Annotated in this window: 73 protein-coding genes and 2 pseudogenes (2 of these 75 running past the window's edge); 42 read left to right on the top strand and 33 right to left on the bottom strand. The window is 64.0% G+C overall.

Translation table 11 applies throughout. The features are described 5' to 3' along the window. A protein-coding gene (locus BUS42_RS18330) for a MotA/TolQ/ExbB proton channel family protein (RefSeq protein ID WP_074308556.1) crosses the window boundary here: on the bottom strand, positions 1 to 678 show its 5' portion. 15 nt of this gene lie to the left of the window's left edge; 678 of the gene's 693 nt are visible here — the first part of the coding sequence; the start codon lies at positions 676 to 678; the stop codon falls past the left edge of the window. 237 nt (positions 679 to 915) lie between these two features. Between BUS42_RS18330 and BUS42_RS18325 the strand changes: the two genes are divergently transcribed. Together BUS42_RS18325 and BUS42_RS18320 are read left to right on the top strand one after the other, a co-directional pair. Further along, complete coding sequence (locus tag BUS42_RS18325) at positions 916 to 1,749, top strand: response regulator (RefSeq protein WP_074308555.1); 834 nt, start codon at positions 916 to 918, stop codon at positions 1,747 to 1,749. A 343-nt stretch (positions 1,750 to 2,092) separates the two neighbouring features. Further along, complete coding sequence (locus BUS42_RS18320) at positions 2,093 to 3,127, top strand: DUF1559 domain-containing protein (protein ID WP_074308553.1); 1,035 nt, start codon at positions 2,093 to 2,095, stop codon at positions 3,125 to 3,127. Between the two features lie 103 nt (positions 3,128 to 3,230). Here BUS42_RS18320 and eno read toward each other — a convergent pair whose 3' ends face one another. From eno to BUS42_RS45170, 3 genes are all read right to left on the bottom strand, one after another. Next, the gene (gene eno, locus BUS42_RS18315; protein ID WP_074308551.1) at positions 3,231 to 4,508 is read right to left on the bottom strand and encodes a phosphopyruvate hydratase; all 1,278 of its coding nucleotides are present in this window, start codon (positions 4,506 to 4,508) and stop codon (positions 3,231 to 3,233) included. Between the two features lie 574 nt (positions 4,509 to 5,082). Continuing rightward, entirely contained in the window at positions 5,083 to 5,454 is a 372-nt protein-coding gene (locus BUS42_RS45175) for a hypothetical protein (protein WP_254053598.1), read from the bottom strand. Then, positions 5,403 to 6,080, bottom strand: a complete 678-nt coding sequence (locus BUS42_RS45170) for a hypothetical protein (protein ID WP_254053597.1) — start codon at positions 6,078 to 6,080, stop codon at positions 5,403 to 5,405. Before BUS42_RS45170 ends, BUS42_RS45175 begins: the two co-directional genes overlap by 52 nt. Before the next feature lie 128 nt (positions 6,081 to 6,208). Here BUS42_RS45170 and BUS42_RS18305 point away from each other — a divergent pair, with 128 nt between their 5' ends. Together BUS42_RS18305 and BUS42_RS18300 are read left to right on the top strand one after the other, a co-directional pair. Further along, complete coding sequence (locus BUS42_RS18305; protein WP_216821048.1) at positions 6,209 to 7,591, top strand: right-handed parallel beta-helix repeat-containing protein; 1,383 nt, start codon at positions 6,209 to 6,211, stop codon at positions 7,589 to 7,591. A 266-nt stretch (positions 7,592 to 7,857) separates the two neighbouring features. Then, a complete protein-coding gene (locus tag BUS42_RS18300; protein WP_074308549.1) occupies positions 7,858 to 8,613 on the top strand; it encodes a class I SAM-dependent methyltransferase in 756 nt (251 codons plus the stop codon). Between the two features lie 51 nt (positions 8,614 to 8,664). On the opposite strand, the gene BUS42_RS18295 is transcribed toward BUS42_RS18300, so the two are convergent. Genes BUS42_RS18295 through BUS42_RS18285 form a run of 3 tightly spaced genes read right to left on the bottom strand, consistent with a single transcriptional unit; the run spans position 8,665 to position 17,133 of the window. Beyond that, positions 8,665 to 9,984 (bottom strand): DUF1501 domain-containing protein, encoded by a 1,320-nt coding sequence (locus BUS42_RS18295; RefSeq protein ID WP_074308547.1) that lies wholly within the window; start codon positions 9,982 to 9,984, stop codon positions 8,665 to 8,667. A 28-nt stretch (positions 9,985 to 10,012) separates the two neighbouring features. Continuing rightward, positions 10,013 to 11,446 carry a DUF1800 domain-containing protein gene (locus tag BUS42_RS18290; RefSeq protein WP_074308544.1) on the bottom strand — a complete coding sequence of 478 codons (1,434 nt, stop codon included), beginning with the start codon at positions 11,444 to 11,446 and terminating at the stop codon, positions 10,013 to 10,015. After that, positions 11,443 to 17,133: a HEAT repeat domain-containing protein gene (locus BUS42_RS18285; protein ID WP_074308542.1), complete on the bottom strand. Its 5,691-nt coding sequence runs from the start codon at positions 17,131 to 17,133 to the stop codon at positions 11,443 to 11,445. The genes BUS42_RS18290 and BUS42_RS18285 overlap by 4 nt, the downstream gene beginning before the upstream one ends. Before the next feature lie 364 nt (positions 17,134 to 17,497). Between BUS42_RS18285 and BUS42_RS46530 the strand changes: the two genes are divergently transcribed. Then, on the top strand, positions 17,498 to 17,752 hold the full coding sequence (locus tag BUS42_RS46530) for a type II toxin-antitoxin system HicA family toxin (RefSeq protein ID WP_074311204.1): 255 nt from the start codon (positions 17,498 to 17,500) through the stop codon (positions 17,750 to 17,752). Further along, entirely contained in the window at positions 17,749 to 18,180 is a 432-nt protein-coding gene (locus BUS42_RS18275; protein WP_074308540.1) for a type II toxin-antitoxin system HicB family antitoxin, read from the top strand. Before BUS42_RS46530 ends, BUS42_RS18275 begins: the two co-directional genes overlap by 4 nt. Before the next feature lie 186 nt (positions 18,181 to 18,366). Here the strand turns inward: BUS42_RS18275 and BUS42_RS18270 are convergent, their stop codons facing one another. Together BUS42_RS18270 and BUS42_RS18265 are read right to left on the bottom strand one after the other, a co-directional pair. Beyond that, a complete protein-coding gene (locus BUS42_RS18270) occupies positions 18,367 to 19,320 on the bottom strand; it encodes a DNA integrity scanning protein DisA nucleotide-binding domain protein (RefSeq protein WP_074311202.1) in 954 nt (317 codons plus the stop codon). Between the two features lie 360 nt (positions 19,321 to 19,680). Next, positions 19,681 to 20,565 carry a hypothetical protein gene (locus BUS42_RS18265; protein ID WP_074308537.1) on the bottom strand — a complete coding sequence of 295 codons (885 nt, stop codon included), beginning with the start codon at positions 20,563 to 20,565 and terminating at the stop codon, positions 19,681 to 19,683. Between the two features lie 591 nt (positions 20,566 to 21,156). On the opposite strand from BUS42_RS18265, the gene BUS42_RS18260 reads away from it, so the two are divergent. The 3 genes from BUS42_RS18260 to BUS42_RS18250 all read left to right on the top strand — a co-directional run bounded on the left by BUS42_RS18260 (position 21,157) and on the right by BUS42_RS18250 (position 28,229). Continuing rightward, complete coding sequence (locus tag BUS42_RS18260) at positions 21,157 to 23,028, top strand: YncE family protein (protein WP_074311200.1); 1,872 nt, start codon at positions 21,157 to 21,159, stop codon at positions 23,026 to 23,028. Positions 23,029 to 23,892: 864 nt separating this feature from the next. Next, positions 23,893 to 25,002 (top strand): DUF1559 domain-containing protein, encoded by a 1,110-nt coding sequence (locus BUS42_RS18255; protein ID WP_074308535.1) that lies wholly within the window; start codon positions 23,893 to 23,895, stop codon positions 25,000 to 25,002. Positions 25,003 to 25,244: 242 nt separating this feature from the next. After that, positions 25,245 to 28,229, top strand: a complete 2,985-nt coding sequence (locus BUS42_RS18250) for a PSD1 and planctomycete cytochrome C domain-containing protein (protein WP_074308533.1) — start codon at positions 25,245 to 25,247, stop codon at positions 28,227 to 28,229. Between the two features lie 187 nt (positions 28,230 to 28,416). Here the strand turns inward: BUS42_RS18250 and BUS42_RS18245 are convergent, their stop codons facing one another. Beyond that, positions 28,417 to 28,794 carry a hypothetical protein gene (locus BUS42_RS18245; RefSeq protein WP_074308531.1) on the bottom strand — a complete coding sequence of 126 codons (378 nt, stop codon included), beginning with the start codon at positions 28,792 to 28,794 and terminating at the stop codon, positions 28,417 to 28,419. A 455-nt stretch (positions 28,795 to 29,249) separates the two neighbouring features. On the opposite strand from BUS42_RS18245, the gene BUS42_RS18240 reads away from it, so the two are divergent. Continuing rightward, on the top strand, positions 29,250 to 30,389 hold the full coding sequence (locus BUS42_RS18240) for a serine hydrolase domain-containing protein (protein ID WP_074308528.1): 1,140 nt from the start codon (positions 29,250 to 29,252) through the stop codon (positions 30,387 to 30,389). Positions 30,390 to 30,554: 165 nt separating this feature from the next. Here BUS42_RS18240 and BUS42_RS18235 read toward each other — a convergent pair whose 3' ends face one another. The 6 genes from BUS42_RS18235 to BUS42_RS18210 all read right to left on the bottom strand — a co-directional run bounded on the left by BUS42_RS18235 (position 30,555) and on the right by BUS42_RS18210 (position 34,870). After that, positions 30,555 to 31,790: a HEAT repeat domain-containing protein gene (locus tag BUS42_RS18235; RefSeq protein ID WP_074308525.1), complete on the bottom strand. Its 1,236-nt coding sequence runs from the start codon at positions 31,788 to 31,790 to the stop codon at positions 30,555 to 30,557. A gap of 83 nt (positions 31,791 to 31,873) precedes the next feature. Continuing rightward, positions 31,874 to 32,422, bottom strand: coding sequence for a dihydrofolate reductase family protein (locus BUS42_RS18230; protein WP_074308523.1), 549 nt, complete (start codon positions 32,420 to 32,422; stop codon positions 31,874 to 31,876). A gap of 3 nt (positions 32,423 to 32,425) precedes the next feature. Further along, positions 32,426 to 32,791 (bottom strand): MmcQ/YjbR family DNA-binding protein, encoded by a 366-nt coding sequence (locus BUS42_RS18225; protein WP_074308520.1) that lies wholly within the window; start codon positions 32,789 to 32,791, stop codon positions 32,426 to 32,428. Positions 32,792 to 33,009: 218 nt separating this feature from the next. Further along, positions 33,010 to 33,444 carry a VOC family protein gene (locus BUS42_RS18220; protein WP_074308517.1) on the bottom strand — a complete coding sequence of 145 codons (435 nt, stop codon included), beginning with the start codon at positions 33,442 to 33,444 and terminating at the stop codon, positions 33,010 to 33,012. Positions 33,445 to 33,524: 80 nt separating this feature from the next. Beyond that, the gene (locus BUS42_RS18215) at positions 33,525 to 34,112 is read right to left on the bottom strand and encodes a dihydrofolate reductase family protein (RefSeq protein WP_074308515.1); all 588 of its coding nucleotides are present in this window, start codon (positions 34,110 to 34,112) and stop codon (positions 33,525 to 33,527) included. Between the two features lie 113 nt (positions 34,113 to 34,225). Further along, on the bottom strand, positions 34,226 to 34,870 hold the full coding sequence (locus tag BUS42_RS18210) for a dihydrofolate reductase family protein (RefSeq protein WP_074308513.1): 645 nt from the start codon (positions 34,868 to 34,870) through the stop codon (positions 34,226 to 34,228). 491 nt (positions 34,871 to 35,361) lie between these two features. On the opposite strand from BUS42_RS18210, the gene BUS42_RS18205 reads away from it, so the two are divergent. Then, complete coding sequence (locus tag BUS42_RS18205; protein WP_074308512.1) at positions 35,362 to 36,510, top strand: serine hydrolase domain-containing protein; 1,149 nt, start codon at positions 35,362 to 35,364, stop codon at positions 36,508 to 36,510. A gap of 354 nt (positions 36,511 to 36,864) precedes the next feature. Here the strand turns inward: BUS42_RS18205 and BUS42_RS18200 are convergent, their stop codons facing one another. Beyond that, positions 36,865 to 38,232 (bottom strand): transposase, encoded by a 1,368-nt coding sequence (locus tag BUS42_RS18200; protein WP_074304734.1) that lies wholly within the window; start codon positions 38,230 to 38,232, stop codon positions 36,865 to 36,867. A 306-nt stretch (positions 38,233 to 38,538) separates the two neighbouring features. On the opposite strand from BUS42_RS18200, the gene BUS42_RS18195 reads away from it, so the two are divergent. The 3 genes from BUS42_RS18195 (at position 38,539) to mgtA (ending at position 44,712) form a co-directional block, all read left to right on the top strand. Beyond that, positions 38,539 to 39,894 (top strand): sigma-54-dependent transcriptional regulator, encoded by a 1,356-nt coding sequence (locus BUS42_RS18195; protein WP_074308510.1) that lies wholly within the window; start codon positions 38,539 to 38,541, stop codon positions 39,892 to 39,894. Positions 39,895 to 39,967: 73 nt separating this feature from the next. Continuing rightward, complete coding sequence (locus BUS42_RS18190) at positions 39,968 to 41,830, top strand: sensor histidine kinase (protein WP_159452250.1); 1,863 nt, start codon at positions 39,968 to 39,970, stop codon at positions 41,828 to 41,830. A gap of 203 nt (positions 41,831 to 42,033) precedes the next feature. Beyond that, positions 42,034 to 44,712 (top strand): magnesium-translocating P-type ATPase, encoded by a 2,679-nt coding sequence (gene mgtA / locus BUS42_RS18185; RefSeq protein WP_074311198.1) that lies wholly within the window; start codon positions 42,034 to 42,036, stop codon positions 44,710 to 44,712. 75 nt (positions 44,713 to 44,787) lie between these two features. Here the strand turns inward: mgtA and BUS42_RS18180 are convergent. Beyond that, positions 44,788 to 45,744, bottom strand: a pseudogene (locus tag BUS42_RS18180) (IS110 family transposase). Positions 45,745 to 46,120: 376 nt separating this feature from the next. On the opposite strand from BUS42_RS18180, the gene BUS42_RS18175 reads away from it, so the two are divergent. The 9 genes and pseudogenes from BUS42_RS18175 to BUS42_RS18135 all read left to right on the top strand — a co-directional run bounded on the left by BUS42_RS18175 (position 46,121) and on the right by BUS42_RS18135 (position 60,481). Further along, a complete protein-coding gene (locus BUS42_RS18175; RefSeq protein ID WP_074308506.1) occupies positions 46,121 to 46,813 on the top strand; it encodes an MgtC/SapB family protein in 693 nt (230 codons plus the stop codon). A 17-nt stretch (positions 46,814 to 46,830) separates the two neighbouring features. Next, complete coding sequence (locus BUS42_RS18170; protein WP_083670293.1) at positions 46,831 to 50,181, top strand: efflux RND transporter permease subunit; 3,351 nt, start codon at positions 46,831 to 46,833, stop codon at positions 50,179 to 50,181. After that, positions 50,178 to 51,455, top strand: coding sequence for an efflux RND transporter periplasmic adaptor subunit (locus BUS42_RS18165; RefSeq protein ID WP_083670291.1), 1,278 nt, complete (start codon positions 50,178 to 50,180; stop codon positions 51,453 to 51,455). Before BUS42_RS18170 ends, BUS42_RS18165 begins: the two co-directional genes overlap by 4 nt. A 461-nt stretch (positions 51,456 to 51,916) precedes the next feature. Continuing rightward, on the top strand, positions 51,917 to 53,500 hold the full coding sequence (locus tag BUS42_RS18160) for a TolC family protein (RefSeq protein WP_074308505.1): 1,584 nt from the start codon (positions 51,917 to 51,919) through the stop codon (positions 53,498 to 53,500). Positions 53,501 to 53,525: 25 nt separating this feature from the next. After that, a complete protein-coding gene (locus tag BUS42_RS18155) occupies positions 53,526 to 54,248 on the top strand; it encodes a hypothetical protein (RefSeq protein WP_074308503.1) in 723 nt (240 codons plus the stop codon). Positions 54,249 to 54,634: 386 nt separating this feature from the next. Continuing rightward, positions 54,635 to 56,073, top strand: a pseudogene (locus BUS42_RS18150) (DUF1501 domain-containing protein). A 193-nt stretch (positions 56,074 to 56,266) separates the two neighbouring features. Then, on the top strand, positions 56,267 to 58,675 hold the full coding sequence (locus tag BUS42_RS18145; protein WP_074308501.1) for a pilus assembly protein TadG-related protein: 2,409 nt from the start codon (positions 56,267 to 56,269) through the stop codon (positions 58,673 to 58,675). 34 nt (positions 58,676 to 58,709) lie between these two features. After that, positions 58,710 to 59,471 carry an ABC transporter ATP-binding protein gene (locus BUS42_RS18140; protein WP_074308500.1) on the top strand — a complete coding sequence of 254 codons (762 nt, stop codon included), beginning with the start codon at positions 58,710 to 58,712 and terminating at the stop codon, positions 59,469 to 59,471. Then, positions 59,468 to 60,481, top strand: coding sequence for an ABC transporter permease subunit (locus BUS42_RS18135; protein ID WP_074308498.1), 1,014 nt, complete (start codon positions 59,468 to 59,470; stop codon positions 60,479 to 60,481). The genes BUS42_RS18140 and BUS42_RS18135 overlap by 4 nt, the downstream gene beginning before the upstream one ends. A gap of 68 nt (positions 60,482 to 60,549) precedes the next feature. On the opposite strand, the gene BUS42_RS18130 is transcribed toward BUS42_RS18135, so the two are convergent. Together BUS42_RS18130 and BUS42_RS18125 are read right to left on the bottom strand one after the other, a co-directional pair. Further along, positions 60,550 to 61,005 (bottom strand): TadE/TadG family type IV pilus assembly protein, encoded by a 456-nt coding sequence (locus BUS42_RS18130; protein WP_074308496.1) that lies wholly within the window; start codon positions 61,003 to 61,005, stop codon positions 60,550 to 60,552. 77 nt (positions 61,006 to 61,082) lie between these two features. Further along, the gene (locus BUS42_RS18125; RefSeq protein ID WP_254053594.1) at positions 61,083 to 61,577 is read right to left on the bottom strand and encodes a TadE/TadG family type IV pilus assembly protein; all 495 of its coding nucleotides are present in this window, start codon (positions 61,575 to 61,577) and stop codon (positions 61,083 to 61,085) included. A gap of 514 nt (positions 61,578 to 62,091) precedes the next feature. On the opposite strand from BUS42_RS18125, the gene BUS42_RS43690 reads away from it, so the two are divergent. From BUS42_RS43690 to BUS42_RS18075, 10 genes are all read left to right on the top strand, one after another. Continuing rightward, positions 62,092 to 62,229: a hypothetical protein gene (locus BUS42_RS43690; protein WP_159452249.1), complete on the top strand. Its 138-nt coding sequence runs from the start codon at positions 62,092 to 62,094 to the stop codon at positions 62,227 to 62,229. Between the two features lie 71 nt (positions 62,230 to 62,300). Next, positions 62,301 to 62,927: a TetR/AcrR family transcriptional regulator gene (locus BUS42_RS18110; protein ID WP_074308489.1), complete on the top strand. Its 627-nt coding sequence runs from the start codon at positions 62,301 to 62,303 to the stop codon at positions 62,925 to 62,927. A 245-nt stretch (positions 62,928 to 63,172) separates the two neighbouring features. Beyond that, positions 63,173 to 63,331 carry a hypothetical protein gene (locus BUS42_RS43685; RefSeq protein ID WP_159452248.1) on the top strand — a complete coding sequence of 53 codons (159 nt, stop codon included), beginning with the start codon at positions 63,173 to 63,175 and terminating at the stop codon, positions 63,329 to 63,331. 68 nt (positions 63,332 to 63,399) lie between these two features. Next, positions 63,400 to 64,050 (top strand): hypothetical protein, encoded by a 651-nt coding sequence (locus BUS42_RS18105; RefSeq protein ID WP_254053593.1) that lies wholly within the window; start codon positions 63,400 to 63,402, stop codon positions 64,048 to 64,050. Between the two features lie 92 nt (positions 64,051 to 64,142). Then, on the top strand, positions 64,143 to 65,597 hold the full coding sequence (locus BUS42_RS18100) for a DUF1501 domain-containing protein (RefSeq protein ID WP_074308487.1): 1,455 nt from the start codon (positions 64,143 to 64,145) through the stop codon (positions 65,595 to 65,597). A 57-nt stretch (positions 65,598 to 65,654) separates the two neighbouring features. Beyond that, positions 65,655 to 68,480 carry a PSD1 and planctomycete cytochrome C domain-containing protein gene (locus BUS42_RS18095; RefSeq protein WP_074308485.1) on the top strand — a complete coding sequence of 942 codons (2,826 nt, stop codon included), beginning with the start codon at positions 65,655 to 65,657 and terminating at the stop codon, positions 68,478 to 68,480. A gap of 25 nt (positions 68,481 to 68,505) precedes the next feature. Then, the gene (locus tag BUS42_RS18090) at positions 68,506 to 69,285 is read left to right on the top strand and encodes a 2-keto-4-pentenoate hydratase (protein ID WP_074308483.1); all 780 of its coding nucleotides are present in this window, start codon (positions 68,506 to 68,508) and stop codon (positions 69,283 to 69,285) included. A 30-nt stretch (positions 69,286 to 69,315) separates the two neighbouring features. Then, positions 69,316 to 69,669, top strand: a complete 354-nt coding sequence (locus tag BUS42_RS18085) for a carboxymuconolactone decarboxylase family protein (RefSeq protein WP_074308480.1) — start codon at positions 69,316 to 69,318, stop codon at positions 69,667 to 69,669. After that, on the top strand, positions 69,666 to 70,235 hold the full coding sequence (locus BUS42_RS18080; RefSeq protein ID WP_074308478.1) for a hypothetical protein: 570 nt from the start codon (positions 69,666 to 69,668) through the stop codon (positions 70,233 to 70,235). The genes BUS42_RS18085 and BUS42_RS18080 overlap by 4 nt, the downstream gene beginning before the upstream one ends. A gap of 82 nt (positions 70,236 to 70,317) precedes the next feature. After that, positions 70,318 to 71,241 carry an SMP-30/gluconolactonase/LRE family protein gene (locus tag BUS42_RS18075; RefSeq protein ID WP_074308476.1) on the top strand — a complete coding sequence of 308 codons (924 nt, stop codon included), beginning with the start codon at positions 70,318 to 70,320 and terminating at the stop codon, positions 71,239 to 71,241. Positions 71,242 to 71,565: 324 nt separating this feature from the next. On the opposite strand, the gene BUS42_RS18070 is transcribed toward BUS42_RS18075, so the two are convergent. The 3 genes from BUS42_RS18070 to BUS42_RS18000 form a co-directional block, all read right to left on the bottom strand. Then, a complete protein-coding gene (locus BUS42_RS18070; RefSeq protein WP_074308474.1) occupies positions 71,566 to 72,789 on the bottom strand; it encodes a glycosyltransferase in 1,224 nt (407 codons plus the stop codon). A gap of 405 nt (positions 72,790 to 73,194) precedes the next feature. Further along, positions 73,195 to 80,196, bottom strand: coding sequence for a beta strand repeat-containing protein (locus BUS42_RS41965; RefSeq protein WP_254053592.1), 7,002 nt, complete (start codon positions 80,194 to 80,196; stop codon positions 73,195 to 73,197). A gap of 637 nt (positions 80,197 to 80,833) precedes the next feature. Beyond that, positions 80,834 to 81,430, bottom strand: coding sequence for an RNA polymerase sigma factor (locus BUS42_RS18000; RefSeq protein ID WP_074308472.1), 597 nt, complete (start codon positions 81,428 to 81,430; stop codon positions 80,834 to 80,836). A gap of 225 nt (positions 81,431 to 81,655) precedes the next feature. Between BUS42_RS18000 and BUS42_RS17995 the strand changes: the two genes are divergently transcribed. Next, complete coding sequence (locus BUS42_RS17995) at positions 81,656 to 85,186, top strand: serine/threonine-protein kinase (RefSeq protein WP_074308470.1); 3,531 nt, start codon at positions 81,656 to 81,658, stop codon at positions 85,184 to 85,186. Positions 85,187 to 85,300: 114 nt separating this feature from the next. Here BUS42_RS17995 and BUS42_RS17990 read toward each other — a convergent pair whose 3' ends face one another. The 5 genes from BUS42_RS17990 to BUS42_RS17970 form a co-directional block, all read right to left on the bottom strand. Next, positions 85,301 to 87,034, bottom strand: coding sequence for a porin (locus tag BUS42_RS17990; RefSeq protein ID WP_074308468.1), 1,734 nt, complete (start codon positions 87,032 to 87,034; stop codon positions 85,301 to 85,303). Positions 87,035 to 87,648: 614 nt separating this feature from the next. Then, positions 87,649 to 90,918 carry an efflux RND transporter permease subunit gene (locus BUS42_RS17985; RefSeq protein WP_074308466.1) on the bottom strand — a complete coding sequence of 1,090 codons (3,270 nt, stop codon included), beginning with the start codon at positions 90,916 to 90,918 and terminating at the stop codon, positions 87,649 to 87,651. Next, on the bottom strand, positions 90,915 to 94,763 hold the full coding sequence (locus BUS42_RS17980; RefSeq protein WP_074308464.1) for an efflux RND transporter permease subunit: 3,849 nt from the start codon (positions 94,761 to 94,763) through the stop codon (positions 90,915 to 90,917). The genes BUS42_RS17985 and BUS42_RS17980 overlap by 4 nt, the downstream gene beginning before the upstream one ends. A gap of 369 nt (positions 94,764 to 95,132) precedes the next feature. Continuing rightward, positions 95,133 to 96,365 (bottom strand): efflux RND transporter periplasmic adaptor subunit, encoded by a 1,233-nt coding sequence (locus tag BUS42_RS17975; protein ID WP_254053591.1) that lies wholly within the window; start codon positions 96,363 to 96,365, stop codon positions 95,133 to 95,135. 213 nt (positions 96,366 to 96,578) lie between these two features. Further along, on the bottom strand, positions 96,579 to 97,766 hold the full coding sequence (locus BUS42_RS17970; protein ID WP_074308462.1) for a cupin domain-containing protein: 1,188 nt from the start codon (positions 97,764 to 97,766) through the stop codon (positions 96,579 to 96,581). A 537-nt stretch (positions 97,767 to 98,303) separates the two neighbouring features. Here BUS42_RS17970 and BUS42_RS17960 point away from each other — a divergent pair. Further along, a complete protein-coding gene (locus tag BUS42_RS17960; protein WP_074308458.1) occupies positions 98,304 to 98,885 on the top strand; it encodes an ECF-type sigma factor in 582 nt (193 codons plus the stop codon). Further along, positions 98,882 to 100,777 carry a serine/threonine-protein kinase gene (locus tag BUS42_RS17955; protein ID WP_074308456.1) on the top strand — a complete coding sequence of 632 codons (1,896 nt, stop codon included), beginning with the start codon at positions 98,882 to 98,884 and terminating at the stop codon, positions 100,775 to 100,777. The genes BUS42_RS17960 and BUS42_RS17955 overlap by 4 nt, the downstream gene beginning before the upstream one ends. Before the next feature lie 110 nt (positions 100,778 to 100,887). Here BUS42_RS17955 and BUS42_RS17950 read toward each other — a convergent pair whose 3' ends face one another. Beyond that, complete coding sequence (locus tag BUS42_RS17950) at positions 100,888 to 101,502, bottom strand: hypothetical protein (protein ID WP_074308453.1); 615 nt, start codon at positions 101,500 to 101,502, stop codon at positions 100,888 to 100,890. A 278-nt stretch (positions 101,503 to 101,780) separates the two neighbouring features. On the opposite strand from BUS42_RS17950, the gene BUS42_RS17945 reads away from it, so the two are divergent. Continuing rightward, entirely contained in the window at positions 101,781 to 103,181 is a 1,401-nt protein-coding gene (locus BUS42_RS17945; RefSeq protein ID WP_074308451.1) for an RNA polymerase sigma factor, read from the top strand. Positions 103,182 to 103,374: 193 nt separating this feature from the next. Here BUS42_RS17945 and BUS42_RS17940 read toward each other — a convergent pair whose 3' ends face one another. Further along, complete coding sequence (locus BUS42_RS17940; RefSeq protein ID WP_254053590.1) at positions 103,375 to 103,815, bottom strand: hypothetical protein; 441 nt, start codon at positions 103,813 to 103,815, stop codon at positions 103,375 to 103,377. Positions 103,816 to 104,081: 266 nt separating this feature from the next. Here BUS42_RS17940 and BUS42_RS17935 point away from each other — a divergent pair, with 266 nt between their 5' ends. Next, complete coding sequence (locus BUS42_RS17935; RefSeq protein ID WP_083670287.1) at positions 104,082 to 105,677, top strand: hypothetical protein; 1,596 nt, start codon at positions 104,082 to 104,084, stop codon at positions 105,675 to 105,677. Positions 105,678 to 106,290: 613 nt separating this feature from the next. Then, on the top strand, positions 106,291 to 107,682 hold the full coding sequence (locus BUS42_RS17930; RefSeq protein WP_074304409.1) for an IS701 family transposase: 1,392 nt from the start codon (positions 106,291 to 106,293) through the stop codon (positions 107,680 to 107,682). A 165-nt stretch (positions 107,683 to 107,847) separates the two neighbouring features. Here BUS42_RS17930 and BUS42_RS17925 read toward each other — a convergent pair whose 3' ends face one another. Both BUS42_RS17925 and BUS42_RS17920 read right to left on the bottom strand, forming a co-directional pair. Next, complete coding sequence (locus tag BUS42_RS17925) at positions 107,848 to 109,212, bottom strand: IS701 family transposase (protein WP_074304624.1); 1,365 nt, start codon at positions 109,210 to 109,212, stop codon at positions 107,848 to 107,850. Positions 109,213 to 109,669: 457 nt separating this feature from the next. Then, positions 109,670 to 109,849 carry a hypothetical protein gene (locus BUS42_RS17920; protein ID WP_074308444.1) on the bottom strand — a complete coding sequence of 60 codons (180 nt, stop codon included), beginning with the start codon at positions 109,847 to 109,849 and terminating at the stop codon, positions 109,670 to 109,672. 113 nt (positions 109,850 to 109,962) lie between these two features. On the opposite strand from BUS42_RS17920, the gene tilS reads away from it, so the two are divergent. Next, on the top strand, positions 109,963 to 111,384 hold the full coding sequence (gene tilS / locus BUS42_RS17915; RefSeq protein ID WP_074308442.1) for a tRNA lysidine(34) synthetase TilS: 1,422 nt from the start codon (positions 109,963 to 109,965) through the stop codon (positions 111,382 to 111,384). A gap of 213 nt (positions 111,385 to 111,597) precedes the next feature. On the opposite strand, the gene BUS42_RS17910 is transcribed toward tilS, so the two are convergent. Next, the gene (locus BUS42_RS17910) at positions 111,598 to 113,187 is read right to left on the bottom strand and encodes a Kelch repeat-containing protein (RefSeq protein WP_074308440.1); all 1,590 of its coding nucleotides are present in this window, start codon (positions 113,185 to 113,187) and stop codon (positions 111,598 to 111,600) included. 521 nt (positions 113,188 to 113,708) lie between these two features. Between BUS42_RS17910 and BUS42_RS17905 the strand changes: the two genes are divergently transcribed. Together BUS42_RS17905 and BUS42_RS17900 are read left to right on the top strand one after the other, a co-directional pair. After that, complete coding sequence (locus BUS42_RS17905; protein WP_074311188.1) at positions 113,709 to 115,025, top strand: ArnT family glycosyltransferase; 1,317 nt, start codon at positions 113,709 to 113,711, stop codon at positions 115,023 to 115,025. Between the two features lie 96 nt (positions 115,026 to 115,121). After that, on the top strand, positions 115,122 to 115,343 hold the start of the coding sequence (locus tag BUS42_RS17900) for an AsmA-like C-terminal region-containing protein (RefSeq protein ID WP_074308438.1). It continues 2,976 nt past the right edge of the window; 222 of the gene's 3,198 nt are visible here — the first part of the coding sequence; its start codon is at positions 115,122 to 115,124; its stop codon lies beyond the right edge, outside the window.

The raw sequence follows: 115,343 nt of genomic DNA, 5'->3' as shown, positions 1-115,343 counted from the left end.
GGCGCGAACGGTTCCCGAGCGCGAGCTCGGCGCACTGCGCTGGCCCTGATTTTCGAGTTGTTCGAGGATTTCCAGGAAGTCTTGCAGCTGGCGTTCGGTGCGGTCGCGGAGGCGACGGAGCTTGGCGTGGATGTCGTTGCCTAAAATCATCATCGGGGTGGCGATGAGCAGGCCCGCGCCGGTGGCCCAGAGTGCCAGGCTGATGTCGTTGGCCAGGTCGGTCGGGTTCACCTTTTCGGAGCCGCCGATCCGGCCGAAGGCTCCAATCATGCTGGCCACGGTCCCGAGCAAGCCGAGCAAAGGCCCCATCCGCACGATGGTTGAGATCGTCGCCAGGCGGTTTTCCATCCCGGCGATCACTTCGGTGTGGAACTCCATGACCAGAAGCTGTTTAATCTTGGCGATCCCTTTGATACGGTTCTTGAGTGCGACGGCCATTAATTGGGCCAAGGCGGTATGCCAGTACGGGGGACCTTGGCAGACCGCGATTGCGGCATCGGATTTGCCAGTGAAGCTGAGTTCGCGCACTTGTTGCAGTAAGACTTCAGGTTGGTCGATGGATTTTTTGTTGAGACTGCGATAGAGCAGGATCGCGTTATAGACGCCCCAGACGGCGAGGAGAGCGAGTGCGGCGTAGATGACGTAGCCGAAGGTGTCGATGATTTGCGTGACTTGCATAGACGGGTCTCGGTCGAACAGACGGGCGGTTGACCGCAAAGGAAACGAGGGGTTGGGCGTCCCAAACTTGGGAGCTCGACCGTAGTTATTATTCCGTGGTCATGATGGGTCGTGCAAGGGCGCCGGCTGGACTCCAGTCCAATGCCTTGCCAGCCGTGCCTCGGCGCGTGACAATGCGTCGGAAGGGTCTGCCGATCGCGACAAAAGATTCGCCGTTGTCCCTCTGAGTTTTTGCCCATGCCGCGTACCGTGCTGATCGTCGACGATGAGCGCGACACCAACGACATCCTGGCCAGCTTGGTCCGGGCCCGCGACTTCGAGCCTGTCCAGTTGTTCGCGGGTTCCCAGGTTGCCGCTGCGGTTCGCGGCCATGCGCCCAATCTCATCTTGCTCGACCTGATGCTTCCCGATATCGACGGGTTCGCCGTTTGCGACCAGTTGAAACGGGATCGCGAAACGAACCTGATCCCAATCATCATGGTCACCGCTCTCCATGATGCCGGTCATCGGGCGGCCGGGGTCCGTGTCGGCGCCAATGGTTATCTCACCAAGCCGTTCACTCCCGACCAGCTGTTCGAGGAGATCGACAAGGCGTTGGCCTGGCGGCACGAGCACGAGACCCGCGGCACTTCCGGCGAAATTAACTTCAACATTCGCAGCGAGGCCACCTACCTCCAGCAGGCCAACGACATGCTGGCCGACCTGTTCGCGCACACCCCGCTGAACGAACGCCAGATCAAGGATCTGAAGCAGGTCGTGCTGGAAATGGGGGGCAACGCGATCGAGTGGGGGCACCGCAAGAACGCGGAATTGGTGCTTCAGATCACCTACCGAATCGATCCCGAAGCGGTGACCCTGATCATTCACGACCAGGGGCCCGGCTTCAACCCGTCCCAGGTTCCCCACGCCGCCTCGGACGAAGACCCGATCGGCCACCTTGACGTTCGCAATGAACTCGGGATTCGCGAGGGGGGCTTCGGGATCATGCTCGCCAAAGGACTTGTCGACGAGTTTCGCTATAACGACAAAGGCAACGAGGTGACTCTGATCAAACGGTTCGAGAAGAAATAACCCCGATCCTTCTTCCGTTTTGATTGGATCGGTCCGCGCGGGGTTACCGTGACCGTTTCGGTGGCTTCCCTGGGACCGCGGGTATCCGCCCGCCTTTTTTTTGGGGATTCGTCAGCAAGACGGGGTTCCCGGCCTCCGAAACCGCTCGAAAGCTCCAGGATCACCTGGCCTGATCGGGCCTCAGGGTTTCATGACGCGAAATTTTTGCGTCTCAATATCAGGGTTTTTGGATTTTCAAAGTCGGAAGGCCTCGCTACGCACTCGGCCGATCCCGCTGACGGACTGCGCGGAATGAATGTAGGGGGCGCATGGTCCTCAGGATCGGGATCTCGGGAAGGATGTCATGACGTCTCCACGCCCTCGCCATTCCCCACGACGCCCGGTCTGGCCCGCAGGGTTCACCTTGATTGAGCTTTTGGTGGTGATCTTTATCATCGCCGTCCTGATTGCCTTACTCTTGCCGGCCGTCCAGACCGCCCGTGAGGCGGCGCGTCGGTCGCAGTGCGTGAACAACATGAAGCAGTTGGGCATCGCCCTGCACAACTATCACGACGTGATGGGCGTGTTCCCGCCCCCCCGGCTCTACACCGGGAGTTGTTCCGCCAAGAACGGGCCGAGAGGTCCGGTGCCCGGCCAGGTGCTCAACACCACCGGCTTTGCCATGATGCTGAGCCAGATGGAGCAGATGGCCATGTCCAACGCCTACAACTTCAGCCATCCCTCGTGCGAGGCCATGAACCCGGGGGGCCTGAACAACGTCATCGTCGGGACCTGCTACGCGAATACGACCGTCGTCGGCGCGAAGATCGCCACGTTCCAGTGCCCGTCGGATGAAGAGATGCCCGTGGACAATGCCCCCGCGGCCGGCACCTATATGCGGGTGAACGCGAGGCGGAGTAACTACAAGTTCTGCGTCTCGATTTACAGCGACTCGTATTGCGCGGCGACGGCCAACGCACCCGCCCCGAATACCCGCGCCATGTTCTACACCGACCTGTCCACGAGCCTGAATCAGATCAGCGACGGCTCCAGCAACACGGCCGCAATCGGCGAGTCGTTCCAGCGGACGGCCGTCACGAGCTGGGGAACGTGGTGGGGCGCCGGGAACTACACCTCGGTCCACGGTCTCGTGGTGCCCCCTTCCGTCGCCGGTTACACCCAATACCTGCCCAACGGCAAGAACAGCACGACCACGCCGGCGAGCAACCCCCAGCGTCTGCCGTACGCCTGGACCATGGGGAGCAAACATTCCGGCGGCATGAACATGCTCTTTGGCGATGGGAGCGTTCGATTCCTCAAGGATTCGATCAACCCGAGCCTCTGGTTCGCGATCCAGACGATCGCCGGGGGCGAGATCGTCAGCGCCGACGCGTTCTGAGCCGGTCCGCGGAATTTCGAACGAGCAAGAGGCGAGGAAATCGGCCCTCGCCTCTTGCTCACGATTCGTCATTCGCTCATTTCAATCGACGTGCGCGTCGAGTTCACTTCAGGCCGTAACGCGCGGTCGATCCGAGCTCCTGCTCGATGCGGAGGAGCTGGTTGTACTTGGCGATCCGGTCCGACCGCGAGGCGCTCCCGGTCTTGATCTGGCCGGCGTTGGTGGCGACGGCGATGTCGGCGATCGTCGCGTCCTCGGTCTCGCCCGAGCGATGGCTGATGACGGCGGAGTAGCGGTTCCGCTGGGCGAGCTTGACGGCGTCGAGGGTCTCGGTCAGCGTGCCGATCTGGTTGACCTTGACCAGGATGCTGTTGGCGACGCCGCCGTCGATCCCGAACTGGAGCCGCTTGGTGTTGGTGACGAAGAGGTCGTCGCCGACGAGCTGGACGTCTTTGCCCACGGCCTCGGTGAGGAGCTTCCAGCCGTGCCAGTCGTCCTCGGAGCAGCCGTCCTCGATCGACTTGATCGGGTACTGGCGGACCCAGGAGGCGAGGAACTCGACCATCTGCTCGGGGGTCTTCTTCGGTTCCTTCTCGTTCTCGAGGGTGTAGACCCCGTTCTTGAAGAACTCGGTGGAGGCGACGTCAAGGGCGAGGAAGACGTCGGTGCCCGCCTTGTAGCCGGCCTTTTCGATCGCCAGGAGGATGACCTCGATCGCCTCCTCGTTGCTCTTGAGGTTGGGGGCGAACCCGCCTTCGTCGCCGACGGAGGTGTTCAGGCCCTTGGCCTTGAGCACGGCCTTGAGGCTATGGAAGATCTCGGCACCGCACCGCAGCGCCTCGCGGAAGCTGGTCGCGCCGGTGGGCATGACCATGAATTCCTGGACGTCGACATTGTTGTCGGCATGCGCGCCGCCGTTGAGGATGTTCATCATCGGCACGGGCAGGACGCGGGCGTCGACCCCGCCGAGGTAGCGGTAGAGCGGCAGCCCGTGGGCCTTGGCTGCGGCCTTGGCTGCGGCCATCGAGACCCCGAGGATCGCGTTGGCGCCGAGCTTGCCCTTGTTGTCGGTGCCGTCGGCGGCGATCAGGGCGGCGTCGAGCCCCGTCTGGTCGCCGGCGTCGCGGCCGATGACCGCCTTGGCCAGCTCGGTGTTGACGTTGGCGACGGCCTGGGTGACCCCTTTGCCGAGATAGCGGTTCTTGTCGCCGTCACGAAGCTCGACGGCCTCGTGGGCGCCGGTGCTCGCCCCCGAGGGGACGGCGGCGCGGCCGAGCGTGCCATCGGCCAGGATCACGTCGACCTCGACGGTCGGATTGCCGCGGCTGTCCAGGATTTCGCGACCACGGACGGCGGCGATCGGGGCGGGGTGCGTGCTCATCGTTGCGTCAGAACTCCTCAAAACAAAGGGAAAACGGTACGGGCGGAGGTCGGTCGGTCGATTGGTTGAACAACCCAAACGGGACGTTGCCAAGGGGGGATTTCCCGTCCCACGTGCCAGGCTCGGCGCGGCCGATCGGACACGGTGCGGTGACAATTCACCCTCTTCGTATCAATTTCTCCGGTCCGAGGTCAAGCCAAGCCGGCCGGAGCCGGCTGGGCGAGCGGTCGAACCGATCCAGGAAAAGGTCAAGCGCGTGGCGGCCCCGCCCCACAGGATTGTGCGGGCAGGTTAGGAGCAAGCTCCTAGAGGATAGGGCGGAGACCGCCGCGCGTTGAGGCCTCACGGTGCCAGTTCTTGAGGACACTCACCTGCTCGAGGAGAGCGCACGGGCTGTGACCCTTTTCGGGTTGGGTCATGGCCCTCGCGCTCTCCCTCTCGCTCTTTTTTTTTGATGACCCGAACCTGGCTCGTCGCCAAGTGGCCTCGCATCGGCCGGCGGCGATTGGCATCGCCACCCTCAGGCCCTTAGGTTATCGGCGCGAGACCGGGCCGGCTTGACCCCCAGACCGATTCAACAATGCTCGGGGTCTGCGACCCGCAACAGCGGCACAACGTACTTTCTGAGAAAGGCCGGATTGTCCGGACCAACGTGACCCCCGAGATACCCGGTCCTCGCCATGGCCGGGGTCCAGCGGATCTGACGGAGCTTGGCGTACTGGAGTTGCTTCGCCTCGTCCCGAGGCTCCTGCATCCGGAACCCGACCAGCCCCGCGCTGACGGACTTGATCCGGTCGATCGTGCCGAAGATCCGCGTCCCGAACCCGAGGACGAAGACGTCGAGGGGGGACCAGAAGACGACCATCTCACGCTTCACGGCGCGGAGGGCCGGCGTCAGGTCGTAGCGCGGCGAGAGCGCCGGTGAGAGCAGGACGGCCGCTTCCACGGCCCCCTCGGGCAGTTGCTCGAGCGCCTTGACCACCAGCCCCGTCCCCCGGACTTGCCGACGAGGAACACGGGGGCGCCTGGAGACCGGTCGCGGAAGGCGGTCACCTCGGCGGCGATCTCGCAGGCTCGGGTGTCGCGGTTCCGCACGTTGGTCAGGTCGGCGTGCCAGCGGCCGAAGCCGTGCCCCCAGGGCACCACCCGCACGGTGTGCTTCACCCCCAGCGATCCCATCACGTACCGGAGAGCCGTCCCGCACAGGTCCAGGCCGCCCACACCGTCGGCGACCAGCACGAGCCCTTGGCCTTCGTGCTCTGCCGAGAGGTCAGGCGGCTCGCCGTACCAGGAGCGGAAGGCCCCTTTCACCAGGGTCGAATAGAGCATGTCCATACAGGGATCTGAGTGAATCCGGCCGAGCGGTGCCAAACGCTTCAGCGATTGCGCCATCAACCCAGTGTAGGAGCGGGCCCGGCCGATGGCCAGCCCTCGCGGCTTCTCGTGGGAGAGGGGCCGTCGTTGTGCAAGTCTTTTGAGCTTGGCCTTGCTCCCGGTCGAGCACGCCCATGAGCGGGGCATGGGGGCCATGGTGATGAGGAAAACTTGGCCTCGAACCGCGGCGTCGGCCACGATGGGCTCAGTTCGGGAGCGCCCTGCTGTCGGCCCGTGGGCAGGCGGTCCGCTCCTTGAGGGCCCTCACGGAATCCTCTACCATGGGGCCACAAACCGGCTTGCTGAGTTCATGAAGGATAAGCATTGTGATCAAGCCTTTATGCGGAGTCTCGATCTCTTGGCTGCTGATCCTTGGCGTCGGGCCGAGCGTAGGTCGGGCCGGGGTCGATTCCGACGTTGCCTCGAACCAGTATCCATCGATCCAGGCCGCGCTTGACGCCAACCCCGGTAAGGTGGTTGAGGTCGCGCCGGGCGTCCATGAAATTCACGACACGATCCGGATCGAGACCGCGGGGGGTGGGCTGGTCGGCTCCGGCCGGATCGTCCAGATGGACACTCAGCGACCGATCGTGCGGATCGACCATGCTTCCGGAGCCAGCCTGCGTGGCCTCATGCTGACCCGGCCTGAAGGGCGTCGGGAGACGGAGTCCGAGGCGGTGATTGCCACGGATTCGCACGACGTGACCCTGGTGGATTTGCGGATCCTCGACAACCAGACCCGATCCGCCGCCATCGAACTGAGGAACTGCGTGGATGGCCAGATCCGCAACTGCCTGGTCCAGAACTATCAGCGGGTCGGGGTCGACGACCGCACGGCGACTCCCGACCAAGGGTTTGCGTTTCGTTGCATCATCGGCACGGGAATCCTGATCCGAGAGTGCCAGGGGACCTTGATTCAGGGGAACCGGGTCCGTGAGGATCGGCTCGTCGCCACGCCCGAGGTGAAGCGGCAATTCGGACTGGGCCAGATCATCAAGAAGAACGCGGTTCGGGGCCGAATCGCCAGCCAACGCGATTGGGACCGAGGCGAGACCGACAACTGGATGCAAGGGACGGCCATTCATGTGGGCTCACCGGAGGTGACCGATTGCACCCAGGTGATCGGCAACCTCGTCGAACGCGCGGGGCAAGGTTTCGACATCCACGCCGACCATGTGATCCTGTCCCAGAACATCGTCAATGATGCTTTGATCGGCATGAAGGCGATGCACGGCTCGAAACATGTAATCGTCACCGGGAATCAATTCATCAAGAACACGCTATGGAGCATCGGGATGATGCCCGGCGCCTCCTCGCTTCCCTCCCGAGCCGCCCAGGGGGACCAACCGGCCCGCGCGGCGAACGTCGACGGCGGCTCGATCATCGCCAACAACATCATCACCGATTTCGGCCTCGGCCAGACGCGTTGGATCTGGGGGGAGGAAAGCGCCGGTTGCCCGATCCGGTTCGATCATGGCCAGGTTCCCGAGAATCCCCCCCTGGCCGACGTCATCATTCAGGGGAATCTGGTCTACAATACCGGCCGCGACACGTTGATCAAGGACGGGAAACCTGAGGCTGTCCCTCCCCGATACCGGTACGCCGTCCTGGTCGAATCCGGACCCACCGCGCCCGTGGGGCTGCACTTCTCGAACAACCTGTTCCATCCCGGCGTCCGCGGGGTCTCCAATGTCGAGTTAAAGCCTTGATTTGTGGATAAATGGATGCGTGTTTGTTGGCCAGGGTGCCGCTGAAGCAACCGCGTTCGAAATCCATCGGAAAACCGCCGGAGGAGGCCCGCCGCATGGCTGGGGTTTTATGAGGACGGAGTGGTGCAATCAACATCGTCCTGCTTGACATGATTGTTGAGGGTTTCTACCATGATGGAGTTGCGTTAAAGAGGGGAACAATCGACACTTCTTTTGGTACAGTATCTCAGTATAAATCAGGCCGGATTAAGCCGGTGGAGTTGGGCATGAAGATCGGTGGACACGCGGGGTATTCGCTCCTCCGATGGCTCAAGCCAGGGGATAAAGGACAAGGGTCTGGCGAGACCAAATTGTCCTACGTGCCCAAAATCAAGCGGATCTTGGGGAGCGAGGGTTGGGACGATCTGCGTGATAAGGTTGTCCTTGATTTTGGCTGCGGGATTGGGTTTGGTTCCGTCGAGTTGGCCAAACATGGGGCCAAGCATGTCATCGGAATCGACATCCGCCGTGACGTGTTGGAAGTGGCCAGGAAGTACGCCGAGGAGAATGGCGTCTCCGACGCCTGCAAGTTCACCGAATCGGTGGATGAGAAGGTTGATGTTGTTGTCTCGGTGGACGCATTCGAGCACATCGGAGACCCGGCGGCCGTCCTTGAAACGATGGATTCGCTGCTGAATGACGATGGATTCGTCGTGATCTCGTTCGGGCCGACCTGGTATCACCCTCGGGGAGGCCACTTGTTCTCCATTTTCCCCTGGTCTCACCTGCTTTTCACCGAAGAAGCGCAGATTCGCTGGAGATCCGACTTCAAGGACGACGGAGCGACTCGCTTTCATGAAGTTGCGGGCGGCCTCAATAGGATGACGATCAAGCGGTTCATCAAACTGGTGGAACAGAGTCCATTCAAGATCGATTCCTTTCGAGCGGTCCCCATCAGGCCCCTGGCTTGGGCGCATAATCGGCTCACACGGGAATTCACGTCAGCAATCGTGGAATGCAAGTTGATGAAGCAGGGAAGTTAAGACAGCCTCGGTGCTCAGCCAGAATGTTGTTGACGCTCGCCAGATTCGCGGTCAGCTCCCTTTGAGGAGGGGGAGCGGCTCGAAGGTTTCACCGAGGATCGTCGCGCTGTTGCAGCCGAGCCAGTCGCCGAGTAGGGAGGCGTAGACCCGGCGGAAGTCGGTGTGATGCTTGAGGTCGCCGGAGTCGAGTTGGTCGGTGGCCAGGCTCGGGTGGGCACCGATGACGCCTCCTTTGACGCCTGGTCCGGCCACGAACAGGCAGGAGCCGGCGCCGTGGTCGGTCCCTTGGCTGCCGTTCTCCTGGACCCGGCGGCCGAATTCGGAGAAGGTCATGAGCATGACTCGCTTCGAATGTCCCGCGCGGTCGAGCTGGCTGAAGAACCCGGTGATGGCGTCGGCCAACTGCTGGAGCAGTTGCTGGTGCTCGGGAAGTTGGTTGGCGTGGGTGTCGAACCCGGCGATCGAGAGGTAGAAGATCCGGGTGCCGAACCCGGCCGCGATCATGTTGCCAACCAGCGTGAGGTTGCTCGCCAATTCGCCGTTGTTGTTGCCGTTGCCGATGCGGAAGTTGGGTTGGCCGTTCGGGCGGTTGGGGTTGGTGATCTTCCGCAGGTCCTCGATCGCCGCGTAGGTTTGCAGCGAGGTCCGACGGACGAACTGCCGGAGGTCGTCGCGGGGCGGCGCGAGCTCCGCCAGGTCCTCGATCAGCGCCCGGCGGGCGGCCTGGTCCTTGTCGATCGCGGGTTGGCCGTTGCGTCGGTTGAGCGGCATCGCGCCGCCGTAGTTGCCCGGCCGTTGGGGGGCCAGGTCGAGGTCGTACGGCCTGCTGGGGTGGATCGTCGGCACCCCGGTCGCCGAGCCCCGCATGGCCAGCGGGAGCTGCTGCGCTCCCACGTGGACGCCGGGGATCTGGCCGGACGCGACCCGGACCGAGTCGAGGCTCCGGCCCAGCCAGCCGCCGCCGGTCTTGCGTTTGGGGTCGGCCGTTTGCCAGATGTCCATCGACTCGAAGTGCGACCGGTCGGGGTTGGGGTATCCGACTCCTTGCACGATCGCGAGCCGGCCGTCGGAGAGGAGCTTCTCGAAGCTCCGCATCCCCGGGTTCAGGCCGATCTGGTCGTCGACGCGGATGACCCGGTCCTTGGTGAGCCGGAGGGTGGGCCGCGCGGCGTGGTAAAGGTCGTCGGCGTAGGGGATGACCGTGTTCAGACCGTCGTTGCCGCCGGTCATCTCGACGACCACCAGGATGTTGTCCTTCCCGGGCTCCGCCGCCTGGGCCGCCGAGGCGAGGAAGCCGGGAACCATCGGCCCCAGAGCGACGAGCGAGGAACTTTGCAGGGTTCGCTCCAGGAATCGTCGGCGGGTCAACATGGCGACTGCTCCGGTTTTCAAGGATCGATTAAGAGAGCTGATATTCGGGCATCAAGAGAATGGCGTGCATGGTTTCGCGCACGCGACGCTCGGAGGGGGTGGTGCTCGGCTTGTCATTCGCGAGAAACGCAGCGAGTTTCCGGCTCGCCCGCTCGTCGACCTCGCCCGGCGCCGGCTGGAGCAGCAAGTCGAGCAGGAAGTCTACTTGCCCCTTGGGGTCGCGTGTCGACGCGTACTTGCGGACCAGGGCCGGCGGGTTGGTACTGATCCCCAACGGGCCTTGCGTGCCTTGGGCGACCTTCCAGGCGAGGTTATGGCGGGCCAGGAGTGTGGCCGTGTTCAGCCAGGCCTCGCCTCCGGCCCATCCTTTAACATTCGGAGGGGCGAACAGGGCCTGGCCGAGTCCGTCCATCAGGCGGGGCTGTTGCGGCGTTGAATAGTCGGTTTTCGGTTCTGCCTTCGCCTCCAGGCTACGGAGCATCCCGACCACGTATTCGACGGGGCTCTTGATTCGTTGGCGATAGGCCTGGTCCGAGAAGAAGAGGCGCGAACGGAGCATGGTGCCCACGAGCGCGGCCGTGTCGTAGCCCGAGTTGCGGTACTGGGCGGCGAGCGGCTCCAGCAGGGCGTCGGAGGGAGGCTCCCCTTCGCTGATCAGGTCGCGATAAAGCTTGCGGACGAGGAAGCGGGCCGCGGCCGGTTGCTCGAGCACGATCCGGATGACATCTTGACCGTCCCAGGTGCCGGTCTGGCCGAGCAACGACTTCTTGCCGTCGTCGTGCTGGAACCGGTTGAGGGTGAACTTCTGGCCGTCGGTGTGCCACCCTGTGAACGCCCGGGCGGCCTCGCGGACGTCGGTCTCGTTGTAGTGGCCGACTCCGAGAGTGAACAGTTCCATCAGTTCGCGGGCGTAGTTCTCATTCGGCTTGCCGCGGGTGTTGCTGTTGCCGTCGAGCCAGATCAGCATCGCCGGGTCGCGGCTCATCTCCTGGAGGAAGGGGGCGAACTTGCCGAGTGCGTGGCGGCGGATCAAGATGTTTTGTTGCTTCATCAGGCCCGGCTGGCGGACTTTGAGGATGCTGGTGGCGAAGTGGTTGTGCCAGAAGAGCACCAGGCGCTCGCGGAGCGGATGCATGGTGTGGATCAGGCGCTGAAGCCACCAGTCCTGGATCGCCGTTTCGCTCCCGTCCTGGGGCTGGAACTGGGGGTTGTCGGGGCCGAGCTGGTCCATGAGTTGGTCGAAGTCGTCTTGCCCCTCGCGGCCGGCGAGCAGCCGGTCGATCGTGGCCGCGGGCCCGCTGTCCAGGGCGGCCTGGAGCTCGGGCCAGGAGGCGCCGAAGGCTGCGCGGCGGTAGAGATGCCCGGCCCACTTGCGGTCCCAGGGGTCGTTGGCGGTCGGTGTCCAAGGGGCCCAGGCCTCGGCTGGGTCGAGTCCTTCGTTGCGGGACAGTCGCAGATTCATCGGGCCTCCTCCACGCCGGTCGCGCCGGCCGGGTCGATCGCCTCGAGGGCCGCGGTGGCCGCCTTGCGGAGCGTGGGGTCCGCCTCTTTCGTGGCTTCGCGGAGCGCGGGGACGGCCGCGCTCGCCTGGCCGTTCATTCGGCCGAGGGTCTGGATGATCTCGAGACGGAACTGGGGCGTCACGGGGAGCAGGGAAGGCGGCCCGGAGGTTGGACTGAAGGTGGCCCGGATGGTGGTGACGCCGCGGACGTTCGTGATGATGGTGACGGGCGGGGTGATGGACACGGGTGTTGGGAGGGAGGTCGAACCAGGGGCGCGGAGGGCCGGTGAGCGGAGGGCTTCGACCAGCACGGGGACGGTCGCCTTGGCGTTGTGAGTCACCTCCCAGAGCGCGATCGCGGCCCGGGCCCTGGTTTCGAGGTCGAGGGCATTCAGCACGCGTTCGAGCTCCGGGGCGGCCTTCTCGGCCGGCCGCCCGATCCGGCCGAGGGCCTCGGCCGAGCGGAGACGGATGAGCCCTTTTTCTTTCAGGGCCAGGGTGAGCGTGGGGACGGCCGGGGCGGCCGCGGGGCCGATCTGTCCGAGGGCCTCGACGGCGCGGAGGCGGTTGGGATTCGCCGGGTCCTTGGCCGTGGCGAGGAGGGTCGGGATCGCCGTCGCGCCGGCCTCGCCCCCCAGCTGCGCCAGCCCGATCGCGGCTTCCACGCGCACGGCCGGTTCCTTGTCTTGGAGCGCCTCGCGAAGTGCGGGTCTGCCGCCTTCAACCTCGCGGGCGATCGTCCCGAGCGCCCGGACGGCCTGCTCTCGGATTTCGGCCTCGTCGTCGGCGAGCCTCTGGACGAGGGGCTCGACCGCTGCCGGGCCGGTCAGCGCGAGGGCGGCAATGATGATGGATTGTTGTTGCGGGTCGCCCTCCGCGGAGGCTTTGAGCAACGGGTTGATCGCCGAGGCGCCGGCGACTCGGGCCAGGGTGCTTGCGAATTGGCCGGCGGCGGGGCCGTTGTTCCGTTCGTTCAGCCGCTCGACCAGGTGGGGGCCCGCCCGCTTCGCCGCCGCAGGACCGATCTGGTCCAGCGCCGCGAGTGAGAGAAGACGACAGTGGGGATCGTCCAGCAGGTCGGCGAGCACGGCGACCGCCTCGTCCGTTCGCCCGGGCAGGCGAGCGAGGGCCGTGGCGGCGTGCAAGCGGGTCATCTCGTCCTCCTCCTTGAGGGCCGTAGCGAGCAGGGGAGCGAGGTCAGGGGGGAGTGGGTCAAACCGGGCGAGGGCCGCCAGCGCGGCCCGACGCACGTTGACGTCTTCATCCTTCAGGCAGGCGGCCAGGACCGGAACGACGGCGGCGGCTTGCCGTTCGCCGTCGATCTGAAAGAGGGCGTCGGCCGCGGCGGCGCGGTCGCGCGCCTGTTTGCTTTTCAAGGCGAGCGTGAGGGCGGGGACTGCATCCTTCGCTCCGGATCCGAGTCCGCCGAGGATCTGGATCGCGAGCAGGCGACTGGCCGCGTCCTCGTTCTCGTCGCCCAGGCGGGCGGTCAGGGGGCCCACGGCGTCGAGTCCGACCATCGTCAGGGCGGTCAAGGCCGCGGCCCTGAGGGAGGCGTCGTCGTCTCCGAGGAGATCGATGAGCGCCGGGGCGGCGGGTCCGGCCGCGGGGCCGATCCGTCCCAGGGCATGGGCGACCTCGGTGCCGGTCGGTCCCTTGGTCGTCTTCAACGCCGCGGTCAACGCCGGCACGGCCTCGGGTCCGATCGCCCCAAGCGCCCGCGCGACGGCGGGGCCGAACGTGCTGTCGTTGGTCTTCGCGAGCTGCGCAGCGAGCGCCGGGATTGCGGACGTTGCCTCCGTGCCGATCTGGCCCAGCGTGGTGACGGCCTGGTTACGGACTAGGGTGTCGGGGTTGTCGAGGACCGCGATGATCGCCGGAAGGGCCAGCTTGGCCTCGGCCCCCCTGAGCAAGCCGAGCCCCTGGATTGCCTGATTGCGATCGAACGGCTGGGGAGACTGCAACACCTCGAGCAGGGTGGCCCGCGCCAGCTTGGCCCCGGCCGGGCCCATCTGAGCGAGCGCACGGGCCGCCTGGACGCGATTGAACGGCTGGTTGTCGTGGAGCAATCGTTCCATCGCGTCGAAAATGAGCGGCTCGTCGTCTCCAGGGCAGATCCGCCCGAGGGCCAGGGCGGTCTGCAACCGGTAGGGGGATTCGGTGTCCTCCAGCATTTCCGTCAGGGCAGGGATTGCCTCCTTCGCCGCGGGGCCGATCAGTCCGAGGGCTTGGGCCGCCTGGCCCCGGGCGTTCTGATCGGCATCGGCAAGCAGCTCAATGAGGGCAGGGATGGCCGAACTCATGTTAATGCCCGGCATTCCCTGGATCAAATTGATGGCCTGGTTGCGTAGGTTCGCATCGCCGTCCTTGAGCATCGCGACGACCGTCGGGGCCGCGGCCTTCGCCCCTGCCGGGCCCAAACGGCTGAGCACGCGCGAGGCCTGAGACCGTGTGTTGGGGTTGCCGTCCTTGAGCATTTCGGTCAGATCGGGGATCGCCACCTTCGCCAGCGGTCCGAGCTGGGCAAGGGCTTCGCCAGCCTGGAACGAGACATTTCCCTCGGGAGAACCGAGCAACTCCAGGAGCGTCGGGATCGCCCGCTTACTCTCGGCCAGGCCCAACCGCCGAAGCGCCGTGATCGCGCCGAGACGGACGTTCGGCTCCCCCGTCCTGGCGGCCTCGATCAGCACCGGGGCCGCTGACTTCAGTCCCGCCGGGCCCATCTGGCTGAGAGCCAGCGCGACCTGGTAACGGACCGAGAGCTCCGGATCCTTCAGTCGCTCCGTCAGTGCGGGGATCTCGGCGCTGGAACGGGTCCCCAGTTGCCCGAGCGTTGTGGCCGCCTGGGACCGGATGTCGGGGCGGGCCTCCTCCAGTGACGAGACGAGCCCCCGGAGCCCGGCCTTTGCCATGTCGGAGCCGGCCGGTGCGAAGGCGAGCGCCTGGGCCGCCCGGAGCCGGACCAGCCGATCGGAGTCGTCCAAGCGGTCCATCATCGCGGAGGCGATCGCCCGGTCCTGGCCGGGGTTGGGGCCGAGTCGGGCGAGGGTCTGGACGGTCAGCAGGCGGATGTTCGGCTCCGAGTCCTCCGAGAGCTCGAGGATCGCCGCGCCGAGGTTTGAATCCGGAGCCTTCGAGGACGGGGCGGATCCGGGAACGCTGATCGTCGAGCCCAGGCCGAGGCTTGACGACAAAATCGTGAGCGCGTTGACCCGGACCGCGGGGTCCGGATCCTTGAGAGTCTCCTTCAGGGACGAGGCCAGACCAGCCACCACCAGCGGACCCATCCGTCCCAGTGCCTGGACGGCCTGGGTGCGCACGGTGCCATCCTTGTCGCGAAGCGCCTCCGCGAGTGCGGGGGCCGCCGACTTCGCCGCGGGGCCGATTTGATTGAGGATCTGGATCGCCTGGAGACGGGTGGCGGGAAGCGGATCCTTGAGCATCGCGACCACGGCCGGCACCGCCGTTTCGCCGTCCGCCCCCAACTGCTCGAGCATTCGAACGGCCTGGTAGCGGACGGTGGAGTCCTTGTCCTTCATGGCCTCGATCAATGCCGCGGCTGCCTCCTTGGGGGCCTGAGAGGCGATCTGCTGCAAGACCTGGATCGCCTGGAACCGGACATTCTGGGCGGGGTCCTTCACCAACATCGACAGGACCGGGATCGCCGCCTTTGACTCGGAGCCGAGCAGACCGAGGAGCGGAACGACCTGGCCGCGGAAGTTGGCGTCACTCTCCTTGACCGCCTCGAGGATCGCGGGGACCAACTCCTTGGGGAGGGGGCCGAGCTGCCGGACGGTCTGCAAGGCCTGGGAGCGAATGTTGATGTCTTTCGACCCGATCAACGCGATGAGCTCCGGGGCCGCATCGCGGGCCGCCGGCCCCAACCGCTGGAGGATTTGCAGGATCTCGTTGTGCGTGCTTGGGTCGTCGTCCTTGAGAGCCTCGACCAGCGCCGGGACTGCGTTCTTGGCGAGGTTCTCCGGCCCGACGCGCTGGAAGAACAGCCTGGCCTGGTTGGCGAGGTTGCCCGTCCCGTCGCGGTTCCCGAACGCGGCGATGAGCACGGGAATGGCCTCATCGGCGTGCCCCAGTTCCCAGAGACTCTCGGCCGCCCTGAGCCGGGACGCCGGATCCTCCTCGTCAAGGGCCTCGCGGAGCGTCGGTAACGCCAGCGCTTCCCCCTCGGGGCCGGTCTGGCCGAGCACCCGGGCCGTGAGCACGCGGACGAACGGATCATTCCCGGCCAGCAGCCCGCGCAGGGCCGGGGCGACTTCCTTGGCCCGGGGCCCCAGACTCTCCAAGGTTTGACCGGCCATGGAGCGGATGCTGTCATCCCGGTCCGACAGCAGTTCCACCAGCGCCGGCAGGCTTTCCTTGACCGGCGGCGACACCCGGGCGAGGGCCTCGGCCGCTTTCATCCGGACGTACGCGTCCGGGTCGTCCAGGGCTGCGATCAAGGCGGGGACGGTCGCTGGCTGGACCAAGCTCGGATCGAAGCCCAACGGCGGTATCGCCGGGTTGACCGGGGCCTGGGCCGGGGCCATCTTGGTCATCTCCATCATCCCCCGCCGGGCGGCGATGGGGGTCGACCGACCGTTCCGGGACGGCGCGAACGCCTGCACGATCGCGCGACGGACCATCGTATCCTTATGCCCGAGCGCCTCGCCAAGCGCCGCCCGCGCGACCGAGGACGTCTTACCGGCCTTGGCGAGGGCTTCGACCGCACGCTGTCGGACCCAGGCGTCCCGATCCTCCAAGGCCCGGATGAGTGCGGGGATCGCCTCTTCCTCGTCGGGCTTGAGCATTCCCAGAGTCTGGGCCGCCCCCTCGCGGACCGATGGGTTCCGATCCGTCAAGGCCACCAGCAGGGTGGGAACCACGTCGGGGCCTTGCTTGCCAAGCGTCTCGATCGCGACGGTGCGGAGCTGCGTGTTGGCCTGTCGCTTGGCGTTATTGACCGCCGAGTATCGGCCAAAATTGCCGAAGTTCGGTGTGGGTGTCGGGAAGAGCCCCGGATTCGAAGTCGGCGAGTGCTCAAGCGAGAGAACGTCGATCAGAGGCGGCACCGCGGAGAGACCGTGCTTGCCGAGCGCCACGGCGGCCTTCTGCTGGGTCTGCAAGTCATTCCGGCGGAGCAGATCAGGCAAGGCGAGCACGGACGCCCGAATGCCGGGGCCGATCTGCTCCCAGGCCGCCGTGGCACTCGCCTGGATCCTCGCGTCGGCGTCGCTCCGCGCCGTCAGGAGCACGGGAAGCGCCCTCTTCAAAGGTCCGCCGACCCGGCCCAGCGCCGCGGCCGCGTTGACCCGGACCATCCCGTCCCTGTCCCCCAATGCCTCGACCAGCGCCGGCACGGCGGCCTTGGCCGTCGCACCCATGCCCCCGAGCGCCCGCGCAGCCTCGGCCCGCGCCTTCGCGTTCTCCCCCTTCAACGCGTCGACCCACCGCGTGACGGTCCCTTCCGCTCCGTCTGCCTCGTCGGCTCGGACGTCGAGGCCAGCTTGCAAGGTCAGGGTCGCCACCAGGACGACGACGAGTCTCAAGTGCTCGGCCGGTGAGCTGAGCCAGCCGGATCGGCCCGAAGTCAAAGGTCGTCCGCTGGAATCAGGCCGGCCGAACAACGCACTGCGGCAGGAAAGGATGGTCATCACAAACCTCTGTCCTGGTGGCCGCTCTTATTGATGGGAATGGCCTCAAGCATGCGCTCAGGAGAAACGCTTCGTCAAGACTTTTCAGCGGTTTGCTTTCGGGCGGGTGGTCGCGAAATGGAGGACAAAGGGGCCTCTTGGTCTCATCTCGCCCCGGTTGTCGCTCACAGGCGGTCCCAGCGGGCGTTCTTGGGAGGTCGATCGTTGACGGCGCCCGGCATTGCTAAGTATGATAGTGCTATCGCTCGGTGATAGCATGGTGCAGGGGCGAATGATGGCCAAAAGGAAAGCTCAGGGGGGAGAGCCGCCGAAAGGATCGGAAACCTCGGATCCGAATCCGCAGGAGCCACCACCTCGGCCCTTGATTAGCAACCGGCATCAACGCACCCTTGAAGCGATTTTTGAACGGCCTACCCGAGGTGACATTCCCTGGCGGGACATTCAGCAATTGTTCATTGCACTCGGGGGCGATGTGACCAACGGTGCCGGATCGCGCCGCCGGGTCAAGCTTGGTGAGCGGCGAGCCGTTTTTCATGAGCCGCATCCTGAGCGGGAAACGGACAAGGGGGCGGTTGTGGACGTCCGGGGATTTCTTATCAGCGCAGGGGTGAGACCATGAACGGTCATCGGCACTACAAGGGATACGTTGGTGTTTTTCAGGTTGACGATGAGGCGAACGTGATTCGTGGTAAAGTTATCAATACTAAGGACACAATCACATTTCAAGGGCGGACAGTCGAGGATGCGGTGAAAGCCTTCTGTGATTCGGTGGACGATTTTCTCAACTTCTGCGAGTCATTGGGCGAGCCACCAGAGAAGCCGTTCTCCGGCAAGTTCCTGGTGCGGCTCCGGCCCGAGGTCCACCGAGCGCTGAGTACGGCGGCCCAGATCAAGGGTGTGAGCTTCAACAAACTTGTGTCCCACGAGCTCAGAAAAGTGGCTCGCAGAGTCGATCCGCTCAAGGCCGCAACTCCGGCCGGGCCGGCCACTGTCAAGCTCAGCGCCAAGCCGAAGCGCCCCCGGAATCGGACCGACTCGGAGGGATGACTTTTGATCGGGCCTGAGGCACTGAGTGAGGGCCTTCCCTTGGTGACCGCTTGGCTTCGCGCGGTTGCAGCCCCTGGGTCAACCGCTGTCATTCGCTCAAGCCGGAGCCCGAAGAGTTGACGGGGGCGTAACGGTGTGGGGTGTGATTGTTGCTGACTCGGTTATGGGCTGTAGCGACGGAATCGCTCAGCTTGTTTTGTCGAGCCGGGCGGGTCCGGGTTCGGTTTCGGCGTCTTGCCACTTCATGGCGCGGGCGTGTTGCATCGGCGCGATCCGGAGGATGACCTCGCCTTTTTGGAAGAGGCGGACGGTGCCGGTGGATTGGCTGACGACGACGGCCAGGGCGTTGGTGACGTTGGTGATTGCGGCGGCGGCCCAGTGGCGGGTGCCCAGGCCCTTGGGAAGGGTGAGGCCGGAGTTGGGGGCGTCGATGATTCGGCAGGCGGACTCGACGGTGCCGTCGCGGCCGACGATGAAGCCGCCGTCCATCTGGGCGATCTCCTTGATGGCCTCGCGGACGCGGGGGTCGCGGAGGTTGCGTTCCTTGCGTTTGTAGCCTTTGAAGGGGTCGAAGCCGAGAGCGCGGGTGCGGCTCAGGACGTTGCGGACGTCGCCGACGACGATGAGGGTGCCGACGGTCTTGCCTTCACGGCCCTCGCGGCCGATCTCGACGGCCACGTCGACGACCGCCTTGAGGGTCTCGAACGGGACGGAGGTTTCGAGGGCTCGGAGGTCGCGCGAGCTGAGCTGCTCGAGGTGCTCGCCGAGCCGGACGACGGTGATCGAGTCGAGCGTCTCGGACTCGAAACCGGAGTAGGCCACCACCACGCGGGCGCCGGCGGTGAGTTGGTCGTTGGCCACGGCTTCGATCAGGGCCAGGGTGATCCGCTCGGTGATCGCGGACTCGGTGGCTTCATCGACCTCGATGGCAATCATCCCGGCCTCGGTGATCGCCTTGAGATGCCGCTCCGAGGCCTCGGCGATCATGATTCGGTTGCCGTCAGCCAGGGCGGCGATCGCCTCCCAGTTCATCGGGCCTTCGGGGAGGATCAGGACCCCCATCGCCCCTAGACGGCTGGCCGCCTCGCAGGCCAGGGCCAGGAGAATCGTCGTCGCCTTGTTCAGGGCGGTCGGCGTCACGGAGGCGGCCTCGCTCGGCGAAGGACTTCGGGTTCGGAATCCAAAAAAAAAAAGAAACAAGCAGAACCGGGGCTGCGGTGATTCTCGTTCACGCGCCCGGAGGGATCGTCACTCACTCAATTCGGATCAGGCCGGGTCGCCGCGGGCTGGAGGGAGACTCCGAAGCGAAGTCGCCAGCCGATGCGTCGCCCGGAAAAAGCAGAAGGGTGCGACTGACCTCGTCGCGCGAGCGCCAACTTGGCTGGGTCTGGCCTTGTTCCTCAAGACGAATCCGCCCCCTCCGCTTTTTCCCTGGGTCCATCGGACTCCGGGTGGCGGAGGGGGCGGGGTATCCCGACTTGGGGGATTCAGGCTCGAGGACTACTTGGCCTCTTCCTTCTTGGGTTCTTCCGGCTTGGCGGGCTCTTCGGCCGGAGCGGGCTTGGCCTCTTCCTTCTTGGGCTCTTCGACCTTGGCCTCTTCCTTCTTGGGCTCTTCAGCCGGAGCGGGCTTGGCCTCTTCCTTCTTGGGCTCTTCGGCCGGAGCGGGCTTGGCCTCTTCCTTCTTGGCGGGTTCAGCCGGAGCGGGCTTGGCCTCTTCCTTCTTGGCGGGTTCAGCCGGAGCGGGCTTGGCTTCTTCCTTCTTGGCGGGTTCAGCCGGAGCGGGCTTGGCTTCTTCCTTCTTGGGCTCTTCCTTCGGCTTGGCGGCTGCCTGAGCGTTGCGAACGGCCTTGATGTGCTTGTTCAGGATGGTCGCACGCAGGTCGTAGAACGCCTGAAGGCCCTTGGTGGGGGGATGGATCCGGACGTCTTTCGTCGCGTTGATTCCCTCGATCGACTTGTTGTAGCTGGTGAACCAGGCACCAAAGACTTCGGTGCTCACGCCGACGCGATCTTTGATCGCCTTCTCGTCGGTGGCGCGGCCCGTGAGCAGGATGTCGAGGATCGGCGGCGGATCGATTGAGGTCTGGACCAAGCCTGCATCCTGTGCGGCAACGATCGCCTCGGCCACGGCGCGGCGAGCGGCCTCGAGCTTGGCCTCAACCTCCGGGGGAATCGGAGCGGGGGTCTCGTCCTTTTTATCGTCCTTCACCGCGTCCTTGGGAGCGTCATCTTTCTTGACGTCATCCTTGGAGGCGTCCGCCTTCTTGACCTCAGGCGTGGAAGCGTCTTTCTTCTCGGGCTCCTGAGCGAACAACATGCGGGTTGTTGCGGTCAGACCGAGCACCAGGGAGAGCGACAGCGCGAGCGTGGCGAAACGGCGCACCAGAGAATCTCCTGAAATCGAGATAGTGTTCGGAGGATCATCCTCCCTCCATGCCCCGTGGGCCGGGATTCGCCGAGTGTAACGGTCCTCCGGTCCTAGTGCCAGGGCATCAAGACCCGTCCCGTGGCAAAAGTGGTGAAGACCCCGGCATTTTGACTGGTTTTCGCCTCGCTTGTGGTTCCTCAAAGAGCCAGGGTCGACCCGCCTCGGTTGGGGGGCAGGCCGCGAATCACGTCTCGATTTGACGTGCGATCGCACGCGATGCGGCGCCCCGTGCTTTGGGAGGAGCCGCTCCCTCGGTTTTCGCTTTCGAGGGGGCGGGGAGCGTCGGCCTTCGGTCGTCAAATGGCCTCGAAAGTCAGGGAGTTGGCGCGTTTCGCTCGGCTTGGGAAGAGGAGAATCGGCCCCCTTGGGAGAGAATTCGGAGATCCCGACTCGTTCGGACAAACTCTTGGACGGATTGTGTCGATAATCCACAACGAACGGGCTGAGCTGGCCTCTTGTCTTCGCTTGCCGATCGCGTTGCCGGAGGTCAGGGTCTCCCGCCATCGGATGGCGCCTGCCGGTCGAGCCGAGTTTTGGGAGTGTGCGATGAATGAGTCAATGACGCGACCCGCTCGGAGAGTCCGCCCGATGTTGGAGGGGCTCGAAGGGCGGACGCTGCAGGCGGCGAGTCTGACCGCGGCCGCGGCCATCGTGCCGGCCAACGCGCGGTTGCTCAACCGCGAGAATGGGATCTCGGTCCAGGACCGGCGGATGTCGTACACCACGCCGCAGGGAACCCGCGTCATCGTCACGCTGTATGGGGTCGGCAGCCTGGCCGGCTCGACCGTCGATCCCGACGGCGCCTTGAACGTCGTTTTTAGCGACACCGGACCCCAGACAGGCATCGTCGCCAAGGTCTCGGGGGGAACCCGCCGCGCCACCCTGAGAAGCATTCACCACAAGGATCTCAACCCCGACGACCTCAGCGGGATTGGCAGCAGCCTGCTCAACGTGGTGAATTTCAAGGACTTCGACCTGGTCGACAACGGTCGGATCAACCTGACCGGCGGGGTCCACGCGATCTACCTCAACTCGGTCGGCCGGAACACTCAGATCAACCTCCGCGAGGAGCCGATCGAGTTCCTCTCCAATGACGGCTCGACCCTGCCCACGTCGACCTCCTCGAATGGCGTGAACCTTGCGTTCATCACCAACCTTCTCGGGGCGAGCACGCTGACGAGCGTCGGCGGGCAGTTCGTCGCCGACTTCAACTCGATCGCGAACCACATCCCGACCGGGGGATCCGCCACCATCGGCGTGAACCCGGGGCCGCCGCCGGCTCCTCCCGGGGTCGTCGCCGTGATCAACCATATCAAGGGCGCTCCGCGGAGCACGTCCGGGATCGAGGATCCGCAGGTTTTCGGTCTCGATTCGACGACCCACACGCTGATCCGGTTCGACGCGACCACCGGGGCCGCGCTCCAGACGATCCCGCTGACCGGGATGGGAACGCCGAACACTGGGGTCGCCTTGGGCCGCAACGCCGGTCGGCTCGTCGCCCTGGTCGGCGATGGCACCAGCATCCGCGCCTTCGACGCCGTCACCGGCGATCCCGTCGGCCAATTCACCACGACCAACCTCGGGTCGCTCGGCCTGACGACCATCGACGGGATCGGTTCGACCGATACCCGAACCGTGATCTCCGACTCGACGGCGGGCGCGGGGGGCCTCGCGCTGCAGATCGACGTGACCGCCAGCCTGGCCACCGGGCATGCCGTCGCCGTGGGCCAGCCGTACCCCCCCCAACGCCAGTTCGAGCTTTCAGGCGGGTTGGCGAGCGTGCCAGCCACCCACACGATGTTCGCGACCGGGGCCGCCCACTTCGATACCTTCCAGCCCAACCTGGTCCAGTTCGGGGTCCTCTCCCTCAACACGGGCGACCAACTCAGCGAGACCGCGCGGACCCCGCTCAAGCAGAATGGAAACTTCGTCAACGCTGGTCCCGAGGGGTCGGTCGATAGTCAGCCTCCGCAGGTCCTCGGCAGCGTGGACCAGAACCTCGCTCTGGTCACCGGCGTCGCCAACGGCAAGAACGTCGTTTCGCTGCTCAACCCGCAGACCCTGGCCTCGAACGGAACCCTCACCCTCAATAATCCCAACCCGCTGACCGGCCTGAGCGAGTCGTTCCGGCCTGACCTCGCCAACTCGGCCCTGATCGACGTCCAGGGCAACGTCCAGTCGCTCCGCGCCAAGGATGCCACGGGCCTGGTGTTCAACGTCGCCGGCTATATCAACCTGGCCAAGATCAATCGTGCGACCGACTCGCTCATCATCGGTCAGCCCTTCGGCCATGCCGAGATCCCCAAGCGGTCTCACGTCGACATCATCTCGTCCCCCCGGCCGGTCGACGGCCGCAACGGCGTGCAGGTGAATAAAAACCTCAAGCAGATCGGCCCGTTGTCGTTGCCCGGCCGATAAGATTGATCAAGAGCCCCGGCTTTCGAATCCGAAGGCCGGGGCCGTCGGATCTCCTCTCCCTTCTCCTTCTGGCGAGCTGCCCGGCTCGATCCGCCTCCCCCCCCCATTCGCCTGACAAGGCTCGAAGTCGCGCCTGCCCGGCCCCCCCCGTCACACTTCAGCGAAGCGTAACAGTGGGGAGGGAGGAGTGGACCGCGAAACAGGATCAGCACGTATCCTCGCGGCAAAACCCCTGCCAAAGCAGTGATATTCAGCCTGCCGTCCCTCAAGGGGGTGGCAGGCTGAAGCCTATCCCATAAGACGGAAACGGTCGTTCATGCCTCTTGGGGACGGTCCACCAGGCCTTTGGGCCAGCAGGTTGGCATGGGTTGGTAACTTTTCTCATTCGGGCGAATCACTTGTTTTATTGAAGTGCGTATCAATGTTATTGAGATTGCTAAATATTAGCGAATGATTGTTGTTGGACAGTCAGGCGAGAATGATTGTGTGGGAGTGGCGTCGCAAGAGGCGGCCGAAGCGTTCCAGAAAGTGAGAATAGTGACGTCCCCGTTTCGCAACTCCGAAGCGGCCCGTACGGTTTTTTTGTGTTCTTGGTGTTGACAGCAGTGTTGACCTCGATGTTAGCCTGAAAGCCTCTCGTACGATTCATCGCCATTTCCAACACCGTTAACCAAACACGCCGGTGTCGGGCACCCCGCTCCCCCCATGGCCCGTGAAAACTCGGGGTCCGTTGACCGTGTGTCCTGCCTTGCCTCCTCTTTTTGGCGTCAATCCGGGTAGGCCCACGGGTTCTTCGTCCATTCCGTCTTCGTGGTGGAATTGTCATGTCTTGAGTCCCTTGACATTATGAGGGGAGCGAGGTCCATGAAACGACGAGGTTTTACCCTGATCGAACTGCTCGTGGTGATCGCGATCATCGCCGTCCTGATCGCCCTGCTGCTGCCGGCGGTCCAGGCGGCGCGGGAGGCGGCCCGGAGGTCGCAGTGCGTCAATAACCTGAAACAGATCGGCATTGGGTTGCATAACTACCACCAAGCCCACGACTGCTTCCCGCTGGGCGTGTCGCTCAACCTGTACCAGATGCCCAACACCTACCGGGCGAAGAACTCCTGGGGGCACCTGGGTTTGCTGCTGCCGTTCGTCGAGCAGCAGGCGGTCTACAATTCGGCCAACTTCAACTGGGGCGTCGAGGAGAACTCGGGGGGGACCATGCCCGAGGTCATCAATAGCACGGCGGCCGATACCCAGATCAAAGGCTATATCTGCCCGTCCGATCCGCTTGGGGGCAACGGCGGGGCGACGAGCTATGCGGCCAACGACCGCGACACCAGCAACTACTTCGGCTGCGTCGGCGCGACCACCAGCCTGTCCGTTCCCAACGGCGTTGACACCGGTCTCGTCGGAAGACTCCCCGACGCCGCGCGATTTCCCAGCACCGCGTCGACCGGGATGTTCACCTTCCAGGCGGCCTACGGCCTCCGCGACTGCACCGACGGGAGTTCGAACACGATCGCCTACTCCGAGGGCGTCGTGAACGGGACGAACACGACCGGCAAGTCGCTCCGTTACATGGGCGTCAAGAACGTCGGCATGGACGCCAGCTTCCGCCAACTCGATGTCCGGACCGCGGGGGCCGCCGTGCTGCTCTCGAACATCGCGATGTGCGACCAGTCGTGGCAGGCCGGTGGCAACTCCGACAACCAGGCGGGCCGCGACTGGGCCCACGGCTGCATGACGCAGACCCTGTTCAACACGATCGTCACCCCGAACGGCAAGAAGTGGACCCATTGCAGCAACACGGGCTCGACCACCATGGCCCCTTTGACGAACGCCAACAGCTATCACTCCGGCGGAGTCAATGCGCTGTTCTCCGACGGCAGCGTCAAGTTCCTCAAGGACTCGATCAACCAGAACACCTGGATGTCCCTCGGCACCAAGAATGGCGGTGAGGTGATCAGCGCCGACTCCTATTGACCGGTGACCGCCGAGCGATACTCGATTTCGGGCATCGCTCGGCGGGGTCAGACTCAGCCCCCCGCCGCCAGGTTCCGGACAAGGGACAAGCGTGGCCTCGGTGATTGGAACAAATCGACGCGCTTCCCAAGCGGATCACCCGGCTCCATAATCGGGAGTCATCGGATTCAGTCGACGGCGCCGATGCTCTGCCGAGTTCGCCCGGCCTGGTACGTCGTGTCGACGCGTCTATAGGGTTGATCATGGTGAAACGCCTGGGATTTTTGCTCGTGGTCCTGCTGGCCGGGCCGGTCGCGGCGATCGGGGCGGACGATCGCCTCTTCCGCGAGCAGGTTGCGCCGCTGCTGGAAGCGCGCTGCGTAAGCTGCCACGGCGGTCGTGCGCCCAAGGCGAAGCTTTCGCTCGCGACGGCCCAAGGTTTGGAGGCCGGGGGGGAGAGTGGCGCGGTGGTGGTGCCGGGTCGGCCCGAGGAGAGCCTGCTGCTGGACTCGATCGCGGGCGATCCGCCGGAGATGCCCAAGACCGGAGCGCTGCTCGAGCCGGCGCAAGTGGCCAGCGTCCGGACCTGGATCGCGCAGGGGGCGCACTGGCCGGAGGGCCTGACGCTGCAAGCCAAGCGTCCCGAGGCCGGGGACTGGTGGGCGTTTCGCCCGTTGGTCCGCCCCGAGATTCCCAAGGTCACCCACCGAGCATGGCCTCGCGCGCCGATCGATGCGTTTATCCTTAGCCGCCTCGAAGCAAAAGGCCTGACGCCGAGCCCCGAGGCCGACCGCCGGACCCTGATCCGTCGCTTGACGTTCGACCTGCACGGGCTCCCCCCCACGCCTCGGGAGGTGGACACCTTCGTGGACGATCCTCGCCCCGACGCCTATGAGCGGCTGGTCGACCGTCTGCTCGCGTCGCCGCGCTACGGCGAGCGGTGGGGCCGGCACTGGCTCGACGTCGTCCACTACGGCGACACCCACGGCTACGACAAGGACAAGCGGCGCGACCACGCCTGGCCCTATCGCGACTACATCATCCAGTCGCTCAACGACGATGTCCCCTACGCCCGCTTTGTCCAGGAGCAGATCGCCGGCGACAGGCTCTGGCCGGGCGATCCCCGCGGCGTCATCGCGACCGGGTTCGTCGCGGCCGGCCCCTGGGATTTCGTCGGCCATGTCGAGCTTCGCGAGGGGACCGTCGACAAGGAGAAGGCCCGCCTCAACGATCGCGACGACATGCTCGCCAGCACGATGTCGACCTTCCAGAGCCTGACCGTCCACTGCGCCCGCTGCCACGACCACAAGTTCGACCCGATCCCGCAAAAGGACTACTATCGCCTCCAGGCCGTTTTTGCCGGGGTCGAACGTGGCGAGCGGCCTTTTCTCACGCGCGAGTCGGCCGCCCAGCGCGCCACGCTCGAAGCGCGCAAAGCGGAACTGACCGCCCAGCTCGCAACCCTCAAGGCCAAGGCCGACTCGGCGACCAGTCCGGAACTCGTCCGGCTGGGCGACGAACTCGAGGCCCTGCGTGGCCAGCTCGCGGCTCTGCCCGGCCCGACGGCAACGGCCCCCAGCCCGTCCAACGGCTACCACAGCGGCATCGCTCCCACGCCCGACGTCGTGAAGTGGGTCCAGGTGGACCTCGGCCGCGCGGTGCCGATCGATGCGGTCCGCCTGATCCCGGCTCGGCCGACCGATTTCGCGGATACCCCAGGGTTCGGCTTCCCCGCTCGGTTCCGGGTCGAGCTCGCCGATGAGCCGACGTTCGCCCGCCCGTTGGTCATCGCCGACCAGTCGGCGGCCGATTTCGCCAACCCGGGCCTTGCCGCCTACGTCGTTCGTCCTCGCCCCGGTCAAGCCTCCGCGCGATTCCTCCGGGTCACGGCCAGCCGACTCTGGAAGCGGACCGACGACTACGTTTTTGCCCTCGGCGAATTGGAGGTGATCTCCGAGGGCCGTCGCGCCGCGGTGGCCGCCGTCACGGCGCTCGACTCGATCGAAGGGGGCCGCTGGGGCCGGGCTCGGCTCATCGATGGCTTCGATAGCCGCGCGCGGCTCGACGATCTTGCCGACCCGGTGGCGCGCGAGCGTCTGGAGTTGCAGTGCCAGGTGCAGGAGACCCGGTCGCGTTATGAGGCGCTGAAGGAGTCGCAGGTTGATACCGGGATCCGGGACGGGATCGATCGGACCGTCGCGGAGCTTGCCGCGCTCGACGGGCAAGTCAAGGCGCTGTTGGCGGCTGACCAGGTCTACGCCGTCGTCGCACGCACGCCGAGGCCGATCCACTTGCTCAACCGCGGCGACGTCGAACAACCGGGCGAGGCCATTGCCCCCGGCGCCTTGTCATGCTTGTCCGGCCTCGATTCCGACTTCCGCGCGTCCGCCGCGAAGGAGGAGGGGGCGCGTCGCGCGGCGCTCGCCGAATGGATCGGCAACCCGCGCAACGTCCTGACCTGGCGTTCGATCGTCAACCGGCTCTGGCACGGCCACTTCGGCCGGGGCCTGGTCGACACGCCCAACGACTTCGGCCGCAACGGGTCGATGCCGACTCATCCCGAACTGCTCGACTGGTTGGCGGTCGAGCTCCTGGAAAAGGGCCAGTCCCTGAAGGGTCTGCATCGGTCGATCGTCTCAAGTGCGACCTACCGCCAATCGTCGCGGCACGACCCGAACGCGGCCGCCCAGGACGCGGATAACCACTGGCTCTGGCGGATGAATCGCACCCGGCTCGACGCCGAGTCCGTCCGCGACGGTGTGCTCGCCGTCAGCGGCACGCTCGACTCGAAGATGGGGGGGCCTGGCTTCGAGCCCTTCCGGTTCAAGGACGACCACTCGCCGATCTACGACCATGGCGACCCCGACCGGGCGGACAGCCCCGAGACCCGGCGGCGAACGATCTATCGGTTCATCGTCCGGAGCGTTCCGCACCCGTTCCTCGAGTCGCTCGACTGCGCGGATCCGAACATCAACACCCCGGTCCGCGCGGCCACCATCAGCCCGCTCCAAGCCCTGGCCCTGCTCAACGACCGGTTCATGATCCAGCAGTCACGGGCGTTCGCCCACCGGCTCGAAGCCCTGAGCGACGACCCCGCCCGGCGGATCGACGAAGCGTACCACCTGGCGCTCGGCCGTTTTCCTCGCCCCGAGGAACGCGCGACTCTGGCCGCGTTCGCGGAGAAGCATGGCCTCGCGAACGCCTGTCGGATCCTATTTAATGCAAATGAGTTTGTGTTTATCGACTAGAGCCGCTTCTTGTTCAACCGAGCCTTCTTCAACCGAGCCGCGCACGCAGCGCAGCGGAGTAAGCGATCCCAGATTGACGTTCCGTGATGCCGTGCGCGGCTCGGTTGAAGCTTGGATCATCGCCGGAGTCGGCCCCGGACCGTGCGTCCGGGACCGCTTTGTGTTCCTACCGCCGCTGGGTTACCAGTTACCAGGGGCGAGGGCGGTGGATGTAGATCGGCGGAATGCCGTCCCCAGGCCGGTTCGCCACCAGACCGCCACCGGGTGTACGATAGACCGGCAATGGGGGGAGTCCGTCACCCCGCCGGTTGTACAACGGAGGCAGACCATCCCCCGGTCGGTTGTAGATCGACCCGCCGCGATAGCCACCGTAGCCGCCACGATAGCCGCCGCCATATCCGCCACGGTAGCCGCCGCCGTACCCGCCACGGTAGCCGCCGTGGTAACTTTCCCCATAATACCCGCCGCTGTAGGGATAATCCGCCTTCGCCTCACCAGCGGCCAAGCAACCGACCGCGACCGCCGCCAAACCGAACAACTGGGCTGCCATCTGATGGACACGCATGAGTTCCGACTCCTTGGCTCGTTGCACTCTTCATGATTTCGGTCACCTCGGTACCCAGCTATCCGCAAGGAATCGCGCGAATGTGCAACGGTCCGCCAAAGATTTTTGACACGGTCGCCTCGTTACCGGGTTTTCCGCCCGGGTCCATCAACCCATTTGTCGGTGCCACAGTGTCAAATGAGCCAGCTCATGCGAAGGCCCAAAGACAGGGAGTTCACGCTCCCTGTCTTCCGGCGGACGAAGAACCCCCGGTAATTGTGCTATTGACTCGAAGATTGGTCTGCGGCCGCCTTGCCGGCACTCGCCGCCTGCTGTTCAATACGACTGTGTTCGCGTTCGTCGACGAGGGAACCTTGTCGGCGGATCGTATGGCTTTTGCCTCGTAGGCGTGGGCACGCCACACCAGGATATTAGCTGACGTCGGTGTGAACTTTAAATGACGGAGAATCGCTGCCATGAGACGAGTTCGTCCCTGGATGTCGGCTCTGGCTCTTCTGTTCATTGTTGCTGTCACCCTGGTTAGCGCGGCTCGGGCGGAGGACCTGGCTTCCCAGGTTGACGAGTTCATGGAATCGCGCGTCCAGCGCGATCGCTTCAGCGGATCGATTCTGGTGGCCCGCGACGGCAAGGTGCTGGTGCGGCGGGGCTATGGCATGGCCAACCTCGAGCATGACGTCCCCAACATGCCCGAGACCAAGTTTCGGCTGGGCTCGATCACCAAGCAGTTCACCGCGATGGCGGTCATGATCTTGCAGGAACAGGGCAAGATCGACGTCCATGAGAAAATCAAAAAATACTTGCCCGACGCCCCGCCCGCGTGGGACGAGATCACGGTGCATCACCTGCTGACCCACACCGCGGGGATCCCGAGCTTCACCGGCTTTGCCGACTACCCGACCATGATGCGGCGACACATGACCCTGGAGAACCTGGTCGCCAGCTTCAAGGACAAGCCGCTCGAGTTCAAGCCGGGCGAGCGGTTCGCGTACAGTAATTCGGGTTACGTCTTGCTCGGTCTCTTGATTGAAAAGGTTTCCGGAAAACCGTACGCGAGTGTGCTTCAGGCGTCGATCTTCGAGCCGCTCGGGATGAAGGCGACGGGCTACGACAACCCGCTCCCGGTCCTGAAGCACCGCGCATCGGGCTACTCCGGTCCCGGACCGTTTCGTATGAATTCGTCGTTTGTCGATATGACGGTTCCCCACGCCGCTGGGGCCCTCTATTCGACGGTGGACGACCTTTTCCTCTGGGACCAGGCGCTTTTGACCGAGACCCTGGTGCCCAAGGCGGCGCGTGAGGCGATGTTTACGCCCGAGAAGAAAAACTATGGTTACGGCTGGGGCATTACGAAGTTGTTCGGCCGGCGGACCGTCTCCCACGGCGGCGGGATCAACGGGTTCGTGACCCACCTCTTGCGGCTCCCCGAGGACCAGGTCTGTGTCGTCGTCCTGAGCAACGTCGAGGGGACGGCCGTCGGGGCGCTGGCCGAGGACCTGGCGGCCGTCACTCTGGGGGAGAAACCGAAGCATGAGAGCGGGGGTAAAGAGGCAGTGAGTTCGCGTAAAGAAACGTTGGACCTGAAGGGGAAGCCGTGATTTGGGGTGGGCACTGTCGAATCCTCTTCCTCGGTGACGCCGGGCCGGCCTGATCTTGAATGATGCGCAGGCCCAGGGTGCCTGGTTGGGGTTGGCTTCCCTGCTCGCGGGCCACGGCGGCGAGCTCGAGGCACCGCCGCATGAAGCGTTCGTGGTCAGGCCGGGTCATTCTGAGATCCCCGAGGATTCTGCCCGCCGAACCTCCTCAAGCAACGCCCGATACTTATCCGGCTGCCACGGCAAGCCGTACTCCAGCCCGACATCCATGAGCCCGCCGTAGTGGTAGGGGTCGGTCTCCCAGACCGGGGCGCGGCCGATCGCGTAGATCGCCTGGCGCTGCTCCGGCGTCAGCTCCTCGGGGGTCACGCGCCGGAACCCTGTCCTGGGGTCGGTCCCCAGGGTTGACGGGTCCGGGAACACGAGGCCCAAGAGGGTGGTGTTGACCTCGGCCCCGCTCCACGGGTTGCTCACCAGCTCGGCAGCCCGACACATGGCGGCGAGGACCGACTCGGTCGGCTCTGGCTTCGCGGCCGTGATCGCCGCGCACGCGTGGGCGATGGGACCGAGCCAATGCCACCCGACCAAGTCCGGAGCATCGGGGGACTGGACCGCATCGAGAAGGACGTTGATGCACTCCGCGGGCGCCGACTTCCCGAGGATCACGGCCAGCGAGATCGCAGCGGCCAGACGGACCGAAGGCGCTTCACCGGGCGACAGGCAGGCAAGGAGCGTCGGAACGTCCGACCGGTCGTTCCGATAGCGGGCGAGGATTCCCAGGCAGAGGAGGGCGTTCGCGCGTTCCTTCGGGCCGGTTTCGCGAACGAGAGCGTCGCGCACGAATCGCACTGACTCCGGCGCGGCTCCCGGGAACCATGCGAGAGCCTTGACGGCAGCCGCACGCACATCGGGGGCCTCATCCCGGGTCAGGCCCTGGAGCGTGACGATCCGCCCGATCACCGCTTCGTAGGCGTCCCACTGCCACAGCGCGTCACGACCGGGCTCGAAGTCCTCTTCCTCTTCGGGCTCCGCGTCCCGAATGCGCTCGATCTCCTCCGGCCCGCCCAGGGTCTCAATTTCGGCGAACCGTTGAGCAGAATCGAATCCCAGCGGGACGTGCCATTCCGGATAGCCGATGGCGAGGTTCGTCAGCAGACGGATGAGCCGCACCCTGTCCTTTGCGGACGGCGACTCCAGCAGCTCGAACAGGAACGGGACGGCGGGAGCGCTGGCCCGATACCAGGAGCCCTGATGGCAGATGCTCCCTTCGAGGACATCGAACGCCCGCTTGCGGATGGCGGCATCGTCCGAGGCCAGCTCGCGAATCCAGCCGGGCACCTCGCCGGCCGGGCCGTAGGCGTGGGTCAGCCGCTCCCAGTCGATCCGCTCCCGCCCTTCGAGCATGGCGACATCCCCCGACCAGATGGACCCAGATTCCGGCTTCGCGTTCGTCTCGTTACTTCAGGATACCCCTCGGCCGTTTGTGGCTACCTTTTCGGCTCGTACCGCATCGCTACCGCCCCCGAGCGGAACTCCAACCGGCTCACGAGTTTTAGCTCGACATGCTTCGATAGCCCCGCGAACAACGTCGGCCCGTTGCCCGCCAGCCTGGGATGCACCACGAACTCGTACTCATCGATCAACCCCAGCTCCGCCAACGCCAGCGGAAGCTTCACACCTCCCACGAACAGCCCCTTACCCGACACCCGCTTGAGCTGCTGAACGGCCTCTGACAGATCCCCACGCACGAGCTCCGCGTTCCAATCGACACGGTCTAGGGTGCTCGACACGACGTACTTCTTTGCCGCGTCGATCGTCCGGGCGAAGGGTTCCGTCCAATCAGGACTCGCTCCCGTCCGCGCCGACGGACGGAACGCCGCCTCCATCATCTCGTAAATTACCCTCCCAAAGAGGAGGGCATCGGCCTGTTCGAGGTTCTCGACCGCGTGCCGGTGCAGCTCTTCGTCCGCGGGAATCGCACGATGATCGCAGCACCCGTCCAAAGTGACGTTGATAGAATACCGAAGAGGCCGCATTTGTCAGTTCTCCAGAGGTGGCTTACGTTGCGTCTTTCGCCTTCCTGACTTGCCGTTCTTCTCCACTCGCAGATTCCAGGCGAACTGGAGTCCTTTGAGCAACTGCTCGGGAGTCGCCTCCGCCAGTCGGACGTGCGTCGCGCCCATCCGCCCCCAACCGCCAGAGACAGGAAAGAACACTTCCGGGGCCTCGTCGATGAGCGACTGCTGCAGCTCAGGGGAGAGCAGTAGGTTCCCCAGCCCGAGATGTCTATGGGCGAGGGTTGCAAAGATGCGGCCGCCGACGCGGAAGTCGGCAGCCCCCATGTGAGCGCTCTCCTCGGCGTCGTCAAAGCCGAGGGCCAACTCTCGAAAGTCGTTCGCGTTCATGAACGATGCTCTCCCTGGCGACGCGTGGGGGGGGAAGCCCGTGAAGTGACTTCAACCCAGCCCGAGCCTCTTCGATCTGGTACGAGATGGCCCTCCCGTCCCTCCTCGCTAGAATGCCCGAAGCTCCTCCGACGGGTTGAACAATCGGTGCTTCCCGGCGGCGGCCCGAACGACGGTCAGCCCGCCCAGATGGCCGCACGCATGGCCAGCGATGATTTTTAGCTGAGCTGCTCGGCCAGTCCGACAATGATGCCCTCAGGCCCGCGGATGTAGGCTAGCCGGTACGTGTCCTCGTACTGCATCTCGCCGATGAGCTCGGCCCCGTGGGCGCGCATGCGTGCAACGACAGCGTCGATGTCATCGACGGCGAACATGACGCGACGGATGCCCAGCGTGTTCACCGGCGCGTCCACGGGGCCGAACCTGATCGCGTTGGGCGTGTGGAACTTGTCCAGCTCAATGCCCTGCCCATCGGGAGTCCGCATCATCGCGAGGGTGGCCCGGACATCCTTGAGCCCGATCAGGCTCCCGACCAAAGGCCCTTCGACTGTCGTCTCGCCCTCGAGCTTGAGACCCAGTTCGATGAAGAACGCCTTGGCGGCTTCGAGATCGTCGACAACGATGAGGACGTTGTCCATCCGTTTAACCGTCATAGGTTACCTCAGTATGGCCCACAGGATACTCACCCAGAAGTGTGACGTTTATTTTGTGACAGAAGCTTGCCTTCAGCCGCTCACGTCGGCAGCAGCGGCCCAGCGTACCGATACGCGTTCAGGAGGACGCCTGTGGGCGTGGCCTGAGTGCTGACGAAAGCGAGTCCGCGCGGGTCGAGATTGTCCGAGAAGAAGCGTTTGCCCCGGCCCAGAAGGACCGGGTAGACGGCGAGAATGACCTCGTCGACCAGTCCATGCTCGAACAGCAGGGACGTTACGGTGGTACTTCCGCTAACGATCAGGTCGGGGCCGTCGCTCGCCTTGATGCCGCGAATCCCTTCCACGACGTCGGCTCCGAGGTCGCGGGCCGGGCCCCATTCGAGGCTCTCCGGCCTGTGGGTCGCGACGAATTTCGTCGCGGCGTGCAAGCCGTCCGCTATCGGGCTGCTCGGTGCCTTCGGCCAGAAGCCGGACCAGAGGTCGTAGGTGCGGCGGCCGAGCAGCAGGTCGAAGGTCGTGCCATACGACTCGGCGACGAGCGCCGCCCCGGCCGGGGTTCGATAGGGCGCCGTCCATCCGCCATGCGCGTAGTCGCTGTCTTCGCCCTGCCCACTGGGCGAGATCACGCCGTCCAGCGAGATGTGGGAGATAATCCTGATCTTTCTCATTTGGGGTCTCCATCCGTTAAAAGCCGCCAGCGAACTCAGCCCTCGCCCCGTCGCGCGGCCTCGATCGTCGCGATGTCGATCTTCCTCATCGAAGAATTGCTGGTGGCAAAGCCCTAGCGTTTCTTGGCGATCCTGTAATGCACGGCCGCTTCGGAAGCCTCAAAGCCGGCCATCTGGTAGTCCTCCTCCACCCCCAGTCCGCCCAGGAGCCGCTCGCCTTCCCCCACGAAAACCGGCGCCATGACCAGGTGCAGTTCGTCGAGGAGCCGGGCTTTCCAGAAGGCCCGGACCGTGGAAACGCCGCCGTTGACCTTGACGTCCTTGTCACCGGCCACGGCCTGGGCTTGCTCCAGGACCTGTTCCGGCGAGCCGTTGACGAAGTGGAAGGAGGTGCCGTTCTTGAACTCCAGGGCGGCCCGGGGATGGTGCGTCAGCACGAAGACCGGGTGCTTGAAGGGAGGGTTGTCACCCCACCAGCCCTTCCAGTCCTCGTTGGCCCAGGGGCCGCGAAGGGGGCTGAACATGTTGCGTCCCATGATGGAGGCGCCCACGCCCTCGAAGGCCTTGGCCGCGTAGCTGTCGTCCAGCCCCGTGCTGCCACCCTCGCCGCCGACCATGGACTTGAAGGTGCGGGTGGGGAGGAACCAGTTCATGATCTGGAAGGCGTTTTTGCCGAAAGGTTCGGACTGGCTTTGTTGAAGGCCGGCTCCGAAACCGTCCAGGGAACAGGCAAAGTTACGAACTACAACTCTAGGCATTCAAGATCCTCCGAAGGGACGTAGCGAGGACAGGTCGATCGACGGGCCGCCCCGGATTCGGGGATTGGAACCAGTTATCGGCATGATGTCAACGTCTGTACAGTAAAAATCAGGCGATCCCTTCGGGCCGGGCTGCCGTGAACTGAGCCGCGAAGCCACGGTTCAACTGATCTTACCAGGCACCGCCGCGGCCGGCTCGTATCGGACTCGCGCGAAGCCGTTGTCGCGAAGTGCAGCCTTGCCGGGGTCTGCCGACTGCTGTTCAATACGATGGAGGCCGTGCCCTCGGCGCGGGATCGCGGTCGAGCGGAGGTGCGCCTCGGATCGTCTGGCTTTTGTCTCGTCGGGTGGGCACGGCCCACCAGGAATCGACCGTGGCGTGCGGAACATGCGTGAAGTCACGGGAAGCTATTGAGATTCCCTCATTGGAGATCTTGCCGTGTCGAACTTCTCAAGTCGCTGTGAACTTCAAATGACGGAGAATCGCTGCAATGAGACGCCTTCGGCATCGAAGTTCAGCCCTGGTCTTGCCGGTCCTTCTCGCGATTGCCTCGTTCGCCCTCTCGGTCACGGCTCGGGCGGAGGACCTGGTTTCCCAGCTTGAGGAGTTCCTGGAGACACGTGTCCAGCGCGATCGCTTCAGCGGATCGATTCTGGTGGCACGCGATGACAAGGTGCTGGTGCGGCGGGGCTATGGCATGGCTAACCTCGAGCATGACGTCCCCAACACGCCCGAGACCAAGTTTCGGCTGGGCTCGATCACCAAGCAGTTCACCGCAATGGCGGTCATGATCTTGCAGGAACAGGGCAAGATCGACGTCCATGAGAAAATCAAAAAATACTTGCCCGACGCCCCGCCCGCGTGGGACGAGATCACGGTGCATCATCTGTTGACCCACACCGCGGGGATCCCGAGCTTCACCGGCTTTGCCGACTACCCGACCATGATGCGGCGGCACATGACTCTGGAGAACCTGGTCGCCAGCTTCAAGGACAAGCCGCTCGAATTCAAGCCGGGCGAGCGGTTCGCGTACAGCAACTCGGGTTACGTCTTGCTCGGCCTCTTGATTGAAAAGGTTTCGGGAAAACCGTACGCGAGCGTCCTTCAGGCGTCGATCTTCGAGCCGCTCGGGATGAAGGCGACGGGCTACGACAACCCGCTCCCGGTCCTGAAGCACCGCGCATCGGGCTACTCCGGGCCCGGGCCGTTTCGTGTCAATTCCTCGTTTATTGATATGACGGTTCCCCACGCCGCCGGGGCCCTCTATTCGACGGTGGATGACCTTTTCCTCTGGGACCAGGCGCTCTTGACGGAGACCCTGGTGCCCAAGGCGGCGCGTGAGGCGATGTTCACGCCCGACAAGAAGAACTACGGTTACGGCTGGGGGATCACGAAGTTGTTCGGCCGGCGGACCGTCTCCCACGGCGGCGGGATCAACGGGTTCGTGACACACCTCTTGCGGTTCCCCGATGACGGGGTCTGCGTTGTCGTCCTGAGCAACGTCGAAGGGACGCCCGTCGGGGCGCTGGCCGAGGACCTGGCGGCGGTCACTCTGGGTGAAAAACCGAAGCATACGGGTGAGCGTAAAGACGAGGCGTCTTCGCGTAAAGGAGCGTCGGAGCTCAAGGGGAAGCCGTGATTCCGGGTAAGCTTCGCCGTTGCTTCTTCCTCGGTGAAGCAACGGCGGCCTGGTGGTGATCCTATTGAGTACGGTTGCGCCTGCGTTATCAGGATGATAGGGTCGCGTGCGTCCTTAGGTCCTCCGTGGGAATTGATGATGGAGGCCGGCTGATCGCGGCGGAGCTGAAACCGGGGCGGTTCCAGGTCGCCGACAACCCTTGAGTCAATCCCCGCGGGCTCTTCTTGCTGTACGGCGGAGACGGTCTCAGGTCACGATGGCCAACTCCCCTCATTCCGCATTCGTCGTACGTATCACTGCCTGAGGGGATGGATTAGAATGGCGGCGTGGCACCCAACGTCGATTACTGATGCCTCATCCTACTGCACTCATGTGCTTGTTTAGCAAGGCTTTCTGTTCCTGAGTCAGGGTGTGGAGCACAGGCGGTTTCGGCGGCTTATGCGGTTTGCGACGAGGCCACTTGCGTGTGGCTTTCGGGCTCTTCTGCTTCCGGCACCCGGCGCGGCAGCCCGCGAGTCGCTTGTGGTAACACTTGGCCTTGGGTTTCACGGCCGCGTCGATCTCCTTGCGGATCTCGATCAGAACTTTGCGGGGGCTGATCACTGGGCCATCGGTCGCCGACGCCGACGCCGGCCGAAGCGCCAGGTCGGCATGCGCCAGGAGGATCTGCGTGGCCAGCAGTGACAACTCGGCCTCGCGATGCACCAAGGCCACCGTGCGGCTAGCGAGTTTCAATTTATTGATTATACGCTTGTATGTGCGAAATAGTCCTTCATTACGCCATCTCCAGCGGTAGAATTTGGCGGCCGTCGCCGCCGACATCCGGGCTGGGTCGAGGACGTCGGTCAGGAGCCAGACGTCGCGTTTGACCGACCCCTTACCCTTGCCCTTGGCCGGGATCCGGATCAAGCGGCATTGGATCGGCGCTTCCCCTTTCTTCTGGACATAGTTCGGCCAGTACAAGACAGGGCCTTCGGTCCAATCCTCCAGGTTCGCCACTTCGAGGGTGTAGAGGTCGACCCGCGACGACATCCGGAACAGGAACGATCGCTTGACACCGAGGATCGCCCGGACCAGATCGAAGCCCATATAAGCGGCGTCGCAGACGATCAGGGCCTCGGGCGAGAGGGTGGCGAGCAAGTGCCTCAAATGCTCTTGCTCGGCCGCGGTGCCCGGGCCGAGTCGCCACGACCAAAGCAGTCCCGTGGGCAAGTGGACGAACGCCGTCAGCCAGACGTTGGGGGCCGCGTCGTTCTTGCCGGCCTGCCCGAGTCCCCGTTCCAACTCGGGGGTGCGGGGGCACTCGATCCGCGAGCCGTCGCAGCCCATCGGCTCGAAGCCGTCGACAATCCGCCGCGACCCCAGTCGGGCGTGGATCTGTTGCCGAACCCCCGCGGCCAACGCCCTGAGTTGTCGCATGGGGACGCGTCGCATCGCTTTCTGGAAGCCGACGAGGGTCTTTCCCGGGCGTCTTCGCGACTCATGGCAGGCGACGTAGTATCCCCGGGCCTTCTCAAACCTCTCGGACTCGGAGTCGCCGGTGGCCCAGGTCATGGCGAGCATGACCACGACCAGTGGCTGGAGATCCCACCGCGGCGCCGACCGCCTTTGAGGAACAACCCCTCGGGCTTGCTTCCAGACCGTCGGGGTGAGAAACTGTCGGACATAGCCGATCAACGACTGCGGTTGCTGCAAGCCTTGCAGCGTCCGAGCTGCCTTCATCGCCGTTCTTCCTCAATCCAGGTGAGTGCCGGTTGCTAGCCGCACCCATCATGACGAAGAACGGCGATTTTTTGCCCCCCCTTCTCTCGAACGAACCGCAGCCACGGAGCGGCAGTAATTCTCTGGTCCGGTGAGAGTTACATCCGTTGTTGACGACGCCGAGTTACTGACGTTGCGTGGCACCTGTAGAGTTGGTCCGCATCTTGCCAGAGACGTGAGAAGTTCTGGAAACCCCACTCGGGATGATTCTACGTAACGTGATGTGATTTTGTCTGATTCAACTGTTGCCTTGAAACGACAGAGGTCATGAATTCCGCCTGGTCAGCCCTCGTCATTGATGATGATCCGGGAATCCGGCAATCGATCCGGCTCTGCCTGGAGGTGGATGGGGCGCGTGTTGTGGGCGTCGGCACTCCCTCCGGTGCCTTGGAGGCGTTCGACCGTGGTCGGTTCGACGTCGTCTTCCTGGACCTGTGGCTCCAATCGGCTTCCGGGCTGACGCTGCTCCCCGAGATGTTTCGTCGCCAGCCCGGAGCGGGCATCATTGTCATCACCGCCTTCGCCACGTTCGAGACGGCCGTCGAGGCGATGAAATTGGGGGCGGTCGACTATCTGCCGAAGCCGTTCACGCCCGAGCAGGTGCGGACGGCGGCGCGGCGGGTCGTGACCGCCAACCTCCTGAAGCGGCAACTGATCGAACTCAAGGACCGACTCGACGAGGCGGAGGGCGAGAGCCGATTCGAGACCCTGAGCCCGGCCTACGGATCGTTCCTGCAGACGGCCGTGCGTGCGGCTGCCTCGGACGCGGTCGTGCTTCTGCGGGGCGAGAGTGGCACCGGCAAGACCGTGTTCGCCCGCTGGATGCGCGCCCACAGTCGGCGCGCCGACGGACCATTCGTCACGGTCCACTGCCCACTGCTTTCGACTGATCTGATGAGCAGCATCCTCTTCGGCCATCGCCGTGGTGCCTTCACGGGAGCCGTGACCGATTCTGTGGGGAAAGTGGAGGAGGCCGAAGGGGGGACCCTCTTTCTCGACGAGATCGGCGATCTCGGCGCCGATGCGCAGACGCGTTTGCTCCGATTCTTGAACGATCGCACCTACGAGCGTCTGGGGGATGCCAAGGAACGCAAGGCCGACGTGCGGCTGATCTCGGCCACGAACCGCCCGCTCGAAGACGAAGTTCGGGCGGGGAGGTTCCGGGAGGACCTTCTCTTCCGTCTGAACGTGATTAGCCTGACACTCCCCCCGCTTCGTGACCGCCGCGAAGATCTCCTGCCGATGGCCAAGCATTATCTCGGAACCTTCGAGCGGCTCCAGGGGCGGCACCACCTGTCCTACTCGTCGCGCTGTGAGGAGTCGATCGCGGCCCATTCCTGGCCGGGCAATCTCAGGCAATTGCGGAATGCGATCGAACGCGCCGTGATTCTCTCACCGGCGAACATTCTGGAGGCGGCCGACCTGGGCCTATCGCCGGGGGACGATCCCGATGCAGGGCGGACCGGGATCGCCCTTGGCGCGGAAGTCTCACTGGAGGACGTCGAGCGCGAACATATCGCTCGCGTGGTCGCCCGCGCCCCCTCGCTTGAGGCCGCGGCGCGCATTCTCGACATCGATGTGACGACGCTCCAGCGGAAACGTAAACGGTACGGCATGTCCTGATATGAAAAATTTGGGCCGTCGGCGGAGACGCCGAGTGAACTGTACCGGATGGTGATCGATGAGGATTCGGCGCTTGCAGACCCGTTTCATTCTGGCGGGCTCCTTGCTCGCCATGATCACCGTCGGCAGCGGGTTCTGGAGCGTCTGGACGTTTGCCCGACTGGGCCGCGTCGTCGATCAGACATTGCGTGACAGCCAGGCCACGATCGACCTGGCGGCCGCGCTGGCCGAGTCCCTCGAACGCGAGGACGATGCCCTGCTGTTGGCACTGAGCGGCGACGCCAAGAGGGCCGATCGCGCCCTGCTGGTAGAGCGGCGACGCGGTGACGATGGCTACGCAAAACTGCGGTCACGGCTGGCCAAACGCGGCGACGATGGGGCCTCGGCCTTCTTGAGGCTGCAACGGGCGATGGGCGACTATCGCGCCTCGGGTTCAATCCTGCAGGCGGAAGCCGGCCGGCCGGACGCCCTGAAACGCTATCACGGGCAAGTCAATCCCCTCTTGCGACGAGCGGTGCGGGCGTGCGCCGCGATTCGCGAGCGGAATTTTTCCTCCATGCGACTTTCCGGGGTCCGGGCCCGCGACGAGGCTCGTGCCGCCACGCGGGTCGTCTTCGCCGCATCGCTGGCGGCACTCTTGCTGGCGACCGTCGTCGCCGTCTGGCTCGCCCAGTCCGTCGTCCGGCCGATCCGTGCGCTGACGTCCTCGGTGGACGCAATCCGCCTGGGCGACTTCGACCACCGCCTCGCACCGACCTCGGAGGACGAACTCGGCCGGCTGGCAGCCGGTTTCAATCGGATGGCCGAGACCCTGGCCGAGTATCGGCGGTCCAGTCTGGGGGAGTTGCTGGCGGCGAAGACAACGTTGGAGTCGACCCTCGAGGCGCTGCCGGATGCCGTCTTCGTGATCGCCCCAGACGGCAGCTTCGCCGCGCTCAACCCCGCCGCCCACGCGATTTTGCGGGCCAAGCGCGTCGCCGACGCTCGCCGTGTCCACGACCTGCCCCTCGCGCCGGTGCATCGCGAGGCCGTGGAGGCGGCGCTCGCGGGCCGGGCCGTTCTCCCATCCCGGGCCGACTTTGCCCACGTGATTCAGGCGCGACTGGATGGCGAGCCGCGTAAGTTTCTGGTGACCGCGGTGCCGATCCCCGAATTCGCTCCGCGACGGACCGGGGCCGTGGTCGTGCTCGACGACGTGACCGAGTTCGCCCTCCTGGACGAGTTGCGGAGCGAACTGGTCGCGGTGGCCTCCCACGAGCTGAAGACGCCGCTGACGACCCTGCGGATGAACGTCATGCTCCTCGGTGAGTCGGCTGAGACTTTCACACCTCGGCAGCGCTCCATGCTGGATGCGGCCGTGCTGGGCTGCGAAGAGCTGGGGAACACGATCGACGAACTGCTCGACGTAACCCGGATCGAGTCCGGGCAACTCCGACTCGACCTCGGTCCGGTTGACCTGAATCAGATCGTCGACACCTCGCTGCGTGTCATCCAAGCCCGCTTCGACGACGCGGAAGTGCGGTTGATCATCCGGCGCGACGTCCGGCCCGCGTTGGTGCTCGGAGACCCATCGCGGCTGAGGACCGTCCTTACCAACATCCTCTCGAACGCCCTGAAATATTCGCCGCAGGGGGGGACGGTCATCATCCAGATCGCGTCCCCGCAAAATGCCGGGGGGGACGGCCCAGCCATCCTGCAACTTGCCGTGACGGATGCCGGCCCGGGAGTTCCCGAGGCGTTCCGCGAGCGGGTCTTCGGGAAATTCTTCCGGATCGAGCATCACCTCGACCGTGCTTCTAACAGCGTCCGGGGCACGGGGATCGGACTCTACCTCTGCCGCGAGATCGTCAAGGCCCACGGCGGCTCCATCTGGTGTGAGCCCGCGGAAGGCGGTCACGGTACGACGTTCGCTTTGAAGCTTCCCACCGACGGCTAGCGACCCCTCTCGGGCTCGCCCCGTCCGACCGACGTGAACGACCCTGCGCTCCCTTATCTCCACCGTCGTGGACGACGGGCCGGGAGTGTCGTTCGCCGATCGACCTGATAGGTGCGAGGCCGTGAGGAGCCGAACCTGTGCCCATGACCCACGGATTGAACACACACGCGACGCGTCCCGAGGGAAAGCTCTTCTCCCAGCCCATGTCAGGGCTCGAAGCCACGGGCTCTTGCTCTCCCCCGTTGCGGGTCGTGGAGGAGGCATCACGGGACATCCAGGACGTGCTGCTCTCTCTCACGAGCTCGTCCGACGGCCTCCAGAAGCTCGAGGCTGCCGTCCGGCGTGGTAAGTTCGGTTTGAACGAGGTCGCACACGAGCGCGTACCGCGGTGGTACATCCAACTGATCCACTCGTTCCATAACCCCTTCATTTATCTCTTGATCGCGCTAGCCATCGTCTCCTTTCTGACCGAGGACGCGAAGGCCACCGTGATCATCGCAATCATGGTATCGATCAGTGTGGGCATTCGGTTCGTGCAGGAGTTTCGCTCCTCCCTGGCGGCCGAGCGGCTGCAGGCGATGGTCGGGACGACCGCCACGGTGAGCCGACCGGGACCGCGGATCACCGCCACCCTGCCTCTCGGCGAAGAACCGTACGTCCGCAATGCGCCGAGGCACCCGGCCACGCGTGAAGAGGTGCCGATCAAACTCCTCGTTCCCGGCGATGTCGTCTCGCTGTCCGCCGGCGACATGGTTCCGGCCGACCTCGTCCTCCTCTCGTCCAAGGATCTGTTCATCAGTCAGTCGATTTTGACCGGCGAGTCGCTACCCGTCGAGAAATTCGCCGATCCGGGCCGGGGCGTGGGAGTCCTCGATCCGCTCGAACTGGCCAACGCCTGCTTTATGGGGACCAACGTGGTCAGCGGCACCGCCAAGGCGGTCGTGGTCGCCACGGGCCCCCGTACATATCTGGGATCGCTGGCCGGACACCTCGTGGGCAAGCGGGTTCCGACCAGCTTCGACCGGGGCGTCAACGGCGTGAGCTGGCTGCTACTTCGCTTCATGCTGGTGATGGTCCCGCTGGTTTTCGTCATCAACGGGCTGACCAAGGGGAACTGGGGCGAGGCCTTTTTCTTCGCCGTCTCCGTCGCGGTCGGGTTGACTCCCGAGATGCTGCCGATGATCGTCACGGCTAACCTCGCCCGCGGGGCCGTGGCGATGTCGCGCCGCAAGGTCATCGTCAAGCGGCTCAACGCGATCCAGAATTTTGGCGCGATGGACGTCCTCTGCACCGACAAGACGGGGACCCTGACCCAGGATAAGGTGGTGCTCCTGATGCACCTGGACGTCAACGGTGAAGAGGATGAAGGGGTCTTTGAATACGCGTTCCTCAACAGCCATTTTCAGACCGGGCTGAAGAACCTGCTCGACAAGGCGATCCTGGGGCACGAGGACCTGATTGAGTCGAAGCAGTTGACCGACCGTTATCTCAAATACGATGAGATCCCCTTCGACTTCGTGCGGCGGCGGATGTCGGTGATCGTCCACGAGGTGCTCCGCGGTCGGGATCTGTTGATCTGCAAAGGGGCGGTCGAGGAGGTCCTCTCGGCGTGCCGGTCCGCCCGGATCGGGGACCGGGTCGTCGCGCTGACCGAGGAGATCCGCGCGCGGGTGATCGGCCTCAGCACCCGGATGAACCAGGACGGTCTGCGGGTGATCGCGGTCGCCTGTAAGGAGGTGGACAGCCTCGCCGGCCGGCAGTACGGCGTGGCCGACGAAGAGGATATGATTCTATGCGGATTCATCGCCTTCCTCGATCCGCCCAAGGAATCCGCCGCCCCGGCGATTGCCGCCCTCCGCGGCCACGGCGTCGCGATCAAGATTCTCACGGGCGACAATGAGTTGGTTGCCCGCAAGGTCTGCCGGGACGTCGGCCTGAATGATGCGGGATTGCTGCTCGGGGGCGCAATCGAGGCGATGTCCGACTCCGAACTGGAGGAGGCGGTCGAGAGGGTTGTGCTCTTCGCCAAGCTGACACCGGCCCAGAAGGCCCGGATCATCGCGGCCCTCCAACGCCGCGGACACACGGTCGGCTTCCTCGGCGACGGCATCAACTACGCCCCCGCGCTCCGGGACGCCGACGTGGGGATCTCGGTCGACACCGGGGCGGACATCGCCCGCGAGTCGGCGGACATCATCTTGCTCGAGAAGAGCCTCATGGTCTTGGAAGAGGGGGTCATCGCCGGGCGGGCGACGTTCGGCAACATCCTCAAGTACATCAAGATGGCGGCGAGCTCGAACTTCGGCAACATGGTCAGCGTGCTGATCGCCAGCGTCTGGCTGCCGTTCCTGCCGATGCTCCCGTTGCAGATCCTGATCCAGAACCTGCTCTACGACCTCTCCCAAACCGCGATCCCGTTCGACCGCGTGGACGAGGAGTACCTGGAGCGGCCCCGCCGGTGGCAGGTCGGCTCCATCAGCCGCTTCATGCTGTTCATCGGCCCGATCAGCTCGGTCTTCGACGTCACGACGTTCGCCCTGATGTGGTTCGCCTTCCGCGCGAATATGGCCGATCGGCAATCACTGTTCCAGACGGGGTGGTTCGTCGAAGGACTCCTCTCCCAGACCCTGATCATCCACATGATCCGCACGGCGAAGGTGCCGTTCCTCCAGAGTCGCGCGACCGCTCCGCTGATGTTGCTGACGCTGATCGTCATGGCGACCGGCATCGCGATCCCGTACACCCGGCTCGGGACTGCGGTCGGGATGGTGCCGCTCCCTGCCGCCTACTTCCCCTGGCTGGCGGCAACGCTCGTCGGCTACTGCATGCTGACGCAAATCATTAAGAATTTGTTGAGTCGAAGATGTGGCACATGGCTCTAGAGCGGTTCCCAACCGGCTAGCGCACGGAAAAAGGGGACAGCGACTGTGTTTGTTGTCAAGGTGCGTGGTCGCAGATCACACCGGGGCGCACGTTTTTGTAGGCGTCCATGGTGTCATGTCGCGGATCATCGCGTTGGCGATGGTCAGCAGCTTCCGAGAGACCGCGACCAGGGCGACTTTGGCCGCCTTACCGCTCTCGCGGAGCCGCTTGTAAAACGCCTTGAGGTCGGGGTTGAATCGCATCGCCGAGACCGAGGCCATGTACAACGCCGTGCGGACCTCGGCACGGCCGCCGAAGATCGTCCGGGCCCCCTTGACCGTCCCGCTGTCGCGGGCACGCGGGGCCAGCCCCGCCAACGCCGAGACCTGCTTGCCGGTCAGCTTGCCCAGCTCGGGAAGCAGCCCCAACAGGCTCCGCGAGGTCTGCGGCCCGACCCCCGGGATGCTCCGCAGCACCTCGTCGCGGAGCTTCCAATCGGCCTTGGCCTCGATCGCCTTGCCGACGGCTTGGTCCATCGCCTTGATCTGGCCGGAGAGGTAGGCGATGTGGGCCTTCAGGTCGGCCTGGACCGCGGCGGTCGGCCCCTGCTGGAGCCGATTCTGCTCGGATACTCACATGTTCACTAGTTGACGACGCCGATCCAGCAAAGCCTGGAGGTCGCGGGTCTCCTGGTCGGGAAGTTCGCGCGCCTCGGGGCGGACGGCGTCGGCGTAATGGGCCAGCACCCGCGCATCAAGGGCGTCGGTCTTGGAGTGCTGGCCGATCGATCGCGCGAAGTGACGGACCCGGCCCGGCTCGACGATCCGGACCGGCAACTTGGCCTCGGCCAAGGCCACCGCCGCGGCCCACTCCTGGCCGCCGGTGGCCTCCAGCAGGATCAAGGTGGGGCCGAGGAGTTTGAGTCGATCCACGAGCGAGGCGATCCCTTCGGCCGTGTTGGCCAAGCGGAATTCCTGCCCATCGGGCCGCGAGGCGACGTCGAGGTGGGCCTTGGAAACGTCGATCCCGACGAAGCAGGGGGTGGCTGACATGAGAGATCTCCTTGAGGTCCGGATGACGACATCCCGGCGTGGCCCTGCCTTGCAGATCCGGAATGATCCGGGCGACTGTTCGGGCTCAAGTCCGGGAGAGCTCACCGCGACGACCAAGCTGTCCCACGGCCTAAGATGGCCAAGGCACTGACGGTCTATCGCGGCGAGTCGCCCCCTGGTGAAACATACAAGGCACCCGGCCTCCAAGGCGTTCGGCGCGATTCAAGGGCTCAGGGGCCGGGAGCCAGTCCCCTTTTTCCTCCGCTGTGCGCAATGCAAAAGAAAACCGCTCTAGCCTTCGTCAATTTACCGAGCGTGGGTCGCCTCTCCGGGATTGGTGGCCCTGAACGGACGACGATGAGATTCGGAGGTTCTCATGGATCTTATTCCATTCATTCTCAACGTCGGGGCGGCCCTCCTGATGGGCGTGGCCATCGGCCTGGAGCGGCAGTTCCGGCAGCACCCGGCGGGGCTGCGGACCAACGCCTTGGTCTGTGTCGGGGCGGCCCTGTTCGTCTCCCTCTCTCAGTTGATGGATGATCGGGACAGTCCGACCCGGATCGCGTCCTATATCGTGAGCGGCATTGGCTTCCTTGGTGGCGGCGTGATCCTGCGTGACGGGATGAACGTCAAGGGGATGAACACCGCGGCGACGCTCTGGTGCAGCGCCGCGGTCGGGACCCTGGCCGGGGCCGGCTTCCCTGCCCACGCCCTGGTCGGGACCACGGTGGTCCTCGGCCTGCATCTCGGGCTCCGCCCCGTCGCCCGTCGGATCGACACCCGACTGAAGACGGCGGTGGACGTCGAAACGCTCTATCAGATGCGCGTGGTCTGTCAGGAGTCGCAAGAAGGGGTGATCCGTACCGTCCTGCTCCGGCACGTCAATTCGCTCCCGAAGATGACCATCCAGAAGATCTCGACCCAAGAAGTCGAACAGGACGGCCGGGCCGCGGTCGTCGCGGACATCTTCTCGGTCGAGCGGGACGACCGGGCGATCCAGGACTTGATGTCGCGGATCAACATCGACCCGAGCGTCACGTCGGTCAGTTGGGAAAAGGTCACGAATTAGGGGACTGGTACAAGACAATGGTACGCGCTCTCATCTCTTGGAGCCTCCATAATCGATGGATCGTCCTGCTCGGGGCGATCGGCCTGATCGTTGTCGGGGTCCACTCCGCATGGAACCTCAATGTTGAGGCGTATCCAGACCCGACGCCGCCCCTGGTTGAGGTCATCAGCCAGAACCCCGGTGCCAGCCCCGAAGAGATGGAGAAGCTGATCGGCATTCCGCTCGAGAATGCCCTGAACGGGATGCCGGGACTGAAGGACCTGCGAAGTATTTCGCTTGCGGGTCTGAACGACATCAAATGTCAATTCGAGTATGGAACCGATTACTGGGCTGCGCGTCAGGAGGTGATCAACCGCATCAGCGCCCTCGGCAACCTGCCAACGGGCGTGACGCCCGGCCTCTCTCCTTGGAGCCCGACCGGCGAGATCGTCCGCTATGTGCTGGAGGGCCCGGGCTATACGCTCAATCAACTCAAGGCCGTACAGGACTGGGTGCTCAGCCGGGCGCTGAAGCAGGTCCCCGGGGTCATTGATGTGACGGGCTACGGCGGGACCGTCAAGCAGTACCAAGTCCTGCTCGATACGCCGTTGATGAAGCGATACAACGTGACCCTCAAGATGGTCGAGGATGCAATTGCGGGCTCCAACGCCAACGTGGGCGGCGACGTCCTCGCGCTGGGACCGCAGTCGCACAACGTCCGGGCCCTCGGCTACCTGGGAGCGGGGATCGACCCGCTCGACCCGGCCAACATTGAGCGCTCCTACGCTCTCGAAGTCGAGAAGCTGGAGGACATCCAGGACGTCGTCGTCGCCACCTACGAGGGGGTCCCGGTCTACATCAAGCAGCTCGCCAAAGTGGTCGTCGGCCATCGCCCGCGGCTGGGACTCGTCGGCCGGGACGAGGTGAACGACGTTGTCGAAGGCATCGTCCTGATGCGCAAGTACGAGAAGTCGCTTCCGACGTCCGAGGCGGTTGCGGCCAAGATGAAGGAGATTGAGGCGTCAGGCCTCCTTCCCGAAGGGATGAAGCTCGCCGTCTTCAACCAGCGGACGGACTTGGTCCACGTCACGACGCACAACGTTTTGCACAACCTGGCCGTCGGCGTGGCCCTGGTCGTGTTCGTTCTGCTCGTCTTCCTTGGGGACCTCACCAGCGCCTTGATCGTGGCGTTGATGATTCCACTGGCGCTGCTGTTCTCGGTCTCGGTTCTCTATCTGCAGGGCAAGTCGGCCAACCTGCTGTCGATCGGCGCCGTGGATTTCGGGATCATCGTCGATAGCTCGGTGATCATGGTCGAGAACATCTTCCGCCACATCACGGCGCGGGGCCGGAATCAGTCCCGCCCGCTTATCGACCGGATCACCGACGCGTCGCACGAGATCGAGCGGGCGCTCTTCTTCTCGACGCTCATCATCGTCTGCGCGTTCATTCCGTTGTTCTCGATGACCGGTCCGGAGGGGGCGTTGTTCGGCCCGATGGCAAATACCTATGCTTTCGCAATTTGCGGTGCCCTGCTGCTGGCGATGACCCTGACACCCGTCCTCTGCTCTTTCCTGTTCCACAACAAGAAGGAGGAGAAGGAGACGATCATCGACCGGCTCATGAAACTTCGCTACTTGCGGACGCTCAGCCACGTCCTTCGCCACCGGTATCTCCTCCTCGCGGCCATGGGATCGCTCCTGGCTTTCACGGTCACGCTCGTTCCCAAGCTCGGCGGCGAGTTCATGCCCCAACTGGAGGAAGGGAACCTTTGGATCAGGGCACTCTTGCCACGCACCGCGACGCTCGGCGAGGCCGCCCGCATGGTCCCCCGGCTCCGCGAGGTCATCGCGTCGGTCCCCGAGATTCGTGGCGTGATGTCTCACGTCGGTCGACCCGACGATGGCACAGACGTGACGAGCTATTTCAATCTGGAGTTCAACGCCCCGTTGATCCCGATGGAGCAATGGCGGAAGAAGCCTGTAATGATTATGGGTTACCGGGTCTGGGACCGGGCGCTCACTCGGGAGGAGATCCAAGACGACCTGATGGAGAAGTTCCGAGAGTTCCCGGCGGTCAACTTCAACTTCTCGCAGCTCATCCGCGACAATGTGGAGGAGGCGCTTTCAGGCGTCAAGGGAGCCAACTCGATCAAGCTCTTCGGAAACGACCTCAATGTCCTGGAGGACGCGGGCCAGAAGGTCGTCAACATCCTTAACTCCGTCGACGGTATCGCTAACGCGGGACTGTTCCATATTGTGGGGCAACCCAATCTGGAGATCCGCATCGACCGCCACAAGTGCGCCCGCTACGGAATCAACGTGGCCGATGTCGAAACCGTCGTGCAGGTCGCCGTCGGTGGTCGTGCGTTTACGCAGATGATCGAGGGCGAGAAGCTCTACGAGATCGTTCTCCGGTTGCCGAGGGATCAGCGAGGCGACCCGGATGTCATCCGTCGCATCCAGGTGGATACGCCGGGGACCGACGGCAAGCCGGGGGCGCGCATCCCACTGGAACAACTTGTCGAGATCGAGCCGCACCGGCCCGGCGCCTCGTACATCTACCGAGAGAATAACCGTCGCTACATCCCCATCAAGTTCGGCGTCCGTGGCCGTGATCTGGCCTCGACGATCGCTGAGGCCCAGCGCAAGGTCGAGACGGCGGGCGTCGTACCGATCGCGCAGGGCTATCGGATCGCCTGGGCCGGCGAGTTCCAGCAGATGCAGGAGGCCAACGCTCGGCTCATCTGGATCGTGCCGCTCTCGATCGGTCTCATTACCACCCTCCTCTCCATGGCCTTCCATTCGATCAAGGATGCGCTCTTGGTCATGGTCAACGTGGTGGAGGCCGCCATGGGGGGCGTCCTCGCACTCTGGCTGACCGGAACCCCATTCAGCATTTCGGCCGCCGTCGGGTTCATCTCGGTCTTCGGGGTCGCCGTGCAGGATGGCGTCCTTCTGATCTCCTATTTTAACCAGTTGCGGGCCGCCGGACTGCCGGTCCGGGAGGCGGTGATGCGCGGTGCCGAGCTTCGGGTCCGACCCGTGGTCATGACTTCACTGACGGCCGCATTGGGACTTCTGCCAGCCGCCCTGGCGACCTCCATCGGGTCCCAGGCGCAAAAGCCTCTGGCCATCGTCGTCGTCGGCGCCATGCTCTGTACGCTCTTCTTGACGCGATATCTGATGCCTGTGCTCTACACGTTCTTCCCGGCCTCCCCGGGGCAGGCCGAGTGTGACCCGGAGCTGATCGCGGGGTCTCACTATACGGATCGGTTCCTCCCCGCGCCTGGCCGGCGCGGCCAACTTGATATGACCTGTCACAATGCCAACAGCGTCGCCGACCAACCGGTCCCCGGCGACGCGGATCTCGGAGGAAGTGGGCGATGACGATGATCAAGAAAACCCTTGTCGCCATCGCGGTGATCGCCGGCGTCGGGACATTTGTTCTCTTCAACCACCGTGCGCGCACGCAGGCCAAGGGAATTGGGCAGCAATCCTCCGAGACGACCCCGCGGGCCGCCGCGGGGCGGTCCAAGCAGCCCCGCCCGATCGCCAGTCAAGGCTCCTGGGATGGGCTGATCGTGCTCACCGAGAACGAGCAGCGGAGGATTGGGCTACGAACCGTCCACGTCAAGGAGCAAGTCGAGCCGTGCAGCCTGAAGTTGGCCGGTACCACGGACTACGACCCGTCGACCCTCACGATCGTCCGCGCCCAGTTCGACAGCCGCGCCGACAAGGTCCTCGTCAACCTCGACGATACCGTTAAGAAGGGCGATCCCCTGATCGAACTCTTCAGCACCGACTTGGCGGAGGCCAAGAGCGTCTACGAGGCTGCCGTCAGTCAATGGACCCACGACAAGAGGGTGCTCGAGTACAAGACCCCACTGGCGAAGGCGACGACGCTTCCCATGAAAGAACTGATCGAGATCGAGAACGACGAGGCGCAGAGCCGGCTGCGCATGAAACTGGCCAGAGACAAACTGCTTGTCCACGGTCTGACAGAACAGGAGCTTGAGGCGACCAAATCCGAGGATGGCGTGCAGAAGGCGCGGATGATTCTCCGCTCTCGTGCCGACGGGATCGTGATCAAACGGGCCCTGGTCCTCGGGAACTATTACGACGCGAAAGACGAACTGCTGACGATTGCCCCTCTGGACCACCTCTGGGTGCGCGGTAGCGTCAACGAGATCGACGCCGACAAGGTGGAGGTCGGCCAGAATCTGCGGGTCATCTTCCCGTACGCCAACCGGACCATTCCGGGCAAGGTGGAGCATATCGAAAGGGCGATTGACCCGGAGACGCGCGCGGCGCGATTCCGCACCTCGATCTCGAACCCCAAGCAAGGCCTGAAGGCGGGCATGTTCGTGCGGGTCCTCCTCGACATTGCACCTTTGCCGGGCCGGACCGTCATTCCCCGCATGGCGATGATCTCCGTCGATCGCCACGACTTCGTCTTCATCAGAAAGCCGGGAACTTCAGGCCACTTCGAGAGACGGGCGATCGCCGTGGTCAAGGAAAGCAATGAGTCTGTGATCGTCGGTGAGCCGTCGATGGAGCCAGGCGGCCTGTTGCCGAACGAAGAAGTCGTGACTTCAGGCAGCCTGATCCTGGAGCAGATGTTCGAGGACCGGATCACGACGGAGACCGGTATCGTGGATTAGGGGTGAAGATAAATATGAGTCTATCGCAAGGAAGCCGGGTCGTCTGTCGGCCCCGGAGGCCGAACTTCGCGGGAGAAACTTGTTCCCAATGCTCTGTGTGGGAATGCCGTTCTGGCCGCTCTGCGGCCCCGCCCACTCGCCGGGGAAGACAAGACGACGCGGAGCGTCGCAGACGGCATTCCCACGCCGAGCGTGGGAACGAGATTCCGGTGTCCTTGATGTGTTGTGATAAAAATGATTAAAATTCTTTGTCTTTAAGTTGCGAGGGATTGATTTCAGGGTTGAATACTGTCTTGTCGATTTAAATACATATCGTTTGAGTGAGGTTGTCTGGACGCGAAGTGCCGGCCGGGTTCCGAGGAAAATCGGCGATCGCGTATCTCGCGAGCCTTTGTGCTGTGTTCCCGATTGATGGCACGATGCCGTCATCAGTGTCTGAGCCAAGGAGGGTTTCGGTCATCATGTGGCGTCGCATTGTTCACGCGGCCTGTTCGTTCTCGCTGGCCTTTCTCTGCGCCGCACGACAGGCGAACGCTCAGGGCCCGACGGCCGACTCGGGTCAGCCGCCCCTGCCCGGGTCGGCGACCTCGTCGCTGGGCGTTGCGCCGGGCGCGGGAGGCGGCTCCTTGGGTAACAGTCCCGGGGCCGGTCAAGGCTTCCTGGGCGGTCGTCCCGGGGCGTCGCAGGGGCGGATCCCAGCCCCGCCGTCGGGTCCCGGACCGGCCGAGCTCCAGGCGCCGATCATGGCGCCTCAGCAGGAGCCGATCCGGCCCTTCTCGATCCCGCTCCATGGATCGCTCGACATCCCGGCTGGGCCGGAGGAGGACGGGCCGCGTGACGGCCTGACGCTCGACGCGGCCATCGACTTGGCGTTGCGGAACAACCTGGATCTCCGCGGCAAGTTCTACGAGATCCCCCAGGCGCAGGCCGACATCCTTCAGGCCAGCCTCCGGGCCAACCCGGTCTTTTACGCCGACTCCCAACTCATCCCCTACCAACGCTACACCAACGCCCGGCCGGCAGGCCAGCAGCAATATGACGTGAATATTAGCTATCCCATCGATGTCTCACGGAAACGTCGGTCCAGAACGCTGGTCGCGACCCGAGCGAAGCGTGTTCTGGAGGCCCAGTACCAAGATGCCGTCCGGCAGACGATCGACGACATCGGTTTAACCTTCGTCGATACCTTGGCCGCCCGACAGACCGTCCGTTACGCGAACAAGAGCGTTCAGGGGCTCGAAACGCTTCTGTCCCGAACGCGACAACTCCACGCCAAGGGGGCAGTCTCATTGTCCGATTTGAACCGTGTGAAAATCCAGTTCCGCACCGCTCGACTCGGAGCCAGCGACGCCGAAGTCTCCTACCAGAAAGCAAAGAAGGAGCTCGCGGCTCTCCTGAACTCACCCACCGAGCAGGCCGAAATCATCGAGGTACGGGGCTCGATCGATCTCCAGACGTCGCCGCCACCACCCGTGGAGGAGCTGAGTCGGCTGGCCCTGGAAGTCCGCCCGGACCTCGTGGCCTACCGGCTCGGCCTCAAGCGAGCCGAGGCCGACGTCGGATTGGCCCGGGCCAACCGGTTGCAAGACGTTTACCTGCTCTTTCAGCCTTACACATTCCAGGATAATTCTCCCTTCGGACTGAAGAGCGGGACCTCATGGTCCCTCGGAATGTCCATCCCGCTGCCAATATCCAACCGGAATCAGGGCGCGATCCGACGCGCCGAGCTGAATGTCACACAGACCCAGATCGAGCAGGCCGGCCTGGAGCGCCGCGTGCTGACCGATGTGGAGAAGGCGGTGAAGGAGTACGAGTTCACGCGGCGGGCTGTGCAAGAACTGAGAGATGAGATTTTGCCGATCGCTCAGCAGACTCGCGATGAGTCGTTGAGGTTGTACACGGCGGGCGAGACGGGCGTCGTGGCGTACATCAACGCCCAGTTAGAGTTCAACACCGCAGTCAAGCAGTACCTCGACACGGCGATCCGCTATCGGCGTAGCATGCTCGCCCTGAATACCGCGGTCGGTCAGCGGATCTTCCCGTAAATACGGCACAAATCAGGAGAAGGCGATGAGACGACGCGTCCTACACGTCCGACCGTTGGTCGAGCAGATCGAGTCGCGAGAGCTACCCTCGGCGATCCTGGTCGCGAATATCGCCGCGGCGATGCGTCGGGCTCACCAGGCCCCATCCGCGACCCTCGGGGTCCCGCCGTTCAACTCGACGCCCCAGCAATTCGGCGATCATTTCGAGAACCTGCTGGTCTCCCCGGATCCCAACGCCGTGCCGACCGCGCGCGAGCAGCGGCGCGAGAGCTTCCGGGCCCGGTTCACGGATGGTTCCTACGGCATCGGCCCCGGTCGATTCAGCAACGAGGCGAGCCACACTTATCTGCGCGCCATCGGGATGTCGAATCAGATGCTGAATAGCAACATGCAATTTGCGTTCGTTCAGTCCAAGGATCTTACAAAACCACCGGCCGGGGAGATGTCGATTTTCGACAAGAACATCTCGACGGGCAACCAGCTTGGTTTCTTCGCGATCGCCGAGCCCGGCGCCGTCGACCGGAAGGGACGACCCACGCGATTCCTCATTTACCAGAAGGACGTCAACCAGGCGGCGTCCTTTTACGATCAGGGCACCGGCGTCGGGACGATCGACGTCCACTATTACCCGCAGAAGACCAGCCGACAGGGCAAGTTTGAATCGGGCCGCTTCAACCTGGTCGTCCGGGCCCAGGTTTACAACTTGGGGACCACGGCCATCCTGACCAACGCCTATAGCAATCCTTGATGAGAAAAATGTCGTTGAGCATCAATCCGTGCAAGCAGAGTCGTCTTTCCCCCCCCCCCGGAGAGGCCGAACGCGTGGCAGCGATCAGTTCGATGCTAAGCGGCTGGTCACGGCTTTTCTTGATTTTCTGCTGGGTGGCCAGGGCACCCAGGGCCCGCCTGCAATTCCAAGGAAGGCCAGGTCCACCTGCTTCGTTCTCAAGAAGAACTGGGGTGGAACGGCTCCAGACGCGTGTGAAAACGCGCCTGGTCGGGTAGGCTTCAAGCTGCCAGCGTTCCGAAGGTCCGCAGGATGAAGCCGAACCGACCCGAGCCAACGGGACGAAGCCGAGCGATTCGGGCCGTGGGATGATGTCGATTCGAGGAGATCGTTTGATGAGGAAACCGATGACTCCGGGCCGACTCGATCGCCGCAATTTTCTCTGGAACACAGGGGGGGACTCGGTGGCCTGGCGCTGGCGCAGTTGCTGGGCGCGGAGGGGCTGCTCGCGGGGACGCTCGACGCCAAGGGCAGGGGGGAGCTCGGCGGCGGTTTGCATCACCGGGCCAAGGCTCGCCGGGTTGTGCAGTTGTTCATGTCGGGCGCGGCCAGCCAGTGCGATACGTTCGACTACAAGCCGCTCTTGATCAAGAAGCATGGTGAGCCGTTCGACCCCGGGGGCAAGGTCGAGTTGTTTCAGAGCACGCCCGGGGCGGTGATGAGGAGCCCTTGGGCGTGGTCGCGGCATGGCGAGTGTGGCAAGTGGATGAGCGGGCTGGTGCCTCATCTGGCCGACTGCGTCGACGACATGGCGTTCCTGCCGTCGATGGTCGCGAAGTCGAACGTGCACGGGCCGGCGACGTTCATGCAGAACACGGGGTTTGTGCTTCCTGGGTTCCCGAGCATGGGGGCCTGGGTCTCGTACGGACTCGGGAGTCTGTCGGACGACCTGCCGGCGTTCGTCGCCCTGCCCGACTCGCGCGGGTTTGCACCCAACGGGCCGGCGAACTGGGGCGCGGGGTTCTTGCCGGCCGCGTTCCAGGGGACGATGGTCCGCGCGGGCTCCCCGAGTCCGATCTTCGACCTCTTCCCTCCCGAGGACCTCGCGCTCACTCCCGAGGGTGAGCACGACGGCCTGGCGGTCTTGAATGCCATGAACCAGGCGCATCGAGCCGAGCGCGAGGGCGACTCGCGGCTTGATGCGCGGATCGCCTCGTATGAGCTGGCGGCCCGGCTCCAGTTGAGCGCGCCCGAGGTCCTCGACCTCGCGGGTGAGAGCCGGGCGGTCCGTTCGCTCTACGGGCTCGACGAGGAGCCGACGGCCGACTTCGGCCGCAACTGCCTGATCGCGCGGCGGTTGCTCGAGCGGGGCGTTCGGTTCGTCCAGGTCTGGAGCGGGGCCGATAACGGCTTCCCCCGCCGCAACTGGGATTCGCACGAGGACCTCGCCCGCGACCACGGCGCCATGGGCCTGAGCATGGACCGCCCCGCCGCCGCCTTGCTCAAGGACTTGAAGTCCCGCGGGCTCCTGGAAGACACCCTCGTGATCTGGACCACCGAGTTCGGCCGGATGCCTTGCAGCCAAGGGGGGAAGGGCCGCGACCACAACCCGTTCACCTTCACCTCATGGTTGGCCGGCGGCGGCATCAAAGGGGGGACCACCTACGGCACCAGCGACGAATGGTCGTACAAGGCGGTCGGCGATCCCGTCACCTGTTATGACTTGCACGCCACCGCGCTGCACTTGCTCGGCATCGATCACACGCGGTTGATTTTTCGCCACAACGGGATCGATCGCCGGCTTACCGACGTGCATGGCCGCGTGATCCGGGATATCGTGGCCTGATTGATTGATCGATTGATCGAACAATCTCGTGTGACGGTTCGCGTTGCGTTTTTTTTTCGCGGATTCCTCCGTTTGATTGACCGTTGTCGCAACGGTGTCCTAGCGTTGCCTTGGGCACTCCGGGCCGACGGGGACGTGTCCCTCCTCCGGGAAGATCGACGAGTCATTCCCTTTTTTTGTTGCGACGAAGCCCATGAAGACGGATCGCAAAATCTCTGAGTCACGGGGGCTGATCCTCCCGATGGTGGCCGTGGCCATGGTTGCGCTGTTGGGGTTCATTGCGTTGGCGATCGATATCGGCATGATTGCCGTCGCCCGGACGCAGAGCCAGAACGCGGCGGACACGGCGGCCATGGCCGGAGCGCGGGCGCTAAACGGCAACACCAGCGGCGGTTACAATGAGACCAGCGCGAAGTCGACCGCCATCAACGCCGCGACGGCGAGCACAATTCAAGCCAACGGGGTTCCAAAGTCGCAAGTTGATGTTAAGATTGGTTCGTACACCTATGATTATTACCAGTCTAAGTTCGTGGCCAACATCCCGACCCTCTCGACCGATACGCCGAACCTGGTGAAGTCGACGATCACCGCGACGGGTCAGAACTTGTTCGGTCGCATGCTGGGAAATGCGGCCTTCAACGTCAGCGCGACGGCGACGGCCGTACACCGGCCACGTGACGTGGCCGTCATCCTGGACATGTCGGGATCGATGCGGTTCGACAGCTTGCTGGGCGCCCCCTACTCAGGTGCGCGCACCCAGTCGAACAATCCTGAGGCGATCTATCCTCAGTTCGGCCATTATTCATCGTCTCTGGCCAGCTTGCAAAACACGACCGGCCCCGACACGATCAGCGGGGACACCTTCGGCCTCGCCAATATCAGCGTGGCCACCGCCGCGGGCGACCCGATCGTGGGCGACTTTTATCAGAACGCGCTTGGGGGCACGCCGGTCCCTGCTTTCACCGCGGCGCCGGATAGTTATGCCACCGCGCCCGACGGCGACACGCCGTTGGTCGCCTACCGCGCGAGCACCCATGGGCAGACGGTCCAGCAAATCACCAACGGGGCCACCTTCAATGGCTACACGGCGACCCCGTTCACAAACTACACGGGGCCGACCGTCCCCGAATTCAAAGGATACACCCGAGGGCCGGGCTACTGGGGCAAGACTTTCTTCATCTGGCCTCCCGATCCTCGCACGGCCAACGACTGGCGGCAGAAGTTTTTCGGCACGACCGACAACACCGCCCTCTGGGATTCGTCGGGCAATTGGAAGGTCCCCAGTTCCTCAACCTACTCCATCAACTACGCGGCCATTCTCGCCTGGATCAAGCAAACGCCGAATCCGTTTCCCACCAAGCTTCGCGCCGGCCGGATCCTCTATTACGACGCGATCCCGACCACGATCAGCACGTCCTCGTATCCCCCGTCCGACCCCAACCAGCGGTTCTGGAAGGAGTACATCGACTACGTCATCGGCCTCTACCAGAAGAGTTCGTCCTCCTGGGATGTGGTCACGAAGTACACGGGCTATGGCGACGACTACACGTGGGGGACGGTGAAAATCAGCGCGAAGCCGACCGGTACGAATGCCAAGTACATGGATTACGGCGACAATCCTGAACGGCCCAAGCTCCACTTCTGGTTCGGGCCGATGACGATGGTCGACTTCCTTGGCAATTATAATATGTGGAGCCAGTATGCAAACTGGAATCCCTACTGGCCGGGCAATTGTCACGAGGGGCCGCTCTGGGCCTGTAAACTTGGCGTTCAATCGGCTTTGCAAGACATCAAGAACAACCATCCTAATGACTTCGTCTCGCTCATGTATTTCAGTACGCCGAAGTACTCCGCCAGCGATAGCGGGAGCTTCAACCGGGTCCGTGTGCCCCTCGGTCGCGACTACGCTCGGTTGAGCGACACTCTCTGGTTTCCCCCGTCGACCATCGACACGCCGGGCACCGAGATTCGCCCCTACGACACCGATAACCTCGACGTGCCCCGCGCCTTCGGCGGGACGACCACCGTCATGGGGTTCATGCTCGCCTACAATCAACTCAGCGGCAACGCGGCGCTCCGTACTTTTGCCCCCTCCCCGGCACCTGTCGGTGACGCCGGCGGGCTCGGACGCAAAGGCGCTCAGCGGTTGATCATCCTCGAGACCGACGGCATGGCGAATACCGCTGCCACCGCCGCATTCGTCAATGGAGGTGCCAACAATTCTTACTACAAAGTGCGCCAACCGGGTGAGTATCCGACCAACTCCGGTACGGTGACCACGCAAATCTACTCGGTGGTGAACCAGATCTGTGCGCTCGAGACCGCCAGCGCCCCGGGCTACTCCACCACGCGCAAACCGGTGCTTGTTCACTGCATGGGCTTGGGACCGATCTTCGACCCGAGCACGAATAGCACGCAACGCGCGGCGGCACTCGACCTGTTGCAGAACATCCAGTACATTGGCAGCACTCAGGCGACGGCAACGACTCCGCTGGCGTCGTATAAGGTCATCACCGGGACATCGCAACAGCGCGCCGACAAGATCCGTCAGGCGTTCAGTGCCATCATGCAAGATGGAGTCCAGGTGTCGCTGATCGACTGAATCGCGTTCTCCAGGGAAAGGAGCGGAGTCTTCGGTGTTACCGCCGACGGCCGCTGTCGCGGAATTTAGAAACGCCGGTAAGCACTACCCCAATGACGGCGCCGGCGCGTGGGCGGTTCGGAATGTGGACCTCCGGATCGAGCCGGGCCAGGTGTTCGGGCTGCTCGGCCCGAACCGGGCCGGCAAGACGACCCTGGCCAAGCTCTTACTGTCGCTCTGCCGGCCCAGCGAGGGGGAAGTGCTCCGGTTCGACCGGCCTGGGGACGTCCGCCGGACCTTGGCACGCGTCGGCTACGTACACGAGGCCCCGACTTTTCCCCGTGACCTGAACGCCGTTGGCCTGCTCCAGTATTACGGCGCCTTGACGCTGGTGCCGAGTGCCGAGCTCCGCCGGCGCATCCCCGCCCTGCTCGAGCGCGTCGGCCTGGCCGATCGCAGCCGAGAACCGATCGGCGGCTACAGCAAAGGAATGACTCAGCGCCTCGGACTGGCCCAAGCCCTCTTGAATGACCCCGACCTCCTGGTCCTCGACGAGCCGACCGAGGGACTCGACCTCGGGGGGCGACAACTCGTCCGCGACCTCGTTCTCGAACAGCGCAAGCGCGGGCGGACCGTCCTCTTGATCTCCCATGCCTTGAGCGATGTCGAGTCCTTGTGCGACCGCGTCGCGGTGCTTGTCGAAGGCCGGAAGGTGTACGACGGTTCCCTGGCCGAACTGAAGGGGGACGCGGAAACAGGTTCCCCCCGGTCCTTGGACCAAGCGTTGAGCGATCTCTGCCGGAGACCCGCGGTATGAGCCGTTACGCCACCCTCCGGGTGCTCGCCTGGTTGGTCCGCGACACGTTCCGCCAGTCGCTCGACTCCAGGGTCTTCGGGATGATGCTGACGCTCAGCGGCCTGGGCATTTTGACCTGCCTGAGCATCAGCGTCCAAGGCGGCGCCCCCTTGCACCGGCCGGACGAACGGCCCGACTTCCTGCCGCGAACCGCCTCGAGCGCGGAGCGGACGCTGGCTCCGCGCGACGGTGTGGACATCGCCAACGGCTCGATGTCCCTCGCCTTCGGCGCGTTTCGGATTCCCCTGGGCCGCGATGCCCAGGACGCCATCCAGTTCATTCAACTCGTCCTGGCCACCGCCGCGGCGGACACGGTCGGCCTGCTCATGGCCTTGGTCTGGACCGCCGGGTTCTTACCCGCCTTCCTTGCACCCGGGGCGGTCACGGTGCTGCTGGCCAAGCCCGTTCCCCGCAGTCTCCTGCTCCTGGGAAAATATATTGGGGTGATCACGTTCGTCGCGTTTCAGGCGGTCGTCTTCTTCCTGGGCACCTGGACGGCGCTTGGGGTCCGCACCGGGATCTGGGATGCGAGCTACTTGTGGGGGATCCCGTTACTCGTGCACCAGTTCGCTCTTTTCTATAGTGTCTCGACGCTGATCGCGGCGTGTCGAAAGCGCACGGTGGCCTGCCTGTTCGGCTCGCTCCTCTTCTGGTTCCTCTGCTGGGGGACGAACTACGGCCGACACGCGGTCGTCGCCTTGCCCGAGCTCAACCGTGAAATCGCGCCGCTGTCGCCCTGGCTTCGCGGCTCGGTCGAGGTGAGTTACTGGGTCCTCCCCAAGCCGGCCGACTTGAGCCTCATCCTCAGCCACGCGATCGACGCGGAACGCCACTTCGCCACGGTCCCCGAATTCGAGACCGTGCGGCGGATCCACCGGTTCCATCCCGTTCTCTCGGTGCTCAGCTCTTTGGCAACCGCCTGTTTGATCCTGGCGGCGGCGGCCCGGAAATTCGCGACGACCGATTATTGAAGTGTGTGTGTGTGGTAAGGTCAAAAGGTCTGATGGCCGTTGTCCACCCTCGACCAACCAGGCCTGGATCAATTGGCCTCGCAGCGCATCATCGCTTGGGCTTTCACCTGGATGGTGCTGTTCATCAGTAGGAGTCGTGGCGCCGCGGGACGGTACGTGCCGGTGATTTGCACCATGACCGAGTCGCCGAAGCGGGCATTGGTCCAGAGATCCAGGTTGGCGCCTGTGGTCGGGTTGGCTTTGAAGACCTGGATCGTGGGACTCCCGGCGCTCAACTGCCCCTCTTGGCCCGCGAGCTTCTTGAGGACATAGGCCTGGACGTCCGCGGTCGTCTTATCGTAGGCATGGACGATCGCGTAGCGGGCTCCCTCACGGGCCGCGTTATCGACGAGGTTTCTCACCATGACGAACCGGCTGTACTCAAAGATGCCGATCAGGATCATGAGGAAGATCGGGAGGATGATGGCGGCTTCGACCAGCACCGCACCGCGGCGTCGCGTTGGCCAGGAGCTTCGCTTGATCATCGGCTGAAATGCTCCGTCATTGATAAAAATAAGTTGGATTCGATTGGCGGGGAGAGTCGGCCAGAGCTCGCGTTCGTTCAGTTGATCGGGATCGAGGTCGGTACAGTCAAGGGGATGTCCTTCATCGAGTTCCAGCGGCAAGTGGCCGTCAGCGTATTTGAGCCGAGCAGGTTGTTCATTGCGATCCAGCGCACGTTGTTGGAGGGGAGCGTCGTGGTGATCTCGAACTGGTCGAGTTGATCGGCGACCATCGGGTCGGAGTTGGCGGCATTCGTCAGGTTGGTCACGGTCACGGTCACCCCAGTCGTCACGAGCCCGGCCTGGGACATCGCGTTGAGCACGGCTTGCTGAATCTCCGTAACGCTGACCTGGCCGGTCGAGGCGCAACGCCCCCCCTCTCGCGTGGCGTTGTTGAGGATCTGGACGGCGTCGATGAGCCGACCGAGATCCCAAACGCCGAGCAAGAGGGTCAGCAAGAGCGGGAGAACCAATGCCAACTCGACGGCGACGGCTCCGCGCCGTGGACCCCAAACGGGGGGAACCGAGGTTCTGCTAAGCTTCAAGACCTGCACCCTACCTCCGAGCCAAGGGACTGATTCCGACGCCTTTGGCCCGACCGATTCCCTGTCGGGCGAAATCAGAACGACCGCCAACTCGCAGCGGACGGAGCCTCCCCTTTGGTCTATCATAGATCGCCAATCGAAAAAGTGCCGACACCAAGGGCACGGAACCAGGGATCTCGAGTCCATTCGGTCGAAAGATGTTGCCGAGGGGCCACATGAAACGCCAGAATCGACTCGAGGCGCGTTGTCGATCGGGCCATTCTTGATCCGGCATCGTCTCAATTCAACACGTCTCGCCTGTTACGCTGGGCACGGGTCGACGCTCGCTAAATCCCGTCTTGCTACGGTGGCCATGTAAAGATTCGTATGGATTTGTATGAATTCGTGAGCTTTTTCGATGGGTCGGTGGTCAGGATCGGATTCTTCCCGTAGTGTGGGCACGGCCCACCATCCCGATCTCCTTGCCAAAGCGGAGGTTAAGATGGTGGGCCGTGCCCACACTACGGGAATCGTTGGACCCACGATGACGCCACGACCGATCGCGTCGAAGCAGGGGGAAACGGGTTCGGCGAAGCTTTACGTGGCGATCCTGCTGGGTTGGTCCCTCTCCAATCGGGACCGGCGGGCCGTGGACACGCCGACCGGCCCACCGGACCCGTGACGCCTCTCTTGATCGGCGTACCCGACGCGGCCACAATAACAAACCAACCATCCTGTTTTGTGAGATCGCCGATGAAGGTTGTCACGCAACCGCGCGCGCTGGAAACCCGAGCGAAGATCCTCCAGGCGGCGGCCCGCCTTTTTGCCCTCAAAGGGTATCACGACACGAAGCTGGAAGAGGTCCTGGCCTCCGCCCAGGTGTCGAAGGGCGCGTTCTTCCACCAATTCCGTGACCGGGAGGACCTCGGTTTCGCGGTCCTGGACTGGCACATGGAGCAACGCCGACAACTGCTCGATGCGATCGAGCAGGAATTGCCGCTCGCCAAGCCGGCTGATCCGCTTCAGAGAGTTTTCCGGCGGCTGGACGCCATCCAGGAAATGGTCCGGCGCCGGGAGGGCTGCAAAGGGGGTTGCATCATCGGCAACATGAGCACGGCCCTGAGCGATTGTCACGACGGATTTCGCAAGCGTCTGGCCGAGTGCTTCGACGAGATGGCGAAGGAGTTCCTCCCCCACCTGGAGGCGAAGGCACGGCAGGGACGCGCGGGGCGGCGGACGAATCCCAGCGAGTTGGCCCGCTACATCGTCACGGTCATTGAAGGGGCAATCATGCAGGCTCGTACGCTCGGCGACGCCGAACTGCTCCCCCAGCAATTGGCGTACCTGAAAGAGCACCTCAAGAAATCCCTGGGATCGTGAAACCTGGCGGTCTTGTTTCGGGTAGAAGCAGACAGACCGGTTGGTTTGTTTTCTCCAGGGGGCATTTCCATGACCCGGTTCGCAGCCCCGATCCACGACGCCTTGGGGCTTGCAACGGGCTGGAACAAGACCACTTGAGCAGCACATATGAGGGCGGCGGCCCGTGGCCACCCGAACGGGTGACGATCCGCGGTTCCGACGGCCGCGCGATGGAGCCGTGCTCCACCCGGCATGATCTCTGACTTATGTTTAGTAGTCGGAGCAATCCCGCGGAAAACTCGAGCCTGCACTACGCCGAACGGATGGTTGATCTGACGGTCGTGTGCAAGGGCGAGATCAAGGGAGTCAACACGGCGGCGCTCGAGGGCGTGCCGAACATGGACGAGGACGGCATGCGCGATTGATGTCCTCGGATGTTGTCGATGTACCGGCGATATCCATCACTCCCCCGATCCCAAAAGGAAAGAGAGCCATGCATAACCTGAAAGTTGGTGTCGGTGCGTTGGTGTTCCTCGGCCTCGTGTGCGCCCAGGATATTCCCGAGGAGGCGCGCAAGGAGATTGCGCGGAACCTGCACGGCCCCTTCATGGTGTTCCGCGACGTCGTGCAGGAGGAGCTGAAGCTGACCGACGAGCAGAAGGAAAAGGTGGAGGAGCACCTCCGGGAACGGTTTCTCGACATCGGGCAGTTTTTCCAGTCGCTCGAGGGCCTGAACGGGGCGGAGCACGAGAAAAAGCTCCAAGCGTTCCGGCAGAAGGAGCAGGAGAAACTGAGCTCGGTGCTGAAGGCGACGCTTAACGAAGACCAGAGCAAGCGTTTGCACCAACTGGGGTTGCAGCAGGCGGGGGCGTTGGCCCTGTTCCACGGTAGGCCGGAGCTTGCGAAAGCCCTGAAGATCACGAACGAGCAACGGAAGCAATTCATGGCGGTCGTCCAGGAACTGCAGAAGAAGGTCGAACCCCTGATCAAAGAGGCCCAGTCGGGGGGTGATCCCGAGGAAATTCGGCCCAAAGTGATGAAGATCCGCAAGGAGCAGGAAGGCAAAATCGAGGCCCTCCTCACGGACGCGCAGAAGAAGCAGTGGAAGGAGATGCTCGGGAAGCCCTTGGCACTCGACGAGTGACAAGGCCACCGCCGGGGCGCGTGTCGAACGCGTCCCTTGGCTTTCCTCGCTCTCAGTCGCTCACAGCGTTTCCTGCCTCGATGGAGAAACCGATGCGCCGCCATGACCAACCACGATGGGACGACCGCTTTCTGACCCGCCGGGACTTACTCTGCCGCGGCGGTATGGGAATGGGGGCGCTGGCACTGGCAGGCGTCATGGGCGACGCGTTCGGCGACGTAGCGCGCCCGGCAAGCAGCCTCGACGTGCCTCCGGTGCCGATGCAGCCGCACTTTGCCGCCAAGGCCAAGCGCGTGATTCACCTGTTCTTGAGCGGCGGGCCGTCCCACGTCGATACCTTCGACCACAAACCGGCACTCGACAAACACCACGGCCAGCAACTCCCCCAGAGCATCCACCAGGTCACCGAACGCCGAACCGGGACCGTCATGCGGTCGCCCTTCAAGTTCCATCGCTACGGGCAGAGCGGGATTGAGGTCAGCGAACTGTTCCCCCACGTCGGGGGGTGCATCGACGACATCGCGGTGATCCGTTCCATGCAGGCCGACGTGCCCAACCACATCCCGTCGATTCTGTTGATGAACTGCGGGGACGCGCGGTTGATCCGGCCCAGCCTCGGCTCCTGGGTGACCTACGGGTTGGGCAGTGAGAACCAGAACCTCCCTGGGTTTGTCGCCATGCGCCCCGGCGGATACCCGGGCAACGGCGGTGCCCAAAACTGGCGAGCAGGGTTTCTGCCGGGCGCTTACCAGGGAACGTATGTCGACACCAGGCATACGCAGATCGAAAAGCTGATTGAGAATACCACCAACCTGCGGATTTCCCACGCGGACCAGCGCCGGCAACTCGAACTCTTGCGGGAACTCAACGAAAGTCACCGCCAGGAGCGCGACAGGAACGCACAGATCGAGGCCCGCATTCAGTCGTTTGAGCTTGGCGCACGCATGCAACGGGAAGCGGCGGAGGCGTTCGACATCAGCCGGGAACCCGAGTCGATCCGCCGAATGTACGGGGAAGGCACCGAGGCCCGGCAGATCCTGATCGCGCGCCGACTGGTCGAGCGAGGAGTCCGCTTCGTGCAGGCCTGGGTCGGCAGCGATTGGGACCACCACCAGAACCTGGAAGCAGGCCACCGCAGTCTGGCCAGGCAGTGCGATCAGGCGATCGGTGCATTACTGAAAGACCTCAAACAGCGGGGCATGCTTGACGACACCCTGGTCATTTGGGGAGGGGAGTTCGGCCGCACTCCGACCGTGGAATTGCTGATGGGCCTCCCCAACAACACGAGGGGCAATGGTCGCGACCACAACCATCATGGTTTCACCATGTGGCTGGCCGGTGGCGGCGTCAAAGGCGGGTATGTGCATGGCAGTACAGACGAATTTGGCTTTCGGGCGGTCGAGCAGAAGGTCCACGTCCACGACCTCCACGCCACGATTCTGCACCTGCTCGGATTCGATCACACCAAGCTGACCTACCGCCACGCCAGTCGGGATTTTCGCCTCACCGACGTGTACGGCGAAGTGGTGCAGGAACTGATTGCTTAGCGTCCTGACGACGCGGCGAGCGACACGTGAGACATCCCGAGGTGAAGGAGGAATCCCGTGCGAAGATCGTACCGGAGCATTGCGAGTTGGCTCCTGCTGACGCTGGGGTGGGTTGCCGGTACGTCGCCCGTGCTCCGCGCGGCTCCGCCTGCCGGTAGCGACGCCAAGGGCATCGAGTTCTTTGAAACACAGATTCGTCCGCTTCTTGCGAACAAGTGTTATCAATGTCACAGCCAGGAAAGCAAGAAGGCCAAGGGGGGGCTGCTGCTCGACAGTCAGGAGGGGCTCCTCAAAGGAGGCGATTCCGGCCCAATTTTTGTGGCCGGCGACCCCGAGATGAGTCTGCTGATCAAGGCCGTGCGCGACAAGGATGAAGATCTGCGCATGCCGCCTGACGGCAAAAGGCTGACCGAGGTGCAGGTCGCCGATCTCGAAGCGTGGGTGAGAATGGGAGCCCCGCTGCCGCGAGCGGGCGTTCCGGTGGACAAGATCAGGGCGAGTGCGCGCACCCACTGGGCCTTCCAGCCGGTGAAGCGACCCGCACTTCCCGCGGTCAAGAATCAACGCTGGATACAATCACCGGTTGATTCGTTTGTTCTCGCCAAGCTCGAACCCGCTGGAATGCAGCCCGCGCAGCCGGCGGACAAACGAACCCTGATTCGGCGGGCCACTTATGACCTGATCGGGTTGCCGCCGACACCGGAGGAAGTCGCGGCCTTCGTGGCGGACAAGTCCCCAGACGCGTTCGCAACCGTCGTGGATCGTTTGCTCGCCTCGCCCCATTACGGCGAACGCTGGGGCCGTCACTGGCTGGATGTGGCCCGATTCGCCACGACCGATAGTCCCTACGCCTTCACCTATCGCGATTACGTGATTCGCGCGTTCAACGCCGATCTGCCTTATGATGAATTCCTGCTCCAACAACTTGCGGCGGATCAGCTCGACCTTGGCGAGAACAAACAGGCGCTTGCCGGTCTGGCATTCCTGACGTGCGGCCGGCAGTTCATGAACGTCCACGACACGATCGACGACCGGATCGACGTCGTCATGCGCGGCACGATGGCGCTGTCGGTGAGCTGCGCGCGGTGCCACGATCACAAGTACGATCCGATTCCCACTCGCGATTATTACGCCCTCCACGGCGTTTTTGCCAGTTCCGTCGCGCCGGACGAAATGCCCCTCCTCGGCATCGCCCCCGATCCGAAAGCGCACGCGGAGTATCTGCCAAAACGCGCGTCGCTCCAGGCGAAGTTGGATGACTTCATCCGCAAGCAGGAGGCGGAGGTACTCAAGCAGCACCGCCAGCAAACCGCCCAGTGCCTGCTCCTGAGCCGGGAACCGGCCCAACTGGCCGGACTCATCAAGGAAGAATTTGGGTTGAGCGATCGGAAAATCCTCCAGGTCGGCGCCACGCGTTGGCTGAAGGCGTTGGAAAAAATGAACCGGGAATCCGATCCGATCTTCGCCCCTTGGTTCGCGTTTACGGCACTGCCGAGTTCGGAATTCGCCGACCGGGCCAAGATCGAGAGACTGTCGGCCAACTCGTTCGCCCATCCCGTGAACTCGCTGGTGGCCCAGGCTTTTGCAGGCGAACCACCAACCTCTTTGAAGGATGTGGCGGAACGCTACGGCAAGCTGTTCGAGGATGCGGACAAGCGATGGCAAGAGCTGCGGAGCGAGGCCGATCGGGACACCAACTCGGCCTCCCCCCAGGCACTGCCTGACGCCGAGCAGGAAGCACTACGCCAGGTGTTTTACGGCAAGGACAGCCCCGGCAACTTGCCGGCCAAGTTGATGCGGCCGCTATTTCGCACGACGGCGCTCATGCAGTTGGGACCCCTCAACGCAGAAATCGATCGACTTGAAGCCAATCATCCGGGCGCTCCCCTGCGAGCCATGGCGCTCGTGGACAGTCCGCGACCGGCGAACAGCCGGGTGTTCATCCGTGGGAACCCGGACCGGTTGGGTGAGGAGGCTCCCCGCCGGTTTCTGGCAATTCTGTCGGGAGACGAACGGGAGCCGTTTACCCGCGGCAGCGGCCGACTGGAATTGGCCCGAGCGGTCGCCAGCCGGGAGAATCCCCTCACGGCCCGCGTCATGGTGAACCGCGTCTGGCTCCATCATTTTGGTGCCGGTCTGGTGACGACTCCCGACGACTTTGGGTTACGCGCTGATCCACCGAGCCATCCCGAACTGCTGGACTACCTTGCCTGGCGGTTCATCGAGGACGGGTGGTCGCTCAAGAAGCTGCACCGCGTGTTGATGCTGTCGAGCGTTTACCAGCAACAGAGCGACAACCACCTGCGCGATGAGACGTTGGATCCGGATAACCGGCTGCTTTCGAAAATGAACCGCCGGCGACTCGACTTCGAATCGATCAGGGACACGCTCCTGGGGGTTGCGGGCAATCTGGACCATTCCTGCGGGGGACGTCCGGTCGATCTGCTCAAGCCGCGGGAAGGCCGGTTCGCCAATCGCCGCACGGTGTATGGAACCATTGATCGCAATGACTTGCTGGCGCTCTACCGGGTCTTCGATTTTGCCAACCCGGATCTGTCCACGGCTCAGCGTGACGCCACCACCGTGCCGCAACAATCGCTCTTTTTTCTGAACAGCCCCTTCGTCATGGAACAAGCGTGCAAGATGGCGAACCGGCCTTCCTTCCAACGGCTTGACGACGACGCGGAACGGGTTCGCGACCTCTATCAATGTGCCTATCAACGCGATCCCTCCGCGGAAGAAATCCAACGGGGGCTGCGTTTCCTCCACGGCACGTCGGCGGCAACGGGCACCGAGGAAACAATCCAGAAGCAGCCGCTGACTCGCCATGAACGCTATGCTCATGTTCTGCTGATGGCGAATGAACTTGTGTTTGTGGATTAACGGATCGTCGAAAGGGTGTGCAACGATGGTCGCTGGTCTCCAGGAACTGGCTCGGCGAATGCTGGCGGAGTACGACGCCAGGACACCGGGCCGGGGCGTTGACAACCCCCTCGACTTGACGACCGTCCAGGCGTACGCTCTTCAGGCGGAGATCGCCCGACTGCGCACGCAACGCGGGGAAAGAGTCATCGGCTACAAGGTCGGCTGCACGAGCCGAGCAATCCAGACGCAGTTGGGCGTCAATGAGCCGATCTTCGGCAGGCTCTTCGACACGGAATGTCATTTGAATGGTGTGCACCTCTCACCATCGCGCTATGCCAACCTGGCCGTGGAGGGGGAGCTGGCGGTGCGGCTCTCCAAGGACTTGCCCAGTCAGCCCCTGTCAGCGGAGGAGTGTCGGGAGGCCATCGCCGATCTGTTTCCGGTGATCGAGTTGCACCACTTTGTCCTTCCCGCGACCTGGTCTCCCGGTCCGTGGTTGATCGCGAGTGGCGGCATGCACGCGGGATTCGTGCGAGCAGAAACCGAGACAAGCTGCTCGAATTTGGCGTACAGTGCGCGCAGCCTTCGCGTCCGAATCAACGAGGTCGTCGTCGGGGCCGTGGAAGATGCCGCCGCGCCGATCTGCCCGATCGAATCGCTGCGTTGGCTGGCCGGTCGGCTCGCGCAGTTCGGACGACAGCTTTGCAAGGGCCAGGTGATCCTGACCGGGTCGCCCATGAGGTTGTTTCCGGTTGCCCCTGGCAGCCACATCGTCGTCGAAGCTCTGCCCTTGGGAGCGAGTTGCGTCGTGATTGATCCCTAAATCGTTCCCCAGATTCCCGGAGTCCAGGAAATGGAGTACGACGGCACATTGGTGTTGGAGTTCCTCGCGAAGACGCACCAGACGTCACTCCTGACCGACCGGGAGAAGCACCTCGTGGGACTGGCCGTGACCATGACTCGCGGTTGCCAGGTCTGCACGCGGGGCCGCATCGAGAAAGCACGGGAGGCCGGCATCGGGGACGATCTGCTGAATGCCTTGGTGGCAATCGTGTCCGCCGTCAACGCCGGGGTCGCCGCGGCCATGGCGCGGGAGGGCTTCCGCATGGCCGACGGTGCCTCGGCCGAGGAATGTGGGGCCCTCTGTTCGACTGAGCAATCGCCGAACGCCGAGAGGGAGACCACAGCACGGAGGGAAGAGGGATGAAGGGCAGCCCCAAGACCGGCACGACCGGCGAGCCGCAGTTCGTGGTCGAACCCAGGCCTACGATTGAACCGGCATCGTCTCGATTCAACACGTCTCGCCTGGTACGCTCGGTACGGGTCGACGATCTCGAAGGGGCCGAAAGGGAGGGATCGATGAAGCCATTCAATCCGAACGATCTCGAATGGGCCGAATGGAAGGGATCGATCAAGCCATTCAATCCGAAACCACGGTTTCGCCCGCACCAAGCCTGGGGCTTGCTCGCGATCGCGGGGGCTCTGGGAGCAATCGCATTGGCCACCCAGCCCGCGCCGGTGGGTCGGGCGCCGATCGGGGGAAGACCCCTGGCCGTTGCGTCGCCGTTGCCGATGCGACCGAACGCGCTCAGGCCGGTCGTGGTCACCCCGTCACTGCGGGATCCGGAAGTGCTCGGACCCACCGACCGTTGCGTGATCGAGGCGCCTCAGGTCGATGATCGGTTCGCCTTCACCGCGCCTCGGGTCGATGATCGGTTCGTTTTGAAGCCGCTGGTGCAGGGCCTCCCGGTGTCAAGTCGGTCCGCGCGATGAGCTCGCGTCGCTAAGTTCGCCCCTGATGAACGCGGGCGTTGCGTTGCCCAGTTCCCGAGCATCTTCTTGGAGCCTTGGCCTCATGTTCCCAACCTTGCTGACGCTGGCCCTCGCGATCTCGGCCGCCCCCGAAACCAACTCCGACGTCGTGGCGCCGGGGGCGACGCTCGAGAAGCTCTGGGATCAGGGGAGCTTCACCGAAGGGGGAGCGCTGACCCAGGACGGGTCGATCCTCTTTTCCGACATCGGCGATCGGATCATGCGGTTCGACCCCGCGACCAAGGCCGTCACGGCCTTCCGCGATCCCGGTGGTCGGGCCAACGGCCTGATCTTCGACCCGCAAGGGCGGTTGATTGTCGCCGAGGGAGCGAATACCGGCGGCGGGCGGCGGGTCTCGATCACCGAGCGCAACGGCAAGGTCCGCACGCTGGCCGATGGTTACGAGGGGAAGCGATTCAACAGCCCGAATGACGTGGCCGTCGATCGCAAAGGGCGGGTCTACGTGTCCGACCCCCGTTACGTTGGAGACGAGCCCCGCGAACTCGACTTCGAAGCCGTGTTCCGGATCGACCCCGACGGCCGAGTCGTCCGACTCGAGACGACGGCCCGCAAGCCGAACGGCCTGGCGATCAGCCCCGACGGGAAAACCCTCTACGTCGCCGACACCGGCCCCGCCCGGCTCGCCTTGCTGGCCCTCGCTCTCGGCGAGGATGGCAGCGTCGGCCCCGTCCGCGTCCTGTTCGACTTTGGCGACGGCCGCGGCATCGACGGCCTGACCGTGACGACCGACGGCCGACTCGTCGTCACGGCCGGCAGCGGCGCCAAGGGGGGTGTTTATGTCTTGACCTCCGAGGGCAAGCCAGCCGGGTTCATCCCGACCCCCGAGTCCCCCTCGAACGTCGAATTCGGCGGCCCTGATCGCAAAACGCTCTACATCACCGCCGGCAAGAGCCTCTACCGGATCAAGACCACGATGACCGGTCATCACCTCTGGCCATCCCCCTGAGGACCGACGCCGGAAATCCAGTGGTTTACCGTTGGAATGGCGCTGGTCTTGCAATACGATCTTCCCGCCTTTGCCAGTTCCGAAGGGGATCGTTGATAGCAAGAGGCGTAAATTTCTGGAATTCAATGAGGACTGTCGTCACGTTACCGGGGCTCTTCGTCCGTCGGAAGACAGGGAGCTGATCGTTCCGTGTCTTTGGGCCTTCGCATGGGCTGGTTCGTTTGACACTGTGGCAACGGCGCAGGGTTGATGGATCCGGGCGGAAGACCCGATCACGTGGCGACAGTGTCGAAAAAGTTTCAATGGCGCGCGAACCGGGTGCGATTACCGACCGGAAGACGCTTCCTTCGTCACCCGCTCGAACAACGCGACGAGGCGAGGCAGCGTGACGTCCAGTGCATAGCGGCGGCGGATCAATTCGGCGCCTTGCAGACCGAGTTGGTGATAGGAACGGGGGTCGCGAAGGACGTCGAGCGCCCGGGTTGCAAAGCCGTCCACGTCGAAGAAATCTTCGAGCAGCCCGGTTTCTTCGTCGACGATCATCTCGCGGACCGGGGCGGTGTCCGAGGCGAGGATCGTGCAGCCGCAGGCCAGGGCGTTCATGAGCGACCACGAGAGTACGAAGGGGACGGTCAGATAGAGATGAAGGTCGCTGAGACTGAAGATGTCGACTAATGTCGACACTGGCACAACTCCGGTAAACAAGAACTTGGAGAGGTCGTAGTCATCCTGGGCAAGCACGTGCTCACGAAAGGTCTTGTGCTTGATGCGTTTTTCGTCGCCGCCGTAGCAGATCCGATCACTGCCAACGACGACGAACAGGACGTCGGGGTACGACTCATAAATTCGCTTTGCGGCCCGCATGAAAATATCGAACCCGCGCATCGATTCGAACCCGCGGCTGACGTAGGTCACGATTCGGGTCGATGCGGGGATCTCACGGTCGCCGATCCGTCGCGGTCCCCCTGCGCGGCGGGCGTAGATGTCGGTCTCGATGCCGTCGAAAATCACGTCGATCTTCGATCGTAGCTCGACCGGGAAGAGGCTGCGCTGAAATTCCGTCGGGCTATACGCGGCTCGGCAATTGACGAGGTCGAGCAAAATCATCGCGTTCCGCGCGTGAGAGCGAAGCCGATCGAGTTCCCCGGGCGGAGACTCCGGCCGGAAGTCGAGGTCGGACCCTTTCGAATGATAATAGTATTCGAAATAATTGATAATAGGGACGTCGGGGTAGAGCTCGGAGAGAAACAAGGTCGAGCCGAACCCGCTATGGCCGACGATCAGGTCGGGCTGGAGATCCGGGTGGGCCTTGCAGGCGTCATAGACGCCGTGGCTGCTCCAGATCGCGTTTTCGAACGTGCGCGTGCAATAGTGGTTCGTCTCTCGGGCACCTCCCGACGTCTTATATTGGATTTTGCGGATCCCCGACGCTTCGCCGGGCGCAACCTTCGAGAGAAACGTGCAGGTCCACCCCAACGTGCGCACGAGGTGCCGGGCGATGTGGCCGAACTGAGCCGGAAAGTTCTGGTGGGTGAAGAGGACGTGCATTACGCGAATATCCAGAATGGAAAATTATTAAAAATCGTCAAAGTTGATGTTTTTTGGGTTGTTTGTTTTTAGTTTGGCGAAGTGAATATTCGCCTTCCGCTTCAGGGGTTTAAGGGCGGGCACGGCCCACCATATTCGTCGATTCTCCGCAAGGTAAACAGAGAATTTCGCTCGCCCCCAAGGCGAGCGGGGAGCTGATCGCTCCCTGTCTTTGGTTGAGTAGCGTGTGCATTGGCCAGAAGACAGGGAGCGATCAGCTCCCCGCTCGCCTCAGACGTTTCGCTCGCTCTTTATTTTGAGAGACCCGCCTCAAGCCCCGTCCCGCGGTGAAACCGGGGGGGCTTGAGGCGGGTTGAACCGCGTGGCAATCCGCTGGGTCGACCTCGGCCTCCGCCGAACGATCCTTTACTTGACCAAGTTCCGGGCCATGATCCGGTTGGTCCGGGTGGCCTGGGCGGCAAGCTTGTGGAGCAAGGCGCCACGGCCCGCGAACCGGGGCGGTTGAGTGATTCGCTTGACGGCGGCGGGGGGAAGCGGAGTGGTGAGGTACGTCCGGCCGTCGCCGGGCTGTTCGACGTAACGGCCCATCGGCGGCTGGATGAACAGGGTGAACGTCGCCGTTGTGGTCGTCTCGGCGGGCAGGTCCGGCTCGACGAGCCCCCCGCGCACATAGACGCGGTTGTAGCCGCCGTCGAGGCCGGCCGTGTCGCGGTTGCCGTCGTGGTCCCAGTGGCCGAAGGCGATGTCGTTGCCGTGGCCTGCCAGCACGGTCTCGGCGATCCCGTCGTCGCCGGCATCCAGGAGGTTATTGCCGGTGCCGCCGTCGACCTGGTCGAAGCCGTCGCCACCGAGGATCACGTCGGCCCCGTCGTCGGGCAGGGTGGTGTCGCGGACGCTGTGCGGAACGTTCGGGATCCCGTTGCCGCCGTGGAGCGTGTCGTCGCCGGCTCCGCCGTAGATCGAGTCGTCGCCGAAGCCGCCGAGGATCTGGTCGTTGCCGGCGTTTCCGAAGAGGAGGTCGTTGCCTGCCCCGCCTTGGATGACGTCGTTGCCGTCGCCGCCCACGATCGTGTCGTTGCCGTCGTCGCCGTAGAGGAAGTCATCGCCCGCGTCGCCCCAGATCTGGTCGTTGCCGGCCCCGCCTTGCGCAGTGTCGTTGCCTGCCCCCGCCAGGATGACGTCATCGTCCTCGTCGCCGAGGAGTCGGTCGTCACCGTCGCCGCCGTTGATCGTGTCGTTGCCGGTGCCTCCCGAGATCGTGTCGTTGCCCGTACCGCCGTCGAGCGAGTCATTGCCGGCCATGCCCAGGAGGAAGTCATGGCCCGCTTCGCCGAGGATCTGGTCGTCGCCCGCGTCGCCGACGAGCGTGTCATTGCCGTCACCACCGCGGATCGTGTCGTTGCCATTGCCGCCGTAGACGTGGTCGTCGCCCGCATCACCGAAGAGGGCGTCATTGCCGTCGTCGCCGGTCAGGACGTCGTTGCCATCGCCGCCATGGAGCAGGTCGTCGCCCCGGCCACCCTGGAGCGAGTCGTTCCCGAGGCCGCCGTAGAGCGAGTCATTGTCGTCGCCTCCGTTGAGATAGTCGGCACCGTCGTCGCCCATGAGGAGGTCGTTGCCCGCCTCGCCCAGGAGCAGGTCGTTGCCGAGCTCGCCGACCAGCGTATCGGCGCCGTCGCCGCCGAGGAGCGAGTCGTTGCCGGTTCCTCCGTTGAGGCTATCGTTGCCGGCCATGCCCAGGAGCAGGTCGTTGCCGGCCTGGCCGAGCAGGGTGTCCTGGCCGGCCCCGCCGTTGAGCGTATCGTTGCCGTCGCCGCCGAGGATCGCGTCATTCCCCGCATCGCCGGCGAGGAGGTCGTCGCCGGCGTCGCCGGTGATGGTGTCATCGCCGTCGCCGCCGGAAACGGTGTCGTTGCCGTCGCCGCCGACGATCGAGTCGTTGCCGGCCTGGCCGAGCAGGAGGTCATTGCCCGCCTGGCCGAGTAGGGTGTCCTGGCCGTCGCCGCCGTCGAGGGTATCGGCGTCGTCCCCTCCGTCGATCGCGTCGTTTCCGGCGTCGCCGGCGAGGTAATCGTTCCCCGCGTCGCCGCTGATCGTGTCGTCGCCGTCGCCACCGGAGAGGGTGTCGTTGCCGTCGGCCCCGACGATCAGGTCGTTGCCGCCCCGACCGAGGATCAGGTCGTTGCCGGCCTGGCCGAGCAGGGTGTCGTTGCCGTCGCCGCCGTCGAGGGCATCGTCGCCGTCGCCGCCGTCAAGGGAATCGTTGCCCGCGTCCCCCACGAGGTAGTCGTTGCCGGCGTCGCCGGTGATCGTGTCGTCGCCGTCCCCGCCGAAGAGGGTGTCGTTGCCGTCGGCCCCATGGATCAGGTCGTTGCCGGCCATGCCGCGGATCAGATCGCTGCCTGCCTGTCCGAGTAGAGTGTCCTGACCGTCGCCGCCGTCGAGCGTGTCATCACCGTCGCCGCCGTCGAGCGCGTCGTTCCCTGCATCGCCATTGAGGACGTCGTTGCCGGTCTCTCCCAAGAGAATGTCGTCATCCTCGCCACCGCTGATCGTATCGTTTCCGGCGCCACCGGCGATCGAGTCGAGTCCCGTGCCGCCGAGGATCGAGTCGTTGCCGTCGCCGCCGTTGATGGTGTCGTTACCGGCCCCGCCCTCGATGGTGTCGTCGCCGATTCCCCCGAGGATCGAATCGTCGCCTGCATCGCCGAAGAGCGAGTCGTCGCCCGTGTCCCCGTTCAGGGTGTCGTTGCCGTCTCCGCCCCTGATGGTGTCGTTGCCGGGATCGGCGAAGGCGACGCCGCCGACCGTGACCGGCCCGAGGAGGTCATTGCCGGCGCCGCCGAGCAGGCTGTCGTTGCCGAGGTCGCCGTTGAGCGTATCGTTGCCCGCGCCGCCGTCGAGGGTGTCGTTCCCCTGGCCGCTGGCGATCGCGACGACTGCGAACGAGGTGCCCACGCCCGTGCCGTCGGCATCGCCCAGGAGGAGGTCGTCGCCGTCCCCGCCGACGATCGAGTCGTTGCCCGCGCCGCCAAGGATGACATCGGGGCCGAGGCCACCGATCAGGGTATCATCACCGAGGCCGCCGAGCAGAGTGGCATCGGCCGAAAGGAAGTCGTTGCCGGCGCCTCCCTCAAGCTGAATGCCGATCGCGGCCTCGACACCGGAGTCAGCCTTGATCCGGTCGTCGCCGCCGTTGCCGCGGACCTGAAGCACGTCGCTCCCTGCCGCCGAACCGGTGATCGAGAACCGCGAGAAGAACCCGGTCACGTCAACCATGGTTCCGGCCAGGGTGATCGCGACGTCGTCAGCGAGTCCCGATCCATCGATCGTGACGATGTCCTGGACCCCATCGCCGGCCCCCAGGTCGAACTTCAACGACTTGAGCTCGGTCCCGGTCAGGTCGGCCACGGCGATCGTGTCGGCCCCGGTTCCCGAGTTGACGTTCATCTGCTCGATGCCTGCGATATCGAGCGTGAACGGGACGAGGTTGGTGCGATCGAACTTGATGCGTGCCCCGTTGGGGTTGACCGTGAAGGCATCGCCTGCCGCCGCGCCGTTGATCACGGCGATGTCGGTCCCTTCGCCCCCCTCGACGAGGTCGCTGTTGTCGCCGTTGTTCCAGACGATCGTGTCGGAGCCGGCGCCGCCGAAGAGTTGGTCGTTGCCGGTGCCGCCAGTAAGGATGTCGTCGCCTTCGCCGCCGTAGATCGTGTCAATCCCTGCCAATCCGTTGATCGTGTCGTTTCCTCGACCGCCATCGAGGAAGTCGGCCCCAATGCCTCCGGTGATCGCGTCGTCGCCGTCATCGCCGGTGACGATCAGCCCCAAGGTGACGGTGCTGGCATTGATCTGGTCATTCCCGCCCAGTCCGTGGATTTCAATGCGCTCGATCGATGTGTATGGATTGGAGCCGTTTGCGCCATTGATTGCGGTGGTGAGGGTGCCGGGCGTGACTTCGCCGAGCGTGATGACGTCGGCGAAGTCGGTGCCATTGACGAGGATCGTGTCGTGACCCGATCCTCCGACGAGGGTGTTGTTGCCCGTGTCGCCGAAGAGGACGTCGTCCCCTGCGCCGCCGTCGAGGCTATCATCCCCCGCGCCACCGATCAGGGTGTCGTTGCCGTCGCCGCCCAAGAGGGTGGCATCGGCCGAGAGGTAGTCGTTGCCCGAGCCGCCGTCGAGGACCAGTTTGATCAGGCTCTCGATGGCGATTTGCGGCGACAGGTTTGAGCTTGGCAGGGCCTCGATCTTGTCATTACCCGCCTGGCCACGGACGGTCAGAGTGTCGAGCCGATTGGCGTTGCCCACAAAGAACCGGGCGCCGAGGCCCGTGATGGCGAACCCGCCGTTGGTAAAGTTGGCATCGGCGGGGTAGACCGGGGTGATATGGATCTCGTCATTGCCTGGTGTTCCCGAGAAGACCAGGGTGTCGGCCGCGTTGTCGGGCGACTGTGGTGTGAGGAGGCTACTGTCGTCGGCCAAGCCGAGGAAGACCGAGACATCCACCAAGCTGGTCCCGGTCAGATCGCCGATCTGAATGTCGTCTGCGCCGTCGCCTGGCAAGATGGTGAGGGTGTCGATGTCGGTTAAGTTTGCGGTGGCCGCGCCCGAGGTCGTTTTCTCCAGGACAACTTCGCTTCCCGCCGCATTCACGATCACCTGGTCGCGTCCGCTCCCACCGAGGAAGATGAATTCGTCGATGCCGGATCCGCCGTCGATCGTCTGGTCGTTGGCCTGATAATCGTAGAGGAATGTGTCGCCGTCGTTGCCGCCCAACAGGACATCGTGGCCAAGGCCGCCGGTAATCGTATCGCGGCCGTCTTCGCCGAAGATCGTGTCGTCGCCGATCCCGCCGGAGATGTCATCGTTGCCCGACCCACCTTGGATGTACTTGTTGTTGGTCGGTGGTTCACCGGCCCCGGGCACCAACAGGGTGCCACTGGCGTCGATCGTGTCGTCGCCGTCTCCGCCGTAGACGGTGTCGTTGCCTTCGCCCGTGAGAATGGTGTCGTTGCCCGCGCCACCGTCGATAAAGTCGCCCGCGGCGACCTTGGTCGTGCCCTTGAGCGTAAACGCTTGGTTGCCGCCGTAGATGGTGTCGTTACCGTTCCCGCCGTGGATTGTTGCCAGGCCGAGCGTGACCTGGATGATGTCGTCGCCGTCACCGCCGTCGAGTTGAGCGGGATAGGAGACGTCGGTGAGCGAGATCGAGTCGTTGCCGTCCCCGCCGTCTGCGACGATCCGCTTGACTCCCGAGTATCGCTGAGGCTTCACCCCGAAGGCGGAGACCAGCACTTCGCCGTCGTCGGGCGAACCCGGATTGAATGGTGTGACAGTGAACTGTTCGTCGATGATATCGGTGAACTGCATCCGCTGGGCGGTTCGCGGGCCCATGTTCAGGTAGAGCACCCCGTCCTTGACTTCGGCCAGAACGGGTGCCGGCGGGTCGGCGGCCGCGGATTGCACGTTGTTGCAGGTGCTATCCCAGTTCAGGATCTCGAACGTACCAAAGTCTTGATTTTTCTCGCAGGTCTTGGTCTTGGGCGGATACAATTGCACGCCGCAGATGTACTCGACAAACGCGCCGATCGAGAAGCTCAGATCGCCGCTCAGTTGGATCACGCAACTGCCGCGGAGCAGCTTTTCCAGTTCGTCGAAGCGGATTTTCTCATCCGAGGTGCCGTTCCCATTATCGAGCGCCCCCTCCAGCGTGCCGGTGAATTTGGCATCGACACCCACTCGTGCGATGTTGTGATTACCCACCCCCGCTTTGCCTACCAGTTGGGGTTGAATCGAAAACAAGGGGGAGCCGGACGCCGATTCCTGGATGTAAAAACCGTCGGCCGCATTCTTGCTCGGCCCAAAGATCCCGTTCGTGTCGTAGCCGAGGCGGATATTGGCCGACGTGGTGAGAATGAAATCGGCGGTGAATTCGACGGGAATCCCTGGTGGGACGACGATCGTGGCACTGAATAGATTGCGTTCGAATTTGGGCGGCTCAAAGTGGGCGTTGTACGTCACCAGGTCGACGTCCGACTGGCCGAGGAGCAGTCGGAAAACGTTCAAGGGGGCTGAGATGAGCGGGATGTCGACGTGGTATTTTTTGAGATCGTCGAGCAGGCTGCTGCCGCTCCCTCCGAGTGCTCCCTTGGCCGCCCCGTAGGTGTCCGGCTTCTGGCTCGTATTGTTCGCGTCCAGGCTCAGGTTCGACAACTTCTCCGCGGGGTTTTGGAGATTGAATCCCGCGCCCGCAAGGTTGAACGAACCGAGTGGGATCGTGCCGCTGCCGGCGATGGAACTGACCGTATCGGTGAGCTTCGCGAGGAAGATGGCCTGATCTAAGTAGTCGGACAAGGGCTGGAGATCATGGTCGAGGGTGGCGGCTTTCCGAATCATATCGGCCACCGATTGGACCGGGGATCCGATCTTTACCAGCGCCGGGATGGGTTGGCTGAGGGGTTCGAGAATGCGCAGGAAGCCACCCGCGAATCGGTCGATCTGATCGGCGACCGGTTTGATTACGTCCTTGATGGCGCTCCCCAGATCGAGCGAGACATTCTCGAACCCCGCCGTCAGACTTCCCTTGGCGATCAGGCTGTCTGACTTGGTGTAATTCGTCGCCGCGGCAAAGTTCCAAGTAAAGTGGAAGTCAGAGAGGATCGTCGGGTTGAACCCGTCGAGGGGGGCACCGCCGGCATCGAACCCGAGGAAATTCGCCGAGATCCTCAGCTTGGAATCAATGTTCCCCGCCAGCTTGGGCTGGAGTTGGATCGTGCTGAAGTCGGTGATGGGGGCACTGCCGAGGATGTCGGCCTTCACGGTGAAGGTCTGCGTGGTGCTGGCGCCGGGCGTGGGGCCAACGATTGCTTTCAGTAGCCCGAAGTCGGCCTTGGCGTGAAGGTTTTGCGTGTCGACCGCCAAGGCGACTTGGAGCTCGTCCGGCTGGGTCGGTACATACGTAATGCCGCTGTCATTAACATTGATGTTGATGAAGAAATCGTAGCTGATCTTTGCGTCGATCGTTGCCCCGGCCGTAACATTGAGCTGGAGGAAGTTGAGGCCGAGGTTGAAGGTCGCCGCCAGCACCTTGTTCCCGGTCAGGTGGAACTGGAAGTTACTGCCCGACGAGAGGACGGAACCTGGATCGACGCCGAAGGCGGTCTTCAGGGCGGTCTTTACGGCGGTCGAGTCATCCAGCGTGGTGTCGATCGAGTCGACCTTGGTCAGGAAATCGCTCGTCAGGAATTGCGCGGCCGTGTTGGTGCTTAAGGCATTGCCGACGAACGGGAGGGCGACATTGGTGGCCTGATCATTCACAAGCGGTTGGATCTGTGTGAAGAGGCCTGACAGGCCCGACTTCAGTCCGTTGAAGGTCAGGAGCCGCCGGTCTTCCAATGCGTCCATCGTCAGTCGGTTTCGGTGGATCCGGCTCAAGCGGGACTTCGGGTGCCCTTGGCCTCGTTGAACCTTTGTCTTCCGGAAAAACTTCATGGTGTAAACCTTTGGTAGTGGAAGAACTTCGGCAAGACCCTCGGGTGTCTTGGTCGGCCTGAACTTGGTTGGCCAAGACTCGGTGACGTCGACGAGATACCTTGGATCCGGGAGTGCCTTGATCAATCACAACTCATGGGAATCAACGCCGATTTCCCGGGTAATGATGGATCGCATCGCTCGCGAGGGGCGGGCCTCCGCTGCGACTGCGGAGACCCTTGTGTCGTTTGATTGCGCTGAGGTCGTAGCCTCACCGGGAGAGACTGTGGTCGCGAACGGCCCGATCCGAAACAAGAATTCGCCAGGGATCGTGGCGAACCTCGAATTCGATGGCGACGCGATGCGACGCCCTCGCCGGGCGGGGATCCCGGTGGGAGTTCTCACCGTTTGAGGAAGGGGGGGCGTGAGCGGAGGAAGCCGAAAAGCGAGCTTTGCCTGGAGCTTTGCTCGCCCGCGCCGGCATTCTTGCCAGGAAGGATGCGGAACGTTTGGCCAAGTCGGGTGGTGAGGTGTCGGCTTGGAGTTGCGGTATCGCCGAGAGCCGATCCGATTAGATCGCCTCGGCGAGCCGCCGTTCAGAGTTGACGAGTTTCCGTCGCAACCGGCTCAGACGCACTCTCAAGACGTCGGCATCAAGGCCCAGTTCGCGGGCGGCCTCGGCCGTGCTGTAGCCCTGGAGGCGAAGCTCGACCACGCGACGCTCCGTGCCGTCGAGTCGATCCATCAGGTGGCGGAGCTCGTCGTCGTGCTCGACGACGACCGCGGGATCGTTGCCGTGGGTGTTCGCCTCGATCGACGGCCAACTGCCCGAGGTGACGGCCTCCGTGGTCAGCCGGAGCCGGCGTGACTGGATCCGTACGCACTGGGCGGCCTTGCGCCTGACCATCGTCAGCACCAGAGCCAGGAGTTGCTCGGGACGCGAGAACGCGAACTTGTTGGCACGCAGGCCAACCAGCAGACTCCGATGGATCGACTGCACCAGGTCCATCGAGTCGACGTGAGGCCTCAAGAGCGGCCCCAACAGAACCCGGGCCGCGATCCTGACCTCGGCCTCGTACTGGCCCGCGAGCTCGGCGAGGGCTCGTTCGTCCCCGCTTCGGGCGCGGTCGACGAGAACGGAGAATAACGTGTGAGAGGATTCATCCATGGGGGGTAACAGATGAATTATGGATCAACATCTTCACGACATCGTGATTGATGGTTTAGAATACACCGGCCTCGGGTGGTTCGCAAGGAACCGTCGTGCAATGTCACCCATTTTATCTGGTTGGCTGAATTTGATCGCGATGACCGACGGGTCGTCGGTGGCCGACTCGTGGACGCAACGCCGGCTTTGATTTGTCAGCAGTGCGGCCTTTTTAAGCGGTGAAACGTGGGTTCAAGTCTCATTCCCGGCGAGCGAGAACGGCAGCTCCGCGACCTTTGCGCGGCGCTGGGGAGGCGACTCCGCGCGGGTGAGGCGTGCCGGGTGGAAGTTTATCTGGATCAACATCCGCATCTGGCCGAGGACGAAGACGCGGTCATTGAACTGCTCTATGCCGAGTATGTGGTCCGCGAGGAGGTGGGGGAACCGCCCACGGCCGAGGAATGGTACGCCCGTTTCCCTCGGTGGCGGGACCGGCTCGGCCGGCTCCTGGAGTTCCACCGGCTCTTTGAGGAGGACGAGGAAGGTGAAGGAGAGGGACCTCGTCGCGCAGAGGAGGCGGGGGCCGAGAGGGGGGGAGTCACGCCTGGGCCCCAAGGCCGCGTCCTTCCTCCGGTGGGCCCGTTCGAGTTGATCGAGGAGATCGGTCGCGGCGGGATGGGGGTCGTCTACAAGGCCAGGCAAGCGGCCTTGAACCGGATTGTGGCGGTGAAGCTGATCCTGGCCGGGGGGCTGGCGGGGCCTCGGGAGCGAGAACGGCTCCGGTTCGAGGCCGAGGCGGTGGCGAGGCTCCACCACCCCAATATTGTTCAAGTCTATGAATTCGTGGAAGAGGGTGACCTTCCCTATATTGTTCTGGAATATGTGGAAGGGTGCAACCTCGCCGAGTTCCAGAGGCGATCGGAGCGCCGGCTGGATTGGTCCGCCCGGCTGATCGAGACCCTGGCCCGGGCGATTCACCACGCGCATCAGCGGGGGATCGTGCACCGCGACCTGACGCCGGCCAACGTGCTGATCGCGGCTGACGAAACGCCGAAAATCTCCGACTTCGGCCTGGCCAAGTCGCTCGCCCAGGAGGGCTCAACCTCGTTGAGCGGGTCATTCCTCGGGACGCCCCGCTACATGGCGCCCGAGCAGGTGGCCGGCCACTCGCGCGAGGTCGGGCCGCCCGCCGATATCTATGCCCTGGGCGCGATTCTCTACGAGCTCCTCACGGGGGTGGTGCCGTTCCGGGGGACCTCGCCGCTCGAGACCCTGCGCAAGGTCTTGGAGGATCTGCCCGAGGCGCCGTCCCGGGTGCGGTCCGACGTGCCGGCCGACCTGGAGACGATCTGCCTGAAATGCCTCGAACGCGAGCCGGGCCGCCGCTATCTCTCGGCCGCCGACCTGGCCGAGGACTTGCGGCGGTTCCAAGCGGGCGAGCCGATCCGGGCCCGGCCGATCTCGATCGGGAGACGCTTGCTCAAGTGGACCCGGCGGCGGCCCGCGGAAGCGGCACTGGCAGCCTTGGTCGTCACGGCCGTGGCCGGCATCCTGATCGCGGGCTTCTGGTCGAATGCCTGGCTGGTGCGTCATGGCCTGGCGCTTGAGGAGGCACTGGCTCGCGAGCAAAGGCAGGCCGCCGCCGCGCGTCTGGCGCAGAGTCGGGCGGAACAGAACGAGCGGATCGCTCACCGCCACCGGCATAGCTCGCGGATCAAGTTCGCTCAGCAGGCGTGGGAGGCGGGGCACGTCGAGCTCGCCCAGGAGCTGCTCGTCAACGATCGCCCCGAACTGGGGGAGGGTGACCCACCGCGGTTTGAGTGGTCCTACCTCCACCGCCTTTGTCATCGCGACTTCACGCTCCTCTGGGGCCACACGGCCTCCGTCTACAGCTTGGCCGTCACCCCCGATGGCCGAACCCTCGCCTCTTACGACTATGAAGGGAATGTTCTGCTCCGTGACCTCGCCCCCAGCCGGCCTTGGGCCGCGCTCCCCGCCTCTTGGGTGCGGATTGCACCCAACACGGGAAGCGCCTCGGACTCCGCGGGTTGGGGCGACCGCGGAGTGGTCCAGCTTCGCGACGTGTTGACCAGGAACCGCTGGACTTTGCCGGCTGGAAACGTCGGGATCGTCAATTTTCTCGGTTTTTCGCGTGATGGAACCACGTTGAACGTTTGGGATCAAACGCGACCTGATGCGTCCGATCCTCGTGCGCGCCGCGACCTCTCGATGAGGTTCGACCGGCAGGCGCCGGGCCGTTTGGTCCCGGCAGTCTCCTCCGTCGCCTATTCGCCGGACGGCCGGTTCTTGGCCACGTACGGCCCCAATCGCCCGCTGACGCTCCGTGACGCCGCGACGGGCCGCGAGCGGACGCGACTTCGCGGAATGGATTCGCAGGTCCACTACCTGGCCTTCTCCCGCAACGGCGAGCGGCTGGTCGCCAGTTTCGACGACGACGGTCTCGCGGTCTGGGAGACAGGTTCCGGGCGACTCGTCCAGGTCTTCAAAGACCATAACGCGACCGTAAGTCGGATTGCGTTCTCACCCAACGGAACGACCTTGGCGGCGCTCGAGGGGGATCGGGATGTGGTTTTCCGCGACCTGGCGACCGAACGCAAGTGGGCGGTTCCGTCCGAAGACAAGGGTGATGTCCTTGTGCTCGCGTTCGCTCCCGACGGTCGGACCTTGGCCTTGGGGGGCGAAGGAGTTCCCTTACGCGTCTGTGACGTGGCGACCGGGGAGGAACGGGCTCGTTTCTCTCGTCCGATCGGCAACGTCCGCTCTTTGATGTTCACGCCTGACGGTCGGACCGTGGTGATCGGCGGAGACGACCCGCGGGTTCGGCTCTGGCACCTCGCCCCGGCGCTTGAGGACTCGTCGCTCGCGGGACACTCCGCTGAGACTTGGTCGCTCGCCTTCTCCCCCGACGGTCGGACCCTGGTCTCGGGCAGCGATGACAACACGATCGTGGTCTGGGACGTGGCGGAACGTCGGAAGCGGGCGACGTTGCGCGGGCATTATTCCACCGTCAGCGCCTTGGCCTTTTTCCCTGACGGCCGAACCCTGGCGACGGTGGAACTCGGCCAGCACGTCAAGCTCTGGGACGTGGAGCAGGGCCGTGAACTCGCCACGCTGGTCGGACATATCGATCGCATTCGATCGGTCGCGATCTCGCCGGACGGGAAAACCGTGGCCTCGGCGGGCAGTGACCTCTCGATCCGGCTCTGGGACGTCGCCTCGCGGACCTGCCGCGCGATCCTCGAGGGGCACCAGGATACGGTCAGGGCGCTCGCGTTCTCTCCCGACGGCCGCATCTTGGCCTCGGCGGGAAACGACAAGTGGGTCATCCTCCGGGATTCGACCGGCGGCCGCATCCGGCGTACCTGGAAATCGGGGAGTGAGATCAGCTCGCTGGCGTTTTCCCCCGACGGGACACGATTGGCCCTGGGGGGCGAGGACCGAAACGTGACGATCTGGGACGTCGCCGACGGCCGGCACCTGGTCACGCTCCGCGGGCACCTCAGCAAGGTGCTTGCCGTGGGCTTCTCCCCCGACGGCGAGACCGTCGCCTCGGCCGGAGAGGACCGGACCGTGCGGCTCTGGGACCCGATCACCGGTCAGGAGCGGCTGACCCTCAAGGGGCATCTGGCGAAGGTCAACGCCGTGGTCTTCTCGCCCGACGGTCGATACCTGGCCTCGGGCAGTCACGACGGCGCGGTGAAACTGTGGCAGGGGCCCGAGGAAACTCAGCCACGAGGGAGAGAAGGAAAACCTTGAGCGATCTCTTGAAGCTCTGGGAATTCGGTATGTATGGGACGTGACTGTTGATGTGTGAGTGATCGCTGATTTGTTTATGCGTTGATGGGCGAGGGGAAGCTGGACCTTCGAGGTTCAGAAGTAGACTTGCATGCGGAGCCAGAACAGGTCGCTTGTCTTCTGGAGGCTGGGGCCGGGGCGGTAGATGACCGGCTGAGCGAACATGGCGTGCTCCCAGTCAAAGTAGATCTTGACGAACTTGTTCAAGTACCAGTTGAAGCCAACATCCGTCATCTCGGTCCGGTTGGTCCAGAGGTTCGGATCGGCCAGGCCGGCGGTGAACACCCGGGAATTGAGGTCGAGCTCGCTGTAGCGAGCCGTCAGCTCGAAGGCGCCGAGGCCGAATCGCCCGGGGCGGAGATCGAAGGGGTGGATCGGGTCGATGAGGGTACGGTCGCGGATCGTCTCTCCGGTGACGATGTAGCCGATCTGGGCGAACCAGCCATTGATTGGGATCCGGGTTGTCGACCCTTCCGCTCCCTTGGCATAGCTCTCGTAGCCCCCTTGCCACGCCCCCAAGAGCGTGAGTCCACGGTAGTAGTAGGCCGTGTGGAGTTCCCAGAGCGCTCGAGGGCCGCGTTCCCGGACGTCCGAGTTGAACGCCAGGAACGGCAAGGTGGCGGCGTTGCTCGCCGAGGTGCTGCTGGCTCCGGCGGCCGAAGGCGCCGAGTTGGTTCGCAATACCCCAGGGATCGTCGACTGGTCCTCGTGCCCGGCGTTCACCGAACCGCCGAACTGCAAGTCGCGAAGTAAGAAGTCGTCCTCGCGGTGGTAGAACGGTTTGGCGTTGAGGAAGGCCATGACGTCCTGGCGGTTGTTGAACGGCTGATAGGAGTTTCGCTGGGTGTTGAACGTCCCCACGGCATATTCGAGGCGTTGTTCGAACAGATTTCCCCAGCCCATCAGGCCGAACCGCCGGTTGCCCTCGAAGTTGTTGGCGAAGAGCGACCGTTCCGGCGCGAGCAGGTCCCAGACGTGGATCCGATACCACTCATACGTGAATGGTGACTTATAACGACCCAGTCGCAGTTGAAACCGCGGGTCGTAGTTGAAGTTGAGGTAGGCATCGAGCAGGTTGACCGTGTCGAACGTGTTCTGAACGGAAACCTCATACTGAATGGGTTTGCTCAGGTGCCCTTCGAAGTAGACGCGGGTCCGAGGGTTGTAGAACCCGCTGCTGACGGGTCCCTGGTTCGGCTGCTGGTAGATTCGCGACTCGACCTGGGACATCATGCGGATGCCGAGCGAGATCTCGTCGTCCTCGGTCGACCAGATAAAACCGTCGTTATCGAAGTCATAGCGCGACTTGAGCGCAAGCTTACCGCGGTGGCGATTGCCCACTTCCTGGGCTCGTCCGGTGACCGTGGGGTCGCCGCCCGAAGCCTTCGACCCTCCGCCTGCGCTCGGTGGTTGGTCGTTGGTCGATCCACGACCCGAGGGCCCGGATCCCGCGGCCGGCGTCGCGCCGGCCGAGCCGGGGGCTGCCGTGCCATCTCCGACTGAGGTGGCAGGCTTCTTGATCGCACGCGACAGATCCTCAACCTGCTCCGTGAGCCGCTGATTCGCCTGCGAGAGATCCTCGTTCTGCTTCGTCACGTGGTCGAGGCGTTGCTCCATCTTGCGGAGGCGATCGAGAAGTTCTTGTTGCAGATCGGGAGTCGGAGCGACCACCTTTGCGGGATCGTTTGACCTTGGCGCCGCAGGAGCTGGCTCCTGCCCCCGAAGGTTTCCAGGCCCACAGGTGAGGATCACGCCCAAAATCGCAAGCGAGATCCCGTAAAGCGGGTTCGACTCTTTACGTCGGATCATTTGGGTTCTCGTCTATCCCCAATGAGAACAAAGTTCGACCGCTGAGGGGAGCGTGATCCGCATGGCCGACGGTTGAGAGTCAACATCAAGCCGCCGAGGTTGGGGCGCTCAAGCGATGACGGGCGATCTGTCTGACGGGGTGGACGGGACGATCTGCGGGAATCTGGAATCGGCGACGCGAAACCGATCGCCTTTGCAGCGTGATTCAAACTGATTATCGTGACAAGACGGCGACAACTTGAGGAAAATGCGGATCGCGACAACATGTCTGCTTTTCGGGACTGTAGGGTTCGCGGCATGTTCGGTGCCTGGGCCTGTCCGTTTGGCCGGGACGCATGCTCTCAAGCTGAGTTTAGTTGCTTCTCAAGTTTGATGATGTTGGGATTTATTGGTCTAAGCCGTTAGTCTCGGTTTTCATTGATTTTCTGATGCGCGACCGCGGGGATGTAAAGGCCGGTGGGTGCCACGGGTTGTACTCAACCCGTGAGCGATCGCCCCGGTTTTTGGCTCACGGGTTGAGTACAACCCGTGGCACCCAGGGTTTGCATATCATTCAATACAAAGAAAGTTTAGGCCCGCCTTTAGGAAGCAGGAACCAAGCGATTGGTTCCGCTTCAAGGTGGGGGCTCGGTCGACTTGGGCGGGGATCCCTCGTGTTTCACGCCGCCAAACCCTTGGATGACGTAGAAGAAGACGGGCGTCAAGAAGATGCCGAACGCGGTCACGCCGAGCATGCCGCTGAAGACGGCTTGGCCCAGGGCCCGGCGCATCTCGGCGCCGGCGCCTTGAGAGACGACGAGCGGAACGACGCCGAGGATGAAGGCGAGCGAGGTCATCAGGATCGGCCGGAGCCGCAGGCGTGAGGCTTCCAGGGTCGCCTCGCGCCTTGATGCGCCGGACTCCTGCCGTTGCTTGGCGAATTCGACGATCAGGATCGCGTTCTTGCTCGCCAGGCCGACCAGCACCACGAAGCCGATCTGGGTGAAGATGTTCACTTCCATCTGGGCCAGGCTCACTCCCACGATCGAGCAGAGCAGGCACATCGGCACGACCAGAATGACGGCCAAGGGGAGCGACCAGCTCTCGTACTGCGCCGCCAGGACCAGGAAGACGAGGATCACCGCGAGCGCGAAGACGTACATCGCGGTATTGCCCGCCTGAAGCTGCAAGTAGGTCAACTCGGTCCAGTCGATCGCCATCGATCGGGGCAATTCCTTGCCGGCGATCTCCTGCATCAGCGCAATCGCCTGTCCCGAGCTTGTCCCCGGCGCGGTGTTGCCGATGATGGCCGTGGCCGAGTACATGTTGTAGCGCAAGACAGAGACCGGCCCGCTGATATTGCGGGCGGACAACAGGGTGCCGAGCCGGACCATCTGCCCTTGAGCGCTTCGGACTTGCAACTGCCGGATCGCCGGAACCCCGGCGCGGAACCGCGGATCGGCCTGGATGTTCACCTGCCAGGTCCGGCCGAACTCATTGAAATTATTGACATAATAGGACCCGAGATAAAACTGCAAGGTGCTGAAGACGTCGCTGACCGACAGGCCGAGGGCTGCGCACTTGGTTCGGTCGATGTCGAGGTAGAGCCAAGGGGTATCGGTCCGTGAGCTGTTGAAGAGGCCCTGCAAGCCTCCTGTTTTGTTGCCTCGCCCGACGATCTGATCACTGACGCGTTGCAAGGTCCCCAGGCCGAGATTGCCGCGATCTTCGATGATCAGCTTGAAGCCGCCGGTCGTGCCCAGGCCGTCGATCGGAGGCGCTCCGAACGCCGACACGACGGCCCCGCGCACCTCGCGTCCACAGCGCTCGCGCAACCTCGCGGCGATGGCGTCGGCCGTCAGTGTGGGGCCGCGCCGCTGGGCGAACTCCTTGAGCATCACGTACAGCGAGCCCAGGTTCGGCGCGTTGGCGTTCAGGATCAGCGACTGGCCGGAGATGCCCACCGTATGCCCGACCCCCGGCGTGTCCCGGGCCAAGGCCTCGATGCGGGCCATGACTTTCTCGGTCCGCTCGACCGACGCGGAATCGGGCAACTGCACGTTGAGCAGGAGATACCCCTTGTCCTGTTGCGGGATGAAGCCTGTCGGGGCGTTCTTGAATTCCCGGTACGTCACCACGAGCAGGCCGGCGTAGACGAGCAGGGCGATGCCGCTGACCCGGAGCAGGCCGCCGACCAGACGCGTGTACCATGCCGTGCCGGCGCCGAAGACTGCGTTGAACAGGCGGAAGAACCAGCCGAGCAGCAGGTCGAGCAGTCGGGTCAACGGATCGGGATGAGCGTCACGTGGCTGGAGCAAGATCGCGGCCAAGGCTGGGCTGAGGGTCAGCGAGTTGAAGGCGGAGATCACCGTCGAGACGGCGATCGTCACCGCGAACTGCCGGAAGAACTGGCCGGTGACTCCCCCGAGAAAGGCACACGGAACGAACACGGCGCAGAGCACCAAGGCGACCGCGATGACCGGCCCGGTCACCTCGTCCATGGCACGATAGGCGGCATCGCGTGGCGCGAGCCCCTGCTCGAGCCAGCGCTCCACGTTCTCGACGACGACGATGGCGTCGTCGACCACGATCCCGATCGCCAGCACCAGGCCGAATAACGAGAGGTTGTTCAGCGAATAGCCGAGGGCCGCCATGACGGCGAACGTCCCCACGATCGCGACCGGGACGGCAATCAAGGGGATCAAAGCGGCCCGCCAGTTCTGGAGGAAGACGAGGACCACGATCGCGACCAGGATCACGGCGTCTCGTAACGTGTTGAAAACCTCATGGATCGACTCGCTGATGAAGGGCGTGGTGTCGTAAACGATCCGGTAATCCATCCCTTCGGGGAACCGGGTCTTGAGCTCCTTCACCTTGGCGTAGACCCCGGCGGCGGTGTCCAGGGCATTCGAGCCGGGGAGTTGATAGACCGAGAGCGCCACGGAGGGCTGGCCGTCCAGGGTGCACGACTGGTCGTACTGCTGCGATCCGAGCTCGACGCGGGCCACGTCGCGTAACCGGACGATGCCCGTCGTCATGGCCTGGGGGACGCCCTGAGCGTTCTGGCTCCCTTGTGCGTCCGCGCTCGTCTGGCCGGTCGAGGCTTCGGGAGCCGGCTGCGTCCCTGGCTGACTGGGACCGGCCTTGAGGATGATGTCGCCGAACTGTTCCGGCTCGGTGAGCCGGCCCAACGTGTTGATGGTCAACTGGAATTGCTGACCTTTGGGGACGGGCTGCTGGCCGATCTGCCCGGCGGCGACTTGCAGGTTCTGCTGGTTGATCGCGTTGACCACGTCCCCTGCGCTGAGGTTGAGCGCCGCGAGCTTGTCGGGGTCGAGCCAGGCCCGCAGGCTGTAGTCGCGCTGGCCGAGGTAGGTGATCCCGGCGATGCCGGGGAGGCGTCCCAGCTCATCCTTGATGTAGATCGTCGCATAGTTGCTGAGGAAGGTGCTGTCGTACCGGCCGTCCGGCGATATCAGGTTCACGATCATCATCGTGTTCGGAGACATCTTTTTGACGTTGATGCCTTCGCTCTGGACCAGTGCCGGGATGACCGGCTGCGCCAGCGAGACCCGGTTCTGGACCAGGACCTGCGCCATGTCTGAGTTCATGCCCAGCTTGAAGGTCACAGTCAGATTGTAGACGCCGTCATTGGTGCACTGCGACGACATGTACATCATGCCTTCGACGCCGCTGACCTGCGCTTCGATGGGCGCGGCCACGGTGTCGCGCACGGTCTGGGCGTTGGCCCCCGGGTAGAGGGCCGTCACCAGGACCGTCGGCGGTGTGACGTCGGGATACTGGGCCACCGGCAGCGTGAACACGGCCACGCCCCCCGCCAGCACGAAGATGATCGACAGGACGGAGGCGAAGATCGGCCGGTCGATGAAGAATCGCGAGATCATGACCGTGAATCTCCACTCGTGGCTCGGACTGCCGGGGCGAGGCGCCTTCGTCGATTCCGTCGCTGAATCTTGAAAACCAGAAATGCGGCGAGGACGCCCGCTCCGGCCCCCACCAAGGGCACCCAGGCCGGATGAACGACATCGATCCGCCCCAGCAAGAGGACGAGTGTCAAGCAGGCCAGGCCGACGAGCAAACTGGAGTAGCTCCAGCGCATCGTGCCGCTTGCGAACAGCCGGGTCGCGCTGACCCCTTGGATCACGTAGAAAAAGACCGGCGTGAGGAAGATCCCGAACAGGGTCACGCCGAGCATGCCACTAAAGACGGCGGTTCCCAACGACCGACGCATTTCCGAGCCGGCCCCCTCGGCGATGACCAGGGGGACGACGCCGAGGATGAACGCCAGCGACGTCATCAGGATCGGCCGGAGTCGGAGCCGCGACGCTTCCTGGGTGGCCTCGAACCGGGGCCGGCCCTCTTGCTGCATCTGCCTGGCAAACTCCACGATCAGGATCGCGTTCTTGCAGGCCAGGCCGACCAGCACCACGAGGCCGATCTGGACGAAGATGTTGACCGCCGTGTGCGTCAAGAGCACACCGACCACCGAGCAGAGCAGGCAGAGCGGCACCACCAGGATCACGGCCAGCGGCAACGACCAGCTCTCATAAAGCGCGGCCAGGGCGAGGAAGACGCAGACGACTGCCAACGCGAAGACGTCCATCGCGGTGTTGCCCGCCCTGATTTGCATGAACATTAACTCGGTCCATTCCGTCTTCATGGATCGGGGCAGGGTCTTGAATGCCAGGCTGTCCATCAGGGCGATTGCGTCTCCGGAGCTTGTCCCTGGCAGGACGTTGCCGGTGATGGGTGCGGCGGTGGCGAGGTTGTAGCGGGTGACGAAGACGGGACCGCCGATTTCGCGGACCGCGACCAGGGTGCCCAGCGGGACCATCTCGCCCCACTTGTTCCGGACCTTGAGCAGGTTGATGTTTTCGAGTTGTGCCCGGTATTCGCCCTCGGCCTGCACGGTCACCTGCCAGTAGCGGCCGAACTCGTTGAAGCTGTTGACGTAGAGCGACCCGAGGTAGATCTGAAGCGTCTGGTTCACGTCGTCGAGCGACACCCCCAGGGATTCGACCTTGGTCCGGTCGATGTCCATATAAAGCTGGGGCGTGTTGGAGCGGAACTGGGTCGAGATTCCGGTCAGGCCGGGCTGGGTTCGCAACGCCTGGGTGAGGCGGTCGGTGTTGCGCTGGAGGTCCGAGAGGCCGAGGCCGCCCCGGTCTTCGACCATCAGCTTGAAGCCGCCCGCGACGCTCAAGCCCGGGATCGGAGGCGCTCCGAACACGGTGACCTGGGCATCCTTGACTTCTCGGGCCCAACGCTTCCGGAGCCGGGCCATGATCGCCGTGTCGCGCCGGTCGGGGTGCTTCCTCGCCTCGAACGGGTCGAGGATGACGAACATCGAGCCGAAGTTGGAGCCGCTGGCCGAGAGGACGAACGACGTGCCCGAGATACTGATCGTGTGTGCCACCCCTGGCGTCGCGCGGGTGATCTTCTCGATTTGCGCCATGGCGGTCTCGGTCCGCTGAAGCGACGCGGAATCAGGGAGCTGAATGCCGATGATCAGCCGCCCTTGATCCTGCTCCGGGATGAAGCCGGTGGGGGCCTGGACGAACACCCAGTAGGTCAAGCCGACCAGCCCGCCATAGGCGAGCAGGACGAGGAGGCTTAACCGCAAGAGCTTGCCGACCGCCCAGGAGTAGCCGGCGGTCGCGGCGCTGAAGAACCGGTTGAACAGCCGGAAGAACCAGCCGAGCAGGGCGTCCAGCAATCGAGTCAACGGGTCCTTGGGGGCGTCGTGCGGCCGAAGCAGGATGGCGGCCAGCGCCGGGCTGAGCGTCAGAGAGTTGAAGGCCGAGAAGACGGTGGAGACGGCGATCGTCACCGCGAACTGCCGGAAGAACTGGCCGGTGATTCCACTGATGAACGCGCAAGGGACGAACACCGCGCAGAGCACGAGGGCCACCGCGACGACCGGGCCGGTCACTTCGTCCATGGCCTTGCGTGTGGCCTCGAGCGGCGAGAGCCCCTGTTCCAGCCAGCGCTCGACGTTTTCGACAACCACGATGGCGTCGTCCACCACGATCCCGATCGCCAGCACCAGGCCGAACAGGGAGATATTGTTCAGCGAGAACCCGATCGCGGCCATGACGGCGAAGGTGCCGACGATGGCGACGGGTACGGCGATCAGCGGGATCAGCGCGGCCCGCCAGTTCTGGAGGAAGGCGAGCACCACCAGCCCGACCAACACCACCGCCTCGAGCAGGGTTTGCACCACCTCCGCGACCGACTGGCGGATGAACGGCGTGGTGTCATAAGAAATCTGGTAGTCGACCCCGTCGGGGAACCGGGTCTTGAGCTCGTCCATCTTACTCCGCACGCGTTCGGCGATCTCGAGCGCGTTGGTCCCTGGGAGTTGGCGGACGGCGAGGCCCACCGACGGCCGGCCGTCGAGGCTGCAAGACTGGGTGTAGTTTTGCGCCCCCATCTCGACGCGCGCCACGTCGCGGAGGCGGACGATACTGGCCGACGGCCGCCCTGGTCTAGGGCCGGTCAGTGCGCTGTTGACGGGGCTGTATCCCAGCATGTTCTGGCTTGTTGCGGTGTTGATGGAGAGCCCGCTCATCCCTCCGCCCGCCGCCGCTCCCCCCGTCGTCCCGCCGCCTCCGGTGGTCCCGCCCCCGCCGGTGGTTCCGCCGCCTCCGATGGTCCCGCCCCCCAGGACTCCGGGACCGAATGGGGAGACGCTGAACGGTTCATATCCCGAGATGACGCTGTTCGTCGTCGTGACCAGGCTGTTGGAAGTCGGGATCTGGCTGGTCGTGGGATTGAGGCCGGTAGTCGCGCCCCCTGGGGGAGGGCTGCTGCTGGTTTGCACGCCTGGGCTCGTGGTCGGTCCCGCTCCGGTCGTCCCGATGATGGGCGAGAGATTGGGGATTCCCGGGGTCGGCATGCTGCCGTTGCCTTGGGAAGGCGCCGTGGCTCCGGCGGAGGGCAGGGCGGGGGCGCTCAGGCCGCCAACTTTGACGATAATCGCGGCGAACTGATCCGGATCGGTGAGCCGGCCCAGGGTGTCGACCGGCAATTGGAACGATTGGCCTTCGGGGGCCGGTGGCTGGCCGATCTGTCCGATCGCCGATTCGACGTTCTGGCTCCGGATGGCGTTGGCCACCTCGAGCGCGGTCATGTTGCACGCCGCCAGCTTTTGCGGGTCGAGCCAGGCGCGGATACTGTAGTCGCGCTGGCCGAGATAGGTGATGTCCGAGACCCCGTCCAGTCGCAGCAGTTCATCTCTGACGTAGATGGTGGCGAAGTTGCTCAAGTAGAGGTCGTCGTAACGTCCGTCCGGCGAGCGGAAGCTGACGATCATCAACAAGTCGGGAGTCTTTTTCTTGATCGTGATCCCTTGCCGCTGGACCGAGTTTGGCAACTGGGGCAGGGCCAGCGCCACCCGGTTCTGCACCATGACGAGCGCTGTGTTCAGGTCGGTGCCGATATCGAACGTGACTGTCAACGTGTAGGAACCGTCGTTGCCCATCTGTGAGGACATGTAAAGCATGCCCTCGACGCCGTTGACTTGCTGTTCGATCGGCGCGGCGACCGTGTCCGACACCACCTGCGCGCTGGCCCCTGGGTAGCTGATTGAAACCTGGACCGACGGCGGGGTAATCGGGGGGTACTGGGCGATCGGCAGGGTCAGCAGCGAGATCGCGCCGGTCAGGACGATGATGATCGACAGGACTGACGCAAAGATGGGTCGATCGATGAAGAAGCGAGAGATCATCGATGAGGAACCCCCTTTGTGAGAACGATCTCCAAACTTCTGAGGCGAGCGAAACTCCCATTCTCAGGTAAGCGGAGGGCGTGCTCTCCCGCTTTTTTTCAACGACCCGATCCAGGGCTAAGCCGTTGGTCTCGGTTTTCTTTGATTTTCTGATGGGTGACCGCGGGGATGCAAAGGCCGTTGGGTGCCACGGGTTGTACTCAACCCGTGAGCGATTGCCCAGGTTTTTGGCTCACGGGTTGAGTACAACCCGTGGCACCCGGGAATTGCGCATAATTCAATGTTATGGAAGACCATGTCCACCTGTTCAAGAAGCCTCTCGGGACGCGTTCCTACGGTCCCCCGCGGGAACGAGGGGGATTCCGCGCTCTATGGCGGGTCGGTGCTTTTTTGGGGATTTGGTTTGGTCGCCGGCGTCTTCTCTTCGGTCGGCTGGCCGAGCAATGGCATGGGGATCCGCTCCGGCTGGATCCGGAGTCGGGGGCTGACTTGTTGCAAGCCACCGACAACCACCCACTCGTTTCGTTGGAGGCCGTCGACGATCACGCGGAGGCCGTCAGGTTGGAGTGGGCCCGTGGTGACGCGGCGGTACTGGATCTCGTTCTTGGTGTCGACCACGTAGACGTACTTCAGCCCTTGGTCCGAGGCAATCGCCCGGTCGATGATCAATAACGCCGGATGCGGTTTTCCGATCGGCAGGCGGATCCGTACGAACATGCCGGGCGACAACAGCCGGATGCCGCCGTGGGGCATCGGATTCGGGAAAACCCCGCGCACCGAGATGCTCCCGGTGGTCGGGTTGACCTGGTTGTTGACGAAATTGATCACCCCTTGATGCGGAAAACCGTCCTCGCCCTGCAGACCCATGAGGACCGGCAGGTCCACGCCGGGCTGGGGCGGGTTGAGCTTCCCCTGGTTGATCGCCCTCCGGAGCCGCAACAGGGTTGGCTCATCCACGTCAAAGTAGGCATACATCGGGTCTTGGGAGACGACCGTGGTCAGCAGCGTCTGGTCCTGGTTGACCAGGTTGCCGAGCGTCAGGTAGTAGCGGCTGACGTGGCCGTCGATCGGCGAGGTGACTTTCGTGAAGTCATGATTGAGTTTATAGGCTTCCATGTTTTTCTCGAACGCCTTGACCCGGGCATCGGCCTCTTCTACCGCCGCGAGGTCTTGTTCGAGATGCTCCTGGCTGATCGAGTTGGGCACCCTGACGTTGATCGCCTGGTCTCGCGCAAACACGATCTTGGCCAGTTTGAGCTGGGCGCGGTAAAGGTTGACCTGGCCCTCCGCCTGATCGAGCTGGGCCTTGTAGGGGCGCGGATCGATCACGAACAGGGTGTCCCCCGTCTTGACGTCCGCCCCTTCCTTGAACGGCATTTCGACCAGGTAGCCGGTCACCCGTGGGCGGATGTCCACAGCTTGAACCGCGTCGGTCTGGCCGGTGAAATCCGCGTACTCCGTGACCTCGCGTTCGATCGGCTGGCTGATCGGGATGACGGGTGGCTGGGGGGGAGCAACCGCGGTCGGCTGGTGTTGGCAGCCCGCCACCACCGCCAACCACAGGCCGGTGACCCCAAGGACGAGCGCGCGACGGTCGATCAAGGCTTGTCTCTCCTTCCCTGAGGCACGGGTCCGAGTCTTCCCTGTTGCCGATCTGGAAAAGAGTGCATTTTTCATTCCCTGGGACCGCGGGCGGGGCGCGCGCGGTCCCAGGATAATCCAGAAAATACTGATGTGGTTGTGTTTGGTTGCTGGATTGGGCGGATCTGACTCCTTCTTTCCGTCACTCTGGTCGTTGGGGCGAGGCGGTTGCGATCACGGTTTTTCGGGTCCGTCTTTGTCGGCGATGAACACGTCGCTGTGGGGGAACTTCTCGAACAGGGAGGCCGGCTTGCTGAAGTTAGTGGCCAGCACGTCGACCGGGTTCCCGGCGATCCACATCGACAGGTCGATCGTCTCGTAAACGCCGGTATTGAACCCGAGCAGGGCGCGGGACGGCGTGTCGCCGACGTTCTCGATCGAGTGCCCGTACCCTTGCGGGATGTAGCCGACGTCCCCTTTCTCGAGGATCTCGGTCCGGTATCGGCCGTCTGAGCCGAAGAGCGTGACGCTGACCTTGCCTTCAATGATGTACTGCCACTCGTCTGCGGTCGGGTGCCAGTGGAGTTCGCGCAGCGCCCCTGGATCGAGGTCGAGGATGACGCCCGTGACCGTCTTCGAGATCGGGAACCGGCTGGAATCGACCCGCCACTCGCGGCCCCCTTTGAAGATGCCGTGGGGGATTTGTGCGAGGAGCTCATACTTGTGCGTCAGCGGCGGTAGCTTGCGGCCGTGGAGCGGGGGGGCCGGCTCTTCCGGCGGCACGGCGCCGCGGGCGAAATAGACTTCCTCCTTGGGGAACCCGTCGAAGGCCGACTCGGGCAAGCCGAAGTTTTTGGCCAGGAGCGGCTTCGGGGTGTGACCGATCCAGTCGGTGATGCTGAAGGTGCCGAATTCCGAGAAATAGCCGTTGTCGAAGATCAAGATGAAGTGCGTGGATTGGTTCCCCAGGCATTCGAGCATGTGACCATGCCCGCGCGGGAAGTACCACACATCCCCCGGGCCGAAATCGTTGGTCTCGGCGTTCCCCTGCGGGTCGATGACGGTGGTTCGGACCCGCCCCTCGATCACGAACGCCCACTCGGCCGCGGTGGCGTGCCAGTGCAGTTCCCGCATGGCCCCCGGTTCGAGCCGCATGGAGACTCCCGCGATTCCCTTGGAGATCGGCAACTGCTTGACGGTGGCTTCCTTGCCGGAGCTGTTGCCGATCACCTTCCCCGTCGATTTCTCCAGGGCGAACTTAAAGGTCGGCAGTTCGTCTTCGGCGAGCAGGGGGTCGGGGACATTGTTCATGAAGCTTGGGTCGCCTGCCTCCGCCCGCTTGGTCCCGACCAGGGCCGCAGTTGTGGCGGCCGCGAACGCGGCCGCCCCTGCCAGAAAATCCCTACGCTGGAAGTCGGACATCCGGGAATCTCCTCTTCGAGAAAAGTGGGTGATCGAGTCTCCGGCTTCCCCGAGGTCGAGTCCAGAGGTTCGTTCCCGGAAGCTCCGTTAGTGGCGAGAGGCGGAGAGTGGTTTGCCTCCCGACGGAGAAATCCGGCCGGCGATCGAGACGGAACGCGATAAGAGGTCAGAGTTTAACGAGCAAAGATCCCGCCTTCGCTCGAATTCGGTGAACTCATCGAACGGATGCGAAGTTCCGAAGCCCATCAAGCGTCCGACGCCAGCGAGGAACGCCCAGACGAGCCCCAGAGCCAGAGGCATGAGTGCCATCCCGAGAGACCAAAGCACGAGTGTGAGCATCGTCTCGCATCCTTCCGCGGCCGCCCTTGCGGGGTCGGCAACCTGAGTTGAGTGCATCAAAGAGAAAAGGGCTCGCGTTGGGCGGGCCGCTCGCCCGACTCCGGGCAGGTTCCTGGGGCGTTCGCTCCTTGCCCCCTGAGGAGGCCTGCGAATAATGTCGAGGGAACCCTTCATTGTTTTTTTTCGAGGGGAGGGGGAATGGAGGCTGAGTTACCGTGTGCATTGACGCTGATCCTCGGGCGTGCTCGGGCCGGGGACGAGCACGCCAGGGGCGAAGTTCTCGCGCTCGTCTATGACGAGCTCCGCCACGTGGCCTCGCACCTGATGCGCCGGGAGCGGATCGACCATACCCTTCCCCCCACCGCCGTCGTCCACGAGGCCGTGATGCGGTTGCTGGGTGACGCGGTCTTCGATAAGGCCGTCGATCGGAACTATCTGTTCGCGTCGGCCGCACGGGCGATGCGCGAGGTGCTGATCGACCATGCGCGGCGGAGAGGTGCCGACCGTCGGGGCGGGGACTGGCAGCGGATGCCGCTGGACCAGGTGGTGGATTACTTTACGGACCAGGGATTGGATGTCGTCGCGGTCCATGAGGCTCTTGACCGGTTGGCCGAGCGGAACGAACGTCAGAGCCAGGTCATGACTCTGAGATACTTTGGCGGGCTCACCGTGCCTGAGGTCGCCGAGGCGCTTGGGGTCTCGGTGGTCACCGTCGAACGGGATTGGCGGCTCGCGCGGGCCTGGCTCGTCGGCCAACTTCGGGAGGGGGAGGCAGGATGACACCGGACCGCTGGCGTCAGATTGGGGACCTTTTCGACGCCTCGCTCCAACACGCCCCGCCCGAGCGGGACGCCTGGCTCCGGCAGGCCTGCGGCCAAGACGAGGATCTGCGGGCCGAGGTCGGTCGCCTCCTCGCCCAGGACGAACGGGCGGGTCAACACGTGTTCCTGCCGCCCCCCGAATTCGCGCCCCGGTCGCTTGAACGGACGGCGAGCTGGTCCCCTCATGACGACCGGCTTCCTCCGTGGGAATCCCATCACCTCGATCGTGTGAAGGCCGCGTTGGCGGAGGACACCGGCGGCTTCACCCCCAAGGCGGCCATCGTCGTGGGCTCGGCGCCGCCCCCGATCTCCGAGCCGCGATCGGTGGTGCGCGCCCGCTTGCGCGAATTACCGATCATCTACATCCTCCTCGTCGGGATGGCGACCCTTTGGAGAAGTACCGTCAGCGTGGGCGATCATGATTCCACGCTTTATTATCTGGATGTCATGGTGATCGTGATCCTTGGGGGCATCATCGCCCTGCTCTCGAGCCGGCAACCGCTTTCGCTCGCCTGCCTGAAGACCTTGGAACTGGGCATGATCGGGATGCTCGCGGGGCGTCTCGCCATCGTCCAGTACCGGCTGATGCTGGTGTTCTCGCTGCGCAACGACCGGATGATGGCCCAGCTCACGATGAAAAACATCGTCCTCCTCACTTCCATCCTCATTCTGACTTACGGGCTGTACGTCCCCAAGAGCTGGCGGCGGACCTCGCTGGTGGTGGGGCCGCTGGCACTGCTGCCGTTCGCGATCCTCTTCATCCTCGCCGCGCAGTACCCGGTGACGATGGGCTGGCTCTGGGAAGGGTGGCGGAGGAGTACGACCCACCGGATCTGGCTCTTCAGCTTCGATGCGATGATTCTCTTGATCCTGGCCGTGGGCTCCGCGTTCGGGGCCCGCACGATTTCCCAACTGCGCCGACAGGTGGCCGAGGCGCGACAGCTCGGCCAGTATCGCCTGCGGCGGCGGATCGGCTCTGGCGGCATGGGCGAGGTCTACCTTGCCGAGCATCAACTCCTCAAACGCCCTTGCGCCGTCAAGTTGATCCGGCCCGAAGATGTGGCCGATCCCCGCGCCCTGGCGCGGTTCGAACGCGAGGTTCAGCTCACCGCCACGCTCTCGCATCCGAACACGGTGGAAGTCTTCGACTATGGCAGGACCGAAGACGGGACTTATTACTATGTCATGGAATACTTGCCGGGTCTGGGCCTGGCGGAACTGGTCGAAAGGCATGGCCCGCTCCCGCCCGAACGGGCCGTCTACCTGTTGCGGCAGGTCTGCCTGGCGCTCCGCGAGGCGCATGGGGTCGGCCTGATTCATCGCGACGTCAAGCCGTCGAACATCATCGCCGCCCGCCGCGGGGGGATGGACGACGTGGCCAAGCTGCTCGACTTCGGTCTCGTCCGGCCGGCGGTGGCGGCGACCCCCCGCAGCTCCCAACTGAGCCGGGAGGGGCAGATCCTCGGGACGCCGCTGTTCATGTCGCCCGAGCAGGCGCGAGGAGGTCAGGAGCTCGATGAGCGGACGGACATCTACTCGCTAGGCGCGGTGGCCTACTTTCTGCTGACCGGTCGGCCGCCGTTCGACGAGCCGGACGAGATCGGAGTGATCATCGCGCACGCCCGCGACCCCGTGATTCCCCCCGCACAGGTTTGCGCCGGTATTCCTGAAGACGTCGATCGCGTCGTGCTGCGGTGCTTGGCCAAAGACCCGGCCGACCGGTTCCCGGACGCCGAGAGCCTGGAGCGGGCGCTGGGCGATTGCGGTTGCGCAGGGCAGTGGGGGCAGGCAGAGGCCGCCCGCTGGTGGCGCGGTGCGGAGGAAGCGGCGTTATCGACGCGCGTGTCTTGAGTCTGCGATCGGCTCGCGAAGCGATTGCTCGGGGGCTGGCGGGAACGATCAATGCGAAAGTGATTATGATGTGATTCTGCGTTGCGATGAAGTCGGCTTGAGGCAGGTTGTCAGAGGATCTTCGTCAGGACTTCGACCAAGGCGTCAATCCCCTGCGCGTCCTCATCAAAGCCTTCCGGTAGCGTGATGGAGAGGTGCGGATCGGCGAACGACTGCCATTGTTCCATCAATTCGTAAACGCCGGCCACACCATTTCCTTCGGAGTAGAGATACGCAAGACGCGAGCGGAAGGGCTTGGAGTAAAACTCCGAAACGTCTGCGCTGGTGATATTGTGAAAAGAAATAGCGAAATGGTTTTGATCTCGGTCGAGATAGAATGAGACGGGATATGCCACCCGTTGCTTGACGACTTTGAAATACTCGATATCGCCCCACGCGTTGATGTGCGGTTTCGACTTGCGCGGTAGTTTTTTCTTCTTTCTGACCACCGCCGTCACACACGAGTCGAAGCCCCCGAGGATCGGGGTGCCGACTTCGAATAACCGGGGCTCGCCTCGGTTTTCTCCGAACTCGGCGTCGATCGGGAGTGCGAACTCACCGCCATCGGGAAGGGCGATCACAATCGCTTTTCCCGTGTCCGAATGAAGGATCTTCGCCAGGGCTCTCAGCGCGGCAGGCGCGGAGGCGATGGGGAAGAAGAGTCGCACGCTGACATCAATCGACATGGGCTGGAATTTCTCCCGTGCTCCCCGGCCCGGTTCGGCCGGCGTCACCCTTGGCCGAGCTTTCATGCTACGCGCCCTTGGCCGATCGTCAACCCGATGATGCGTATGATCCTCGATGGAAATGGCGCGACTGCGGCGCTCGAAAGTGTGAACACGATGGCCATCGGGATTGGCCAAGGCTGTCGGACACCATGAATTTTGGCAAAAAGTTGGAAAGATCCTCGGGCTCGGTGCATGGTGAGGATGGAGCCACATCACACCCGAGGGCCGGAGATCAAATGGCGAACCGAAACGCATTGGCCGCCGGTCGTGATGTCCATACCCTGTTCCGGGTCGGGGCCGTCGGTGGGCTGACTGACGGAGAACTGGTGGAGCGATTCGTTTCCCGTCAAGAGGGAGGGGCTGAGTCGGCGTTCGCGATCCTGGTGGAGCGACACGGACCGATGGTCTGGGGGGTCTGCAATCGGGTTTTGAACGACCCGCACGCCGCCGCCGATGCGTTTCAGGCCACCTTCCTCGTCCTGGTGCGCCGGGCCGCCGTGATCCGGGTCGATGACTCGCTGGGACGCTGGCTGTACGGCGTGAGCCGTCGGATCGCGCTGCGGGCAAAACGGGCCACGGCCCGGCGTTCGGCACGTGAGGTCCAGGGTGTTGAGACGTTGACGGCTCCTGAGGCATCCCCCGCCCTGGAACGGACCGAATGGCTCGCGCGGCTGGACGAGGAGATCGGCCAGTTGCCAGAGCGGTATCGGGCGGCGGTGGTGCTCTGCGACCTCAACGGTCTGCGGCACGAAGATGCGGCCCGTCAGCTTGGTTGCGCCGTCGGGACCGTTGGCAGCCGCCTGGCGCGAGGCCGGGACCAACTCCGGGCGCGATTGATCCGCCGTGGGCTGGCTCCCTCGGCCGGCTTGGTGGCTGCGTCGCTCGCGGCCGAGGCCATCGCCGCGCCACTGCCGGCGCAACTCGCTCGACTCACCATCCAGTCGGCCACTCACGTCGCGATGAACCCGGCAACGTTCGCCGAGGTGGTCTCGGTGTCGGTCGCCTCACTCGCCGAAGGAGCGTTGAAGTCCATGGTCGCCACTCAGTGGAAAGTCATCGCGGTCGCCTTGCTTACCACCACCCTCGTTGCGGGAGGGACGGTGGTCCACGCTCTCCAGTCGTCGGGAACCCCCTCGAATGACGTCCATGCCAAAACAGGAACGAGCGAAACGCCGAAGGGATCGTCCCGCGAGGGACAGCCCCCAGCAACCACTCGACCCGACGCGGAACTGGCGGAGCAACTTCGCAACGAGATCGACCTCCTGGAGGCGCAACTGGCGAAGCAGAGGGGGGAAGTCGCAAAGGCGGAGGGCCAACGCAAGTTGGCGCTCGCGCACGTGGCGACCAACGCCCGCCTTAATGAAAGGAACCCGGGGATGGTTTCTAAGGAAGAAGTGGCGAGAGCGGAAGCTGGGGTTGATGTTGCCTTGGCCCAATGCCTGATCGCTACAGCCGAGGCCCGTGAGGCCGAGCTACCCTTGGTTCAGGCGAATCGTGCCAAGAGCGATCCCGAGCGTCTGAAAGAATACCTTGCACGCTCCCAAGGCGCCGGCACCTCGTCGCTCGATCGTCGGATCGAGCGCGTCGAGCAGAAACTCGATCAGATTCTCAAGGCTCTGAAGCCGAGCGGCCGGTGAGCCGGATTCAAGCCAGTTTCTCCCTTAGTTACAGGATTCCCAGACCGTTCCAGCCCGGCAGCCGACCCGCGCCCGTTGGCAGTCACCCAGGCGGCTCGCCTGGGTAACTGGCCCGCCAATCAATTTCGCTCAAGCCGAGACCCCAATGCTTGGCTTGCTTCCAAGTGGAGCGGCGCGCGTGGGGCTCGTTCCATCACATGTCGGCGTTCAGGGCCAGGCCGGCGAGTTCACCGTTGCTTCGGGTTCCGAACGCGACGCCACCCAGGCCGGTGGCTCCCTTGAAGGCGCCGGTGCCGCCCGTGATCTTGTACGAGTCGGCGCGGATCGTGATTTTGACCGATCCCTGGGTGTTCGCCAGGGTGAGGTTGCCCCGGTACGAATGGGCGCCGGCGCGAACCGTGTCGGTCACGCTGCCGCTGGTCTGAACCGCCCCCATCGCCGCGAGTCCGCCGGAGCCTTGAAAGTTGTAAACGTACGCCGAGCGGCCGGTCGACTTGGGCGCTGACCAGGCGTCGTGCCTCATCAACGGCCCGGTCAAATCCACGAATTTGCGCTGCAACGGGTGGAGCCCCGAGAGCAGCACCCGGGAATCCATCATTTCCACTTGCGGACGCATCGTGCGCTTCGGAGACATCGTTTGTCCTGCCACGGGCCCGAGCATTTCGCTCAATCCATAAGAATCCTCTGCTTCGTATCGGCCCGAAATGGCTTCTTCTCTAGCTTTCGTGTCCCACCACGACGGACGTAGTTAGCCTGATTTGACGTCTCGGTAATTTCGGCAGGGGTGGCGGACTTTGTCAGGGCGTTGCTCAGCCTGTTTTTCCAGGCTATGCTCAGCGTCCCACCCATCGGCTTCGGAATGCGCCACAAGACTGTCAAAAAAAGCTTGAGGACACCGTCATGTCGCCACGGTCAGACTTACTCTCTCGTCGCGGGTTTGTAGGCCAGAGCTTGGCCGCGGTGGCCGCCTCAGGATTCGGTCCCCAACTCGTGGCTCGGGCGGCACAGAGCGACCGCAGTCCTCAGGACGGACCGATTGCGATCGGGTCGCGGCGGGAGCTCTTTGTCGACGACTTCTTGGTCGACCGGCTCTCCGGCAAGGCCGAGATGAGGCTGCACCACCCGGAGCCGAAGGAGGTTGTGCTTGCCCATGACGCCCCGTGGGAGGGGAGTGGCAGCGGGTATCACAGCATCTTTCAGGACGGTCCGCTGTACCGGATGTATTATAAAGCCTGGCAACTCGACGTGGCGCCGGGGAAGGTGGGGACGGCAGGGCACCCGCTCTATTGCTGTTACGCCGAGAGCGAGGACGGGATCCACTGGCGCAAGCCCGAGTTGGGGCTGTTCGAGTTTCGCGGTTCGAAGGCCAACAACATCGTGATCGCGAGCGGCAAGTGGGGAGCGCTCGAGGTCGATGGCGGGCACCCCGCGGTCTTCAAGGACAGCAATCCGGGCGCGGCCGCCGATGCGCGTTACAAGGCGTTCGTCCGTTGCCCCAAGCCGAACGGACTGCTCCCGTTCAAGTCGGCCGACGGCCTCCACTGGTCGCCCATGAGCGACGGCCCGGTGATCACCGCCGGGGCGTTCGACTCGCAGAACCTTGCCTTCTGGGACCCAGCGCTCGGCGCGTACCGAGCCTACTGGCGGATCTTCACAACCATCAGCAAGGGACGGAGCATCCGCGCGATCCGGACGGCGACGTCGAAGGATTTTCTCCATTGGGACGAGCAGGCCGACCTCACCTACGTCGACTCGCCGCCCGAGGAGCTCTATACCAACCAGATCAAGCCGTACGATCGGGCTCCCCACCTACTGATCGGGTTCCCGACGCGGTACACCGACCGGGGCTGGTCCCCTTCCATGAAGGCCCTGCCCGAGGCAGTGAACCGCAACAATCGCGCGGGGGCGTCAACGCGATACGGAACGGCCGTGACCGACGCCCTCCTCATGGCGAGCCGCGACGGGGTGAAGTTCCGCCGCTGGAACGAGTCGTTCCTCCGCCCTGGCATCGAGCGTGACGGGACGTGGAACTACGGGCACCAGTACATCGCCTGGCACCTCGTCGAAACCAAGTCGTCCCTCGACGCCGCGCCTGGGGAACTGTCGCTCTACGCCACCGAGAGCTATTGGACCGGTACGAGCAGCGTCCTTCGCCGTTACACCCTGCGGGTCGACGGCTTCGTTTCCCTCAACGCGCCGATGAGCGGCGGCGAACTCGTGACCAAGCCGTTGACGTTCGAGGGCAACCGCCTGCGTCTGAACCTCGCCACCTCGGCCGCCGGTTCACTGCGCGTCGAGCTCCAAGACCAAGGGGGCCAGCCTCTCCCCGGGTTCACCACCGCCGACTGTGACGAGGTCTTCGGCGATGCCCTCGACCGCGAAGTCTCCTGGAACGGAAACCCCGACGTCAGTTCGCTTGCCAATCAGCCGATCCGACTCCGCATCAGCCTGCGCGACGCCGACTTGTACGCGCTACGCTTCGGGCCGGCGACTTGAATGTGTAAGCTTGGGGATTTGCAGTTATTGATGTAAGTGGTGTTTTTTGTAGGGTCCGCTATTGCGGACCATCTTCGATTGCGGCATCAGTTGGAGCTGGGGTCTGCAATGGTGACTCATGACGGATGGTCAGCAATAGAGGACCCTACTCATGCGGACTTTTGCGGTTTCAAATACATATGAATAAATGTGATAATTGAAAATAGCAATGGATGGTGGGCGTGGCCCACCAGTTTTGGCCTTCACTGACTCAGAAAAACAACGATCCGCCATAGAGCTAAGAATCCCCCTCGTTCCCACGGTCCTCCGTGGGAATGCCGTCCCCGACGCTCCGCGTCGTCTGGCCCTCGCAAGCCGAGGGCGCAGAGAGGTTGTGATTTTTTTATGCGGCAGACGTAAAAGGGGTGCAAAAGTACAGACTTTTGATGCCTCTCTCGAGCTTCAAACTCCGACTGAAGATCGATCCAATGAATTTGGACCTCTATAGTCGAGTTTCCGATTAAAAAAATCACAATCTCAGAGCGTCCTAGTACTACAGCGCCAAGTTGTACCGTCTTGATCCGCCAGCCATTGCGAAAGTATGCTCGCCTTCATGGTTTATGGAGGGACGAGTATGGATATCCCACAGATCCGCAAGCTCAAACCCGCGCTGAACAAGTTCCTCAAGCGGTTCGATGACTGCTTCCCGCGCAAGGACACGCGGTCCCATTTGCCGGTGTACGTCTCCGGGCAACTCTCGGACATCCCCGAAAAGAGTGTCGAGCCGATCGCCATCAATGCCGGCGTCCCCGTCAGGACCCTGCAGGAGTTCCTCAGCCAGCACTGCTGGGACCAGGACCGGGCGCGCGACCGGCTCCAGCACATCGTCCGCGACGAGCACGCCGGCCCCAACGCGATCGGCGTCTTCGACGAGACCAGCGACGTCAAGAAGGGGAACAAGACCCCCGGCGTGCAGCGGCAGTGGTGCGGCTCCGTCGGCAAGAAGGAGAACTGCATCGTCACGGTCCACCTCGCCTACGCCCGCGACGGTTTTCACTGCCTGCTCGACGGCGAACTGTATCTGCCGGAGTCCTGGTCCTCTGACCGCGACCGCTGCCGGGAGACTGGCATCCCCGACGCTATGGTTTACCGGCCCAAGTGGACGATCGCCCTGGAACTCTACGACCGCGCCATCACCAACGGTCTGCACTTCGACTGGGTGACCTTCGACGAGGGCTACGGCAGTAAGCCCGAGTTCCTGCGGGGGTTGAGGGGCCGCAGCCAGAAGTACGTCGGCGAGGTGCCGCGGAGCTTCATGGGCTGGATCAAGGCACCGCGTGTCGTCACCAGGAAGTATCGCAAGCACGGGCGGGGCCGCGGCCGCAAGACGCCTCGCCTGGCGAGCGGCAGCGCGCCGGCCCGGCGGGTCGAGGCGATGCTCGATCAGGACGGGTTTCGCAACCAGCCCTGGGTCCGGTGGCGGGTCAAGGACGGGCACAAAGGGCCGATGGTCTGGGAAGTCAAGCACTTGCGGTTTTCCCCCGTGGGCGCGGACGGGTTGCCGGGCGAGCCGCTGCACCTGGTCGCCGCCCGCGACGTCTTGAACCCGGCGGAGTTGAAGTTCTTCGTCGGCGACGCCCCCGAGGAGACGTCGGTGCAGGTGCTGTTGCTCGTCGCATTTTCGCGGTGGCGAGTCGAGCGCTGCTTCGAAGACCAGAAGTCCGAGATCGGGCTGGATCAGTACGAGGGCCGACGCTACCAGGGGCTCAAACGCCACCTGATCCTGAGTTGCCTGAGCTACCTGTTCCTGTCGCGGATGCGACAGGAGTTCGGGGGGGAAAAACCTGGGCCTGACGGAGTGCCAGGTACACACCGCAGTAGCGGCGTTGATCCCATTCTGGTGGTTGGGGCTGAGTGCTCCGCGGAAGCTACTGGAGCGAACCTCCGAAGAGATCGAGCGGGCGCAACGTCGAAACGCCGTGGCACAGCGGTGCCACACCAAGCGGACAAGGCGAAGGCTGCATGAGTTGGGCATCAAACTCACAGAGTTGCCCCGATGCAAATGGGATACGACTTAGTTCAAGTTTCGCATAAACAGGGACGGATCGGGAGCGGCCCGAGGCCTGTTATCGACCCCGGCGACCCCTTGATCAAGTGCGAGTGAGGGCCGAAATCTCCGGCCGATGTCGGCTCAGCCCGCGCGGCTGAGAAACTCGGTGAGCTGCGCAATCCAGGCTTTTAGGTCATACCGGTTGGATAGCGCTCCCTCGGTTTTCTCCTCATAGCTGACCCGCCTCAAGGTCGTCAGCAGGTCGGCAAACGAGGCCTCTTGCTTCTTCGGATACCACGGGCGGACCGGAAAACGAAGAAATCGATGACCGGTCTGGTGGAACCAAACCACCACCAAGCTGTAGAGAAACAACGCCATCGGCGCGGTTCGCTCGATGGCCTTGGGGAGGCGATTGGCGGGATCCTCGAGGCCGAGAAGTTGCTTGGTATTTTCAAAAGTACATTCGATTGCCCAACGGTACGAGTAGGCCGAGAGAATCTGCGGGACGGTCCAATCGAGCTTGGTGCAGTAGAACATCTGATCGGGACGTTTCCCCTGGAGGTCACGCACCAAGACGATCGTCAGGAGTCGGTCCTTGCCGGCCTTGTAGTAGAGGGCCTGGATCGTCTTGACCGCCAAGCTGGCATGGAGCCCGAACTGGTCAAAGTCGTGTGGGGTCCAGGGTTGATTCGCATCCTCGGCCCACTCCTTCATGCCGGGGAGGCGCTGGCCTTTCTTGCGGGGCGCCCCTTTGGATTTCTCCTCCTTGGGAGGCGCTGGCTCATAGAGGGCCCCCTTGGGATGGACATGGCTAATGAGATGGACCGTGGGCGGAAGTTGGCCGAGGATGCTCTGGCCCCCATAGGCGCTGTCGCCGGTGATGACGATCTCGTCGTCGGGGAACCAGTCCGCCGCCAAGTGGATCAATTCCATCGCGAGTTCGGGGCGGGTGCGATGATTGGGATCGGGCTTTGCCTTTTTCTTTTTCTGGTTCTTTTTGCCCTTGGTTAAGCCTTGGCGGTTGACATAGAGCCGCATGGCGATGGGCAAGGCAAAGACTTTGGTCGGTGCCCAGAACGGGTGGACGACGATCAGGCAGAGGACGACCCAGTCGTGTCCCCAACTGACGAGAGCTTTGGCTCGACTGGAGATGAGTGGGTCGTAGTGCATGCCGGCGCCGTAGAGGGTGAGTCCGCGTTTTCGGCAGAGGGTGTCGTCGACGGCCCAGTAAAAAGTGGCGCCCGGTGCGAGGATGGAGACGACAAGCTTGGCCAGGGACATCGAGAAGTGATCGAGGTCCCAAGCGGCATGGCTGAAGAAGCGATGGAAGCGTGACCAATGTCCGATGCCAACCTGGCCGCTGGAGAAGATGAGTTCGGTAATATAGCGGTGGCGATTCGAGAGGATCCAGCCGGAGGCGATCAAGGTGAAGGTGTGGAAGGAGGGATTGGTGAAGACGGGTGTGAATTGCTGTAGCAAGAGGAGGAAGGAGGGTGTAAGTTCCATGGGTCGGCGTCCTGTGTCAGGGGAAATTGTTCGGTGTAAGGCCCAAACAATTTGCCAAAAACTGACAGAGACGCCGACGTTTTTTTTTGGAGCCCTATTGAATCTACAAGTCGGAATTTGACATTTGGGAGAAGTGCGAAACTTGAACTTAGCGCTGTAGTACTAGACTGCATTCCCACGGGGGACCGTGGGAACGAGTCGCGTGAGGCTTCCTAGCCCTGGATCGGGTCGTTGAGAAAAAACAGGAAGTTTGCTGGAACTGACGCCACGTGACCGGGACTCATCGTCCGTCGAAAGCCAGGGAGCGATCAACTCCCCGCTCGCCTTTGTAAGACGAGCGCATACCAATGATCCAGGGACGTGTCGGAAAAAGATCCGCCGGTGCTAAAATCGAGGCTACGGGGCATCATCGGAAAAGAGCAAGGCGGAACACCTGAGATCCCAGGGGCGATTTTTCTCAGCCCTGGTGCTCCTTGCGGACCCCCTTGAACGGTTGCCCATCCTTTTTCTGAGCAATGAATCGGCCGGTCTCGGTATCGCGCTTGGTGTAGCGTTCGGTCAGGGGGCTCGCGACCTGGGAACGCTTGCGGACGGCTCCTTGGCGATGGCCGTCGCCCGGGGGTGGATTCGTGGCCATGATGGTTCGCTCCCTTCATTTTCTCAATGATTGAAGACACAAGCATCTAGGTTGTTATTTCCTGCAAATGCGGCGCCGAATTTGGCGGTTGGCGGGGTGAGAAAGGGGATTTTGTGTCGGCAGAGTGGCAAGAGCGTGTGCGGCGACGGCTGGTGCATTGGGTGGACTCCGGGCTCGGCACCGGCTGGGTGGTGGCCGTTTCCGGGGGAGGGGACAGTGTGGGCCTGCTGCGGGTGCTGCACCGGTTCGGGCCTGAGTTGGGGCTCCGGCTTTCGGTGGCGCACCTCGACCATGGGGTCCGGGGCGAGGCGGGCCGCAACGATGCCGAGTTCGTGGCGGAGCTGGCCGGGACGTTGGATCTGCCGGTGGACCGGGGGCAGTGGAGTCCGACTCGCGCGGGGCACTTCGAGGCCGATGCCCGAGGGGCACGCTACGCCTGGCTGGCCGAGGTTGCCCGGGCGCGCGGGGCGTCGGTCGTGGCGGTCGGTCACACCCGCGACGACCAGGCCGAGACGATTCTCCATCGGATTGTGCGTGGGACGGGGCCTCGGGGCCTCGCCGGGATTCCGTCGCGGCGCCCGTTGGCGGCTGGGATCACGCTTGTCCGTCCGCTTCTGAAGGTGGCGCGCGAGGAGGTGCGCGGTTCGCTCGTGGCGCTCGGCCAGGCGTTCCGCGAAGACGCCAGCAACAACGACCAGTCGCGAACTCGGGCCCGGATTCGCCACGACCTGCTTCCCAAGCTCGCGGCCGAGTACAACCCGAAGGTGGCTGAGGCCCTGGTCCGCCTGGGCGAGCTCGCCGCGGCCGCCGATCGGACTGACCGCCGCCGCGTGCTCGCGATGGTGCGGGCCGCCACGATCGAGGCCAACTCGGACGAAGTGTCCCTCGATCGCGAGGCCCTGGGGCGATATTCGAGGTTCCACCGTACGGAAGTGCTCCGCCTGGTCTGGCGTCGCGCCGGCTGGCCCGAGGCGGGGATGAGCGCCGCACGCTGGCGGCGGCTTGCCGACCTGGTGCAGCGGACCGATGCGCCGAGCTTGGTCCTCGGCGGGATCGAGGTCCACCTTGAGCCGCGGACCCTGGTCATGCGCCGGCGAGGGGCGCCCGTCGAAACTCTCGCCGCGCCCGTTCTCGAGGTGGCGGTGCCGCTCGAACTGCCCGGCTCGGCCCCTTGGATCGATGGCCGGGTTGTCACGACGCTCGATCCCGATGCCCCGCGCGACGAAACGATGGACCTTGACCGCCTTGTCCTCCCGCTCTCGGTCCGCGCTCCCCTGGCGGGCGACCGATTCCAGCCGCTGGGCATGGGGGGGCAGTCCACCCCCTTGAACGACTTCTTCCGGGGCCGGCGCGTGCCGCGTGAGGCGCGGGGGCAGGTCCCGCTCGTCTGCGACCGCCTCGGAATTATCTGGGTGGTCGGCCATCGAATTGCCCACCGGGTCCGCCTGACCGCGTCGACGGACCGGACGGTCGGACTGAAGTGGGAGGCCGATGCTGCCGGGGGGCGTGCGAACGAGTTTTTCTCTACATATTGACTGGTGCAGATAGCTTAAGTGGGTTGAAAGGAATGGCCCATACTTCTCCTTGACCGGAGAGGGAGAGAAACGATGACCGCACCAGCAGCCCAGACTACGGGAAATATGGGGCCAACTGAGGACGCCAAGTACAAGCTTGCCACCGTGAGGAGAACGGGTTGGGCGAAGCTTGACCCCGAGGGATTGGCGATCCCTCGGGACGACGCCCGGGCGTCAAGGAGTCACTTCGAACCAGGCGTTTTTCATCGAGCCGACGAATCGCCCGCGGGGTCCGTCGCCGATGGTCAGCTCTTGCCCCTCGGTGGCCAGGTCGAGATTGTTATCTTCGGTTTGGGCGACGAGGCGGCCGTCGAGGTAGAGCCGGAGCTTCCCGGAGAGTCGTTGTGCGACGACGTCGTGCCAGCCGGGGGCGACCTCGTGATCGTGGGTGGCGAGGCTCCCCGCCGACATCGACCAGACCTCGCCGGAGGGAAGCGTGGTGACGAACATGCGGCCTTGATAAGTCGCCATGGTCCAGGCTCTTCGGTAGACCACGTCCGGGGTGGCGTCGAGTTGTTTCAGCAGCGACCAGGAGGTGTCCCCCTCGTAGCGGTACGCTTTCGCGCCGGGCAGTGAGCCGGCGTAGAAGACGCCGTTGTGGACGAGCATCCCCATCACTTCCGTCTCGGTGCCGAGCCGGCCCGCGTCGGCCCAGCCCCCGGCCGGTTCCATCCGGTAGACCTTGCCCGTGGGCCACGCCCCGACGTGGAGCAAATTCTCGTAGACGGCGAACGAGTAGGTCTGGGTGACGTTGCTGGCCACCTGGCCCAGGTCGGTCCAGGCCTTGCCGTCGAAGCGCGCGACGGACGCGCCATCATAGCTGCCGGCATACAGGGCCCCGTCGAAGACGGCCAACGACTGGACGCGGCGATCGCCTGGGGTGGGGATCGAGGTCCAGCGTTCGCCCCCTTCGTATCGGAAGAAGCCGGCGGGTTTGTACATCGACGAGGCGTAGAGATGCCCGCCGAACGACACCAACGCGGCGACCGCGGGCGTCGGATCGAGGTCGCCCGCCGGCTCCCACTTTCCGGGCCCGGCGAACCGGAAGACGCGACCTCCACGCTCCTGGTTGTCCGACGCCGGGAGCGCCGATCCGACTGTCAGATACTTGCCGGTGGCCACGTAGAGCCGACCCTCGTGGACGGCCATGGCCGTCACGGAATTCGAAGCGTCAGGCGCGCCGAGAGGTTCCCATCGTCCCGGTCCGTCGTAGCGATAAACCTGCCCGCGATCGGGGAGGTTCGGCTCGCACGTCCCGACGTAGAGTCGGCCCTCGTGGACGGCGATCGAGAATCCGAGCAGCGCCTTGCCCGGCCGGCCCTCGGCCCGCCAACTCGGCGTAGTCCCGGCGTCGATCCCGAACTGAAGCTGACGCTGGTTCGCATGGCTCGTCGTCACGCCCGTGTTGTCACGGAGGCCGAGCGTGAATCCTTGGCGTCGCTTCGCGTCCCAGAGGCTTGCCAGGTCGCCGAGATCCCGTAGATCAGAAGCATCTCCCTGAAACGACAACCCGAGCTTGAAGTCGGACTTGCCCAACGGGTGGTCCAGGCGGACGCCGGCGACCGGCGCGGCCCCCGGCCCGAATACGACCTCCTCGCCGCCGATCAGCCGGACCGCCGCGGCGGAGGGCGTCGGCACGCCGTCCTCGGGGCCGGCGGCTGCTGCGACCGTCGAGGCGATCAGCAATCCCTGGCAGGCTCGCACGGCGGACGTCGCGAGTGTGGAACGAATCCAGGAGTACGGGAATCGCTTTGCAGTGATCATGTGAGAGTCTCGGTGCCTGTGTGTTCCGCTCAGGTCCCGCCTGTGAGCCTAACGACCTCGACCGCCTTGCGGTCATGGTGGAGGATGTGGGGATTCCCGGTGGATCGGCGATCTCGGTGGGATCTGGCCCCGAGAGTCGCGTTGCAGTGCTTGGTGGACCGATCAGGCCTCGGTCGGCAGGGCGTCTCAGGCAGGTTGAGGTCGCGGAGGTAAGAGCGTCATGACGACGATTTAATCGAATCAGAGGCCTCGGCGAAATCCACTACCAGGCCGGCACACTCGATTTGAGAGGTTTTGTCTCCTCTGAACTCGGACGAGACGGTGCGACGAGTTTCCTCGTCTTGAAGAGGGATTCAGGCCATCCGGCTGCCGACGGACCGGTCAGTCGGGCTGAAGTGGGAGGCCGATGCTGCCGGGGAGGGGCAACGAGGTTGCGATTGACCCTACCGGCGGCTTTGGCGTACCATCCGGCGCCCCTCGGACTCGTCCCCCTGATCGACCACCCATCTTTTCGGCATCCCATGGCAGAACCGAGGGCGATCGAACGATTTGCATCGCTGGCTCTGGTGCTGGAATGGGCCCTAGGACTGCGCGTGCTGGCGGCCGATCTCGTGCAGTGGTACACCCAGCGCAAGGGGGTTTTGTGCGTCTTCCCCGACACCAAAGTCTACTGGTTCCTTGCGGGCACGATCCGCGATGGAACGCCTTACGAGGTGCTCGACTGGGGAGAGATTCCGCACTTCGCACTCAGGACGCCGGGCTATCCGCTCTTCTTGGCGGTCTGCCGCTTCTTGTTCGGCGATCGCCCGATCGCGGTCCGGCTGGTTCAGGCCGGGCTCGGGGTGCTCTGCGTCTGGCTGGTCTACCGGCTGACCGACCTGTTCTTGCCCGAGCGGGAAAGGGCGGGGGGGGAGCGTCCGAGGCGGTGGACGCCCGCCTTAGTGGCGGCGGCCCTGGTGGCGTTCAACCCTTACTTTATCGTGACCTCGGCGTTGATCTTGACCGAGGCGGTGTTCCTGCCGCTGATGCTCTTCGGACTCTGGGCGCTGGCTGTGCTCTGGACAGGCGACGACGCGAGCGCGCCGCGGCGACGCGGGTGGGCCTGGGCCTTGGGGGCCGGTTTCGCCTGGGGAGCGGCGGTCTTGGTGCGTCCCTCATGGGCCTTGTTCCCGCCCGCAGCGCTCCTGGCCTGGGTCGTTGCGAGCGGCCGGGGCCGGCGGGTTGCGGCGGTCCGGGGGGCGGGCCTGGTGGTGCTGGGCACGGTGGTGGTCATGGCCCCTTGGTGGGTGCGCAACGAGCGGCTGTTCGGGCGGTTCGTGCCGACGGCGATCTGGACGGGGGCCAGTCTTTACGACGGGCTCAACCCCCGGGCGACCGGGGCCAGCAACATGGACTTCATGAACGACCCCGCGCTCTGGCCGCTCGACGAGGAGACGCAGGACGCCTTGCTGCGCGATCGCGCCTTGGCGTTCGCTCGCGATCGGCCGGGGCGGGCGCTCGGGCTGGCGGCCGTCAAATTCGCGCGGTACTGGAGCCCCTGGCCCAACGCCGAGTCCTTTCGCTCGCCGCTCGTCGCGCTGGCCAGTGCAACGTTCACGATCCCTTTGTTTATATTGATGGCCCTTGGTGTTTGGGACCGCCGTCGCGATCCCCGCGCCCTGGTCATTCTGGCTGGCCCCTTGCTCTACTTTTGCGCCATGCACATGGTTTTCGCCAGTTCGATGCGTTACCGCATCCCCGCCGAAATGCCGGCGATGGTGCTGGCTGCGATCGGAGTTCAGAGGTTGAGCCATCGCCTGGCTCGAGATCGTGATCGATCGGTCGTGGAATCGCATTGAAATCCGTGGTCGGCGAAGTGGCTCTCACCACGCAACGGATTGGGAACGATCATCGGTCGCTCGCTTGCGGCTCCTCCAAGGAAGGAGGCATGGCTCATGCTCACTCGGCACCGCGTCTGTAAGGCCCTCTTCTGGGGGACCTTCTTGCTCCTGACTTGTATGGGCGGAGTGATCGGCTTTGCCTTCTGGTATGTGACCGACAGCGAGACGGTGGCCGCCCTGATCCAGTCCCAAGGGAAGCGATTCCTGCCGGGCTCCGACGTGAACGTGGGGCGGGCCCGGATCCGGCCGTTCCTGGGCGAGATCAACCTGACGCAT

This window comes from Singulisphaera sp. GP187 (genome assembly GCF_900129635.1).
Taxonomy (GTDB): domain Bacteria; phylum Planctomycetota; class Planctomycetia; order Isosphaerales; family Isosphaeraceae; genus Singulisphaera.
The sequence above is the reverse complement of the archived record's forward strand: the minus strand, read 5'-3'. Positions and strand labels throughout refer to the sequence as shown.

Excerpts from the sequence above, each read along its gene's own strand:
- BUS42_RS18230 (WP_074308523.1), bottom strand. The coding sequence starts at position 32,422 with ATGCGGCCTCTTCGGTATTCTATCAACGTCACTTTGGACGGGTGCTGC.
- BUS42_RS18300 (WP_074308549.1), top strand. The coding sequence starts at position 7,858 with ATGAAGATCGGTGGACACGCGGGGTATTCGCTCCTCCGATGGCTCAAG.
- BUS42_RS18090 (WP_074308483.1), top strand. The coding sequence starts at position 68,506 with ATGGTCGCTGGTCTCCAGGAACTGGCTCGGCGAATGCTGGCGGAGTAC.
- BUS42_RS18220 (WP_074308517.1), bottom strand. The coding sequence starts at position 33,444 with ATGACGGTTAAACGGATGGACAACGTCCTCATCGTTGTCGACGATCTC.
- BUS42_RS17945 (WP_074308451.1), top strand. The coding sequence starts at position 101,781 with ATGGCGAACCGAAACGCATTGGCCGCCGGTCGTGATGTCCATACCCTG.
- BUS42_RS17960 (WP_074308458.1), top strand. The coding sequence starts at position 98,304 with ATGGAGGCTGAGTTACCGTGTGCATTGACGCTGATCCTCGGGCGTGCT.
- BUS42_RS41965 (WP_254053592.1), bottom strand. The coding sequence starts at position 80,196 with ATGGACGCATTGGAAGACCGGCGGCTCCTGACCTTCAACGGACTGAAG.
- BUS42_RS17910 (WP_074308440.1), bottom strand. The coding sequence starts at position 113,187 with ATGATCACTGCAAAGCGATTCCCGTACTCCTGGATTCGTTCCACACTC.
- BUS42_RS18160 (WP_074308505.1), top strand. The coding sequence starts at position 51,917 with ATGTGGCGTCGCATTGTTCACGCGGCCTGTTCGTTCTCGCTGGCCTTT.
- BUS42_RS18210 (WP_074308513.1), bottom strand. The coding sequence starts at position 34,870 with ATGCCTAGAGTTGTAGTTCGTAACTTTGCCTGTTCCCTGGACGGTTTC.
- BUS42_RS18195 (WP_074308510.1), top strand. The coding sequence starts at position 38,539 with ATGAATTCCGCCTGGTCAGCCCTCGTCATTGATGATGATCCGGGAATC.
- BUS42_RS18255 (WP_074308535.1), top strand. The coding sequence starts at position 23,893 with ATGAAACGACGAGGTTTTACCCTGATCGAACTGCTCGTGGTGATCGCG.
- BUS42_RS17920 (WP_074308444.1), bottom strand. The coding sequence starts at position 109,849 with ATGGCCACGAATCCACCCCCGGGCGACGGCCATCGCCAAGGAGCCGTC.
- BUS42_RS18290 (WP_074308544.1), bottom strand. The coding sequence starts at position 11,446 with ATGAATCTGCGACTGTCCCGCAACGAAGGACTCGACCCAGCCGAGGCC.
- BUS42_RS18260 (WP_074311200.1), top strand. The coding sequence starts at position 21,157 with ATGAATGAGTCAATGACGCGACCCGCTCGGAGAGTCCGCCCGATGTTG.
- BUS42_RS18295 (WP_074308547.1), bottom strand. The coding sequence starts at position 9,984 with ATGTTGACCCGCCGACGATTCCTGGAGCGAACCCTGCAAAGTTCCTCG.
- BUS42_RS18285 (WP_074308542.1), bottom strand. The coding sequence starts at position 17,133 with ATGACCATCCTTTCCTGCCGCAGTGCGTTGTTCGGCCGGCCTGATTCC.
- BUS42_RS18165 (WP_083670291.1), top strand. The coding sequence starts at position 50,178 with ATGACGATGATCAAGAAAACCCTTGTCGCCATCGCGGTGATCGCCGGC.
- BUS42_RS18215 (WP_074308515.1), bottom strand. The coding sequence starts at position 34,112 with ATGAGAAAGATCAGGATTATCTCCCACATCTCGCTGGACGGCGTGATC.
- BUS42_RS18225 (WP_074308520.1), bottom strand. The coding sequence starts at position 32,791 with ATGAACGCGAACGACTTTCGAGAGTTGGCCCTCGGCTTTGACGACGCC.
- BUS42_RS17980 (WP_074308464.1), bottom strand. The coding sequence starts at position 94,763 with ATGATCTCTCGCTTCTTCATCGATCGACCCATCTTTGCGTCAGTCCTG.
- BUS42_RS17905 (WP_074311188.1), top strand. The coding sequence starts at position 113,709 with ATGGCAGAACCGAGGGCGATCGAACGATTTGCATCGCTGGCTCTGGTG.
- mgtA (WP_074311198.1), top strand. The coding sequence starts at position 42,034 with ATGTCAGGGCTCGAAGCCACGGGCTCTTGCTCTCCCCCGTTGCGGGTC.
- BUS42_RS17950 (WP_074308453.1), bottom strand. The coding sequence starts at position 101,502 with ATGTCGATTGATGTCAGCGTGCGACTCTTCTTCCCCATCGCCTCCGCG.
- BUS42_RS18070 (WP_074308474.1), bottom strand. The coding sequence starts at position 72,789 with ATGCACGTCCTCTTCACCCACCAGAACTTTCCGGCTCAGTTCGGCCAC.
- BUS42_RS18135 (WP_074308498.1), top strand. The coding sequence starts at position 59,468 with ATGAGCCGTTACGCCACCCTCCGGGTGCTCGCCTGGTTGGTCCGCGAC.
- BUS42_RS18080 (WP_074308478.1), top strand. The coding sequence starts at position 69,666 with ATGAAGGGCAGCCCCAAGACCGGCACGACCGGCGAGCCGCAGTTCGTG.
- BUS42_RS18155 (WP_074308503.1), top strand. The coding sequence starts at position 53,526 with ATGAGACGACGCGTCCTACACGTCCGACCGTTGGTCGAGCAGATCGAG.
- BUS42_RS18110 (WP_074308489.1), top strand. The coding sequence starts at position 62,301 with ATGAAGGTTGTCACGCAACCGCGCGCGCTGGAAACCCGAGCGAAGATC.
- BUS42_RS17985 (WP_074308466.1), bottom strand. The coding sequence starts at position 90,918 with ATGATCTCGCGATTCTTCATCGACCGGCCGATCTTCGCCTCCGTCCTG.
- BUS42_RS18235 (WP_074308525.1), bottom strand. The coding sequence starts at position 31,790 with ATGCTCGAAGGGCGGGAGCGGATCGACTGGGAGCGGCTGACCCACGCC.
- BUS42_RS17970 (WP_074308462.1), bottom strand. The coding sequence starts at position 97,766 with ATGTCCGACTTCCAGCGTAGGGATTTTCTGGCAGGGGCGGCCGCGTTC.
- BUS42_RS18000 (WP_074308472.1), bottom strand. The coding sequence starts at position 81,430 with ATGGATGAATCCTCTCACACGTTATTCTCCGTTCTCGTCGACCGCGCC.
- BUS42_RS18100 (WP_074308487.1), top strand. The coding sequence starts at position 64,143 with ATGCGCCGCCATGACCAACCACGATGGGACGACCGCTTTCTGACCCGC.
- BUS42_RS18105 (WP_254053593.1), top strand. The coding sequence starts at position 63,400 with ATGCATAACCTGAAAGTTGGTGTCGGTGCGTTGGTGTTCCTCGGCCTC.
- BUS42_RS17925 (WP_074304624.1), bottom strand. The coding sequence starts at position 109,212 with ATGGAACTTACACCCTCCTTCCTCCTCTTGCTACAGCAATTCACACCC.
- BUS42_RS18200 (WP_074304734.1), bottom strand. The coding sequence starts at position 38,232 with ATGAAGGCAGCTCGGACGCTGCAAGGCTTGCAGCAACCGCAGTCGTTG.
- BUS42_RS17940 (WP_254053590.1), bottom strand. The coding sequence starts at position 103,815 with ATGTCTCCGAAGCGCACGATGCGTCCGCAAGTGGAAATGATGGATTCC.
- BUS42_RS18145 (WP_074308501.1), top strand. The coding sequence starts at position 56,267 with ATGAAGACGGATCGCAAAATCTCTGAGTCACGGGGGCTGATCCTCCCG.
- BUS42_RS18170 (WP_083670293.1), top strand. The coding sequence starts at position 46,831 with ATGGTACGCGCTCTCATCTCTTGGAGCCTCCATAATCGATGGATCGTC.
- BUS42_RS18245 (WP_074308531.1), bottom strand. The coding sequence starts at position 28,794 with ATGCGTGTCCATCAGATGGCAGCCCAGTTGTTCGGTTTGGCGGCGGTC.
- BUS42_RS18250 (WP_074308533.1), top strand. The coding sequence starts at position 25,245 with ATGGTGAAACGCCTGGGATTTTTGCTCGTGGTCCTGCTGGCCGGGCCG.
- BUS42_RS18320 (WP_074308553.1), top strand. The coding sequence starts at position 2,093 with ATGACGTCTCCACGCCCTCGCCATTCCCCACGACGCCCGGTCTGGCCC.
- BUS42_RS17990 (WP_074308468.1), bottom strand. The coding sequence starts at position 87,034 with ATGATCCGACGTAAAGAGTCGAACCCGCTTTACGGGATCTCGCTTGCG.
- BUS42_RS18275 (WP_074308540.1), top strand. The coding sequence starts at position 17,749 with ATGAACGGTCATCGGCACTACAAGGGATACGTTGGTGTTTTTCAGGTT.
- BUS42_RS18325 (WP_074308555.1), top strand. The coding sequence starts at position 916 with ATGCCGCGTACCGTGCTGATCGTCGACGATGAGCGCGACACCAACGAC.
- BUS42_RS18085 (WP_074308480.1), top strand. The coding sequence starts at position 69,316 with ATGGAGTACGACGGCACATTGGTGTTGGAGTTCCTCGCGAAGACGCAC.
- BUS42_RS18075 (WP_074308476.1), top strand. The coding sequence starts at position 70,318 with ATGTTCCCAACCTTGCTGACGCTGGCCCTCGCGATCTCGGCCGCCCCC.
- BUS42_RS18175 (WP_074308506.1), top strand. The coding sequence starts at position 46,121 with ATGGATCTTATTCCATTCATTCTCAACGTCGGGGCGGCCCTCCTGATG.
- BUS42_RS43685 (WP_159452248.1), top strand. The coding sequence starts at position 63,173 with ATGTTTAGTAGTCGGAGCAATCCCGCGGAAAACTCGAGCCTGCACTAC.
- BUS42_RS17955 (WP_074308456.1), top strand. The coding sequence starts at position 98,882 with ATGACACCGGACCGCTGGCGTCAGATTGGGGACCTTTTCGACGCCTCG.
- BUS42_RS17935 (WP_083670287.1), top strand. The coding sequence starts at position 104,082 with ATGTCGCCACGGTCAGACTTACTCTCTCGTCGCGGGTTTGTAGGCCAG.
- BUS42_RS17930 (WP_074304409.1), top strand. The coding sequence starts at position 106,291 with ATGGATATCCCACAGATCCGCAAGCTCAAACCCGCGCTGAACAAGTTC.
- BUS42_RS18130 (WP_074308496.1), bottom strand. The coding sequence starts at position 61,005 with ATGATCAAGCGAAGCTCCTGGCCAACGCGACGCCGCGGTGCGGTGCTG.
- BUS42_RS18240 (WP_074308528.1), top strand. The coding sequence starts at position 29,250 with ATGAGACGAGTTCGTCCCTGGATGTCGGCTCTGGCTCTTCTGTTCATT.
- BUS42_RS18205 (WP_074308512.1), top strand. The coding sequence starts at position 35,362 with ATGAGACGCCTTCGGCATCGAAGTTCAGCCCTGGTCTTGCCGGTCCTT.
- BUS42_RS43690 (WP_159452249.1), top strand. The coding sequence starts at position 62,092 with ATGACGCCACGACCGATCGCGTCGAAGCAGGGGGAAACGGGTTCGGCG.
- eno (WP_074308551.1), bottom strand. The coding sequence starts at position 4,508 with ATGAGCACGCACCCCGCCCCGATCGCCGCCGTCCGTGGTCGCGAAATC.